Source organism: Micrococcus antarcticus (assembly GCF_044872765.1).
GTDB lineage: Bacteria > Actinomycetota > Actinomycetes > Actinomycetales > Micrococcaceae > Micrococcus.
On record NZ_CP085253.1, the window covers coordinates 1,871,880 to 1,982,899 of the forward strand.

103 protein-coding genes, 4 tRNA genes and 9 pseudogenes (2 of these 116 cut by a window edge) are annotated in these 111,020 nt (G+C 71.8%); 75 read left to right on the forward strand and 41 right to left on the reverse strand.

Annotated elements, in window-relative coordinates; translation table 11 throughout:
- The 7 genes in view from folP to LG274_RS08805 are tightly spaced (each overlapping or abutting the next) and all read left to right on the forward strand, a layout consistent with a single transcriptional unit that may run on beyond the window.
- Positions 1–752, forward strand: the 3' portion of a protein-coding gene (gene folP, locus LG274_RS08775) for a dihydropteroate synthase (protein ID WP_298986738.1). Its footprint begins 145 nt before the window's first position; only the last 752 of its 897 coding nucleotides appear in the window; its start codon lies beyond the left edge, outside the window; it ends in the stop codon at positions 750–752.
- Positions 749–1,147, forward strand: coding sequence for a dihydroneopterin aldolase (gene folB, locus LG274_RS08780; protein ID WP_248118423.1), 399 nt, complete (start codon positions 749–751; stop codon positions 1,145–1,147). The genes folP and folB overlap by 4 nt, the downstream gene beginning before the upstream one ends.
- Positions 1,144–1,749: a 2-amino-4-hydroxy-6-hydroxymethyldihydropteridine diphosphokinase gene (gene folK, locus LG274_RS08785; RefSeq protein ID WP_404463983.1), complete on the forward strand. Its 606-nt coding sequence runs from the start codon at positions 1,144–1,146 to the stop codon at positions 1,747–1,749. Before folB ends, folK begins: the two co-directional genes overlap by 4 nt.
- Positions 1,746–2,279, forward strand: a complete 534-nt coding sequence (locus LG274_RS08790) for a DUF3180 domain-containing protein (protein ID WP_248118427.1) — start codon at positions 1,746–1,748, stop codon at positions 2,277–2,279. The genes folK and LG274_RS08790 overlap by 4 nt, the downstream gene beginning before the upstream one ends.
- Entirely contained in the window at positions 2,266–2,772 is a 507-nt protein-coding gene (locus LG274_RS08795) for a PH domain-containing protein (RefSeq protein WP_404463986.1), read from the forward strand. The genes LG274_RS08790 and LG274_RS08795 overlap by 14 nt, the downstream gene beginning before the upstream one ends.
- Positions 2,769–4,514: a PH domain-containing protein gene (locus LG274_RS08800; protein WP_404463988.1), complete on the forward strand. Its 1,746-nt coding sequence runs from the start codon at positions 2,769–2,771 to the stop codon at positions 4,512–4,514. The genes LG274_RS08795 and LG274_RS08800 overlap by 4 nt, the downstream gene beginning before the upstream one ends.
- Positions 4,511–5,443 (forward strand): Rossmann-like and DUF2520 domain-containing protein, encoded by a 933-nt coding sequence (locus LG274_RS08805; RefSeq protein WP_404463989.1) that lies wholly within the window; start codon positions 4,511–4,513, stop codon positions 5,441–5,443. Before LG274_RS08800 ends, LG274_RS08805 begins: the two co-directional genes overlap by 4 nt.
- Positions 5,444–5,890: 447 nt before the next feature.
- Here the strand turns inward: LG274_RS08805 and LG274_RS08810 are convergent, their stop codons facing one another.
- Positions 5,891–6,724: a fructosamine kinase family protein gene (locus LG274_RS08810; RefSeq protein ID WP_404463991.1), complete on the reverse strand. Its 834-nt coding sequence runs from the start codon at positions 6,722–6,724 to the stop codon at positions 5,891–5,893.
- Between the two features lies 1 nt (position 6,725).
- Positions 6,726–7,202 carry a low molecular weight protein-tyrosine-phosphatase gene (locus LG274_RS08815; protein ID WP_298986710.1) on the reverse strand — a complete coding sequence of 159 codons (477 nt, stop codon included), beginning with the start codon at positions 7,200–7,202 and terminating at the stop codon, positions 6,726–6,728.
- A gap of 86 nt (positions 7,203–7,288) precedes the next feature.
- Between LG274_RS08815 and LG274_RS08820 the strand changes: the two genes are divergently transcribed.
- From LG274_RS08820 to LG274_RS08865, 10 genes are all read left to right on the forward strand, one after another.
- Entirely contained in the window at positions 7,289–7,723 is a 435-nt protein-coding gene (locus LG274_RS08820) for a DUF3806 domain-containing protein (RefSeq protein ID WP_298986707.1), read from the forward strand.
- 284 nt (positions 7,724–8,007) lie between these two features.
- On the forward strand, positions 8,008–10,179 hold the full coding sequence (locus LG274_RS08825) for an alpha/beta fold hydrolase (RefSeq protein WP_404463994.1): 2,172 nt from the start codon (positions 8,008–8,010) through the stop codon (positions 10,177–10,179).
- 248 nt (positions 10,180–10,427) lie between these two features.
- A complete protein-coding gene (locus tag LG274_RS08830; RefSeq protein ID WP_319075724.1) occupies positions 10,428–10,646 on the forward strand; it encodes a hypothetical protein in 219 nt (72 codons plus the stop codon).
- A 183-nt stretch (positions 10,647–10,829) separates the two neighbouring features.
- Positions 10,830–11,633 carry a hypothetical protein gene (locus LG274_RS08835; RefSeq protein ID WP_404463996.1) on the forward strand — a complete coding sequence of 268 codons (804 nt, stop codon included), beginning with the start codon at positions 10,830–10,832 and terminating at the stop codon, positions 11,631–11,633.
- Complete coding sequence (locus tag LG274_RS08840) at positions 11,630–12,121, forward strand: phage holin family protein (RefSeq protein WP_298710696.1); 492 nt, start codon at positions 11,630–11,632, stop codon at positions 12,119–12,121. Before LG274_RS08835 ends, LG274_RS08840 begins: the two co-directional genes overlap by 4 nt.
- Complete coding sequence (locus LG274_RS08845) at positions 12,118–12,825, forward strand: DUF3618 domain-containing protein (protein WP_248118561.1); 708 nt, start codon at positions 12,118–12,120, stop codon at positions 12,823–12,825. The genes LG274_RS08840 and LG274_RS08845 overlap by 4 nt, the downstream gene beginning before the upstream one ends.
- Positions 12,826–12,956: 131 nt before the next feature.
- Complete coding sequence (gene panC, locus LG274_RS08850) at positions 12,957–13,946, forward strand: pantoate--beta-alanine ligase (RefSeq protein ID WP_404463999.1); 990 nt, start codon at positions 12,957–12,959, stop codon at positions 13,944–13,946.
- A complete protein-coding gene (locus LG274_RS08855; protein WP_298710690.1) occupies positions 13,943–14,704 on the forward strand; it encodes a DNA-3-methyladenine glycosylase in 762 nt (253 codons plus the stop codon). Before panC ends, LG274_RS08855 begins: the two co-directional genes overlap by 4 nt.
- Before the next feature lie 72 nt (positions 14,705–14,776).
- Positions 14,777–15,256, forward strand: a complete 480-nt coding sequence (locus LG274_RS08860) for an SRPBCC family protein (protein ID WP_248118563.1) — start codon at positions 14,777–14,779, stop codon at positions 15,254–15,256.
- 106 nt (positions 15,257–15,362) lie between these two features.
- Positions 15,363–17,348 carry a M13 family metallopeptidase gene (locus tag LG274_RS08865; protein WP_404464002.1) on the forward strand — a complete coding sequence of 662 codons (1,986 nt, stop codon included), beginning with the start codon at positions 15,363–15,365 and terminating at the stop codon, positions 17,346–17,348.
- An 86-nt stretch (positions 17,349–17,434) separates the two neighbouring features.
- On the opposite strand, the gene LG274_RS08870 is transcribed toward LG274_RS08865, so the two are convergent.
- Both LG274_RS08870 and LG274_RS08875 read right to left on the reverse strand, forming a co-directional pair.
- On the reverse strand, positions 17,435–17,914 hold the full coding sequence (locus tag LG274_RS08870) for a MarR family transcriptional regulator (protein WP_248117812.1): 480 nt from the start codon (positions 17,912–17,914) through the stop codon (positions 17,435–17,437).
- A complete protein-coding gene (locus LG274_RS08875) occupies positions 17,907–19,811 on the reverse strand; it encodes an MDR family MFS transporter (RefSeq protein WP_404464004.1) in 1,905 nt (634 codons plus the stop codon). Before LG274_RS08875 ends, LG274_RS08870 begins: the two co-directional genes overlap by 8 nt.
- A 126-nt stretch (positions 19,812–19,937) precedes the next feature.
- Between LG274_RS08875 and LG274_RS08880 the strand changes: the two genes are divergently transcribed.
- The 8 genes from LG274_RS08880 to LG274_RS08915 all read left to right on the forward strand — a co-directional run bounded on the left by LG274_RS08880 (position 19,938) and on the right by LG274_RS08915 (position 27,351).
- The gene (locus tag LG274_RS08880) at positions 19,938–20,927 is read left to right on the forward strand and encodes a D-glycerate dehydrogenase (protein WP_298710670.1); all 990 of its coding nucleotides are present in this window, start codon (positions 19,938–19,940) and stop codon (positions 20,925–20,927) included.
- A gap of 21 nt (positions 20,928–20,948) precedes the next feature.
- A complete protein-coding gene (gene lysS, locus LG274_RS08885; RefSeq protein WP_404464007.1) occupies positions 20,949–22,475 on the forward strand; it encodes a lysine--tRNA ligase in 1,527 nt (508 codons plus the stop codon).
- A 3-nt stretch (positions 22,476–22,478) separates the two neighbouring features.
- Positions 22,479–22,691, forward strand: a complete 213-nt coding sequence (locus tag LG274_RS08890; RefSeq protein ID WP_366371196.1) for a hypothetical protein — start codon at positions 22,479–22,481, stop codon at positions 22,689–22,691.
- A gap of 268 nt (positions 22,692–22,959) precedes the next feature.
- A complete protein-coding gene (locus LG274_RS08895) occupies positions 22,960–23,235 on the forward strand; it encodes an Lsr2 family protein (RefSeq protein ID WP_404464009.1) in 276 nt (91 codons plus the stop codon).
- 157 nt (positions 23,236–23,392) lie between these two features.
- A complete protein-coding gene (locus tag LG274_RS08900; protein WP_404464011.1) occupies positions 23,393–25,936 on the forward strand; it encodes an ATP-dependent Clp protease ATP-binding subunit in 2,544 nt (847 codons plus the stop codon).
- A gap of 247 nt (positions 25,937–26,183) precedes the next feature.
- Positions 26,184–26,387, forward strand: a complete 204-nt coding sequence (locus tag LG274_RS08905; RefSeq protein WP_404464013.1) for a CsbD family protein — start codon at positions 26,184–26,186, stop codon at positions 26,385–26,387.
- 183 nt (positions 26,388–26,570) lie between these two features.
- A complete protein-coding gene (locus LG274_RS08910; protein WP_298710655.1) occupies positions 26,571–26,762 on the forward strand; it encodes an antitoxin in 192 nt (63 codons plus the stop codon).
- 73 nt (positions 26,763–26,835) lie between these two features.
- Positions 26,836–27,351 (forward strand): amino-acid N-acetyltransferase, encoded by a 516-nt coding sequence (locus LG274_RS08915; RefSeq protein ID WP_404464015.1) that lies wholly within the window; start codon positions 26,836–26,838, stop codon positions 27,349–27,351.
- A gap of 24 nt (positions 27,352–27,375) precedes the next feature.
- Here LG274_RS08915 and LG274_RS08920 read toward each other — a convergent pair whose 3' ends face one another.
- The gene (locus LG274_RS08920) at positions 27,376–28,305 is read right to left on the reverse strand and encodes an A/G-specific adenine glycosylase (RefSeq protein ID WP_319075741.1); all 930 of its coding nucleotides are present in this window, start codon (positions 28,303–28,305) and stop codon (positions 27,376–27,378) included.
- A 120-nt stretch (positions 28,306–28,425) separates the two neighbouring features.
- Here LG274_RS08920 and LG274_RS08925 point away from each other — a divergent pair, with 120 nt between their 5' ends.
- Together LG274_RS08925 and LG274_RS08930 are read left to right on the forward strand one after the other, a co-directional pair.
- Positions 28,426–29,400: an IS481 family transposase gene (locus LG274_RS08925; RefSeq protein ID WP_271438116.1), complete on the forward strand. Its 975-nt coding sequence runs from the start codon at positions 28,426–28,428 to the stop codon at positions 29,398–29,400.
- A gap of 42 nt (positions 29,401–29,442) precedes the next feature.
- Positions 29,443–30,396 (forward strand): hypothetical protein, encoded by a 954-nt coding sequence (locus tag LG274_RS08930; protein WP_298710645.1) that lies wholly within the window; start codon positions 29,443–29,445, stop codon positions 30,394–30,396.
- Between the two features lie 22 nt (positions 30,397–30,418).
- On the opposite strand, the gene radA is transcribed toward LG274_RS08930, so the two are convergent.
- Both radA and LG274_RS08940 read right to left on the reverse strand, forming a co-directional pair.
- The gene (gene radA, locus LG274_RS08935; protein ID WP_248117836.1) at positions 30,419–31,858 is read right to left on the reverse strand and encodes a DNA repair protein RadA; all 1,440 of its coding nucleotides are present in this window, start codon (positions 31,856–31,858) and stop codon (positions 30,419–30,421) included.
- A gap of 48 nt (positions 31,859–31,906) precedes the next feature.
- On the reverse strand, positions 31,907–33,076 hold the full coding sequence (locus LG274_RS08940) for an aromatic acid exporter family protein (RefSeq protein WP_248117838.1): 1,170 nt from the start codon (positions 33,074–33,076) through the stop codon (positions 31,907–31,909).
- Positions 33,077–33,292: 216 nt separating this feature from the next.
- Between LG274_RS08940 and pstS the strand changes: the two genes are divergently transcribed.
- The 4 genes from pstS (at position 33,293) to pstB (ending at position 37,669) form a co-directional block, all read left to right on the forward strand.
- Positions 33,293–34,495, forward strand: a complete 1,203-nt coding sequence (gene pstS / locus LG274_RS08945; RefSeq protein ID WP_404464019.1) for a phosphate ABC transporter substrate-binding protein PstS — start codon at positions 33,293–33,295, stop codon at positions 34,493–34,495.
- Between the two features lie 144 nt (positions 34,496–34,639).
- Positions 34,640–35,605, forward strand: coding sequence for a phosphate ABC transporter permease subunit PstC (gene pstC / locus LG274_RS08950; protein WP_298710639.1), 966 nt, complete (start codon positions 34,640–34,642; stop codon positions 35,603–35,605).
- The gene (gene pstA / locus LG274_RS08955; protein WP_298710636.1) at positions 35,605–36,795 is read left to right on the forward strand and encodes a phosphate ABC transporter permease PstA; all 1,191 of its coding nucleotides are present in this window, start codon (positions 35,605–35,607) and stop codon (positions 36,793–36,795) included. Before pstC ends, pstA begins: the two co-directional genes overlap by 1 nt.
- 94 nt (positions 36,796–36,889) lie before the next feature.
- Entirely contained in the window at positions 36,890–37,669 is a 780-nt protein-coding gene (gene pstB / locus LG274_RS08960; RefSeq protein WP_319075749.1) for a phosphate ABC transporter ATP-binding protein PstB, read from the forward strand.
- 69 nt (positions 37,670–37,738) lie between these two features.
- Here pstB and LG274_RS08965 read toward each other — a convergent pair whose 3' ends face one another.
- The 3 genes from LG274_RS08965 to LG274_RS08975 all read right to left on the reverse strand — a co-directional run bounded on the left by LG274_RS08965 (position 37,739) and on the right by LG274_RS08975 (position 40,268).
- The gene (locus tag LG274_RS08965) at positions 37,739–38,764 is read right to left on the reverse strand and encodes an anion permease (RefSeq protein ID WP_404464022.1); all 1,026 of its coding nucleotides are present in this window, start codon (positions 38,762–38,764) and stop codon (positions 37,739–37,741) included.
- 15 nt (positions 38,765–38,779) lie between these two features.
- Positions 38,780–39,406 carry a hypothetical protein gene (locus LG274_RS08970; RefSeq protein WP_404464024.1) on the reverse strand — a complete coding sequence of 209 codons (627 nt, stop codon included), beginning with the start codon at positions 39,404–39,406 and terminating at the stop codon, positions 38,780–38,782.
- 187 nt (positions 39,407–39,593) lie between these two features.
- On the reverse strand, positions 39,594–40,268 hold the full coding sequence (locus tag LG274_RS08975) for a hypothetical protein (protein WP_298710627.1): 675 nt from the start codon (positions 40,266–40,268) through the stop codon (positions 39,594–39,596).
- Between the two features lie 137 nt (positions 40,269–40,405).
- On the opposite strand from LG274_RS08975, the gene LG274_RS08980 reads away from it, so the two are divergent.
- Positions 40,406–40,478, forward strand: a tRNA-Lys gene (locus LG274_RS08980).
- 103 nt (positions 40,479–40,581) lie between these two features.
- Here the strand turns inward: LG274_RS08980 and LG274_RS08985 are convergent.
- From LG274_RS08985 to LG274_RS09000, 4 genes are all read right to left on the reverse strand, one after another.
- Positions 40,582–41,040: a DapH/DapD/GlmU-related protein gene (locus LG274_RS08985; protein WP_248117854.1), complete on the reverse strand. Its 459-nt coding sequence runs from the start codon at positions 41,038–41,040 to the stop codon at positions 40,582–40,584.
- 32 nt (positions 41,041–41,072) lie between these two features.
- Positions 41,073–41,501, reverse strand: coding sequence for a hypothetical protein (locus LG274_RS08990; protein WP_248117856.1), 429 nt, complete (start codon positions 41,499–41,501; stop codon positions 41,073–41,075).
- A gap of 94 nt (positions 41,502–41,595) precedes the next feature.
- Positions 41,596–42,954 (reverse strand): D-arabinono-1,4-lactone oxidase, encoded by a 1,359-nt coding sequence (locus LG274_RS08995; protein WP_404464027.1) that lies wholly within the window; start codon positions 42,952–42,954, stop codon positions 41,596–41,598.
- The gene (locus LG274_RS09000; protein WP_404464030.1) at positions 42,951–43,898 is read right to left on the reverse strand and encodes an amino acid deaminase/aldolase; all 948 of its coding nucleotides are present in this window, start codon (positions 43,896–43,898) and stop codon (positions 42,951–42,953) included. The genes LG274_RS08995 and LG274_RS09000 overlap by 4 nt, the downstream gene beginning before the upstream one ends.
- 171 nt (positions 43,899–44,069) lie before the next feature.
- On the opposite strand from LG274_RS09000, the gene LG274_RS09005 reads away from it, so the two are divergent.
- Positions 44,070–44,795 carry an alpha/beta hydrolase gene (locus LG274_RS09005; protein WP_248117862.1) on the forward strand — a complete coding sequence of 242 codons (726 nt, stop codon included), beginning with the start codon at positions 44,070–44,072 and terminating at the stop codon, positions 44,793–44,795.
- A 33-nt stretch (positions 44,796–44,828) separates the two neighbouring features.
- Positions 44,829–45,695, forward strand: a complete 867-nt coding sequence (locus LG274_RS09010; RefSeq protein ID WP_404464033.1) for a hypothetical protein — start codon at positions 44,829–44,831, stop codon at positions 45,693–45,695.
- Positions 45,696–45,770: 75 nt separating this feature from the next.
- Here the strand turns inward: LG274_RS09010 and LG274_RS09015 are convergent, their stop codons facing one another.
- On the reverse strand, positions 45,771–47,048 hold the full coding sequence (locus LG274_RS09015) for a DUF445 domain-containing protein (protein ID WP_248117866.1): 1,278 nt from the start codon (positions 47,046–47,048) through the stop codon (positions 45,771–45,773).
- A 135-nt stretch (positions 47,049–47,183) separates the two neighbouring features.
- Between LG274_RS09015 and LG274_RS09020 the strand changes: the two genes are divergently transcribed.
- From LG274_RS09020 to LG274_RS09040, 5 genes are all read left to right on the forward strand, one after another.
- A complete protein-coding gene (locus tag LG274_RS09020) occupies positions 47,184–48,128 on the forward strand; it encodes a glycerophosphodiester phosphodiesterase family protein (RefSeq protein WP_298710613.1) in 945 nt (314 codons plus the stop codon).
- A 145-nt stretch (positions 48,129–48,273) separates the two neighbouring features.
- Complete coding sequence (locus LG274_RS09025) at positions 48,274–49,959, forward strand: ABC transporter substrate-binding protein (RefSeq protein ID WP_298710610.1); 1,686 nt, start codon at positions 48,274–48,276, stop codon at positions 49,957–49,959.
- 117 nt (positions 49,960–50,076) lie between these two features.
- Entirely contained in the window at positions 50,077–51,081 is a 1,005-nt protein-coding gene (locus LG274_RS09030) for an ABC transporter permease (protein ID WP_248117872.1), read from the forward strand.
- Positions 51,078–52,127, forward strand: coding sequence for an ABC transporter permease (locus LG274_RS09035; protein ID WP_404464037.1), 1,050 nt, complete (start codon positions 51,078–51,080; stop codon positions 52,125–52,127). Before LG274_RS09030 ends, LG274_RS09035 begins: the two co-directional genes overlap by 4 nt.
- A gap of 2 nt (positions 52,128–52,129) precedes the next feature.
- Positions 52,130–53,932, forward strand: coding sequence for a dipeptide ABC transporter ATP-binding protein (locus LG274_RS09040; protein WP_404464039.1), 1,803 nt, complete (start codon positions 52,130–52,132; stop codon positions 53,930–53,932).
- Between the two features lie 16 nt (positions 53,933–53,948).
- On the opposite strand, the gene LG274_RS09045 is transcribed toward LG274_RS09040, so the two are convergent.
- Together LG274_RS09045 and pta are read right to left on the reverse strand one after the other, a co-directional pair.
- Positions 53,949–55,202: an acetate/propionate family kinase gene (locus tag LG274_RS09045; RefSeq protein ID WP_404464041.1), complete on the reverse strand. Its 1,254-nt coding sequence runs from the start codon at positions 55,200–55,202 to the stop codon at positions 53,949–53,951.
- 11 nt (positions 55,203–55,213) lie between these two features.
- On the reverse strand, positions 55,214–57,280 hold the full coding sequence (gene pta, locus LG274_RS09050) for a phosphate acetyltransferase (RefSeq protein ID WP_298986648.1): 2,067 nt from the start codon (positions 57,278–57,280) through the stop codon (positions 55,214–55,216).
- A gap of 200 nt (positions 57,281–57,480) precedes the next feature.
- On the opposite strand from pta, the gene LG274_RS09055 reads away from it, so the two are divergent.
- The 5 genes from LG274_RS09055 (at position 57,481) to LG274_RS09075 (ending at position 61,915) form a co-directional block, all read left to right on the forward strand.
- Positions 57,481–58,839, forward strand: a complete 1,359-nt coding sequence (locus LG274_RS09055; protein WP_298710598.1) for an Nramp family divalent metal transporter — start codon at positions 57,481–57,483, stop codon at positions 58,837–58,839.
- A 48-nt stretch (positions 58,840–58,887) separates the two neighbouring features.
- Complete coding sequence (locus LG274_RS09060; RefSeq protein ID WP_298710595.1) at positions 58,888–59,304, forward strand: thiamine-binding protein; 417 nt, start codon at positions 58,888–58,890, stop codon at positions 59,302–59,304.
- Between the two features lie 86 nt (positions 59,305–59,390).
- On the forward strand, positions 59,391–59,960 hold the full coding sequence (locus LG274_RS09065; RefSeq protein WP_404464046.1) for a GNAT family N-acetyltransferase: 570 nt from the start codon (positions 59,391–59,393) through the stop codon (positions 59,958–59,960).
- Positions 59,953–60,882 (forward strand): spermidine synthase, encoded by a 930-nt coding sequence (locus tag LG274_RS09070; RefSeq protein WP_404464048.1) that lies wholly within the window; start codon positions 59,953–59,955, stop codon positions 60,880–60,882. Before LG274_RS09065 ends, LG274_RS09070 begins: the two co-directional genes overlap by 8 nt.
- Positions 60,883–60,940: 58 nt before the next feature.
- The gene (locus LG274_RS09075; RefSeq protein ID WP_404464050.1) at positions 60,941–61,915 is read left to right on the forward strand and encodes a universal stress protein; all 975 of its coding nucleotides are present in this window, start codon (positions 60,941–60,943) and stop codon (positions 61,913–61,915) included.
- A 15-nt stretch (positions 61,916–61,930) separates the two neighbouring features.
- On the opposite strand, the gene LG274_RS09080 is transcribed toward LG274_RS09075, so the two are convergent.
- On the reverse strand, positions 61,931–62,284 hold the full coding sequence (locus LG274_RS09080; RefSeq protein WP_282442780.1) for a metallopeptidase family protein: 354 nt from the start codon (positions 62,282–62,284) through the stop codon (positions 61,931–61,933).
- Positions 62,285–62,466: 182 nt separating this feature from the next.
- On the opposite strand from LG274_RS09080, the gene LG274_RS09085 reads away from it, so the two are divergent.
- The 4 genes from LG274_RS09085 to LG274_RS09100 all read left to right on the forward strand — a co-directional run bounded on the left by LG274_RS09085 (position 62,467) and on the right by LG274_RS09100 (position 63,598).
- A tRNA-Glu gene (locus LG274_RS09085) sits at positions 62,467–62,539 on the forward strand.
- Positions 62,540–62,652: 113 nt separating this feature from the next.
- Positions 62,653–62,726, forward strand: a tRNA-Asp gene (locus LG274_RS09090).
- Positions 62,727–62,801: 75 nt separating this feature from the next.
- A tRNA-Phe gene (locus tag LG274_RS09095) sits at positions 62,802–62,877 on the forward strand.
- 64 nt (positions 62,878–62,941) lie between these two features.
- On the forward strand, positions 62,942–63,598 hold the full coding sequence (locus tag LG274_RS09100; RefSeq protein WP_404464052.1) for a cysteine hydrolase family protein: 657 nt from the start codon (positions 62,942–62,944) through the stop codon (positions 63,596–63,598).
- Positions 63,599–63,736: 138 nt separating this feature from the next.
- Here the strand turns inward: LG274_RS09100 and LG274_RS09105 are convergent.
- Positions 63,737–64,669 (reverse strand): annotated as a pseudogene (locus LG274_RS09105) (IS5 family transposase).
- A 220-nt stretch (positions 64,670–64,889) separates the two neighbouring features.
- On the opposite strand from LG274_RS09105, the gene LG274_RS09110 reads away from it, so the two are divergent.
- The 10 genes and pseudogenes from LG274_RS09110 to LG274_RS09155 all read left to right on the forward strand — a co-directional run bounded on the left by LG274_RS09110 (position 64,890) and on the right by LG274_RS09155 (position 76,145).
- Positions 64,890–65,912, forward strand: coding sequence for a CapA family protein (locus LG274_RS09110; RefSeq protein ID WP_404464054.1), 1,023 nt, complete (start codon positions 64,890–64,892; stop codon positions 65,910–65,912).
- Positions 65,913–66,234: 322 nt separating this feature from the next.
- A protein-coding gene (locus tag LG274_RS09115) for an IS5 family transposase (protein WP_166437828.1) occupies positions 66,235–67,129 on the forward strand; the annotation gives its coding sequence in 2 pieces (ribosomal slippage) (positions 66,235–66,591 and positions 66,593–67,129; 894 coding nt in all).
- Between the two features lie 30 nt (positions 67,130–67,159).
- Positions 67,160–68,058 (forward strand): annotated as a pseudogene (locus tag LG274_RS09120) (IS5 family transposase).
- A gap of 446 nt (positions 68,059–68,504) precedes the next feature.
- Complete coding sequence (locus LG274_RS09125; RefSeq protein ID WP_404466055.1) at positions 68,505–69,125, forward strand: RHS repeat-associated core domain-containing protein; 621 nt, start codon at positions 68,505–68,507, stop codon at positions 69,123–69,125.
- A gap of 109 nt (positions 69,126–69,234) precedes the next feature.
- A complete protein-coding gene (locus LG274_RS09130) occupies positions 69,235–70,539 on the forward strand; it encodes a hypothetical protein (protein WP_404464056.1) in 1,305 nt (434 codons plus the stop codon).
- A gap of 240 nt (positions 70,540–70,779) precedes the next feature.
- Entirely contained in the window at positions 70,780–71,358 is a 579-nt protein-coding gene (locus LG274_RS09135; protein WP_064845789.1) for a recombinase family protein, read from the forward strand.
- Positions 71,359–71,567: 209 nt separating this feature from the next.
- Positions 71,568–72,857 (forward strand): ISL3 family transposase, encoded by a 1,290-nt coding sequence (locus LG274_RS09140; RefSeq protein WP_404464059.1) that lies wholly within the window; start codon positions 71,568–71,570, stop codon positions 72,855–72,857.
- Positions 72,858–72,939: 82 nt separating this feature from the next.
- Positions 72,940–74,019, forward strand: a complete 1,080-nt coding sequence (locus LG274_RS09145; RefSeq protein WP_298714722.1) for a catalase family protein — start codon at positions 72,940–72,942, stop codon at positions 74,017–74,019.
- Between the two features lie 24 nt (positions 74,020–74,043).
- Positions 74,044–74,760, forward strand: a complete 717-nt coding sequence (locus LG274_RS09150; RefSeq protein WP_298714719.1) for a hypothetical protein — start codon at positions 74,044–74,046, stop codon at positions 74,758–74,760.
- On the forward strand, positions 74,760–76,145 hold the full coding sequence (locus LG274_RS09155) for a peroxidase (protein ID WP_298714716.1): 1,386 nt from the start codon (positions 74,760–74,762) through the stop codon (positions 76,143–76,145). Before LG274_RS09150 ends, LG274_RS09155 begins: the two co-directional genes overlap by 1 nt.
- A 237-nt stretch (positions 76,146–76,382) precedes the next feature.
- Here the strand turns inward: LG274_RS09155 and LG274_RS09160 are convergent, their stop codons facing one another.
- Positions 76,383–77,528, reverse strand: coding sequence for a glycerol-3-phosphate dehydrogenase/oxidase (locus tag LG274_RS09160; protein WP_019310328.1), 1,146 nt, complete (start codon positions 77,526–77,528; stop codon positions 76,383–76,385).
- A 212-nt stretch (positions 77,529–77,740) separates the two neighbouring features.
- Between LG274_RS09160 and LG274_RS09165 the strand changes: the two are divergent.
- The 3 genes and pseudogenes from LG274_RS09165 to LG274_RS09175 all read left to right on the forward strand — a co-directional run.
- Positions 77,741–77,890, forward strand: a pseudogene (locus tag LG274_RS09165) (IS3 family transposase); the annotation flags it as partial.
- A 94-nt stretch (positions 77,891–77,984) separates the two neighbouring features.
- The gene (locus tag LG274_RS09170) at positions 77,985–78,713 is read left to right on the forward strand and encodes an IS3 family transposase (RefSeq protein WP_343282145.1); all 729 of its coding nucleotides are present in this window, start codon (positions 77,985–77,987) and stop codon (positions 78,711–78,713) included.
- Positions 78,679–78,822 (forward strand): annotated as a pseudogene (locus tag LG274_RS09175) (IS30 family transposase); the annotation flags it as partial. The gene LG274_RS09170 and the pseudogene LG274_RS09175, both read left to right, overlap by 35 nt.
- Positions 78,823–78,836: 14 nt before the next feature.
- Here the strand turns inward: LG274_RS09175 and LG274_RS09180 are convergent.
- Positions 78,837–78,971, reverse strand: a pseudogene (locus LG274_RS09180) (integrase core domain-containing protein); the annotation flags it as partial.
- A 126-nt stretch (positions 78,972–79,097) separates the two neighbouring features.
- Here LG274_RS09180 and LG274_RS09185 point away from each other — a divergent pair.
- Complete coding sequence (locus LG274_RS09185) at positions 79,098–80,342, forward strand: IS256 family transposase (protein WP_031943898.1); 1,245 nt, start codon at positions 79,098–79,100, stop codon at positions 80,340–80,342.
- A 45-nt stretch (positions 80,343–80,387) separates the two neighbouring features.
- Here LG274_RS09185 and LG274_RS09190 read toward each other — a convergent pair.
- Positions 80,388–81,409, reverse strand: a pseudogene (locus LG274_RS09190) (IS3 family transposase); the annotation flags it as partial.
- 62 nt (positions 81,410–81,471) lie between these two features.
- On the reverse strand, positions 81,472–81,972 hold the full coding sequence (locus LG274_RS09195; protein ID WP_298714778.1) for a restriction endonuclease subunit M: 501 nt from the start codon (positions 81,970–81,972) through the stop codon (positions 81,472–81,474).
- A gap of 756 nt (positions 81,973–82,728) precedes the next feature.
- Between LG274_RS09195 and LG274_RS09200 the strand changes: the two genes are divergently transcribed.
- Positions 82,729–83,121, forward strand: coding sequence for an SHOCT domain-containing protein (locus LG274_RS09200; protein ID WP_158184098.1), 393 nt, complete (start codon positions 82,729–82,731; stop codon positions 83,119–83,121).
- 137 nt (positions 83,122–83,258) lie between these two features.
- Positions 83,259–84,153, forward strand: a protein-coding gene (locus tag LG274_RS09205; RefSeq protein ID WP_404464064.1) for an IS5 family transposase whose coding sequence is annotated in 2 segments (ribosomal slippage) — positions 83,259–83,615 and positions 83,617–84,153 — 894 coding nt in all. Because the reading frame shifts where the segments join, the coding sequence is not laid out codon by codon here.
- Here the strand turns inward: LG274_RS09205 and LG274_RS09210 are convergent.
- The gene (locus tag LG274_RS09210; protein WP_319075780.1) at positions 84,150–84,359 is read right to left on the reverse strand and encodes a hypothetical protein; all 210 of its coding nucleotides are present in this window, start codon (positions 84,357–84,359) and stop codon (positions 84,150–84,152) included. The two genes, LG274_RS09205 and LG274_RS09210, sit on opposite strands and share 4 nt — an antisense overlap.
- Positions 84,360–84,405: 46 nt before the next feature.
- Positions 84,406–85,451: pseudogene (locus LG274_RS09215) on the reverse strand (zinc-binding dehydrogenase).
- A gap of 224 nt (positions 85,452–85,675) precedes the next feature.
- On the opposite strand from LG274_RS09215, the gene LG274_RS09220 reads away from it, so the two are divergent.
- Positions 85,676–87,589, forward strand: a complete 1,914-nt coding sequence (locus LG274_RS09220; protein ID WP_366371160.1) for a BCCT family transporter — start codon at positions 85,676–85,678, stop codon at positions 87,587–87,589.
- 115 nt (positions 87,590–87,704) lie between these two features.
- Here the strand turns inward: LG274_RS09220 and LG274_RS09225 are convergent, their stop codons facing one another.
- From LG274_RS09225 to LG274_RS09235, 3 genes are all read right to left on the reverse strand, one after another.
- The gene (locus tag LG274_RS09225) at positions 87,705–89,159 is read right to left on the reverse strand and encodes an amino acid permease (RefSeq protein WP_404464067.1); all 1,455 of its coding nucleotides are present in this window, start codon (positions 89,157–89,159) and stop codon (positions 87,705–87,707) included.
- 110 nt (positions 89,160–89,269) lie between these two features.
- Positions 89,270–91,096, reverse strand: a complete 1,827-nt coding sequence (locus LG274_RS09230; RefSeq protein WP_404464069.1) for an alpha-amylase family glycosyl hydrolase — start codon at positions 91,094–91,096, stop codon at positions 89,270–89,272.
- A 40-nt stretch (positions 91,097–91,136) separates the two neighbouring features.
- Positions 91,137–92,474: an MFS transporter gene (locus tag LG274_RS09235; RefSeq protein WP_404464071.1), complete on the reverse strand. Its 1,338-nt coding sequence runs from the start codon at positions 92,472–92,474 to the stop codon at positions 91,137–91,139.
- Positions 92,475–92,504: 30 nt separating this feature from the next.
- Here LG274_RS09235 and LG274_RS09240 point away from each other — a divergent pair, with 30 nt between their 5' ends.
- Positions 92,505–93,083: a nitroreductase family protein gene (locus tag LG274_RS09240; protein ID WP_404464073.1), complete on the forward strand. Its 579-nt coding sequence runs from the start codon at positions 92,505–92,507 to the stop codon at positions 93,081–93,083.
- Between the two features lie 116 nt (positions 93,084–93,199).
- Here LG274_RS09240 and LG274_RS09245 read toward each other — a convergent pair whose 3' ends face one another.
- From LG274_RS09245 to LG274_RS09260, 4 genes are all read right to left on the reverse strand, one after another.
- A complete protein-coding gene (locus tag LG274_RS09245; protein ID WP_298710566.1) occupies positions 93,200–94,051 on the reverse strand; it encodes a hypothetical protein in 852 nt (283 codons plus the stop codon).
- A gap of 9 nt (positions 94,052–94,060) precedes the next feature.
- The gene (locus LG274_RS09250; protein WP_298986398.1) at positions 94,061–94,888 is read right to left on the reverse strand and encodes an exodeoxyribonuclease III; all 828 of its coding nucleotides are present in this window, start codon (positions 94,886–94,888) and stop codon (positions 94,061–94,063) included.
- A gap of 21 nt (positions 94,889–94,909) precedes the next feature.
- The gene (gene nadE / locus LG274_RS09255) at positions 94,910–95,791 is read right to left on the reverse strand and encodes an ammonia-dependent NAD(+) synthetase (RefSeq protein WP_404464076.1); all 882 of its coding nucleotides are present in this window, start codon (positions 95,789–95,791) and stop codon (positions 94,910–94,912) included.
- Positions 95,792–95,857: 66 nt separating this feature from the next.
- Positions 95,858–96,301 carry a MarR family winged helix-turn-helix transcriptional regulator gene (locus tag LG274_RS09260; protein WP_248117912.1) on the reverse strand — a complete coding sequence of 148 codons (444 nt, stop codon included), beginning with the start codon at positions 96,299–96,301 and terminating at the stop codon, positions 95,858–95,860.
- Positions 96,302–96,461: 160 nt separating this feature from the next.
- Here LG274_RS09260 and pyrE point away from each other — a divergent pair, with 160 nt between their 5' ends.
- Entirely contained in the window at positions 96,462–97,052 is a 591-nt protein-coding gene (gene pyrE, locus LG274_RS09265) for an orotate phosphoribosyltransferase (RefSeq protein WP_298710554.1), read from the forward strand.
- Between the two features lie 85 nt (positions 97,053–97,137).
- Here the strand turns inward: pyrE and LG274_RS09270 are convergent, their stop codons facing one another.
- Positions 97,138–98,178 carry a magnesium and cobalt transport protein CorA gene (locus LG274_RS09270; protein WP_298710550.1) on the reverse strand — a complete coding sequence of 347 codons (1,041 nt, stop codon included), beginning with the start codon at positions 98,176–98,178 and terminating at the stop codon, positions 97,138–97,140.
- Positions 98,179–98,227: 49 nt separating this feature from the next.
- Here LG274_RS09270 and LG274_RS09275 point away from each other — a divergent pair, with 49 nt between their 5' ends.
- Positions 98,228–98,593: a hypothetical protein gene (locus tag LG274_RS09275; protein ID WP_404464080.1), complete on the forward strand. Its 366-nt coding sequence runs from the start codon at positions 98,228–98,230 to the stop codon at positions 98,591–98,593.
- Positions 98,590–99,327, forward strand: coding sequence for a TrmH family RNA methyltransferase (locus LG274_RS09280; RefSeq protein ID WP_404466057.1), 738 nt, complete (start codon positions 98,590–98,592; stop codon positions 99,325–99,327). Before LG274_RS09275 ends, LG274_RS09280 begins: the two co-directional genes overlap by 4 nt.
- A gap of 78 nt (positions 99,328–99,405) precedes the next feature.
- Here the strand turns inward: LG274_RS09280 and LG274_RS09285 are convergent, their stop codons facing one another.
- Positions 99,406–100,302: an SMP-30/gluconolactonase/LRE family protein gene (locus LG274_RS09285; RefSeq protein WP_404464082.1), complete on the reverse strand. Its 897-nt coding sequence runs from the start codon at positions 100,300–100,302 to the stop codon at positions 99,406–99,408.
- 157 nt (positions 100,303–100,459) lie between these two features.
- Here LG274_RS09285 and fbaA point away from each other — a divergent pair, with 157 nt between their 5' ends.
- On the forward strand, positions 100,460–101,482 hold the full coding sequence (fbaA, locus tag LG274_RS09290; protein ID WP_404464084.1) for a class II fructose-bisphosphate aldolase: 1,023 nt from the start codon (positions 100,460–100,462) through the stop codon (positions 101,480–101,482).
- A 109-nt stretch (positions 101,483–101,591) separates the two neighbouring features.
- Here the strand turns inward: fbaA and LG274_RS09295 are convergent, their stop codons facing one another.
- Positions 101,592–102,842 carry a hypothetical protein gene (locus LG274_RS09295; protein WP_298710541.1) on the reverse strand — a complete coding sequence of 417 codons (1,251 nt, stop codon included), beginning with the start codon at positions 102,840–102,842 and terminating at the stop codon, positions 101,592–101,594.
- 167 nt (positions 102,843–103,009) lie between these two features.
- Between LG274_RS09295 and LG274_RS09300 the strand changes: the two genes are divergently transcribed.
- Both LG274_RS09300 and LG274_RS09305 read left to right on the forward strand, forming a co-directional pair.
- The gene (locus LG274_RS09300) at positions 103,010–103,459 is read left to right on the forward strand and encodes a DUF3151 domain-containing protein (protein ID WP_248116422.1); all 450 of its coding nucleotides are present in this window, start codon (positions 103,010–103,012) and stop codon (positions 103,457–103,459) included.
- A 37-nt stretch (positions 103,460–103,496) separates the two neighbouring features.
- Positions 103,497–104,138, forward strand: coding sequence for a thymidine kinase (locus tag LG274_RS09305; RefSeq protein ID WP_248116424.1), 642 nt, complete (start codon positions 103,497–103,499; stop codon positions 104,136–104,138).
- A 30-nt stretch (positions 104,139–104,168) separates the two neighbouring features.
- Here LG274_RS09305 and LG274_RS09310 read toward each other — a convergent pair whose 3' ends face one another.
- On the reverse strand, positions 104,169–104,438 hold the full coding sequence (locus LG274_RS09310; protein ID WP_404464086.1) for a hypothetical protein: 270 nt from the start codon (positions 104,436–104,438) through the stop codon (positions 104,169–104,171).
- A gap of 329 nt (positions 104,439–104,767) precedes the next feature.
- Here LG274_RS09310 and LG274_RS09315 point away from each other — a divergent pair, with 329 nt between their 5' ends.
- Positions 104,768–105,082 (forward strand): hypothetical protein, encoded by a 315-nt coding sequence (locus tag LG274_RS09315; protein ID WP_404464088.1) that lies wholly within the window; start codon positions 104,768–104,770, stop codon positions 105,080–105,082.
- 1,323 nt (positions 105,083–106,405) lie between these two features.
- Here the strand turns inward: LG274_RS09315 and LG274_RS09320 are convergent.
- From LG274_RS09320 to LG274_RS09330, 3 genes and pseudogenes are all read right to left on the reverse strand, one after another.
- A complete protein-coding gene (locus tag LG274_RS09320) occupies positions 106,406–106,786 on the reverse strand; it encodes an NIPSNAP family protein (protein ID WP_404464090.1) in 381 nt (126 codons plus the stop codon).
- A gap of 155 nt (positions 106,787–106,941) precedes the next feature.
- On the reverse strand, positions 106,942–107,097 hold the full coding sequence (locus LG274_RS09325) for an SDR family oxidoreductase (protein WP_404464092.1): 156 nt from the start codon (positions 107,095–107,097) through the stop codon (positions 106,942–106,944).
- Between the two features lie 51 nt (positions 107,098–107,148).
- Positions 107,149–107,256: pseudogene (locus LG274_RS09330) on the reverse strand (integrase core domain-containing protein); the annotation flags it as partial.
- Between the two features lie 142 nt (positions 107,257–107,398).
- Here LG274_RS09330 and LG274_RS09335 point away from each other — a divergent pair.
- Positions 107,399–108,352, forward strand: coding sequence for a helix-turn-helix transcriptional regulator (locus LG274_RS09335; RefSeq protein ID WP_404466059.1), 954 nt, complete (start codon positions 107,399–107,401; stop codon positions 108,350–108,352).
- Positions 108,353–108,360: 8 nt separating this feature from the next.
- On the opposite strand, the gene LG274_RS09340 is transcribed toward LG274_RS09335, so the two are convergent.
- Both LG274_RS09340 and LG274_RS09345 read right to left on the reverse strand, forming a co-directional pair.
- A complete protein-coding gene (locus LG274_RS09340; RefSeq protein WP_404466061.1) occupies positions 108,361–109,491 on the reverse strand; it encodes an epoxide hydrolase family protein in 1,131 nt (376 codons plus the stop codon).
- A gap of 159 nt (positions 109,492–109,650) precedes the next feature.
- Positions 109,651–110,154: pseudogene (locus LG274_RS09345) on the reverse strand (IS481 family transposase); the annotation flags it as partial.
- A 108-nt stretch (positions 110,155–110,262) separates the two neighbouring features.
- Here LG274_RS09345 and LG274_RS09350 point away from each other — a divergent pair.
- On the forward strand, positions 110,263–111,020 hold the 5' portion of the coding sequence (locus tag LG274_RS09350) for an IS481 family transposase (protein WP_404464094.1). It continues 238 nt past the right edge of the window; the window shows 758 of its 996 coding nt (coding positions 1–758); its start codon is at positions 110,263–110,265; the stop codon falls past the right edge of the window.

The window sequence follows — 111,020 nt, forward strand, 5'->3', positions numbered from 1 at the left end:
GGCGGATGCTCGCCGAGGGGGCGGACATCATCGACGTCGGCGGCGAGTCCACGCGCCCGGGCGCGCAGGCCGTGCCCCCGCAGCAGGAGCAGGAGCGGATCCTCCCGGTCGTCGAGGCGCTGCTGGCCGACGGGGCCGTGGTCTCCGTGGACACGATGCACACGGCCACCGCGCGGGCCGCCCTCGAGCTGGGCCCCGTAATCGTCAACGACGTCTCCGGCCTCGTCCACGAGCCGGACATGCCCGAGCTCATCGCCAAGACGGGCGCGCCGTACGTGCTCATGCACAACCGCGGCAAGCCCCAGGCCATGGACGGACTGGCGGAGTACGCGGACACCGTGCCGGACGTGGTGTGCGAGCTGCGCGCCGTGGCGGAGCGCTTCATGGCGGCGGGCGTGGAGCGCGAGCAGCTGATCCTGGACCCGGGGCTCGGCTTCGCGAAGGCCGGCGAGCAGAACTGGGAGCTGCTGCGCGGCCTCGAGTGGCTGCAGGCGATGGGCCACCCCGTGCTGGTGGCCGCCTCCCGCAAGCGCTTCCTGGGCTCGCTCCTGGAGGACGCGGACGGCGCGGCCCCGGAGCCGACCGAGCGGGACGCCGCCACCGCCGCGGTCAGCGCGCTCTCCGCCTTCCACGGCGTGTGGGCCGTCCGCGTGCACGACGTCCCCTCCAGCGCGGCCGCGGTGCGCGCCGCCGCGGCGTGGCGCGGTGCCTCGTGGCTGGGGAGATCCCTCTCGGCCGAGGTGCCGGCGTGAGCGCGGCCGGGCGCGGCACCGCCCCGGACCGCATCCGCCTGACCGGCCTCACGGCCGTGGGCCGGCACGGCGTGTTCGAGCACGAGCGCCGGGACGGGCAGCCGTTCGTCACGGACGTGGTGCTCCACCTCGACGCCGGCCCTGCCGCCGCCACGGACGACCTCGCCCGCACCGCCCACTACGGCGAGGTCGCCGACACCGTGGTCCGGCTCGTGACGGGCGAGCCGGTGGACCTGATCGAGACGCTGGCCGTGCGGATCGCGGCCGCCGTCCTCGCGGAGCAGCCCGTGGTGGAGGCGGTGGAGGTCACCGTGCACAAGCCGCAGGCCCCCATCCCGCACGACTTCGCCGACGCGGCCGTCACGGTGCTCCGCCGGAGGGAGGAGGGGAGATGAGCCCCACGTCCCACCCCGCCGAGGGGCCCGCCCCGACGCCGGAGCTGGCCGCCCGCCCGGACGAGCCGGTGACGGCCGTGCTCGCGCTCGGGGCCAACCTCGGGGACGTCCGGGAGACCCTCGACCACGCCGTCGCCGTCATCACCGTCACCCCCGACGTCCATGACGTGAAGGCGTCCCCCCGCGCCGTCACGGCCCCCGTGGGCGGCCCGCCCGAACAGCCGGACTACCTCAACCAGGTGCTCCGGATCCGCACGAGCCTCTCCCCGTGGGAGCTCCTCGGCCTGGCGCACCGGCTCGAACAGGACCACCACCGCCGCCGTTCGGAGCGCTGGGGCGCCCGCACCCTCGACGTCGACCTCATCGCCTACGGCGAGCTGCGCAGCGACCACCCGGACCTCACCCTCCCGCACCCGCGGGCCGCGCAGCGGGCCTTCGTGCTCCTGCCGTGGCTGTGGCTCGATCCCGCGGCCGAGCTCGCGGGCGAGCCCGTCGCGCAGCTCGCCGAGCGCGCCGCCGACGCCGGGGGCGTCCGCCGTGCGGCGCCCCGCCGCGCCCGCCTTCTCGGCGCGCCAGGGCAGGCCGGGAGGGACGCGACGTGACCTCCCTGCGCTCGGCGTGGACCGCCGTCGTGCTGCTGGCTGCCGGTGTGCTCGGCTGGCTCGCCGCCCTGGCCGCGCCCTCGATGGGCCTGCCCGCTCCGGCCGTGGGACGCACCGGCCTCATCACGGCGGCGGCCGTCTGCGTCCTCGTCCTCGCGCTGGCGTGGCGCGTGCGGCGGGACCGCGAGAAGCCCGTGGCCGAGCGCATGGACCCGCTGGCCGCGGCGCGCACGCTGGTCCTGGGGCAGGCCGTCGGCTTCACGGGCGCGGCGCTGGCCGGCTGGCACGCCGGCGTCGCGGGGCAGGTGGCCTCCCACACGGGCACCCGGGCCCCCACCGTGGTGGACGCCGCCCTGCTGACCGTGGGCGGACTGGTGATGCTCGTGGCGGGCCTCGTGGTGGAGGCCTGGTGCAGGATCCCCCCTGAGGAGGATGGCGGCGGCGGCGCGGGCGGGCAGGATGGACTCCCGGGAGGCGGCCGACGGGGCCGCCCCGAGACCGAGGGAGGGTACGCACGTGGCCGGGATTGACCAGGACGGGGTGGTGTTCACGCCCGTCTCGCCGAAGCTGACCACCGTGAAGCTGACCGCCTCCACGATCGGACACCTGATCGGGCTGGCGGTCCTCGGCGTGCCGCTCCTCCTCCAGCGTCTCGGCGTGTGGCCCGACTTCTGGACCTGGGCCGCGTGGGGCCTCCCCGCGCTCGTGCTCGTCTCCTGGGTGACGGACCTGGTCCTCATCCCACGCCGAGTGCGGGCCATGGGCTGGGCAGAGCGCGAGGACGACCTGCTGTGGCGCGAGGGCGTGCTGTTCCGCACCCTCAATGCCGTGCCGTACGGACGACTGCAGTACGTGGACACCTCCGACGGCCCCCTCCTGCGCCGCCACGGCCTGCAGACCCTCACGCTCAAGACCGCCGCCTCCGGGCCCGACGTCGAGCTCCAAGGCATCCCCGCCGCCACGTGCGACGAGCTGCGCGAGGTCCTCATGGCCCGCGGCCAGGCCCGGCTGGCGGGGCTGTGAGCGCCGCCGCTCCCCAGCCACCCCGCACCGACGACGACGGCTGGGCCCGCGTCCACCCCGCCTCGCCCTGGGTGAAGGGCTGGACGGGGCTGCTCGTGATGGTCTTCGTCATCGGCCGGGACCTCGTGGAGGACGCCGTGGCCGGGGCGCTCGGCCAGTCCCACACCGCCTCCGGCGACCCCGTGGACCCGCGCTCGCTCCTGATCGGCGGGGCGATCGCCGCGGGCGTCTTCACGCTGGTCTGCCTCGCGTTCTACTTCTCCTGGCGGTTCACGCGCTTCCGCCTCGGCACCGAGGAGATCGAGCTGCGCCAGGGCTGGATCTTCCGCTCCCGGCGCCAGATGAAGTACGACCGCGTCCAGGCCGTCGACCTCCAGCACCCGTTCCCGGCCCGCCTCCTGGGCCTCGCCACCGTGAAGGTGGAGGCAGCCGACGGCGGCGAGTCGGCTCTGGAGCTCGCCTACCTCCGGCGCACGCAGGCCGAACAGGTGCGCCGCGAGATCCTCGACCGCTCCTCGGGCGTCGCGCACCTCGCCCCCGGGGCGGACGAGGCCGCGGCCGCGGCCGTCGTCGCGCCGGGGGAGGGGGCCGACGTCGGGGCCGGGACCGTGGGGGACGCCGCGGGCCAGACCGCGCCCCCGCGGGCGCTGCGGACGCAGGACGAGGGCGAGCTCATGCTGGCCGTGCCGACGGGGCGGCTCATCGGCTCGGTGCTGCTGTCCGGGCGCGTGGCGGGCGTGGCGATCGGCTTCCTCGTGTGGGCCCTGCTGTCCGTGACGTTCCTGGGGGTGATGCCCGCCAACTGGAGCGAGGGCGAGGAGATCACCGTGCTCGGCGTCCTCGGGGCCTCCGCCCTGCCGATGGCGTTCGCCGTGCTGGGCGGCCTGTGGTCGGGGCTCAACACCGGCTGGGGCTTCCAGGTGCGCCGCTCCGCGGACGGGCTGCGCCTGCGCCACGGCCTCACCGAGACCACGTCCCAGACCGTCCCGCCGGGGCGCGTCCAGGGCGTGACCGTCTCCCAGTCGCTGTTCTGGCGCCCGTTCCGCTGGTACCGCGTGAAGGTGTCCGTGGCCGGCTACGGCGAGGACTCGGGCGGCGAGCGCAGCACGGCGCTGCCCGTGGGGACCTGGGAGGACGTCCTGCGCGTGCTCACGGTGGTCGCCCCGGACCCCGGTCTCGAGGGCGACCCGCGCGCCGCGCAGGGCCTCACCGCCGCCGAGCTCCTGCGGCTGGGCCTGCACGGCTCCGGGCCCGAGGGCGGCTTCCGCCACATCCCCCGCCGGGCCCGGGCGTGGTTCAACTGGTTCGCGTGGCGCCGCTCCGGCTTCACCACCACGCGCACCCTCCTCGTGGTGCGCCGGGGGTACTGGAACCGGTCGTTCCAGGCGCTCCAGCACGAGCGCCTGCAGACCGCGAGCCTCGGGCAGGGCCCCGTGCAGCGGCGCCTGCGGATCGCCTCGGTGTCCGTGGCGCTGGCCGGGTCCACGGCCGTGATCCCCGACCTCGACGAGGCCGACGCCCTCGCGCTGTTCGCGCTGGAATCGCGCTACGCCGCGGTCTCGCGCCGGCTCGCGGACCGCAACCACTGGATGGCCCCGGAGGAGCTCGCGCGCTTCGACCAGCGCACCCGCGAGGTGGCCGCCACCGACGTCGGCCGCCGCGCGTTGGCGGAGGCGGGCGTCGCCGTCGTGCCGGGCGCCGGGCGCGTGCCGGCCCCCACCGACCCCGAGGAGAGCGCATGACCGGCGGACTGGACACGAGCCTGGACCCGCGGAAGCGGCCCGGGCGGCTCGGCGTCGGGGTGATCGGCGCAGGGAGGGTGGGCGCCGTGCTGGGCGCGGCCCTGCGGAACGCGGGGCACACCGTCACGGGCGTGCACGCCGTCTCCGAGGCCTCCCGGACCCGGGCCGAGGCGCTGCTGCCGGACGTGCCCGTGCTGGAGGTCCCGGAGATCCTGCGGCGCTCCGAGATGGTGCTGTTCGCGGTGCCGGACGACGTCCTGGGGGAGCTCGTGGCCGGGCTCGTGGCCGCCGGGCACGTGCAGGCCGGCCACCTGCTGGTGCACACCTCGGGCCGCTACGGCGTGGGCGTGATGGGCCCCGTGCGCGCGGCCGGGGCCATCCCGCTGGCCATCCACCCGGCCATGACCTTCACAGGGCTGAGCCTGGACCTCGCCCGACTGCGGGACTGCGTGTTCGGCGTGACCGCGGATCCCGTCGTGCTGCCCGTGGCGCAGGCGCTCGCGGTGGAGATGGGCGGCGAGCCCGTGGTGATCAAGGAGGCGGACCGCGCGGTCTACCACGCGGCGCTGAGCCACGGCTCGAACCACCTCGTCACCGTGACGGCGCAGGCGGCCCAGCTGCTGCGGCAGATCGGGGTGGCGGACACCGAGCGGCTGCTGCGCCCGCTCCTGAGCGCCTCGCTCGAGAACGCCCTGGCCGACGGCGACGGCGCCCTGACCGGCCCGGTGGCCCGCGGCGACGTCGAGACCGTGCGCGCCCATCGCGACACCCTGCGCGAGCTGGTGGCCGAGGGCATGCCCGCCGACGTGCTGGACACGTGGGAGGCGCTCGCGGCCGCGACCGCTCGGCGCGCCGCCGCCCGCGGGGCCCTGCGCGACGAAGCGGCGGCCCGCGTCCTGGACGTCCTCGCCGAGCCCGACGACGCCTGAGGAGCCCAGCACGTCCACCCCGTCCCGGCGCCGCGCCGACCGGAGGCCGAATGCGTCCGCTGAAGACGTCCACCACGGTGGTACAGCAGCGGTCACTCCTGCGTGGACGCGGCATGACGCTTGACAACGGCGAGGCTCGACGAGGCTCGACGAGGTCGCCCGCACGCTGCCACGGGCGCATGCGCCTCTGGGTGGTGCTGGAGGTCTTGGACTTCTTCGATGTCTCCCGCCTCTTCGACGGCATGCGAGCGGCGGACCGATGGAGCGTGGCGACGCAGAGGGGCCTTCACGTGGAGCTGGCGGCGATGGCCTCGTCACAGGCGAAGAAGGCCACGAAGAACCACCCGTTGGCGCGATGGCCACGATGCCGGGCATGGACTCGTTGCCCGCCGTCGAGAGGGGGCTCCGGGAAGGAGGGGACAGGCCGGGCGCCGTCCTCGGTCAGCCTCAGCCGCCCAGCCGGACCGCCGCCTCGAGGGAGTCCACGACCCGCAGCCCGTAGGAGCCGCCGAAGAGGATCGCGTGCACCAGCAGCGGCACCGCCTGGTACGGCGCCACGCGATCGCGCCAGCCCTCGGCCAGGGGGAACGACTCCTCGTACGCGGCGAACGCCTCCTCGCCGAAGCCGCCGAAGAGCCGCATCATCGCCAGGTCCACCTCGCGGTGGCCGCGGTGCGCGCTCGGGTCGATCAGCCAGGAGCGGCCCTCGTGGTCCAGCAGCCGGTTGCCCGCCCACAGGTCCCCGTGCAGCAGCGACGACGGCTCGGCGGGCCCCAGCACCGCCGCGCCCGGGTGGTCCACGGGCGAGTCCGTCCCGAAGCCGTCCGTGAGCTCGGCGAGCCGCTCCGCCGTCGCCAGGGCCGCGGTCGGCGCGACGCCGCGCCGCTCCGCCTCGCGGGCCAGCGGCACGATCCGCCGAGCGACCCAGGACTCGGCCCACGTGCCGGTGGGCGTGTAGTCCACGGGAGCCTCGCCGAGATAGCCGATCGGGACGCCGTCGTGGGAGCCGAAGGAGTCGGCCTCACCGGCGGGACGGCGCGACCCGGCGTGCAGGGCGGCCAGCTCGCGGCCGAAGGCCTCCTCGGTCTGCGGGGAGGGGCGGCCGCCGGTCCTCACGCGCCCGATCCGCAGGCTGCCGTCGTCCACGTTGAGCACCTTGGGGACCCGGGCGCCGGCCGCCCCGAGCGCGCGCAGCCCGGCGGCCTCCCGCTCGAAGAAGCGCTCGGGCGCTCCGGCGCGGTGCTTGCGGAAGAACGTCTCCTCGGCCTGGTGCTGGACCATGTCAGACCCGCCCGTCCCGGATCGCGGCGACGACGCCGTCGGCCGCGTCCTCGATCTGGCGGTACATCTCCTCGAACTGCCCGCGCGGGCGGCCCCACGGGTCCGGGACCTCGACCACGCCGGCCGTGTCCACGTCCGAGGCGAACTCGCCGAGCAGGCGGACCTTCGCCCGCTGGGCGTCCGTGGCGGCCAGGCGCCGCGCGTCCTCCAGGTTCATGCGGTCCATCACGAGGACGAGATCCGCCCCCTCGAGGTCCTGCGCGCTGAACTGGGCGCCGACGGTGGGGAAGTCGTAGCCGAGCTCCTCGCCGACCTCCCGGGTGAGCTCGTGGGGCTGTTCGCCCACGTGGTCGTCGGCGGTGCCGGCGGAGGTGACCGCGATGTCGTCGAGACCGGCCTCCGCGATCCGGCGCCGCAGCACGGCCTCGGCGGCGGGGGAGCGGCAGATGTTGCCCAGGCAGACCGTCATGATGCGCATGAGGCCAGTGTCCCAAAGGGCGAGGCGGGGGGCCATGCCTGTTCGGGCGGCGCCGTCGTGCCCGCTCGCCTGGCACGATGGATCCCATGACCGAGCAGCCCGATCTGTCCCCCCTGACCGAGACCGAGCAGGATTGGGTCAGGGCCCGCCGCGACTTCGCCGCGCAGGAGGGCGTGGACCACCTGGACCTGGACGCCGTGAGCGCCTACTACGACCGTCTCGTGGCCCGGGCCGGCGCGGCGGACGTGGACCCGGACGAGCTGGGAGTGCACCTCGACGTCGTCGTGGTGCTGCTGGGGGAGCACCTCGGCGCCCGCCACGGCATGCAGTGGGTGACCCTGAAGGACGACGAGGGCTCCGAGCTCGGCCTGCGCGATCACCTCTCCGACGCCGTGATCTTCCCGCACTCCGTGGTCGGCGAGAGCTGGAACCACGGCGCCACGGGCTGGATGGGCGAGTACGTCGACTGGCTCGGCACGCAGCTGCAGGAGATCCGCGCGAAGGCCCGCGCCGAGGACTGAGGCGGGGCGCCCGGTGAAGGCTGAGGGGGACGCTGAGGTCGCCACCCGGCCACCCGGCCACCCAGCCACCCGGCCACCCGGCCACCCAGCCACCGGACCGCCACCGCGGCTGACCCCTGCGTTCGGGCCGCGACGGACGGGATGCGGCGGCCCGAACGTCGGCACTCTCCTTCGCGGAGGCAGGCGCACACGCCGCTTCCCCAAGGCGTAGCGGCGTGTGCGCCTGCCTCCCGGGGAGGGGTCCGTGTTGCCCCGGTCACACCAGCTCGGATAGAACGGACGGCATGACCTCGCCCGACACCTCGTCCCCGGCCGCCTCCCCCACGTCCTCGGCCGCCCCCGCGCCCGCTTCAGCCCCCACCCCCTTCCACGACCTCTCCGCGTTCGTCGCACTGCCCCGCGTCTCCGGCCTCACCCTGAGCCCGGACGGCACGCGCCTCGTCACCACCGTCGCCACCCTCAACGGCAAGGGCACCGGCTACGCCACCGCACTGTGGGAGCTCGACCCCGCAGGCGAGCGCCCCGCCCACCGCCTCACCCGCTCCCGGGAGGGCGAGTCCGGCGCCGCGTTCGCCGCGGACGGCACTCTCTACTTCACCTCCACGCGCCCGGACCCCTCCGTCGACGACGCCGACAAGGCCGCCGCGCTCTGGGCCCTCCCTGCCCGCGGCGGCGAGGCCCGCGTCGTGCTCAACCGCCCGGGCGGCGTCTCCGCCGTCACGTGCGCCGCGCACGCCGACCGCGTCGTCGTCACCGCGGAGCGCCTGATCGGCGCGAGCACCGAGGCCGAGCACGCCCGCCTCGTGCAGGCCCGCAAGGACGCCGGCGTCGACGCGATCCTCCACGCCGGCTACCCCGTGCGCTTCTGGGACCACGACCTCGGCCCGGCCCGCCCCGAGCTCTTCCTCCTCGAGGACGGCCCGGACCCGCAGGGCGTCCCGGAGTCGGACGCCAGCGACGACGGCGCCGCCCCCGCCGACGACGCCGCGCACCACCTGCGCCACCTCACCGGCGTCGACCGCTCCCATGCCTTCGGCCTCGGCGCCGAGGTGGCCCCGGACGGCTCGTTCCTCCTCACCGTCGTGGCCACGGCTGAGGCGCGCGGCAACGTCCGCGAGGGCAGGGTCGTGCGGATTGAGCTCCCCACCGGCGAACACCGCGTCCTGCACGACGTCCCCGGCGAGGACGCCCACGTCGGGCCCGTCAGCCACGACGGCACCCGCGCGATCCTGACCCGCACCCCGGACTCCACGCCGGACTCGGCCGTGGCGCCCCAGCTCTTCCTCCTGGACACGGCCACCGGCGAGACCACCCCGCTCGCCCACGGCTGGGATCGCTGGGCCGACGTCGTCGGGTGGCTGCCGGACGACTCCGCCGTCATCGCGCTCGCGGACTCCGACGGTCGCCGCCCGGTCTTCCGCATCGACGTCGCCACCGGCGAGGTCACCCAGGTGACCCACGCGGACGAGGCGTGGTCCGACGTCGTGCTCTCCCCGGACGTGACCACGGCGTACGGCGTGCGCTCCTCCTACCTCTTCCCGCCTGAGGTGGCGCGCCTGGACCTCGTCACGGGCGAGGCCGAGCGCCTGCGGAACCCCGCGGAGCGCCCGGAGATCCCGGGCCGCCTCGAGGACGTCGAGGCCACCGCCGACGACGGCGCGCGCGTGCGCGGCTGGCTCGCCCTGCCCGAGGGTGCGGCCCCCGACGGCGGCCACCCGCTGCTGCTGTGGATCCACGGCGGCCCGCTCGGCTCGTGGAACGCGTGGAGCTGGCGCTGGACGCCGTGGATCGCGGTGGCCCAGGGCTACGCGGTGCTCATGCCGGACCCCGCGCTCTCCACGGGCTACGGCCAGGAGTTCGTCCAGCGCGGCTGGGGCCGCTGGGGTGCCGAGCCGTTCACGGATCTCATGGCCATCACGGACGCCGTCGAGGCGCGCGCGGACATCGACGCGACCCGCACCGCCGCGATGGGCGGCTCCTTCGGCGGCTACATGGCCAACTGGGTCGCCGGGCACACGGACCGCTTCCGGGCGATCGTCACCCACGCGTCGCTGTGGGCGCTGGACGGCTTCGGCCCGACGACGGACGCCGCCTTCTACTGGGCGCGCGAGATGAGTCCGGAGATGCAGGAGGCGAACTCGCCGCATCGGTTCGTGGGGGACATCGTCACGCCGATGCTCGTGATCCACGGGGACAAGGACTACCGCGTGCCGATCGGGGAGGGGCTGCGCCTGTGGTCCGAGCTGCTCGCGAAGTCCGGGCTGCCCGCGGCGGAGGACGGCTCCACCGTTCACCGCTTCCTCTACTTCCCGCAGGAGAACCACTGGATCCTCGCGCCGCAGCACGCGAAGGTCTGGTACGAGGTGGTGCTCGGCTTCCTCGCGCAGCACGTGCGCGGCGAGGACGCGCCGGCGGTGCCCGATGTGCTGGGGCTGGGGCGGCCGACGGCGGGCTGACCCTGCTCAGCCGGAGGCCGGGCCGGCGTCCCGGATTCGTCACGCTGGGCGGCCGGCGGCCGGGCCGGCGTCATGCGGGCAGGGGGAATGGGAGGGTCCGCTCCCTCCGCGCGGAAGGAGGAACCCCATGACCTCCCGGATCCCCTCCTCCTCGCCCGGCCCCCTGTGCCGCTCGCGGAGGCAGGCACACACGCCGCTTCCCCATGTCGTAGCGGCGTGTATGCCTGCCTCCCGATGAGGGGCCCGCGTTGCCCCGGTCACACCTGGCCGGATGGAACGGGCGGCATGACCTCGCCCGCGGCGCCGTGGCCCTCGCGGTCGCCGTGGCCGTGAGCGCCCCGCTGGCCGCCCCGCCCGTCGCCGCTCCCTCCTCCCAGGCCCCGGCCCACGCCGCTCACGCCCAGATGGCCGAGAAGGAGGAGCACCCGGGCCAGGGCAGGGGCCACGGCATCCGCCGCGGGCGCTGACTCCCTTCAGGCCAGGGGGCGGCGCGCGGCAGACGCGGCGTGCCGCCCCTCGCCGTCAGCGGAGGATGATTCCGCGTCGGGGAGCCCTTCCCGCTTCCTTCGGGACCCCCTAGGCTGACCGCAAGTCGTCGCATCCGCGTCAATGGGCGGGCGCGACGTGAGCAGAACAAAGGAAGGGAAGTCATGGCGAACAAGAACAACACGTCTCACAACGCCCAGAACGGCGCCCACGCGCCGCAGGGCGAGGACTCGGCCGCCAAGCGCAGGGCCGAGGAGACCGCCGCCGAGGCCAAGGGCCAGGCGAAGAACGTCGCGCAGGACGCCAAGGGCGCCGCGCAGGACCTGGCGCAGACCGCTCAGCATGAGGCCGGCGAGGTCAAGGACGCCGCCGTGCAGCAGGTCAAGTCCCTCGCGGGCACCGTGCAGGAGCAGGTGACCGGCCAGGTCGGCACCCAGCACGAGCGCCTCGCCACCCAGGCCCGCTCCGTCACGGACGACCTGCACCGCGTCCTCTCGGGCCAGCAGCCCGAGTCGGACATGGTCCGCCAGGCCGTCACCGCCGTCGCCGACCGCGCCGAGTCCCTGACCCAGCGCCTCGAGACCTCCCAGCCCCAGGACCTCCTGCGGGACGTGCGCGGCTTCGCCGCCCGCAAGCCCGGCACCTTCCTCGCCGTCGCCCTGGGCCTCGGCGTGGTGGCCGGCCGCCTGACCCGCGGCATGCGCGACGCCGAGCAGCCCGAGCTGACCTCGGGCCGCGACGACCGTGCCCCCCAGCACCGTCGCGAGATGGAGCCCACGGGCGTGCAGGGCGATGTCGCCCCCCACCACATCTCCTCCAGCATCCCGGCCCACACCGGCGACGACGCCCCCCGCGACTCGGACCTGCCCCGCGGCACCATGCCCGTGCCGCAGGTCGACCCGGTGACCGGGATGCCCGTCTCCGCCACGGATCCGTTCGACCAGACCCTTCCCGGGGGCCGCGCATGAGCACGGCCCACGAGACGCACGGACCCGCTCCCGCGGCCGGCAGCACCACCACGGGACACATCGCCGGGGCCCACACCCCCGCGCCGACGCAGGCGGAGGCCCGCGCCGAGCACGAGTCGCTCGGCGAGATGTTCACCTCGTTCTCCGCGAAGCTCTCCACGCTGGTGAGCCAGGAGATCGCGCTGGCCAAGGCCGAGGCCACCGACTCGGCCAAGAAGGCGGGCAAGGGCGCCGGAATGCTGGCGGGCGCTGCCGTCGCCGGCTTCTTCGTGCTGATGTTCCTCTCGATGGCCCTGATGTACGGGCTCGGCGCGCTCATGCCCCTCGGCTGGGCGGCGCTGATCGTGGCCGTCCTGTGGGGCATCGCCGCCGCTGTGCTGGCCTCCATGGGCAAGAAGCACCTCGACAAGATCAAGGGTCTTCCCCAGACCCAGCAGACGCTTCAGGAGATCCCCGAGACCCTGAACCCCGCGAAGGAGACGCGATGACCACGAGCAACAACCCCGATGAGATCCGCGCCGAGATCGAGCGCACCCGCTACGAGCTGGGCCAGGACGTCGACGCGCTGGCCGAGAAGGTCAGCCCCACCAAGGCCGTGAGCCGCCAGACCGAGCGCGTGAAGCACGGCGTGAAGGACGGCCTGCAGTCCGTCAAGGAGAACATCATGGGCACGCCCGACCACCACACCTCCCCGTCTGCCACGGACCGAGCCCGCTACGCGGCCGCGGACGCGCGCAGCACCGCCCATGATGTGGCCGACCAGGCTCGTGGCACTGCCCACGACGTGGCGGATCAGGCCCGTGACTGGGCAGATGACGCCCAGCACGCCGTCCGCCAGGCTCCGGCCCAGGTGCGCGGCCGCACTGCCGGCAACCCCCTCGCCGCCGGCCTGATCGCCTTCGGCGCCGGCATGCTGGTCAGCGCGCTCATCCCGGCCTCCGAGGTCGAGCAGCGCGCCGCCGAGCGCGTGAAGGACCAGGCTGCCCCGCTGGTGGACCAGGCCAAGCACGTCGCGCAGGAGATGGGCGAGGACCTCAAGCCCCTGGCCCAGGACGCCGCGCAGTCCGTCAAGGATGCCGCCGCCGACGCCGCCGACCACGTGAAGGCCGAGGGCGCCGACAAGGCCCAGGGCCTGAAGGCGGAGTCCGCCGACGCCGCCCAGCAGGTCAAGGGGACCGCCAAGAACGCCTGAGTCGCGTTCCACACCACCCCGCGCAGAGGCCTCCGCCGACCACATGTCGGCGGAGGCCTCTGCGCGTCCGCGCCGGGCGGGCGGGCTGTCCGGCCTCCAGCCCCGCCGCTCGCGCCCCTAGACTCGCCTGTGTGAATGCCGCGTCTCGCCCCTCCGCACCGACCGCCTCCGCGCAGCCCGCCTCTGCACCGTCCGGCGCCTCCGCGCTCACGACGACGAAGCACGCCTTCCGCGCCGGGCTGGCCGCCGCCGTCGATCGCGCCGAGGACGCCGGAGCCGCCGCGGCGACCGTGGGTCTGGTGCCCACGATGGGCGCCCTCCACGACGGGCACGCCGCCCTCGTGCGCCGCGCCCGCGCCGAGAACGACGTGGTCGCCGTCAGCATCTTCGTGAACCCCCTGCAGTTCGGGGACCCGGCGGACCTGGAGCACTACCCCCGCACGCTCGAGGCGGACCTGGAGCTGCTCGCCGAGGCTGGAGCGGACGTGGTCTTCGCGCCCAGCACGGCGGAGATGTACCCCGGCTTCCCGGACGCCCCCCTCGTCCGGGTGACGGCGGGCCGGATGGGGACCGTCCTCGAGGGCGCGTCCCGCCCGGGGCACTTCGACGGCGTGTGCACCGTGGTGGCCACGCTCTGGAACCTCGCCCGCCCGCCGCGTGGGGGCGTGCTGCGCAGCTACTTCGGCCAGAAGGACGCCCAGCAGGTCGCCGTGCTGCGGCGTCTCGCCCACGACCTCGACGTCCCCGTGGAGGTGCGGGCCGTCCCGATCGTCCGCTCCGCGGAGGGGCTGGCGCTCTCGAGCCGCAACGCCCGCCTCTCGGACGAGGAGCGCGTCTCCGCCCTCGTGCTCAGCCGGGCGCTGCGCTCCCTCGCGGAGGCTGCGGACGAGGAGACGGTGATCGACGTGGAGGCGGCGCGCCAGATGGTCCGGGACGAGCCCGGAGTCACCCTCGACCACCTCGTGGTGGTGGACCGGGGGACCCTCGAGGAGCTCGGTGCGGAGCTGCTGTGCCAGCCGCTGCGCCGGGACGCCCTCGCGCTCGTGGCCGCACAGGTGGGCCCCGTGCGCCTGATCGACAACATGGTGCTGTCCGCCCCGGGCGCCTCGCCGGCCGCATGAACCGCGCCGAGCTGTCCGCCCTGTTCGAGGCCCACCCCACCGCGCTGGCCGAGGGCCTGCTCGGCTGCCGCCTCACCGTGGCCGCAGCGGACGGCGCGGTGACCGTGCGCCTCACGGAGACGGAGGCCTACGGGGACGCCGGCGTCGACCCGGGCGCCCACTCGTTCCGCGGGCGCACCGAGCGCAACGCGGCGCTGTTCGGGCCCGTGCGTCACACCTACGTGTACCTGAACTACGGCATCCACAAGTGCCTGAACTTGGTGGGCCACCCCGCGGACCAGGCCGGCGGCGTCCTGCTGCGTGCCGGGGAGGTCGTGGACGGGCGGGGGCTCGCCGTCGGACGCCGCGGCCGGGACACCGCCGTGAAGCTCCTCTCCGGCCCCGGCAACCTGGGCCAGGGGCTGGGCATCACGCTCGCGATGGGCCACGCGCCCGTGGAGCTTGTCGACGACGCCCCGCCCGCCGACTCGGTCTCCCTCGCCGAGGGACCGGCCGCAGACCAGACGATCGCGGCCCCGGGCGCGCCCGCCGACGCCGTGCGTCCGGCCCGCTTCCTCCTCGCGCCCCCGCCGCCGGGGCAGAGCCGCGCCGAGGTGCGGCGCGGTCCGCGCGTCGGGGTGTCCGGGGAGGGCGGGTCCGTGCGCTTCCCGTGGCGCTTCCACCTCGCGGGCGAGGCCAGCGTGTCGGCCTACCGGGCCGGCCGGAACGTGCCGCCCGCCGGGCCGTCCGCGCCGTCCGCGCCGTCCGCGGGGAACTGACGGGGGGCGGGGAACTGACGCGGGGCGGGCAGGCCTTGCCGCCCGCCCCGCGTCAGCGCCTACGGTGAGGGCATGAACAAGAACGAGACGCCCCAGGGCGAGAAGCAGATCACCGTCACCCGCACCATCGACGCCTCCGCCAAGGACATCTTCGACGTGCTGACGCTGCCGTCGAACCACTCGACGTTCGACGGCTCCGGCATGGTGCGCGCGGATGACAAGTCCCAGCGCATCCAGAAGGTGGGCGACGTGTTCACCATGAACATGCACGCCGAGCACATGGGCGGGGACTACCAGACCGACAACCACGTGGTGGCCTACGACCAGAACAAGCTCGTGGGCTGGAAGACCGCCCCCGCCGGCACGGAGCCCAAGGGCTGGGAGTGGGTGTACTCCCTGCAGGACAACGGCTCGGGGAGCACCGACGTGACCCTGACGTACGACTGGAGCGACGTCACGGATCCGGAGCTGCTCGCCAAGAACCTGTTCCCCGTAGTGAGCGAGGAGCAGTTGGAGGAGTCCCTCGCGAAGCTGGCCTCAGTCGTCGCCTGAGACTCCCTTCCCCGACGCGCGGCCCGCGCCGGCGGCTAGAGTGCGGAGCAGATCCGCCAGCCGCCCGCCCGGGCCGCTGCTCGTTCCGGACCCAGGAGACGCCGCCGTGACCGCAGACCCCGCCACCGCCCCCTCGCCGCGCGAGGACCTCTACCGCCATGTGAACGGGGAGTGGCTGGCCACCCACGAGATCCCCGCCGACCAGGGCGCGTTCGGCGCGTTCCTGGAGCTGCGCGAGGCCGCCGAGCTCGCGGTGCGCCATCTGTGCGAGGACGCCGTGCGGGAGACGGGGGCGGATGGCCCCACCTCGTCCGGTTCCGAGGAGGACGCCCCCCGCAAGCGCCGGATCGCGGCGATCTACGCCTCGTTCATGGACGAGGAGACCGTGGAGGCGCGGGGCCTCGAGCCGATCGTGGGAGACCTGGCCGCCATCGAGACGGTCTCCACCGCGGAGGAGCTCCTCACCCTCTCCGGCCTGCTGCAGCGTCAGGGCGTCTCCGGGCTCGTGAACACCGGCGCCCTGAACGACGCGGGCGCACCGGAGCGCATGCTCCTGCACCTGCTGCAGGGTGGGCTCGGCCTGCCGGACGAGTCCTACTACCGTGAGGAGGCCTACGCGGAGATCCTCGCCCAGTACACGGCGCACGTCGGCACCCTGTTCGCGCTCGCGGGCATCGGCGGCGACGAGGCCGAGGCGGTGGCCGTGGGCGAGCGCGTGGTGGCCCTCGAGGCGCGCATCGCCGCCCTGCACTGGGACGTGGTGCGCAGCCGGGACGCGGTGGCCCGCTACAACCTCATGACCCGCGAGCAGCTCCTGGAGCTCTTCCCGCTCGGCGCCGCGTGGCTCGAGGGCGTGGGCGCCCACGGTGCCCGCGCGGACGAGGTGGTGGTGTGGCAGCCGGACTTCCTCTCCGGCGTCCAGGGCCTCCTGGCGGGCGAGGACGCCGCGGACCTGGAGGACTGGAAGCACTGGCTGGAGCTGCAGGTGCTGCGATCCTTCGCGGCCGTCCTGCCGGACCCGTTCGTGCAGGAGAGCTTCGCCTTCTACGGCCGGCGGCTGGCGGGCAGCGAGGAGGTCCGCCCCCGCTGGAAGCGCGCCGTGGCCTTCGTCAACGGGGGTGTCGGCGACGACGTGGGCCGCCTCTACGTGGCGCGTCACTTCCCCGCCGGCCACCGCGAGGCCATGGACGAGCTCATGGAGCTGCTGATGGAGGCGTACCGTCGCTCCATCTCCGGGCTGGAGTGGATGGGGGAGGAGACCCGCCAGCGGGCCCTGGAGAAGCTCGCGATGTTCCGGCCCATGGTGGGCTTCCCGGAGACGTGGGTGGACTACTCCGCCCTCGAGGTCGACGCGGGGGACCTGGTGGGCAACAGCCGCGCCCTGGCCGCCTTCGGCTGGGAGCACGACCTCGCCAAGATCGAGGAGGGGCCCGATCCCCGCGAGTGGCACATGACCCCGCAGACCGTGAACGCGTACTACTCGCCTCTCGAGAACGCGATCGTCTTCCCGGCCGCCATCCTGCAGCCCCCGTTCTTCGACCCCGAGCGCTCGATGGCCGCCAATCTCGGCGCGATCGGCGCCGTGATCGGGCACGAGATCGGCCACGGCTTCGACGACCAGGGATCGCAGTACGACGGCGCCGGGCGCCTGCACGACTGGTGGACGCCCGAGGACCGCGAGGCCTTCGCGGACCTCACGGCCCGGCTCGTGCAGCAGTACAGCGCCCTCAGCCCGGCTGAGGCGCCGGACCGCTCCGTGAACGGCGAGTTCACCCTCGGGGAGAACATCGGCGACCTCGGCGGGCTGGGCATCGCCCACCGGGCGCTGGAGATCTGGCGCGATGAACGGGACGGCGCCTCCCAGGACGCCGCGGCGGGCGACCGGGAGTTCTTCGCGGCGTGGGCCGCCGTGTGGCGCCAGCTCACCCGACCGGAGACCATGGTCACCCGCATCGCCTCGGACCCGCATTCGCCCAACGAGTTCCGCTGCAACCAGGTGGCCCGGAACATCGACGCGTTCCACGCGGCCTTCGGCACGCGGGAGGGCGATCCCATGTGGCTGGACCCGGAGGACCGCGTCCTCATCTGGTGAGGCCCGGCCCCGCGCGTCGGGGCCGCCCACTCATGACGGCGCCCGCCGCCCCCCTGCTCGGGGGGGCGGGGGGGGCGCCGCGCCGTTCAGCGGGTCTCGCGCTCGTCCACGAAGCGCAGGAGCAGGGAGGTGAGGGTGTGGATCTCCTCGAGGTCCCACCGCCGCAGGTCCTGCCGGATCCCGCCCCCGGCCGGCCCGCCGCGGACCTCGTCGAGGCGGGCGCGTCCCTCGTCCGTGGCGCTCAGCAGGGCCGATCGCCGGTCCTGCGGATCCGGTTCGCGCCGCACGAGCCCCTCCGCCTCCAGCTCTCGCGTCAGGCGAGAGACCTGTGCGCGGTCCAGGAGCATGTGCTCGGCCAGCGCCGACGGCGTCAGCGGACCCGTGTGGCAGATGGCCGCGAACGCCTTCATCGCCCCCGGCGACATGCCGGGGCTGAGGGCCTCGGCCTGCCGGGCCAGGATCCTGCGGTGCTGCCGGACCAGGTGGGTGAACGCCCCCTCCAGCTCCTGGACGGCGTCCTCGAAGCCCTCGGGCCCCTGGACGGCGGGCGCGTGGGGCTCAGCCACGGCGGACCCGCCCGGCCGCGGCCATGCCGAGGCCGGTCAGGACCGCCGCGGCGATCGCGCCGCCGGCCGTCTGCCACACCCGGCGCGCGGAGGCGGCGGGGCGCCGGGAGCTCCTCGCCGCGTGTCGACGTGCGGTCGGTGCCGCAGCGGTGACGCCCCGCTCCGGGGCCGCCGCGGACGGCGTCGTGGCGGGCGCCGCGGGCACCACGGGGATGCCGCCGGTGGCGGGGAGATCCTGCATGCCCGTGGCGGTGCTGACGGTGGCCAGGTCGGCGCGGGAGGCGTCGAGGCGCTCCGTCGTCGTCATGCGGCCCAGCGGGATGTCGGGGAGGAACAGGATCGCGGCCAGCGCCACCACCGCGAGCGGCACGCCCACGAGGAAGGCCTGGGAGATGCCGGTGGCGTAGATGTCCTCGACGATGACGCGCAGCGCGTCCGGCATCTCCGCAACGCGCGGCAGGCCGCCGGACTGCAGGCGCTGGGCCCACTCGGCGCCCGCCGGACCGAGGCCCTGCATGGCCGCGCCGATGTCAGCGCGGCGCTCGTCGAGCTGCGTGGGCACCACGTTGGCCACCACGGCGCCCATGACGGCGACGCCGATGCTGCCGCCCAGGGAGCGGAAGAAGGTGACGCCGGAGCTGGCGACGCCCATCTGGCGGGGGTCGGTGGTGTTCTGCACGACGAGCACCAGGTTCTGCATCGTCATGCCGACGCCGGCGCCGAGCAGGAACATGTAGACCGACACCAGCCAGAACGGGGTGTCGTAGTGGAGCGTGCCCAGCAGCGCGGTGCCGGCGATGAGCAGGACCGCGCCGACGATGAGCCAGCGCTTCCACACGCCGGTGCGGGTGATGAGGCCGCCGATGACGGTCGAGGAGACCAGCAGGCCCGCGATCATGGGGATCGTCATGAGGCCGGCCTGCGTGGGGGTGGCGCCGCGGGCCAGCTGCATGTACTGCGCCAGGTAGACCGAGGCCCCGAACATGGCGAGGCCCGTGGCGATCGAGGCGACCGTCGCGAGGGTGAAGGTGCGGTCGCGGAAGAGCGTGAGCGGGATGAGCGGCTCGGACACCTTCAGCTCTGTCGCCACGAACAGGGCCGTGGCGACGGCGGCGCCGGCCAGCATCCACGCGGTGGTGGCGCTCGCCCATTCGAACTGGTGGCCCGCGTTGGTGACCCAGATCAGCAGCAGCGCGGTGGCGACGGAGAGGAACACGATGCCCAGGTAGTCCATCGAGACCGTGCGCCGCTCGCGGGGCGGCAGGTGCAGGGTGCGCTGGACCATGACGAGCGCGAGGACGGCGAAGGGCACGGCCACGAAGAAGTTCCAGCGCCAGCCCCACGCGTCGGTGATGAGGCCGCCGGCGAGCGGGCCGCCGACGGTGGCCACGGCCATCACCGCGCCGAACAGGCCCATGTACTTGCCGCGCTCACGCGGGCTGATGATGTCCGCCATGATGACCTGGCTGAGGGCGGCCAGGCCGCCGCCGCCCAGGCCCTGGACCACGCGGCAGGCGATCAGGAACGCGGGGTCGGTGGTGAAGCCCGCCGCCGCGGAGGCGGCGACGAAGATGACGAGGGCGAGCTGGAAGAGGACCTTGCGGTTCACGAGGTCGGCGAGCTTGCCCCAGATGGGGGTGGCGATCGCGGTGGCCAGCAGGGCCGAGGTGATCACCCACGTGTAGGCGTTCTGGCCGCCGCCGATGTCGCTGATGATCACCGGCATCGACGTGGAGACCACCGTGTTGGCGATCATGGAGACGAACATGCCGAGGAGCAGGCCGGTGAGGGCCCGCAGGACGACGCGGTGCTGGGCGGCGTCGGCCGCGGCCTGGCCCAGGGAGGGGCCGCCCGTGGTCGGCGCGGCCTCGGGGGACGAGACGGAGGTGGAGGTCATGGGATCCTTCGATGGTTGACCGATGACAATGATTGACTTGTGTCAACTATAGAGGCCGGGCGCCGGGCGCGGGCCTCCTCGCGCGGTTAGCCTGGTCACGTCCCCCGAGTCGAGAGTGAGCACCCCATGAGCCCCCGCTTCCTGATGATGACCGCCCTGCCCGAGCCCGGACTGGGCATGCTCCGCGACGTCGGCGAGGTGGTGGACGGCGCCGACGTCGGCGGGGACGAGGCCCTCGCCCGGCTGTGCGCCTCCGGGGACTACGACGTGGTCGTGGCCGCGCTCGACCAGAAGTTCACGGCGGAGGTGCTCGCCGACGCGAAGGTCAAGGGCATCGCCAACTACGCCGTCGGGCACAACAACATCGACGTCGCCGCCGCCACCGAGGCGGGGATCGCCGTCGGGAACACCCCGGATGTGCTCACCGAGGCGACGGCGGACATCGCCCTGCTCCTGCTCCTGGGCGTGGCCCGCCGCGCCGTGGAGGGTGAGGCCATGATGCGCGGCGGCCGGTTCGAGGGCTGGCGTGCCGACCTGCTCGTGGGCAAGGACGTGGCCGGAGCGACCCTCGGCCTGGCCGGCTTCGGCCGGATCGGCCGCGCCGTCGCGCGCCGCGGCCTGGCCCTCGGCATGGACGTGGTCTTCGCGCCGCGCCCCCCGGCCCATCGCGAGGTCTCCTTCGCCGAGCTCGGGGAGTTCGCCGGGAAGGTGGAGCAGGTCCGCTGGGAGGAGCTCGTGGAGCGCTCCGACTACCTCTCCCTGCACGTCCCCCTGACCGAGGACACCCGGCACCTCGTGGACGCGGACGTGCTGCGGCGGATGAAGGACGACGCGGTGCTGATCAACACCGCCCGCGGCCCCGTGGTGGACGAGGCGGCGCTCGTGGCGGCCCTGCGCGAGGGCCGGCTCTTCGGCGCCGGGTTCGACGTGTACGAGGAGGAGCCGGCCATGGCCGAGGGCCTCGCGGACCTGAGCAACGTCATGCTCCTGCCCCACCTGGGGTCCGCCACGCGGGGCACGCGCGCCGCGATGGCGGAGCTGACCGCGCGCAACGCCATCGGCATGGCCACGGGCGGTGAGATCCCGGCGCTCGTGAACCCGGAGGCGCGCCGCTGAGCGACAGTAGACTGGACGACTGTGACCTCCCAGAACTCCACGCCCTCGCAGCCCGCCGCCGTCGACCACCACGACCAGCAGGCCGTCCGCGCCGCCAAGCGCGAGCAGCTGCTGGCCGCGGGCCGCGAGGCCTACCCGGTCCAGGTGCCTCGCACGCACTCCCTCGCCGCCGTCCGGGCCGAGTTCGACGGCAAGCACGAGGCCGGGTGGGAGGAGGGACCCGAGGTCTCCGTCACCGGCCGCGTGGTGTTCCTGCGCAACACGGGCAAGCTGTGCTTCGCCACGCTGCAGGAGACCGGGGAGACCGGCGCGGCCGTGCGCCTGCAGGTCATGGTGTCCCTGGCCGAGGTGGGCGAGGAGTCCCTGGCCGAGTGGAAGAAGGCCGTGGACCTCGGCGACTTCCTCTCCGTCACCGGGCGCGTGATCGTCTCGCGCCGCGGCGAGCTGTCCATCCAGGCCACCGCATGGGAGATGGCCTCGAAGGCGCTGCGTCCGCTGCCCGTGCTGCACGCCGACCTCAACGAAGAGACCCGCGTGCGCCAGCGCTACGCGGACCTGATCGTGCGCGACGAGGCCCGCGAGATGGTCTACCGGCGCGCCAAGGTCACGGCCGCCGTGCGCCGCACGCTCGAGGGCCACGGCTACGTGGAGGTGGAGACCCCCATGCTCCAGCTCGTCCACGGCGGCGCCCAGGCCCGCCCGTTCGAGACGCACCTCAACGCGTTCGACCAGCCGATGACGCTGCGCATCGCCACCGAGCTCTACCTCAAGCGCGCCGTGGTCGGCGGGATCGAGCGCGTCTACGAGATCGGCCGCGTGTTCCGCAACGAGGGCGTGGACTCCACGCACTCCCCTGAGTTCACCACCCTCGAGTCCTATGAGGCGTGGGCGGACATGCACGTGATGGCCGAGCGCATGCAGGAGATCATCCTCAACGCCGCGGACGCCGTGGGCGCCGGCCGGCGCCTCGAGACCGCCAAGGGCGTCATCGACCTCGACGGCGAGTGGGCGTGGGTCTCCGTGTACCCGGGCCTGTCCGAGGCCGTGGGCCGGGAGGTCACCCCGGAGACCGACGCCGAGACCCTGCGCGCGATCGCCGCGGAGCACGCGGTCAAGGTGGACCCGAAGTGGGACGCCCAGAAGCTGGTGATCGAGCTCTTCGGCGAGATCGTGGAGCCCACCCTGATGAACCCCACGTTCGTGTACGACTATCCGCCGGCAGCCCAGCCGCTGGCCCGGCCCCACCGGGACGACGACCGTGTGATCGAGGCGTGGGACCTGATCATCGGCGGCATGGAGCGCGGCACCGCGTTCTCCGAGCTGATCGATCCCGTGGTCCAGCGGGAGCGCCTCACCGCGCAGTCCCTCAAGGCCGCCGCCGGCGACGACGAGGCCATGCAGCTGGACGAGGACTTCCTCCGGGCCCTCGAATACGGCGCTCCGCCGATGGGCGGAATCGGTCTGGGAATCGACCGCCTGGTGATGCTCTTCACGGACGCGGGAATCCGGGAGACCATCCTCTTCCCGCTGCTGAAGCCGGAGGCCTGACCCGTGGAGGTCTTCTGGGAGTATTTCTCGGTCCTCGCCCCGTCGGTGGGGCTCGCGCTCATCTTCTGGCTCGTCATGCGCTCGCTCCTGCGGGCCGACTCCGCGGAGCGCGAGACCATGACCCGGCGCGTGACCGGACGTGACGCCCGTGCGGCGCGCGAGGAGCAGGAGGCCGCCGAGTGGGCCGCCCGCCGGCGCTCCGACCCGCCGCGCTGAGCGCGGCGCCGGCCGTGGCTCCCACCACCGCGCATCGGCATTTCCTGCCCGAGAATCCCACTCCCTGGGCGTCCGCCATGAATCCGGACAATGGGCGAGGCCGACCCGTCGGCTTGGGCTATTGTTATTGCCATCTCGCGTGCCCGGAGGCGTGTCCCCATCGTCGGCGGAACATCCCGGCGGATGGTTGAATCCGGTGTCGGATGCACGAGAGCAAGCGATCAGGAAGTGGGAATCGGCAATGGCACAGAAGGTAGAAGTAGTTCTCGTGGATGATCTCGATGGTTCGGCCGCAGTGGAGACCGTGAACTTCGCCCTGGACGGGCGCAACTACGAGGTGGACCTCTCGGAGGAGCACGCTCGCGAGCTGCGCGACTTCCTGAAGCCCTACATGAAGAAGGGCCGGGCGGTGGCCCCGCCGTCGCCCAAGGTCGAGGCCGCGGAGATCCGCAAGTGGGCTGCGGACAACGGCTACGAGGTCTCCAGCCGCGGTCGCCTCCACCGCGACGTCGTGGAGGCCTACCGCAACTCGAAGCGCAAGTGATCCGCATCCCGCGGTGAACCGCGACCCGGCCCCGCGCACGCGGCGCCGGACCCGACGACGACGGGCGGCCGTCTCGCTTCTCCCAGGGGCGAACAGCCGCCCGTCGGCGTTCCCGCGGTGCGTAGTGTCGTGCTCGACCAGACGAGGAGTGTGCCCCATGTTCGAGAGATTCACCGACCGCGCCCGGCGCGTCGTGGTGCTCGCCCAGGAAGAGGCGCGCATGCTGAACCACAGCTACATCGGCACCGAGCACATCCTGCTCGGGCTCATCCACGAGGGTGAGGGCGTCGCCGCCAAGGCGTTGGAGTCCATGGACATCTCCCTGGGCGCCGTCCGCGAGAAGGTCCAGGAGGACATCGGCCAGGGGCAGCAGAACCCGCCCGGCCACATCCCCTTCACCCCGCGCGCCAAGAAGGTGCTCGAGCTGTCGCTGCGCGAGGCCCTGCAGCTGGGCCACAACTACATCGGCACGGAGCACATCCTGCTCGGCCTGATCCGCGAGGGCGAGGGCGTCGCCGCCCAGGTCCTCGTGAAGCTCGGCGCGGACCTCAACCGCGTGCGCCAGACCGTCATCCAGCTCCTCTCCGGCTACCAGGGCGGCGCCCAGGGCGGCAAGGAGACCGCGGGCGCCGGCGTGGGCGCGGGCAGCGACGCCGGCCAGAACGCCGGCTCCGTCGTGCTGGACCAGTTCGGCCGCAACCTCACCGCCGCCGCGCACGACGGCAAGCTGGACCCGGTGATCGGCCGGGCCGGCGAGATGGAGCGGGTCATGCAGGTGCTCTCCCGCCGCACCAAGAACAACCCAGTGCTGATCGGCGAGCCCGGCGTCGGCAAGACCGCCGTCGTCGAGGGCCTGGCCCAGGCGATCGAGCGCGGCGACGTCCCGGAGACCCTCAAGGACAAGCAGCTCTACTCGCTGGACCTCGGCTCCCTCGTGGCGGGCTCGCGCTACCGCGGCGACTTCGAGGAGCGCCTCAAGAAGGTGCTCAAGGAGATCCGCACCCGCGGCGACATCATCCTGTTCATCGACGAGATCCACACCCTCGTCGGCGCGGGCGCCGCGGAGGGCGCGATCGACGCCGCCAGCATCCTCAAGCCGATGCTGGCCCGCGGCGAGCTGCAGACCATCGGCGCCACCACGCTGGACGAGTACCGCAAGCACATCGAGAAGGACGCCGCGCTCGAGCGCCGCTTCCAGCCCATCCAGGTCCCCGAGCCGTCCGTCGCGGACGCCACCGAGATCCTGCGCGGACTGCGGGACCGCTACGAGGCGCACCACAAGGTCTCGATCACCGACGGCGCGCTCTCGGCCGCCGCCACCCTCGCGGACCGCTACGTCTCGGACCGCCATCTGCCGGACAAGGCGATCGACCTGATCGACGAGGCCGGCGCGCGCCTGCGCATCCGCCGCATGACCGTGCCGCCGGAGATCAAGGCCTACGAGTCCCGGATCGCGGAGGTGCGCACCCAGAAGGAGGCCGCCATCGACGGCCAGGACTTCGAGGGCGCGGCCCGCCTGCGGGACCAGGAGCAGCAGCTCGAGGACGAGCGGAGGCAGAAGGAGGAGGCGTGGCGCACCGGCGCCGACGCCGACGTCGCCACGGTGGACGAGGACCTCATCGCCGAGGTGCTCTCCAAGTCCACCGGCATCCCCGTGTTCAAGCTGACCGAGGAGGAGACCGACCGCCTCAAGCACATGGAGGCCGAGCTCCACCAGCGCGTCATCGGCCAGGACGAGGCCATCAAGTCCCTGTCCCGCGCGATCCGCCGTACCCGCGCCGGCCTGAAGGACCCGAACCGCCCCTCGGGGTCGTTCATCTTCGCCGGCCCCACGGGCGTGGGCAAGACGGAGCTGGCCAAGTCCCTCGCCGAGTTCCTCTTCGGGGACGAGGACGCGCTCATCACCCTGGACATGTCCGAGTTCCAGGAGAAGCACACCGTCTCGCGCCTCTTCGGCGCCCCTCCCGGCTACGTGGGCTACGAGGAGGGCGGCCAGCTGACCGAGAAGGTGCGGCGCCGTCCGTTCTCCGTGGTGCTGTTCGACGAGGTGGAGAAGGCCCACGCGGACCTCTTCAACTCGCTGCTGCAGATCCTCGAGGACGGCCGCCTGACCGACTCGCAGGGCCGTGTGGTGGACTTCAAGAACACCGTGATCATCATGACCACCAACCTGGGCACCCGGGACATCTCCAAGGGCGTCATGACGGGCTTCCAGTCCAGCGCGGACACCTCCACCGGCTACGAGCGGATGAAGGGCAAGGTCCGCGAGGAGCTGCGCCAGCACTTCCGCCCCGAGTTCCTCAACCGGGTGGACGACGTCATCGTCTTCCCGCAGCTGAAGAAGGAGGAGATCGTCCAGATCGTGGACCTCTTCGTGGCCCGGCTGCAGAAGCGCCTGGACGAGAAGGGCCTCACCGTGGAGCTCTCCCAGGCGGCGAAGGACCTGCTCGCCGAGCGAGGCTACGACCCGGCCATGGGTGCCCGCCCGCTGCGCCGCACCATCCAGCAGATGGTGGAGGACCAGCTCTCGGAGAAGATCCTCTTCGGCGAGATCCCGGCCGGCTCCACGATCCACGTGGGGGTGACCGGCGAGGGGGAGTCCGCCGAGCTGACCTTCGAGTTCACCGGCGGCCGCGCCGCGCTCGACGGCGAGGAGCTGGCCGCGCTCGAGGCCGGCCTCGGCTCCACCGGCACGGACTGACCCGGTCCTCCGGCGCCGTCCGCGGGCGCCACGACGACGGCCGCCCTCGCACGCGCGGGAGCGGCCGTCGTCGTGCGGGGGCTCGGACGGGGCCGCCGGCGCCGCCTCGGACCGCGGCGGTCCTTCCTGTGGGCTTCCGGAGAGTCGGTCGGGACCTCTTGACCCGTTCTGTGCCACCCCGTTGACTGGCTGATCACAGGGCGCGTCGCATGAGGCGGCCGGCAGGATGACCAGGAGGAGCAGACACATGGCTGACATCCAGAACTCGATGGACAAGGTGGCGGGCAAGGCCAAGGAGGGCCTCGGCAAGGTCTCCGGTGACGACGAGATGCGCGCCGAGGGCACCACGCAGTCCACCGCCGCCGACGCCAAGGGTGCCATGCAGGATGCGGGCGACAAGCTCAAGGGTGCCGCCCAGGGCATCAAGGACGGCCTGACCGACGGTCGCTGACGCGATCCGGCGGTCAGCCTGTCCGCGCCGCACTCCGACACCGATTCGACGATCGACGCCGTGCAGGAGCAGGTGCTGAGCCAGGGCGCCGCCACCGTGCAGACCGACGGCGACCTCTGACTCGGCCACGACAGATCGCTGACGGGCACTCGCCCGTCGGGCTCATCCCCGAAGGAGAACACCATGGACATGAACAAGATCGGCGACCTCGCCAACCAGCACTCCGACAAGGTCAACAGCGCCGTGGACGGCGCCCAGGAGCAGCACGCCGACAAGCTCGGCGAGCACGCGGGCCTGGTGAACAAGGGCGTCGACGGCGCCCAGGAGAAGTTCCTGAACGACTCCGAGGAGCAGTCCGGCGGCACCCCCGCCTGAGCTCCTCCGCTCCGCGTCGGCCTCCACCCTGGACTCCCGGGCGGGGGCCGACGTGCGTCCTAGACTGGACCCCATGCCCGCCGACCCCCAGCTGACCCTGCGCCTCGCGCGCACGCAGGACGTGCCCGCCATCCAGGCCCTGGTGCAGCCCCTCGCGGAGGAGCGCGTCCTCCTGCAGAAGGAGGCGGTGGCGTACTACGAGGCCATCCAGGAGTTCCTGGTGGTCGAGGACGAGGCGGGAGCCCTCGCCGGGTTCGGGGCCCTGCACGTGATGTGGCAGGACCTGGCCGAGGTGCGCACCCTCGCGGTCGCGGACGGCTTCCGCGGCACGGGCGTGGGCCACCGCCTGCTCGGCGCCCTCCTCGAGCGGGCGCGGGGGATCGGCGTGTCCCGGGTCTTCTGCCTCACCTTCGAGGTGGAGTTCTTCCGCCGGCACGGCTTCGAGGTCATGGCTGACCAGAGCGCGGTGGACCCCGAGGTGTACGCCGAGCTGCTGCGCTCCACGGACGAGGGTGTGGCCGAGTTCCTCGACCTGGCCCGCGTGAAGCCGAACACGCTCGGCAACACGCGCATGATCCGTGCGCTCTGAGGGGTCTCGGCCCGGGCGGGCGGACTAGGGGAACCGGAGGGCGCCGTCGTCGTCCGCCACGGCGAGCCCGTCCCGCACGAGCCCGGCGACGCACCGCTCCCACTGCTCGTCCGTGGGCGCGTGTGCGCCCAGGCGTCCGACGGCGGCGGCCCGCTCGCGCACCGCGTCCGGGGGGAGCCGCCCGTCGGCGCGCAGGGCGGCCATCACGGCGCCCCGCACCTGGCGGTCCGTGCCCGCCCACGCCTGCCCCTTCGGCGCGATCTGCGGCGCGGGCGAGCCGGCGGCCACCCACGCGCACCGCTCCAGCAGCGGGCAGCGCTCACATGCGGGCGAGCGGGCCGTGCACACGAGGGCGCCCAGCTCCATGACGGCGGCGTTCCAGCGGTTGGCGTCGTCGGGATCGGCGGGCATGAGGGCGCCTGCCAGGCGCATCTCGGCGCGGGTCAGGGCCTTCGGCGGCAGGGCGGTGCCGCCCACCGCGCGGGCGAACACCCGCCGCACGTTGGTGTCCACCACGGTCTCCGGGATGCCGAACGCGAAGCTGGAGACCGCCGCGGCCGTGTACTCGCCCACACCGGGCAGGGCCCGGAGCGCGACGGGGTCCGCGGGCACGCCGCCGCCGTGGCGCTCGACGACGGCGCGCGCCGCCTCCTGCAGCCGCAGCGCCCGCCGCGGGTAGCCGAGCCGGTCCCACGCGGTGAGCACGTCCGCGGTGGGGGCGGCGGCGAGGTCTGCCGGCGTGGGCCAGCGCTCCATCCACGCCCGCCACCGCGGGAGCACGCGCACCACGGGTGTCTGCTGGAGCATGATCTCGGAGACGAGCACGCCCCACGGCGGGCAGTCCGGGTCCCGCCACGGCAGGTCCCGGGCATGCTGCGCGAACCAGTCCAGCACGGCCGCATGGAGCCCTGCCGGGTCGGCGACCGGCGCGGTCTGCGGGGTGTGGCTGGGCATGGCGTCCACTCTAGGTGTACCCGGTCAGGACGTTGGTGGCACGAGGGAGCTTGAACAAAGGAGAACCTCCGGGTGGGATGTGGCTTGTCTAAGGCCCACATCACAAACCCAGAGGTTCTCATGTCCCACGGTAGCGCCCGCCTGACCGTTCACGGCCGTCGACTCATCGTCCAACGCCACCAAGCCGGATGGGCTCAAGCCCACATCGCCGCCGCGATGGGGGTCTCACGAAAATGCGTGAAAACCTGGATCGACCGGTACGCGTGCGAGGGCGATGCAGGCCTGGCCACGCGTTCCTCCCGCCCCCACACCAGCCCCACGAGATCTTCTGCAGCCACGGAGCAGGCGGTGCTCGCCGCTCGCGCCGAGCACCGGTACGGGCAGGACCGTCTTGCCCCGCTCACCGGGGTTCCAGCACGCACGATCGGCAGGATCCTGCGTCGTCATCACGTGCCCCGCCTGGCCGCATGCGACCCGATCACCGGGGAGGTGATCCGTTCTTCGAAGACGACCACGCGCCGGTACGAACGAGACCGGCCCGGGGAACTGGTCCACGTGGACGTGAAGAAGCTGGGCAAGATCCCCGAGGGCGGGGGCTGGAGAGCACGAGGACGCGCGGCGACCGAGGCTGAGAAAGGCCGGCGCCCCAAGATCGGATACGACTACGTGCACGCGATGGTCGATGACCATTCCCGCCTGGCCTACGCCGAGGTCCTGGCCGACGAGACCGGGCAGACGTGCGCGGGATTCCTGCAGCGGGCCGCGGCGTACTTCGCCTCTCGGGGGATCACGAGGATCGAGCGTGTCATCACGGACAACGCGTTCGCGTATCGCCATAGTGCAGCGTTCCGGGCCGCGGTGGCCGGGCTCGGGGCCAGGCAGAAGTTCATCCGCCCGCACTGCCCGTGGCAGAACGGCAAGGTCGAGCGGTTCAACCGGACGCTGGCGATCGAGTGGGCCTACCGGCAGGTGTTCACCTCCAGTGCTCACCGACAGGACGCGCTTGCCCCGTGGTTGGAGTACTACAACACTGAGCGGGGTCACGCCGCGCTCGGAGGACACCCGCCCATGAACCGGGTGCCACCAACCTCATGACCGGGTACACCTAGGACGGCGCCGCGGCCTACCCTGGAACGCATGCCCTCCCACCCCTCCGACGCCCCGCGGCCGAAGCCGTCCGCCGCCGTGTACCGCCGCCGGCGCCTCGTGGTGGGGGCGGCCCTGCTGCTCACCCTCCTGATGGCGGCGGTGGCCGTGGGCGCGCTGATCGGACGCGGCTCCGGGGAGGGAGGCGGCGAGCCCGCCGCGTCGGACGCCGCATCCTCGTCGCAGAGCCCGGCGCCGTCGTCGTCCGCGCCGGCCGAGTCCAGCTCCGCCGCCGCCTCGCCCACGGAGGCGAGCTCGGCACCGCCGTCCGACGCTGCGAGCGCGTCCCCCACGCCCGATCCGGCCCTCGCGAGCGCCACCGCCTGCGAGCCCTCGGACCTGCGGCTCGCGGCGGCGGTGGACGAGGGGCGCTACCACCCCGGCGACGAGGCGCAGCTGCGCCTGGGCATCACCAACCTCTCCTCCACGCCCTGCAAGCTGGACGTGGGCACGGCCCAGCAGGAGTTCACGGTGCGCGACGCCGCAGGAGCGGACGTCTTCAGCACGCGCGTGTGCCAGCAGGAGCCGACGCATCAGGACATGCTGCTCGACCCCCACGAGGAGCAGTCGGCGGTGTACCGCTGGGACGTGCGGCGCTCGCCGTCGGCCTGCGGGACGCCCGGCGCGGACCCCGCCCCGGGGGAGCACTTCCTCACGGTGGCGCTGGGCGACCTGACGTCCCGACCGGTCTCGTTCCAGGTGCGGCCAAGCACCTCTGCCTCGGCCTCGCCCTCCCCGTCGGACTCGAGCACTCCGCTCCCGGCGCCGTCCGCGGCACCCTCCGGCACGGTCTCCTCCCCGTCCGGCCGGGCTCCGGCGAGCTCGCCCACGACGTCGGCGCGCCCGACGCCGACCACGCGTCCTCCTTCGCCGCCGGCCTCGGGGCGCCCGGCCGCGTCCTCGGCGGGAGCCACGTCCTCGGCGACCGCCACGCCATCGCGCTGAGTCCCGAGCCGCGCGGTCCGGCTCAGTCCTGCCGCGCGGGGGCCCCGCCCGTCCACGAGGGGATGGTGCCGAGGGCCTCGCTGAGGGAGCTGACCTCGGCCACCGTGAACCCGGCGGGGATCTCCCCGAGCGGCTCGGGTGAGCGGGGCACGAGCGCGCGGGTGAAGCCGAGGCGGGCGGCCTCGCGCACGCGCCGGCCCACGCCGGGCACGGGACGGACCTCGCCGGCGAGGCCGAGCTCGCCGACGGCGATCATCCCCTGGGGCACGGGTGCTCCCAGCTTGGCCGAGGCCACGGCCACGGCCACCGCGAGGTCCGAGGCCGGCTCGGAGAGGCGCACGCCGCCCACGGTCGCCACGTAGCAGTCGTCCTGGGCGAGGGCGAAGCGGGCCCGGCGCTGCAGCACGGCCAGGAGCATGTTCACGCGTGCGGCGTCCACGCCGGACACGGTGCGCCGGGGGCTCCCGCCGGCCGAGGGGGTGAGGAGGGACTGCACCTCGGCCACGAGTGGGCGCCTCCCCTCGAGGGTGACCGTGACGCACGTGCCCTCCACGGGGTCAGAGACGCCCGAGAGGAAGAGGCCCGAGGGGTCGTCGAGGGACTCGATCCCGTCCTCGCGCAGGTCGAAGCAGCCCACCTCGTCCGTGGGGCCGAAGCGGTTCTTCACGGCGCGCACCAGCCGCAGCCGCGAGTGGCGGTCCCCCTCGAACTGGCACACCACGTCCACGAGGTGCTCCAGGAGGCGGGGCCCGGCGATCGTGCCGTCCTTGGTCACATGCCCCACGAGGATGGTGGTGATGCCCTCCTCCTTGGCCGTGCGGATGAGGCTCGCGGCCACCTCCCGCACCTGGGTGACGCCGCCGGCCACGCCGTCCACCTCCGCGGACTGCAGGGTCTGCACCGAGTCCACGATCACGAGGGAGGGCCTGATCCGCTCGATCTGCCCGAGCGCGCGGCCGAGGTCGGTCTCCGCGGCGAGGTGCAGGGTCTCGGCGAGGGCCCCGATCCGGTCTCCCCGCATGCGCACCTGCGCCGCGGACTCCTCGCCCGTCAGGTACAGCACGGTGCGGGGCTCGGCCGCACCGCCCCCCTCGCCGCCCGCGTCCGCACCCCGGGCCGTCTGCGCCGCCACGTCCAGCAGGAGCGTGGACTTGCCGATCCCCGGCTCGCCGGCCAGGAGGATCACCGCACCCGGCACGAGCCCGCCGCCGAGCACGCGGTCCAGTTCGCGCACCCCGGTGGAGCGGAACGACGCCGCGGAGGCGTCCACCTCTGCGATCCGCGGGGCGGGGGAGGCGACCGTGGACGCGCGGGTGCGGCCCGTCGTCGAGGCGCCCCCGGCCTCCTCGACCGTGCCCCACGCCTGGCACTCCCCGCAGCGGCCCACCCACGTCACGCTGGTCCAGCCGCACTCGGTGCAGCGGTATCCGGGGGCGCGCTTGGCGGGGGTCTTCGTGGCCATGCCGATCACTCTAGGACGGCCCCCGGACGCGCTTGGCCCCGCCGGCGCTCAGACCCGGGGCAGGTACCCCACGGCCGCCTGGTGCGACGCCCCCGTGGCCTCGATGAGGTCCACCATCATCGGGCGCAGCAGCATCACGAGGGCCTCGCCGTGGATCGAGCCCCCGCCGAGCTGCGCCGGGTCGAGGCGGGCGGCCGCGGCACCGAGCGCGTCCCGGGCGCCCGAGAGAGAGCGATGGCGGCCCTCTTCCTGCGGCTCCACGAGGGAGCGGTGCAGCACGTCGACGGCGTCCGCCGCCTCGTCGAACCACGCCGCCAGCCGCTCGCGGTGCTCGTCGTCGAACGAGCCCGAGTCCAGCGCGGTCACCACGCGCCGCGCGACGATCCGCAGGGAGCGCACCGCGAGGTCGGAGCGGTCCGCGGCGTTGGAGACGTCCTCCACGAACGAGCGGGAGGAGCGCTGCAGGGGATTGAAGGTGGCCTGCTCCTCGGCCACCTTCAGCTCCTTGCGGACCTCCTCCAGGGTGGAGTGCGTGCCGCGGCATGCCACGAGCGCCATCCACGCCGCCCGGGAGTCCTCCTCCCGCAGGCTCCTCGAGAGGTCGCGCAGCACCGTGGCCACGGCGTCGAAGAGCCCCTGGAGCTGATGCACGGTGCCGCGGCGCGCGTCCTGCGGGGAGAGGAACGTGACCACGAGCGCCAGCGCGCCGCCCACGAGTGCGTCCCCGCTGCGGGCGAAGGGGCCGCCCTCGCCGATGGGCAGGAGCACCACCAGGACGGACTGCAGGGACATCTGCATGGTGAAGGTGGAGCCGGAGTCGAGGAAGCGGGCCACCATCACGGAGACGAACACCACGACGGCGGCCTGCCACAGCCCGCGGCCCAGCCCGAGCATGAGGAGGTCCCCGATGAGGATGCCCAGCGTGCAGCCGACCGCCACCTCGGCCACCTTCCGCACCTTCGGCTCGCGGTTGAAGCCGAGCGCGATGAGCAGGGCGGTGGAGGCGAAGAGGGGCTGGTCATGGCCGAGCACGGTCTCGGCGAACGCGTACGCGCCCACGGCGCACAGCGCGATGAGAGCGGCGTGCGAGGCCGAGGAGCGCACGCGGGCCCAGCCCGACCGGGCGCGGCGGCGCACGAACACCCCGACCCGTCCCCGCCGGGTCGCCGGAGGCACGGCGGGCAGGGTCCCCGTCGCGGTGGCGAAGCGCTCCGTCATGCCGCACACCCTATGCCGCGCGACCCGCAGGGGGGCCGCGCGGGTCGCGGAGTGACCGACGACACGCCCCGGGGCGCGCTCGGACGCATGCGTTCACCCCGTGTTCACCTCCGGCGGGCTGTGGATTCACTTCGGGCCCCTAACGTCAGCGACGGTGCAGGTCCCGGAACTCCGGCTCCTGCCGGCATCGTCATCCAGAATGAAAGAGGCACTTCCATGAAGGCTCTCCGCATCGGCCGCCCCGCCGCCGTCCTCTCCGTGGCCGCCCTGGCCCTGACCGCCTGTGGCAACGGCGGCGACAGCGCCGCGTCCTCCGCCACCTCCGCCGCCGCGACCACCTCGGCTGCCGCCTCCACCTCTGCGTCGGCCTCCACCTCGACGTCGGCCTCCGGCTCCGCCTCCGAGTCCTCCTCGGCCGCTGCCGCCCCGGCCGCCATCGACGTCCCCACCGCCTCCGGCACCCTGATCGGCTCCGGCGCCTCCTCGCAGGAGGCCGCCATGACCTCCTGGACTGATGGCGTCAAGACCGTCTCCCCGGACCTCCAGGTCCAGTACTCCCCGGACGGCTCCGGCGCGGGTCGCGAGGCCTTCCTGGCCGGCTCCTCCAGCTTCGCCGGCTCCGACGCCGCCCTCAAGGACGACGAGAAGGAGCAGGCCAAGGAGGTCTGCGGCGACAAGGGCGCCTTCCACGTCCCGGCCTACGTCTCCCCGGTCGCCGTGGCCTACAACGTCGAGGGCATCGACGAGCTGAACCTGGACGCCGACACGGTCGCCAAGATCTTCTCCAAGGAGATCACCACCTGGAACGACCCCGCCATCGCCGCCCTCAACGAGGGTGCCGAGCTGCCCGACACCGCGATCACCGTGGTGCACCGCTCGGACGAGTCCGGCACCACCGAGAACTTCACCGACTACCTCGCCGAGGCCGCTCCTGAGTCCTGGACCTGGGAGGCCGACAAGAAGTGGCCCTCCGAGATCACCGCCGAGTCCGCTCAGGGCACCAAGGGCGTCGTCTCCCAGGCCGCTCAGACCGACGGCGCGATCACCTACACCGATGCCTCCGGCGTCGGCTCGCTGAAGACCGCCAAGATCGGCGCGGACGGCGCGTTCTCCGAGCTCTCCCCGGAGGCCGCCGCCAAGATCGTGGCCGAGTCCGAGCAGAACGAGGACGGCTCCGTCAAGCTGGACCGGACCAAGACCGGCGAGAACACCTACCCGATCGTGCTGGTCTCCTACCACATCTACTGCAACCAGTACCCCGATCAGGACACCGTCGACCAGGTGAAGTCCTTCGCTTCGTACGTGATCTCCGAGGACGGCCAGAAGGCCGCCCAGGACGCCGCCGGCTCCGCCCCGATCGACGCCGAGATGGCGACCTCCGCCAAGGAGCGCATCGACGCCATCACTGTGGCGGGCTGATCACCGTCCACTGACGCGTGAGCAGTCATCCGCACACCGGCCGCTGGCTCCCACGGGGGCGGCGGCCGGTGTGTGTGCCCATGACGGCATCCCGGCCGGGCGGTGAACCCGGCCACCATCACCCCAGTCCTGAGGGAAGGCATCGTGTCAACATCCGCAACCGAGGCTGCGCCCAGCACCTCCGTCAAGAAGTCCGCCCGGGGCGGCGCCGCCGGAGACAAGGTCTTCTCCGGCCTCTCCCTGGCCGCAGGCATCCTGATCCTGCTCATCCTGGCCTTCGTGGCGATCTTCCTGGTGACGGAGTCTCTCCCGGCGCTCTTCCCTGAGGCCTACGGCGAAGAGCTCAAGTCGGCCGACTCCTTCTTCGGGTACGTCGGGCCGCTCATGGCCGGCACCCTCATGGCGGCGATCGTCGCGCTGATCCTGGCCACGCCGGTCGCCGTGGGCGTCGCCCTCTTCATCTCCCACTACGCCCCGCCGAGGATCGCCCAGCCGGTGGCCTACGTCATCGACCTCCTGGCCGCCATCCCCTCCGTGATCTACGGCATCTGGGGCTGGCTCACGCTCGCCCCGCTCATGGTGCCGATCTACGAGTGGCTGAACCAGTACCTGGGCTGGCTGCCCTTCTTCGGCGGTCCGGTGACCGGCACGGGCCGCGTCATCATGACCTCGGGCGTGGTCCTGGCCGTCATGGTGCTCCCCATCATCACGGCCCTGTGCCGCGAGATCTTCACCCAGACGCCGAAGCTCCACGAGGAGGCGGCGCTCGGGCTCGGCGCCACGCGCTGGGAGATGATCAAGATGACCGTCTTCCCGTTCGCCCGCGCCGGCATCATCTCCTCCATCATGCTCGGCCTCGGCCGCGCGCTGGGTGAGACCATGGCCGTGACCATGGTGCTCTCGCCCGGCAAGTTCAGCTCGTCCCTGATCGAGGAGGGTCGCAACAAGACGATCCCCTCGGAGATCGCCCTGAACTTCCCGGAGGCCTATGGCATCCGACTGAACGAACTGATCGCCGCCGGCCTCATGCTGTTCATCATCACGCTGGTGGTCAACATGGTCGCCCGGTGGATCGTGAACAAGCACAAGGAATTCTCGGGAGCCAACTGATGAGCACCGCACTCAACGACTCGCCGACGCGGGAGAACATCCCGTCGTCGAAGCACACGCAGAACTCCCTCACCGCCGGGCAGATGCCCCGCTGGGTGTGGGCAGTGGTGGCCGCAGCCGCCCTTCTCGTGGCCCTGGGCCTCGAGCTCCTCATCAAGGGCGAGGAGTTCCGGGTCGCCCGCCTCGCCGTGATGACCCTCATCTCGTACGTGGTGGGCATGTACATCGTGACGCGTCTGCTGGAGAACGGCCGCAAGGCCACGGACGGCCTGTGGCGCAACCTCGTGTGGGCGGCGTTCCTCATCGCCCTCGTTCCGCTGGTCTCCGTCATCTGGTCGGTGATCTCGGACGGCGCTCCGACGCTGTTCGGCAACCCGCAGGTGCTGTGGAACGACATGGACGGCGTCACGGGCACCACGGACGCCGCCTACCTCAACGACGGCCAGCCCCTCGGCGGCCTGCCCGGCGGCTTCGCCCACGCCCTCGTCGGAACGCTGATGATCACGCTCATCGCGACCCTGATCGCGGTGCCGATCGGCCTCCTGACCTCCATCTACCTCGTGGAGTACGGGCGGGACGGCTGGCTCTCGCGGTCCATCATCTTCTTCGTGGACGTGATGACCGGCATCCCCTCGATCGTGGCCGGCCTCTTCGCCTTCGCGGCCATGTCCCTGCTCCTCGAGCTGGTGATGGGCGAGGGCCCCAAGGCGCTGCAGTCGGTGAAGATGGGCCTCACGGCCGCCGTCGCCCTCACTGTGCTGATGATCCCCGTGGTGGTCCGTTCCACCGAGGAGATGCTCCGCGTCGTCCCGAACGAGCTGCGCGAGGGCTCCTACGCCCTGGGCGTGCGCAAGTGGCGCACCATCTCCAAGGTGGTCATCCCCACCGCGATCTCGGGCATCCTCTCGGGCATCACCCTGGCCATCGCCCGCGTCACGGGTGAGACCGCGCCGATCCTCGTGACGGCCGGCTTCGCGACCACCATGAACTGGAACCCGATGGACAACTGGATGACGGCCCTGCCGGTGTACATCTACCGCCAGCTCGTCTCGCCGACGTCGCCGACCGCGTACGACGTGTCCACCGACCGTGCCTGGGCCGCGGCCCTGGTCCTGATCATCATCGTGATGGCGCTGAACCTCATCGCGCGCATGATCGCCAAGGCGTTCGCCCCCAAGACGGGCCGCTGAACCTCGGCCGCCCCGGACATCCGTGCCGGGGCGGCCGAACGGCCCACCCAGACCTCCGCTCCCCAGCGATCCTCGTAAAGGAAGACCAGCTCTCATGTCCAAGCGCATCCAGGCCAAAGACGTCGACGTCTACTACGGCAAGTTCAAGGCGGTGGAGGAGGTCAACATCGACATCGCCCCCCGCACGGTGACGGCGTTCATCGGTCCCTCCGGCTGCGGCAAGACCACGTTCCTGCGCGCCATCAACCGCATGCACGAGGTGCTCCCCGGCGCCTACGTCGAGGGCGAGCTGCTCCTCGACGGCGAGAACGTGTACGGCTCCGGCGTGGACCCCGTGTCCATCCGCTCGCAGATCGGAATGGTGTTCCAGCGCCCGAACCCGTTCCCCACGATGTCCATCCGCGACAACGTGCTGGCCGGCTACAAGCTCAACGGCACCAAGCTCAACCGCGCCGACTCGGACGCCATCGTGGAGAAGTCCCTGCGCGGCGCCAACCTCTGGAACGAGGTGAAGGACCGCCTGGACAAGCCGGGCTCGGGCCTCTCCGGCGGCCAGCAGCAGCGCCTGTGCATCGCCCGCTCCGTGGCCGTGTCCCCGGACGTGATCCTCATGGACGAGCCCTGCTCCGCGCTCGACCCGATCTCCACCCTCGCGGTGGAGGACCTCATCAACGAGATGAAGGAGCAGTACACGGTCATCATCGTCACGCACAACATGCAGCAGGCCGCTCGCGTGGCGGACAAGACCGCGTTCTTCAACATCCAGGGCATCGGCAAGCCCGGCAAGCTGATCGAGTACGACGACACGAACGTCATCTTCAACAGCCCCTCGAACCAGCAGACCGAGGACTACGTCTCCGGCCGCTTCGGCTGAGTCGCTCCCGCTGCGTCGAGACCCCGCCCGGGCCACCCGGGCGGGGTCTCGTCGTCTCCGTGTGCGGTCTCAGACCAGCAGGAGGAGTGCCAGGCCGAGAAGCAGAGCGGCGCCGAGGCATGCCAGCGGCGTGAGCAGCCACCACGCGACCACGCGCAGCACCTGGGGCCAGCGCACGGACGCGTAGGTCTGCGTCTGCCCGGCGCCGACGATGCCGGCGGTGAGGGTGTGGGTGGAGGACAGCGGCAGGTGGAGGACGAGGGAGCCCACGAAGAGCAGGCCCGCGGGCACGGCGGCCGCCACGGCCGCGCGCAGCGGGTCCAGGGCCACGAGGCGCTCCGTGAGGGTCCAGGCGATCCGCCATGCCCCGCCCAGCGTCCCCACGGCCATCGCGAGGGCGAAGACCGCGGCGCTCAGCCCGAACACCCAGGACGCCGCGGGGGCGCCCGGCGGCACGCCTGCGCCCATGAGGCAGATGGCCCAGAGCAGCCCCAGGCGCTGCCCGCCCTGCACGCCGTGGCCCACCGCCGTCGCGCCCCCGGAGACGGCGAGGGCGATCCGGGCGCGGTGCTGCACGTTCACCGTGGAGCCCGTGGTGCCGAGCCGCACGAGCGGCGGGGTGAGGACGCGGGCGAGCCCCCACGCCAGGAGGGGTGAGAGGAGCAGACCCACGGCGACCTCCCATCCCACCCGGTCCATGACCACCGGCTCGAGCTCGTGCCCCAGCTCGAGGTGGGCGGCGAGGTGGGCCCCGGCCAGCGCGGCGAGCAGGGCATGGGCGGTGGAGCCGGGAATGCGCCGCCACCACAGCAGCAGTCCCCACGCGACCGCCACGAGGACAGCCGTGGCCACGGTGATGTGCCCCACCACCCCGGACATCACGTGGGGGGTGAAGAAGGAGACGCTGAGGGTGATCAGGCCCATGCCCAGCACCACGCCGATCCCGTTCAGCAGGGCGGCCATGACGAGGGCCAGGCGCGGCGTCAGGGCGCGGAATCGCACGGGCAGGGCCACGGAGTTGGGTGCGTCGCGGAAGCCCATGACCACGCCGAGGAGGCAGAGGAGGGCGAAGACGATGCCGAGACCCGCCGTCATCGGGCCGCTCCCGCCTCAGGACTCACGGACGAGCACCACGCCGAGGTCGGTGTTGACGCGGGCAAGGGTCTCCAGGGCGGACTGCAGCGCCCAGGCCACCTCGCGCTGGCGGTGGAAGTCGCGCTGCAGGAGGTCGCGGCCGAGGTCGGCGAGCCAGCTGACCATGATCCGGTCGGTGCGACGGGAGGCGCGCAGCAGCTGCATCCACGTGTCCTCGAGGGCATCCAGGTCGCGCAGCTCGCCCGTGGCGCGCCGCAGCAGGTCCGAGTGGCGCCCCACGGTCTCCAGGACGTCCAGGGCGTGGGGCGGCAGCTCGTCGAGGCCGGCGCGCTGGATGAGCAGGCCGGCGCCCACCACGCGCTGGATCGCCGTGTGCACGCCGCCGGCGAGCAGGTACAGGTCCTGGCGGGGGAGCGGCGTCACGTACGCGCTGCGCAGGGCGGTGAGGAAGGCCATGAGCGAGGCGGAGGAGGACGCGTCGAGTTCCATGAGGCCCCGCTCCATGCGGTCCAGCTCCTCGCCCTTCGCCCCCGGCACCTGGGCCACGGTCTGCACGGCCTTGCCGAGCGCGAGGGTGAGGTCCGCCATGTGGCGCAGGGCGGGGGTGTCCCGGGTCGTGAGCCAGGGCAGGCGGGGGGACATCGGGCACCGTGCTTTCTGCGCGCGGGAGCGGCGGTCCGGCGGTGTGGCGGGCGGCGCGGCCGCCGGGATCGGAGGTCGGGGGAGGTGTCACGACGACGCCGGACCGGGAACGCCTCTCGGCGGAAGGCCGCTCGTGGCGGCTATGTGTTGGAGCCCGGGGTTACCAGCGGCCCGACGCCGTCGCCTCCTAGTCTAACGAGCCGTCGCGCCAGCCTCGAGCGGCCGCCTCCAGGGCATCGGCGGTGGACACCAGGCGGGCGGCACGCGCCGTGAGCCGCGCCGCGTGCGCGGGGTCCGCCGCCTCGGCGGCCTCCGCGTGGTTGACCTGCCCCAGAGCCGCCACCCGCGCGTAGGCGGCCGCCCGCTCGAACGCCACATCCAGATCGGAGCGGTAGGCCCCCGTGAGGATGGTGTCGGTGAGGCGCCGCAGCTCCTCCGGCCCGGGCGGCTCCACGGCGCCGGCCACGGCGCGCGCGGCGTGGGCCCCGTGCCCGGCGCGGTACCAGGCCGCCCAGCGCTCGCCGTCGCGGGCCGTGGCCTCCTGGAGCGCGTAGAGGCGCCACAGGGCCCCGGCCAGGGAGACGGCGGGCGCGTCCGACCAGAGCTCGGCGAGGGTCTCCACGCCCAGCTCGCCCACGAGCCCCACGAGGCGGCCGACGACGGCGGGGTCCTCCTCCGCCCGCCCGCCCGTCACGAGGGCGTGGGCCAGGCGCGAGGCCGCGGCGGCCACCTCCTGCGGGTCCTCGCCCCCGGCGAAGTGCGCGAGCTCGTCGGGCCGGGACACGCGGGGGCGATGGTGCCGCGTGAGGCCGGAGGCGCTCGAGCTGGCGCCGCGTCCGGCAGGGGAGCGGTGATGGGGCATGGGTGTGCTGCTCCTTCCGGGGCAGACGGCGGCGGGACGCACGACACGGTAGACCCGCGAGGCCTCGGCTACCATGGCAGGGCACCCGCGAGGGTCGCCGACGACGGCCGTGTGCCGCCCAGGGGACGAGCGGGTGAGGGCCTCTAGCTCAGCTGGCAGAGCATCGGACTTTTAATCCGCCGGTCGCGGGTTCGATCCCCGCGGGGCCCACCGGACGCGCAGTCCCGCCTCGCTTCGCCCGGGGTGGTCACGGCACGCCGTCTCGCCGTCACGGGACGCGGCGTGCCGTGACCCCTCAGGGCAGCGGAGCCCGTCAGCCCAGGTCGCGGATGCGCTGGGCGGGGATGCCCGCGTACACGCCATTCGGCTCGGTGCTCTTGGTGACCACGGCGCCCGCGGCCACCACACAGCCGGGGGCCACGTCCACGCCGGGCAGGATCGTGCAGCCCGCGCCGAGCCAGCAGCCGTCGCCGATGGTCACGGGCGTCATGCTGAACTTCCCCGCCCGCTGGCGGGCCGGCCCGAGCTCGTGCGAGGCCGTGACGATCCGCACGCCCGGCGCGATGGCCACGTGCTCGCCGACGGTCGTCCCGTTGTCGATCTCCACGCGGCGGTTGACGAACGTGTAGGCGCCGATGACCGCGCCCTTCTCGATCCATGCGCCGGCCTTCACCCAGGCCGTGGGGTGGATGTCCGCGCCGGTGGCGCGGCTGCGGACGCGGTTGGAGGCGGTGCGGACACGAGCGACGAGCGTGGGGGGCAGGCGCTTCATGCCGTCAGTCTAGGGGTGCGGGCCCCCGCGGATCACGGCGTGGACAGGCTCCAGGACCGTGTGCCCGACGGGGTGGGGGAGCCCGCCGTCTCGGTGGGGAACGGGTCGAACGTGGCCGGGCCGGAGGTGGCGGAGGCCGAGGAGGAGGCCGGGGAGCCCGACGCCGGGGAGCCCGACGTCGGTGCCGCGGACCCGGCACCCGATGTCGGTGCCGCGGACCCGGAGCCCGGCTGGGCGGTGGGCGTGGCGCTCGGCGTCGGCGTGGCGGTGAACGGGTTCGGCGGACCGCTCTGCGAGCGGGGCGACGGGTCCGGCGGGGTGTTCGGCGGGACGGTGCTGATGCCGCCGGCGAACACGCCGAGCACGGACAGGAGGAAGAGCGCGAGGCCGATCAGGCCGAGGCAGCCGAGGCAGCCACAGCCGCTGCGGCGTCCTCGACCTCCGGAGATGATGATGGCCATGGGGCGTCCTCCATGCTGGTGCGTCGCGCGTGCGGGTGGGCGTGCGGGGCGAGTCTACGGGGCCCGGCGCGTCCGTGGAGGGTCCGGGCCCTCCTCACGCCCCCAGCACGCGCTCCAGGTAGGGGTTGGCGAACACGCGTCCCGGGTCCACGGCGTCGCGCTGGGCGGTGAAGTCCGCGAACCGCGGGTAAGCGCGGGCGGCCCACTCCGCGTCCCGGTCGTGCTCTTTGCCCCAGTGGGGGCGCCCGCCCAGGGAGACGAGGAGCTCCTCCGCCGCCGCGAAGTACGCGGTGGGGTCCTCCCGGTGGTAGCGGTGCACCGCGAGGTACGCAGACTCGCGCCCGTGCGCGGTGGAGAGCCAGACGTCGTCGGCGGCCACGGTGCGGACCTCCACGGGGAAGGAGACGGCGTCCCCGGCCGCGGCCCGCTCGGCCGCGATGCGCCGCAGGCCCGCGAAGGCCTCCTCGAACCGCTCGAGCGGCACCGCGTACTCCATCTCGCGGAACCGCACGGCGCGCTCGGCCACGAACACCCGGTAGGAGACGTCCGTGTAGGTGCGCTGATCCACGCCGCGCGCGGACACCTGGTTCAGCAGGGGCACGAGACGGGGAGCGCGCGCCCCGAGGCGGCACATCCCCCCGAAGACCCCGTTGGAGAGGAACTCGTCCATCACCGCGGTGCGCACGGGGTCCACAGGGTCGATCCCTGCCGTGAGCGGCAGCCGGGTGTTCTCCTTGGTGAGCGCGAGGTCCGTGCCGGGGAACCAGGAGAACTCCAGGTGGTCCGCGGCGCGGGAGCGCTCCACGAAGGACTCGACGACGGCGTCCAGCGGCTCGCTGCGCTCCCGGGCGTGCAGGAGGAACGCCGGGACCGTCCGCAGCTCCACCTCCGTGATGATGCCCAGGGCGCCGAGGCCCACCCGGGCGGCCTGGAACAGGTCGGGCTCGTGGTCGGCGTCGGCCCAGCGGACGGCGCCGTCGGCCGTCACGAGGCGCAGTCCCGTGACCATGCCCCCGTAGCCCGTGAAGCCCAGCCCTGTCCCGTGGGTCGCGGTGCTCAAGGCCCCGCCCACGCTCTGCCGGTCGATGTCGCCCATGTTGGCCAGGGCCAGCCCGTGCGCACCCAGCAGGGGGCCGAGCTGGTGCAGCGGCGTGCCGGCGAGCACGCGCACCCGTCCGCCCTCCCGATCCACGGCGCTCAGCCCGGACAGCGCGGAGAGGTCCAGCTGGACGCCGTCGGTGGCGGCGATGGGGGAGAAGGAGTGCCCCGCCCCGATCGGCTTGACTCGCAGGCCCGCCTGCGCGGCGGCGCCCACGACGTCGGCCAGCTCCGGCACGGACTCCGGGCGCGCCTCGCGCGCGGGGCTCCAGGCGTGGCCGCCGGACCACGTGCGGCGGGCGGGGAGGCCCGGGCGCCCCGAGCGGGGGCGGCGGAGGGCGAGGGGGCGCGTCATGAGAACATCCTGCCCTCGCCCCGGTACGTGAGCCAGAGGTCCACGATGGCGTCCTCGCCCCGCGAGTACACCGCGACGGCGTGCAGGTGCTCGGCGGGCTCCCCGGCCTTGGCATGGCGGAAGAACACGGGGTCGCCGAGGCGCAGGCCCGCGGCGGCGCGTCCGCGCAGGGGCGTCTGCACCTCGCCGGCGCCCTCCTGGCTGGAGTAGGAGAGCCCGGCCGGCCACGCGACCGTGGGGGAGCGGTCCGCGCCGGGCACGCCCGAGGCGATCCAGCCGCCGCCGGCCACCGTGACCACATCGGCCGCGGGGCGTCGCACCACGGGGCGCGTGAAGAAGCTCGCCGGCCGCAGCCCGAGGCCGCGGAACCCGTCGAAGCTGGCCGGCCCCATGAGCCCGGAGCCCGCCCCGATCTCCCTGACCGCACCCTCGGCCACCGTGGACTCCACGGAGCCGGTGCCGCCGCCGTTGACGAAGTCCAGGTCCGCGCCCGCGGCACGGGCCGCCGCGCGCACGGCCGCCACGATGGCCGGTCGGCGGGACGAGAGGTCCCGGATGGAGCGGGACTTGACCAGGCGGATCGCGGCGGCGCGCGGGCCGCTCCCCTCGGGCACGCCGGCCACCTGTCCCTCGTACGCCAAGAGGCCGGAGAGGCGCAGCCCCGGGGTGCGCGTGATCCGCTCGGCGAGCGCGCGCGCCTGCTCCGGGGTGCGCACGGCCGAGCGCAGGGCCCCCACGCGCAGGCGGCGCAGCGGCTGCCACGCGGTGAGCGCCGCCTCGTCCGTGGTGGGGTAGGCGACCAGGACGTCCGTCCGCCCGGACTCGACCCACCACAGGGCCTCCGTGAGTGAGTACGCCATGATCCCCGCGAAGCCGGGCTGGTCGAGCGCCTCGGTGATCGCGCGGCGGATGCGCACGGACTTGGAGGCCACGCGGACGGGCACGGCGCCTGCGCGGGCGTGCAGAGCGGCGGCGTTGGCCCGGAAGGCGTCGAGGTCCAGGAGGCCCAGGGGTCGGGAGCGCTCGTCCGCCGGCAGGGCGGCGAGCGCGGCGGCGTAGCGCTCGAACGGGGGCGCCGGCGGCGGGGAGACGGGCTTCCCACCTAGGATGGAACCATGGCCTCCGCCTCCACGCCAGACATCGAGACGCTCAGCTCAGGAAATGCCGTGGCGTGGTCCCGTCCGGCGGGCGAGCGCTCCGGCACGGACCTCGTCCTCGTGCTGCACGGCTACGGCTCCAACGAGCGCCGGGCCGCCCGCACCTTCTTCCCCATGCTCCCGGAGCGCTGCACCGGCCTGGCCGTGCGCGGCGGCTTCGAGATCGACGCGTCCGCCACGGAGGGCGAGGGAGACCCGGGCGCGCACGGCTGGTTCCTGCTGGACCTGCTGCTGCAGTCCGACTTCGCCCAGGTGCTCGCCGCCGCCCACCGCGTCTTCGACGTCCTCGGCTCGCCCGAGGTGGCCGACGCGGGCTTCCGCTCCGTCTCCGTGCTCGGCTTCTCCCAGGGCATGGCCATGGCGACGACGGTCATCCGGCTGCGCCCCGAGGCCTTCACGTGCGGGGTGGGCCTCAGTGGCTTCGCCGTGGACAACGAGCTGCTGGCGATGCTCGACTCGCCCGTCGAAGGCCCCGGCCCCCGCCCCTTCTTCTGGGGCCGGGACGTCGAGGACCCCGTGATCAACCCGGACGCCGTTGCGCACACCCGCGGGTGGGCCGAGGCGCACACCCTGCTCACTGTGCGCTCCTACCCCGGCATGCTGCACGCCACCCACCCGGACGAGGTGCGGGACGTGCGGATCTTCCTCGATTACACCCTCGCCGCCGCGCCGCCGGGATCCTGACGCACACCGTGCGCAGCCACTACGGTGGTCCGCATGGCAAAGAACTCGACGATCGGCCGCTTCGCGTCGGACAAGGCGACGAACCTGGCCCTCAAGTCCGCGCTCGACGAGGACGGCAACCCCACTGAGGCGTTCGAGAAGGTGGTCTTCAAGACGCTGGGCATCCAGCGTCCGCTGGTGCTGAAGAACATCCAGCGTCTCCGGGAGAAGCACCCCGGCGACACCCCGGACCAGCTCGCGGAGCGCCTGAGCGAGCAGTACCTCAACGCCGTGACCGGCGCTGGCGCCGCCGTCGGCGGCACCGCGATCATCCCGGGCGTCGGCACCGTGGCCGCGCTGGGCCTGTCGGCCGCCGCCGTCGTGGGCTTCCTCGAGGCCACCGCGCTCTACGGGCAGTCCCTCGCCGAGCTGCACGGCATCAGCACCGCGGACCCCCAGCGCTCCCGGGCCGTCGTGATGACGCTCATGCTCGGCGACGACGCCAAGGAGCTGCTGCGCGAGGCCGCCGGCAAGGCCGGGGCGAAGCAGGACTCCATGGCGGGCCTGAACGCCCTGATGGGAACCTCGAGCGCGGCCGGTGGCGCCGGGGTGGGCGCGATGATGATGGACCAGCTCAAGCGGCGCTTCTTCAAGCGCCTCCTCGTGCGTCAGGGCGCGGGCATGATCGGCCGTGCCGTGCCGTTCGGCATCGGAGCCGTGATCGGCGGCGTGGGCAACCGCGCCATGGGCAAGGCCGTGGTAGAGAACGCGCGTCAGCTCTTCGGCCCGCTGCCCGCCGTGATTCCCGGCGAGCTGCGCGGCGAGTCCGTGCAGGCGGAGAAGGACGACGACGGCGGCTTCCTCGGCGGCCTGCTGCGCGCCCTTCCGGGCGGCAAGGACAAGGACTCGACGAGGTCCTGACGTCCTCTCCTGCCGGCCCGCGGCGGCGACGCTCCCCCACGCGGGGTGCGTCGCCGTCGTCGTGGGCGGGGGAGATCAGAACAGCAGTGTGGCCAGCGTGTGGATGGCCAGGCCGGCGAGCGCACCGACCACGGAGCCGTTGATGCGGATGAACTGCAGGTCCCGGCCCACGAGGAGCTCGAGGGTGCGGGAGGTCTGCTCGCCGTCCCACCGCTCCACGGTCTCCTCGATCACGCCGGTCAGCTGCGGGCCGTAGGAGCTGAGTGCGTAGGCGGCGGCGCGCTGCGCGTAGCCGTCCACGCGCTCGCGCACCTCGGCGTCGTCCTGGAGGCGCCCGCCGAGGTCCTGCAGGGCGGCCACGAGGGCGCGGTGCAGGTCGGAGGCGGGGTCGGCGAGGGCGTCCAGCAGGGAGTCGCGCAGGGTGGTCCAGGCGCGGGAGGCCCAGCCGCGCAGGCGCTCGTCCGCGAAGAGGCTCGCCTTGAAGCGCTCCACGGAGGCGCGCGTGTCTGGGTCCTCGCGCATGTCACGGACGAGGCGGTCCAGCCAGTCATCCACCGAGCGGCGGGCCTCGTGGTCCGGGTCGGAGCGGATGCCGGCGAGGTACTTCAGGGTCTCGGCGTGGAGGCGCTCCGCCAGGAGGCGGTCCACCATGTCCGGGCTCCACTCGGGGGAGCGGCGGCGCACCGTCTCGATGAACATCTCCGGGTGGGCGGCCACCCAGTCGCCCGTGTGGTTCACCACGAGCTCGACCACCTTGTCGTGGTGCCGGCCGGCCAGCACGGAGTCCAGCACGCCGGCGAGCGTGGGGGACCAGTCCGGCTCCACCATGTGCTTCTGCATCAGCTGCTGCAGCAGGCGCTGCACGGCCTCATCGTCGGTGGCGGCCATGGTGTGCCGTGCCGCCGTCGCGACCTCCCCGGCCACGCGCCGGGCGTTCGCGTCCTGGCGCAGCCAGCCGCCGGCCGCGTGCGCGACCTGCAGCCCGGCCACCTTCTCCCGCGCGACGTCCGAGTCCAGGAAGTTCTCCTGCACGAACTCGCGCAGCGCCGCCCCGAGCTGGTCCTTCTTCCGAGGGATCAGGGCGGTGTGGGGCACGGGGATGCCGGCGGGGTGGCGGAACAGCGCGGTGACGGCAAACCAGTCGGCGAGCGCGCCCACCATGCCGCCCTCCGCCGCGGCGCGCACGAAGCCCCACGCGGGATGGACCTCCTGGAGTGGGAACGCGATGACGAACACGACGGCCAGCGCCACGAGCAGGCCGGTGGCCACCGACTTCATGCGGCGCAGCCCGGCGGCGCGCTCGAGGGAGGCGGCGCTGAGGACCTGCTGGTCCGAGGCGGCGGAGAGGGACACGTGCGGCTCCTGGAGCGGGCGGAACGGAGGACCGGGCGGAGAGGACGCCGGGGTGAACCGAATGGTCCCCTCCAGTTAACCAGCCCGCCGCCTGGCGTCGGGGCTCCGGGCACCCGCCGCTCCTACGCTCTGGGCGTGCTCCCCCTCGTGATCGCCCACCGCGGTGCGTCCGCCGCCTTCCCCGAACACACCCGCGCCGCCATGCTGCACGCCCTCGCCGTGGGCGCGGACGGCCTGGAGTGCGACGTGCAGCTCACGAAGGACCGCGAGGTCGTCTGCTGGCACGACCCCACCGTGGACCGCACCTCGAACGGCTCCGGCGCGCTCGCGGACCACACCCTGGAGCGGCTGCGCGGCCTCGACGTCACCTCGTGGCACGCGACGCGCGGGCCTCGCGCGGGCGACGGGGCGCGGCCGGGAGCGCAGGCGGGCCAGATCCCCCCGGTGTACGGCGCGCCGGAGGACCAGGTGCTCACCCTGCGGGAGCTCTTCGAGATCGCGACGGCGGCGGACCGTCCGCTGCGCCTCGCGGTGGAGCTCAAGCACCCCTCGCCGTACGGCCACGAGCTCGAGGAGCGCGTGCTGCGCGAGCTGCTCACCTCTGGCTGGGACCCGGAGACGGGCCTGCTCGGGCAGGTGAGCGTCTCCCTCATGAGCTTCCACCCCGGAGCGCTGCAGTACGTGGCGCCGCTGACGGGCCCGGACGCGCTGTGCCCGCTCGTGGACGTGATGCCGGCCGAGATCCCCTCCCGCATCGCCCGCGGTCCGCTCTCCCGGGCCGCCGTGCGCGCCACGGTGCGCCAGACCCTCGCGAACTCCGAGGCCATGGTGTGGCGCGGCCGGGCGAGCCTTGCCGGCCCGTCCGTGGAGTACGTGCGCACCCACCTCGCTGACGTGAAGGCGTGGCTCGCGGCCGGGCGCCGGCTGCGCGTGTGGACCGTGGACGCGCGCGCGGACGTCGAATTCCTCCTGGCCCAGGGTGTGCAGGAGCTGACCACCAACCGGCCGGAGGACGTGCTGCGCTGGGCGGCCGACGCCGTCGTCGAGCGGCGGAGTCGGCGGGACCGCGCGGGGGTCTGAGGCCGCCGGCGTCCCGGAGATGACGGGACGCCGTGTCGATGCCGCATCCGTCTGTGATCAGGGTTACACTCCCGATCAACGCCTCCCCTGTGAGGTGCCTCACTCGCACGTGAGACCTTCCTCGATCTCTCCCCAGGAGGACCCCATGGCTTCCCCCCTTCAGCGACGCTTCCTGTCCGCGGCCGCCCTCACCGCAGCAGGCGCCCTCCTGATCAGCGGATGCGCCCAGAGCCAGCGCTCGGACACCGGCGCGGACAGCTCCGCGGCCGGCTCCGACGCGCAGCAGGTGGACGGCTCGTTCATCTTCGCCGCCTCCTCGGACCCGAAGACCCTCGACCCGGCCTTCGCCTCGGACGGCGAGTCCTTCCGGGTGTCCCGGCAGATCTTCGAGGGCCTCGTGGGCACCAAGCCCGGCACGGCGGACCCGGCCCCCCTCCTGGCCGAGTCGTGGGAGTCGAGTGAGGACGGGCTGACCCACACGTTCCAGCTCAAGGACGGGGTGAAGTTCCACGACGGCACGGAGTTCAACGCCGAGGCCGTGTGCGCCAACTTCGACCGCTGGTACAACTTCGAGGGCATTCAGCAGGCCGAGACCGTCTCCTACTACTACGGCAAGCTGTTCCGCGGCTTCGCGGACTCCCCGGAGAAGGCCGTGTACAAGTCGTGCGACGCCACCGAGGACCTCAAGGCCACCGTCACCCTGGCCCAGCCCTTCGCCGGGTTCATCCCCTCCCTCTCGCTTCCCGCCTTCGGCATGCAGTCCCCCACGGCCATGGAGGAGTACAAGGCGGACGAGATCGGCGGCACCGCCGAATCCCCGGAGATGTCCGAGTACGCCCGCGAGCACCCCACGGGCACGGGCCCGTACAAGTTCGACTCGTGGAGCGTCGGCTCGGACATCAAGCTCTCCGCCTTCGAGGACTACTGGGGGGACAAGGGCGAGGTCACGGACGTGACCTTCCGCGTGATCGACGACCCGGTGGCCCGCCGCCAGGCCCTTGAGGCCGGGGACGTGGACGGCTACGACCTCGTGGCCCCCGCGGACACCAAGGCCCTCGCCGACGCCGGGTTCAACGTGATCCAGCGCGATCCGTTCACCATCCTCTACCTGGGCATGAACCAGGAGCAGGAGGAGCTCAAGGACGTGAAGGTCCGCCAGGCGATCGCCCACGCGATCGACAAGGACGCGCTCATCCAGCAGACCCTGCCGGAGGGCACCAAGGCCGCGACCCAGTTCATCCCGGACTCGGTCAACGGCTACAGCGACGACGTCACCACCTACGACTACGACCCGGAGAAGGCGAAGCAGCTGCTGACCGAGGCGGGCTACCCCGACGGCTTCACGATCGACTTCAACTACCCGACGGGCGTCTCCCGCCCCTACATGCCGACCCCGGAGCAGGCCTTCTCCAACATCTCCAACCAGCTCGCGGAGGTGGGCATCAAGGTCAACGCCAAGCCCGCCAAGTGGAGCCCGGACTACCTGAACCAGGTGCAGGGCACCGCCGACCACGGCATCCACCTGCTCGGCTGGACCGGCGACTACAACGACACCGACAACTTCGTGGGCGTGTTCTTCGGCCAGGAGAAGCCCGAGTTCGGCTTCGAGAACGAGGAGCTCTTCACCGCCCTCGAGAAGGCGCGCCAGATCCCCACGATCGAGGAGCAGACGCCCGAGTACGAGGCGATCAACCAGCAGATCTCCGAGTTCGTCCCGGCCGTCCCGCTGGCGCACCCGGCGCCGTCGCTCGCCTTCGACAAGCGCGTGGCCTCCTACCCGGCCAGCCCGGTCAACGACGAGGTCTTCAACCAGGTCGACCTCACGGAGTGAACCGGCGCCCCCGCGGCTGACCGGCCCCCTCGCTGACCCGACGGCGGCGGCGCACCCGCTGCGCCGCCGCCGTCCCCTGACCTGACGGGCCCACGGGCCTGGGATGAAGGACTCCCCGTGCTCAGACTCATCGGCAAGCGCCTGCTGCTGCTGATCCCCACCCTGCTCGGCCTCTCGATCCTGCTCTTCGCGTGGGTGCGCAGCCTCCCCGGCGGGCCGGCCACGGCCCTGCTCGGCGACCGTGCCACCCCCGAGGCGGTGGCCCGCGTGAACGCCGCGTACGGCTTCGACAAGCCGATCCTGGAGCAGTACCTCACCTACATGGGGCGGCTGGTCCGGGGTGACTTCGGCAACTCGCTCATGACCAACCGGCCCGTCCTGGAGGAGTTCGCCGAGCGCTTCCCCGCCACGATCGAGCTGTCCGTGTTCGCCATCCTCTTCGCGGTCGTGCTCGGCATCCCGCTGGGCTACTGGGCGGCCCGCAACGTGGGCCGGTGGCAGGACAACCTCGCCGTCGTGCTCTCCCTGCTGGGCGTGGTGGTGCCGGTGTTCTTCCTGGCCTTCCTGCTGAAGTGGGTCTTCGCCGTGCGGCTCGGCTGGCTCCCCACGGACGGCCGCCAGGACCCGCGGATCGACGCGACGCACTACACGAACCTCTACGTGTGGGACGGCATCAGCACGGGGGAGTGGGACGCCGCCCTGAATGCGCTGACGCACCTCGTGCTGCCCGGCATCGCCCTGGGCACCATCCCGCTGGCCATCATCGCCCGCATCACGCGGGCGGCCGTCCTGGACGTGCAGAACGCCGACTACGTGCGCACCGCGCGCGCCAAGGGTCTGGCCCCGGGGCTCATCCGGAACCGCTTCATCCTCCGCAACGCGATGCTCCCCGTGCTCACCACGCTGGGCCTGCAGCTGGGCCTGCTGATCTCGGGGGCGGTGCTCACCGAGACGGTGTTCGCCTTCAACGGCATCGGCCGGTTCCTGCGCGACGCGATCTTCAACCTCGACTTCCCGGTGCTGCAGGGCTTCATCATCCTCATCGCACTGTTGTATTCGCTCATCAACCTGGTCGTGGACGTCTCCTACGGCCTCATCGACCCGAGGGTGCGTGTCCAGTGACGGCGAACCTGCCCCCCGCCTCCGGCGGCCCCGCGGCGCGCGGCGCCGAGGACGAGCTGTACCCGGCCACGGACGGAGCGGTCACCCCGCTGGCCGTCGACACCCCCGGGGTCGAGGCCGTCGGCGTCGCCCCCGGCCCGACACAGGCCACCACCGAGCCGGGCGCGGAGGCGCGCGGCACCTCCGTGTGGGGGGCCGCCTTCCAGCGGCTGCGCCGCAACCCCGCGGCCATCGCGGGCGCCGTGATCGTGGCGCTCTTCCTGCTCGTGGCGGTCCTCGCCCCGCTCCTGGCCCCGTACGGGGGCACGGAGACGCCGGGCATGCGGGAGATCCGCCCGACGAGCGTGCCCGGGCCCGGCGAGGTGGCCGGCTACCCGCTCGGCCTGGACCGCTTCGGCGGCGACGTGCTCTCCAAGCTGCTGTGGGGCGCCCAGGCGTCCCTGCTGATCGGCGTGGTCTCCACCGCGCTCGGCCTCGCGGGCGGCATGATCCTCGGCCTGCTCGCGGGAGGGTTCGGCGGCTGGGTGGACAGCGTGGTGATGCGCCTCGTGGACATCCTGCTCTCCGTGCCGCACCTGCTGCTGGCGGTGTCCATCGCGGCCATCCTGGGACAGACGCCCTCCGCCGTGATGATCGCGATCGGCGTGGCCCAGGTCCCCGTGTTCGCCCGCCTGCTGCGCTCCTCGATGCTCTCGCAGAAGGGCTCGGACTACGTGCTGGCCGCGCAGACCCTCGGGCTCTCGCGGCGCACCATCACCATGTCCCACATCCTGCCCAACTCGCTGGGCCCCGTGATCGTGCAGGCCACCCTCACCCTGGCCACCGCCGTGATCGACGCCGCCGCCCTCTCCTTCCTGGGCCTCGGCGGCGGCCGGCCCGAGACCGCCGAGTGGGGCCGCATGCTCACCTACGCCCAGGCCGAGCTGGGCATCAACCCGTGGCTCGCCTTCCTGCCGGGCCTGTGCATCGCCGTCACCGCGCTCGGGTTCACCCTGCTGGGAGAGTCCCTGCGCGAGGCCCTCGACCCCACCTCCCGGAGGCGCTGACCATGGACCCCCAGCACGACGACGTCGCCCGCGGCTCCGGCTCCCACGTGGCCGGAGCGGAGGGCCCCGTCCCCGCGGCCTCGGCACCCTCTGCCGCGCCCGCGGCACCTTCGCCCGCGCCCGCCGTCGGCGGGCCGCTGCTCGAGATCCGCGGCCTGGACGTGGAGTTCTCCACGCAGCAGGGCACGGTGAAGGCCGTGGAGGGCGCCTCGTTCACCCTGCCCGCCGGCGGCACGCTGGCCATCGTGGGCGAGTCCGGCTCGGGCAAGTCCACCACCGCGATGGCGGCCATCGGCCTGCTGCCGCAGAACGGACGCGTGACCGGCGGCTCCATCCGCTTCGCGGGCCAGGAGCTGGTGGGCATGCCGGACGCGAAGATGCGCCGCATCCGGGGCCGCAGCATCGGCCTGGTGCCGCAGGACCCGATGTCCAACCTGAACCCGGTGACGCGCGTGGGGCAGCAGATCGGGGAGACCCTCCTGACCCACGGGCTGGCCACGCGCAAGGACGTGAAGGAGAAGGTCCTCGCGGTGATGGAGCGGGCGGGGATCCCGGACCCGCGCAAGCGGGCGAGGCAGTACCCCCACGAGCTCTCGGGCGGGCTGCGCCAGCGCGTGCTGATCGCGATCGGCCTGGCCTGCCGGCCGCAGCTGCTGATCGCGGACGAGCCCACCTCGGCCCTGGATGTGACCGTGCAGCAGGTGATCCTGGACCAGATCGACGAGATGACCCGGGAGGTGAGAAGCTCCGTCCTGCTCATCACGCACGACCTGGGGCTCGCCGCCGAGCGCGCCCAGCACCTCGTGGTCATGCACCGCGGCACGGTGGTGGAGCACGGGGACGCCCAGCGGATCCTCGAGGACCCCCAGCACGCCTACACGCGCTCGCTCGTGCAGGCGGCGCCGTCGGTGGCCGCCGCACGCCTCCTCCCCGAGTCCTACGCGGCCGCGCCGGCGCCCCTGGCCGAGGACGCCACCGGTGCCCTGACCACCGTGGCCCTGGACAAGTCCGCCCTCACCCCGCTGGTCGAGATCACCGACCTGACCAAGGTGTACGCGAGCCGTGGCCAGGACGACTTCTACGCCGCCAAGGAGGTCTCGCTCAAGATCCCGCGGGGCAAGACGGTCTCCATCGTGGGCGAGTCCGGCTCCGGCAAGACGACCACGGCACGCATGCTGCTCAAGCTCATCGAGCCGACGTCGGGATCCATCACCTTCGAGGGCAAGGACGTCCTGACCCTCAAGGGCGCCGACCTGAAGGACTTCCGTCAGCGGGTGCAGGCCGTCTTCCAGGACCCCTTCTCCTCCCTCAACCCCTCCTTCACGGTGGGGCGGATCATCGAGGAGCCGCTGCAGGCCTACCGCCGCGGCGGGGCGAAGCAGCGGCGGGCGCGCACCCTGGAGCTCATGGAGCAGGTGGCCCTGCCGGCGCACTTCCACCGACGCTACCCCGCGGAGCTCTCGGGCGGTCAGCGTCAGCGGGTGGCGATCGCCCGTGCGCTCGCGCTGAACCCGGACCTGATCGTGTGCGACGAGCCGGTCTCCGCCCTCGACGTCCTCGTGCAGGCGCAGATCCTGGACCTGCTCAAGGACCTGCAGGCGGAGCTGGGGCTGAGCTACCTCTTCATCTCCCACGACCTCGCGGTGGTGCGGCTCATCTCGGACTACGTGTGCGTGATGAAGGACGGCGAGCTGGTCGAGGCCGCCTCCTCCGAGGAGGTCTTCACCAACGCGCGCCATCCGTACACACGGAGGCTGCTGGCCTCGATCCCCGGCAACGAGCTGCAGATCGGCGACGTCGCCTGACCTGCCGCGCTCCGGGTCAGTCCTGCAGCGGCCAGGCCTGCTCGCGCTCCACCACGGTGTGGGCCAGCTGGGAGATCGCCATCTCCTCGTCCGTGGGGACCACGAGCACGGGGATCGCGGAGGCGTCGGCGGAGATCACCCGGGGGTCGTCGCCGCGCTCCATGTTCCGCGCGGGGTCGTACGTCACGCCCAGCGGCTCGAGGCGGTCCAGCACGCGGGCGCGGAACGGCGCCGAGTTCTCCCCGATGCCGGCGGTGAACACGATCGCCTTCGCCCCGCCCACGGCCACGTGGTAGGCGCCGATGTACTTGGCCAGGCGGTAGGACGCGATCTTCAGAGCCTGCCGGGACGCGCGGTGGCCCGCCTCCGCGGCCTCGAGCACCTGGCGCATGTCCGCGTTGCCGGAGAGCCCCAGCAGGCCGGACTCCTTGTTGAGGAGGGTGTCCACCTGCTCGGCCGTGTAGCCGTGGGTGGTGATCAGATGGGTGATGATCGAGGGGTCGACGTCGCCCGAGCGGGTGCCCATCACGAGCCCGGCCAGCGGCGTGTAGCCCATGGACGTGTCGATCGAGCGGCCGTGCCGGATCGCCGTCGCCGACGCGCCGTTGCCCAGGTGCAGGATGACGCCGTCGAACGCCCGGCGCTCCATGCCCAGGTGCCGCGCCGCGAGCCCCGTGACCAGGTCGTGCGAGGTGCCGTGGAAGCCGTACCGGCGGATGCCGTGCTCCGTGTAGAGCTCGTCCGGGAGGGCGTACTGCCAGGCCTCCCGCGGCATCGACTGGTGGAACGAGGTGTCGAACACCACCACCTGCGGCAGGTCCGGCCAGCGCTGGGCGACAGCGCGCAGCCCCTGCGCCGCGGCCGGGTTGTGCAGCGGAGCCAGGGGAGCCAGGCGCTCGATCGCGCGGATGACCTCGTTGGTCACGAGGGCCGGCGCGTGGAAGCGCTCCCCGCCGTGCACCACGCGGTGCCCGGCCGCGGCCAGGCGGCGGTCCCCGATCACCGCGGCGATCTCCTCCTCCACGTGGGCGAGGGCGGCCGCGTGGTCCGCGACGCCCGAGCCCGGCACGCCGATGCGCTCGACGAGGCCCTTCGTCACCACGGGATCGGGGGCGTCCTCGCCGTCGAGGGTGAGCTCGCGCACCTGGTACTTCAGGGACGAGGAGCCCGAGTTCACCACGAGCACCAGGAGGGTCTCCTCGGGCAGCTCGCGGGCGGAGACGGTGGGGATCGCGGTGGTGACGGGAGCGGAGCTCATCGCGTCGGTCATGGGGATTCCTTTCAGCCCTGCGCCTGGATGGCGGTGATGGCCACCGTGTTGACGATGTCCTCCACCGTGGTGCCGCGGGAGAGGTCGTTCACGGGCTTGTTCAGGCCCTGCAGCACCGGCCCGACGGCGACCGCGCCCGAGGACTGCTGCACCGCCTTGTACGTGTTGTTGCCGGTGTTCAGGTCCGGGAACACGAACACCGTGGCCTGGCCGGCCACCTCGGATCCCGGCATCTTGGACGCGGCCACGGCGGCGTTCACGGCGGCGTCGTACTGCAGCGGGCCCTCCACCTTCAGCTCGGGTGCGCGCTCGCGGACCAGCCCGGTGGCCGTCCGCACCTTGTCCACGGCCTCGCCGGAGCCGGAGGCGCCCGTGGAGTAGGAGAGCATCGCGACGCGCGGGTCCACGCCGAACTGGGCCGCCGTCGCCGCCGAGGCCACGGCGATATCCGCGAGCTGCTCGGCGTTCGGCTCGGGGTTCACGGCGCAGTCGCCGTACACGAGCGCGCGGTCCGGCAGGAGCATGAAGAACACGGAGGACACGATGGACACGCCCGGCTTGGTCTTCACGAACTCGAGCGCGGGGCGGATGGTGTTGGCCGTGGTGTGCGCGGCGCCGGAGACCATGCCGTCCACGTCGCCGAGGTGGACCATCATCGTGCCGAAGTACGCGCCCTCCTGCATGACCTCGCGGGCCCGCTCCACGTCCACGCCCTTGTGGGCGCGCAGCCGCGCGTACTCCTCGGCGTAGCGCTCCAGGTCGGGGGACTCGGCGGGGTCCACGAGCTCGATGCCCGTGAGGTCGATGCCCTCGCGGGAGGCGAGCTCCCTCACCGCGGCGGAGGGGCCGAGGACCACGAGGTCGCACACGTCGCGGCGGTGCAGGATCTCGGCGGCCCGCAGCACGCGGGCGTCCTCGCCCTCGGGGAGGACGATCCGCTGCCGGTCGGCGCGGGCGCGCGAGATCAGCTCGTGCAGGAAGCGCAGGGGCGTCACCGTGGAGGAGCGGGGGAGGTCGAAGCGCTGCAGCAGCTCGTCGCCGTCCACCCTCTGGTGCCAGGCGCCGAGCGCCGCGGCGGTCTTGCGGGGCTGCGCGCTGGAGAGCTCGCCGCGCACGCGGGAGACCTTGGCCGCGGTGGTGAACGTGTCGTCGTGGGTGGCGAGCACGGGGAAGGAGGCGTCCAGGTAGAGGCGCTGCAGCTGGCGGTTCGGCAGGATCCCGTTCGTGAGGATCATGCCCGACGGCGTGGGGAAGTCCGGGGTGAGCGAGGAGGCCACGGTGGCCAGGATCGCGTCGGAGCGGTCCCCCGAGACGATCACGAGGGCCCCCTCCTCGAGGATCTCGAGGAAGTTGCCGCCCTCCATGGAGACGGCCTTGACCTCGGCGACGTCGCGGTCCAGGGTCTGGGCGCCGGCCACCTGCTCCAGCCCGAGCAGGTCCGCCACCTCCGCCACGGAGGGGTGCGTGAGCTCGGGGAGCTCCGGGATCACGTAGACCGGCCACGCGTGGCGGCCCGGGCGCACCGCGGCACGGATCTGCTCGGCGAGGCCCGCGCCGGCCCGGTTGACGATGACGGCCAGCAGGTCGACGCCGGACTCGTCCAGGGAGCGGCGGGCCAGGTCCACGGCGTCCGCGGCCTGGGCCGGGGTCAGGCCCGCGCCCGAGGCCACCGCGATCACGGGGGTGCCCAGGTTGCGGGCCAGGTGGGCGTTCAGGTCGAGGTCCACGGACGGGTCCGCGCTGATCAGGTCGGTCCCCTCCACCACCACGACGGCGTCCTGCGACATCGCGTCGAAGTGCTCGACGCAGCGCTCCTGCACCTCGTCGCCGCGGCCCTCGGCCATGAGCGTGCGCGCCTCGGCCGCCGTGAGGCCGCCGCGGGCCTGCTCGGGGCCCAGGCCGAACTGCTCCCGCATCAGCAGCACCATCGGGTCGGTCTCGACGTCGTTCCCCGGGACGATGGGCCGGTAGTAGCCCACGGCGCCGGAGCGCTTGTAGAGGGAGTCGGCGAGGCCGAGGCTGACGAGCGACTTGCCCGCGCCCGTCGAGGTGGTGGAGACGAAGATTCCCTGCGGCATGGGGCCCTTTCGCGTGGCGGTTCGCGTGCGTGCAAGCGGTCCCCTCCACCGTACCGATGCGTCCCGTCCACGGCGCGGTCTGGGCGGCGGCAGGCGGGGGCCTCCGCGCTATAGTGAGCGCACTCACACTGCACCGAAGCCCGTGCACCCGGGGCGGCCGTCGCCGTCGCCTCCCGCGCGCCGACCCCCGATGAGGCACCATGTCCCACACCACCGCCGCCGCCGGGCACGCCCCGGATCCCCGCCATCCCGTGCACAACCCGGCGGTGGTCGGCTTCACGGAGGCCGAGCTCAACGAGACGCCGATCCGTCCCAAGTGGAACTCCCTCGGCCCGGGCATCGTGGCCGCCGCGACGGGCGTGGGCGCCGCCGACCTCGTGGCCACCCTGACCGCCGGCTCGCGCTACGGCTACATGCTGCTGTGGGCCGTGGTCCTCGGCGTGATCTTCAAGATCGTGCTCGTGGAGGGAGTGGGCCGCTACTACCTCTCCACCGGCAAGACGATCTTCCAGGGCTGGCGCTCGCTCGGCTCGTGGACGTCCTGGTACTTCGGCCCGTACATCCTCATCTGGGGCTTCGTCTACGGCGCGACGGCGATGTCCTCCACCGCGCTGCCGCTCGCCGCGCTCTTCCCGGGCGTGGACAGCAAGGTCTTCGCGATCGGGGCGGGGCTCGTGGGCCTGGGCCTCGTGTGGCTGAACAAGTACCGCCTCATCGAGACGATCATGACCGTGCTGATCGGCATCATGTTCGTCACCGTGCTGCTCTCCGCCGCCCTGACCGCCCCGAACCTCGGCGAGATCCTCTCCGGCCTCGTGCCGCGCCTGCCCGGCAACGACCCGGACGCCATGTTCTACGTGCTCGGCCTGGCCGGCGGCGTGGGCGGCACCATCACCCTCGGCGCGTACGGCTACTGGCTGCGCGAGAAGGGCTGGAACGTCCCCAGGTACATGCGGGTCATGAAGTTCGACAACGCCACCTCCTACATCCTCACCGGCATCTTCGTGATCGCCACGATGATCATGGGCGTCGAGCTGCTGCACTCGGCCGGCCTGGCCATCTCCAAGGGCGACGCGGGCCTGCTCGACGTGGGCAACGTCCTGGCCGAGCGCTACGGCGAGACGTACTCGGTGGTGTTCCTCGTGGGCTTCTTCGCGGCGTCCTTCTCCTCGCTCCTGGGCGTGTGGCACGGCGTGTCGCTGATGTTCGCGGACTTCTGGACCAACTTCCGCCGCCCCGCGGCCGAGATCGACCAGGACGACGCGCCGTCGCTCGCCTCGAAGCCCGGCCGCTTCTTCCTGCTGTGGCTGACCATCCTGCCCATGTCCCTGCTGTTCCTGGACCGCCCGATCTTCCTGATCCTGCTCTACGGCACGCTCGGTGCCCTCTTCATGCCCTTCCTGGCCATCACGCTGCTGTTCCTCAACAACGCGCGTCACGTGCCCCCGCAGTTCCGCAACGGGTGGCTGCGCAACGCGCTGCTCGGCCTGACGGCGCTGGTGTTCGTGGCGATCGGCGTCAACGAGCTGGTCAAGGCGCTGCAGCCGCTGTTCGGCTGACCCGGCGGGCCGGTGCCCGAGAGGGCGACGGCACGGCACACTGGTGCCATGATCGTCGCCTTCTCCGTCGCCCCCTCCGGCCAGCCCGCCGACGCCGCCCACGTCCCCGGTGAGGGGGACACCGCCTCCGTGCACCGCGCCGTCGCGGCCGCCGTCGCCGTGGTGCGGGCCTCCGGGCTGCCGCACCGCACCTCCTCGATGTTCACCGAGGTCGAGGGGGAGTGGGACGAGGTCATGGCCGTGGTGAAGGCCGCGGTCGAGGCGGTCGAGCCGTACGGCTCCCGCGTCTCGCTGGTGCTCAAGGCGGACATCCGCCCGGGCCACGTCGGCGAGCTGGACGGCAAGCTCGATCGCCTCGAGGCCGCCCTCGCCGAGCAGGGCGGGCCGGAGGGCGCGGCCGCGGGCGACCTCGGGCTCGGCACCGCGGCCTCGGCCCGCGCCACCGCGGACGACGACGGCCGCTGACCCCCGGTTCCGTGGACGAGACGGGCGCTCCCCCCACCGCTCTCGTGGACGAAGCGGGAACCGACGACCCCGAGAGGAGGCCCGCCGTGGCCGCCGTGATCCGCCCCGCCCGCCCCGAGGACGTCGAGGCACTCCTGCGCGTCAAGGCGCGGTCCTGGCGCGAGGCGTACGGCTCGCTCCTGGCCGCCGAGGTGTTCGACCGCGTGGACGCGCGCGTGCCCGAGGACGTCCCCGCCTGGGCCGCGCTCATCGGATCCGACAAGGACCTGTGGGTCGCCGAGGCCGACGGCGGCCGGCTCGTGGGCGTCGCCCTCGCCGGGCCGTCGCGCATCGAGCGTCCGGCGTGCGGGGAACCGGAGGCCTCGCACGCCTCCGACGCCTCGGACGCCCCCGACGACGGCTCCGCGAGCCCGAGCATGCCTGGACGCGAGCTCATGGTCCTCTACATCCTCGCCGAGACGTACGGCACCGGTGTGGGCGCGCGCCTGATGCGCGCCGCTGCCGGTGACGGCCCGGCCGTCCTGCGCGTCCTGGCGGAGAACCCCCGCGCGATCGCGTTCTACCGCAAGCACGGCTTCGTGGAGGACGGCGCCCCCCAGCCCATGGAGGGCGCGTGGGCCGGGCTGCACGAGCAGCTGATGGTGCGCCGTGGCTAGGCGCGGGCAGGCGCCGCGACGCCGCGGACCCGCCACGGCCGCCGTCGACGCCGGCGTCGTCCCGGGCGTCCACGCGATCTCCTCGGGGACGGCCGAGATCGTCGAGGACCCCTTCGCGCCGGGTGCGTTCACCCTGCTCGTCAACGGGGTGGAGTCCTCGCCGCTGGACCCCGAGCATCCGGAGCGGATGGGCTTCGAGTACATGCGCTGGGCGGCCGCGGCCGTCGAGGCGCACTGGCCCGATCCCGTCCCGCTGCGCGCCCTGCACCTCGGCGGCGCCGGCTGCGCGCTCGCCCGCTGGGTGGACCACGCCTTCCCCGGCTCGCACCAGACCGCGGTGGAGATCGACGCCGGCCTCGCCGCCCTCGCCCGCGAGCACTTCGGCCTGCCGCGTGCCCCCGCGCTGAAGATCCGCGTGGCCGACGCCGCCGACATCCTCGCCGAGGCCCACCCGGCCTCCCGCGACCTCCTCATCCGCGACGTCTTCGCCCCGGACCCGGACGACCCCACGGGCGCCCGCCACATCACGCCGCCGAATCTCACCGGCGCCGCGTCCGCGGAGGCCGCCGCGCGCGTGCTCGCCCCGGGCGGGCTGTACGTGCTCAACGTGGGCGGAGGCCCGGACCTGGCCGCCGTGCGCGCAGAGGTGGCCGCCGTCGTCGGGGCCTTCGACCACGTCGAGGTGATCGCGGACCCGCCCATGCTCAAGGGACGCCGGCGCGGCAACGTGATCGTGGCGGCCTCGGACGCCCCGATCGCCCGCCCCGCCGCGGCCGCCCATGCCGGCGCCGATCCCCGGGACGGCCTCGCCCGGGACCTCCGGATGGACGCCTTCCCAGCGCGCCTCGCCGAGGATCCGCGGGCCTTCACCGCCGGGCTCCCCGCCGGCCGGACCCCGCTCCGGGCGACCCCCGAGGACTAGACTGGTGGCATCGAACCGGCCCCGTCCGGGGGTCGGGGAGCGACTCGAGGAGGTTCGCATGTCCACCGCATCCCAGCACACCGATCCCGGCACGGGTGCCGCCCCGCTCGGCGTCCTGGTGGGCGTGGACGGCTCGGAGCAGTCCGTCTCCGCCGCCCGCTGGGCCCAGCGCGAGGCGTCCCTGCGCGGCGAGCCCCTGACCCTCGTCACGGCCTACACCATGCCCACCTTCTGGGGGTACGGGGCGGAGGCGGGTGCGGCCTACCCCGACGACGACCGCCTGCGCGAGGGCGTCGAAGCCCTCCTGCGGGACGTGGCGGGCCAGCTGGACGCCGACGGCGTGCAGCCCACCCTGCGGGTCGAGGTCGGGGACGCCGCCGGCGTGCTGGTGGACCTCTCGAAGCAGGCGTCCCTGCTCGTCTCGGGCAGCCGCGGCCGCGGAGGCTTCCTCGGTCGCCTGCTGGGCTCCGTGTCCTCGGCGCTGCCGGGCCACGCGCACTGCCCCGTGGCCATCATCCCCGCCGGGGTGGAGGCCTCCCGCGCCGCGGCGGGGGTGCCCGTCGTCGTGGGCGTGGACGGCTCCGAGCAGGGCCGCGCCGCCGCCCTCGTGGCTGCCGAGGAGGCCCGCCTGCGCGGCGCGCCCCTGAACCTCGTGGTCGCCGTGCCGCCCGTGAGCGCCAACGCGGCGTGGCTCGCCGTGAGCCTGGACGAGGAGGCACGGGCCAAGGACATGCAGGAGCTCGTGGACGCCGGCGCCCGCTGGCTCTCCTCCGAGTACCCGGGCCTCGAGGTCACGGGCGAGCTCGTGGACGGCAGCCCCGTGGACGTCATGGTGGAGCAGACCGGCACGGCGCGCCTGACGGTGCTCGGCACGCGCGGTCTCGGCGGGTTCGCCGGCTCCCTCCTCGGCTCCACGAGCCAGGGCGTGGCCCACCACGCGCGCGGACCGGTCATGGTGGTCCCGTTCCGGGAGGACGTCCGGCTGAGCCGCCGCGCGGACCACGGCCCGGTGCGGGAGCAGCCGCAGGCCTGAGCCGCCGGTCCCCGCTCAGCCCCAGCCGAGCTCGTGGAGCCGCTCCTCGCTGATCCCGAAGAAGTGCCCCACCTCGTGGAGGACCGTCACGGTGATCTGCTCCTCGAGCTCGGCGCGGTCCCGGCAGTGCCGCATGAGGGGGCCGCGGAACACCACGATCCGGTCCGGCATCTGCCACGGCACCTCAGCCCGCTCCCCGAGGGGCACGCCCTCGTAGAGGCCGAAGAGCTCGGTGTCCGGGTCCTCCCAGTGCTGGGGCTCGTACTCCTCCTCCACCACCACGACGACGTTGGTCAGCAGGCGCGCCAGCTCGTCCGGGACACGGGTGAGCGCGGCGGACACGGCGGCGTCGAACTCGTCCTCGGACATCCAGTCAGCGGCGGGGTGATCGGTCACGGCGGGGCCTCCTGTCGCTGGCGGCGGGGACGGTTCGCGCGGTCGGCGCCCCGACCCGCGGCCGGTCCGCCTCCCGCGGCCGGGGGATTTGGCGGGGGGTGTGGGGCCACTTTAGACTTCGCTGAGGCCCTCGCGGGAATCCCGACGTCGGACCTGCCCCTATCGTCTAGAGGCCTAGGACACCGCCCTTTCACGGCGGCGACACGGGTTCGAATCCCGTTGGGGGTACGCACGGCCGGCCGCGGGGAGCATCTGGAGCCCCGGGAACGTCGGGTTTGCACATCGGGACGAGGCTCTGCTAGAGTTCCATCTCGTTGCAAAGCACCACGCAGCACCAGTAAGGCCCTGTAGCGCAGTTGGTTAGCGCGCCGCCCTGTCACGGCGGAGGTCGCGAGTTCAAGTCTCGTCAGGGTCGCTCGGATCATCCGAACACCGGTATTCGGAGCAACGGAGTCCGGTGGACGCATGGTCCAGGTGGCTTATGTCACCGGGCTCTGTAGCTCAGTTGGTAGAGCGTACGACTGAAAATCGTAAGGTCACCGGATCGACGCCGGTCGGAGCCACCAGATCATCGAGTAGGCCCCCGCAGATGCGGGGGCCTTCGTCGTCCCCCATGGAAGGACGCCCCGCATGCCTGACACCTCCGCCGAACCCTCCCGCTCCCGTCCGCAGGGCCCTGCGGGGGAGCAGACCGCCCTGATCGTCGTGGACATGCAGAACAGCTACTTCGAGTTCCCCGAGCTGGCTGCGGAACAGGAGAGGGTCCTGGCGGCCGTCAACGAGCTGCTCGCCGCGGCGCGCGACGGCGGACGGCCCGTGGTCCTGGTGCGCACGGAGCACGCGCGGGACCGCTCCACCTGGACGCTCAACATGCTCGAGGACGACCAGGGCTTCGCCTTCCCCTGCACCGAGCAGGCGCGCCTCCTCACCGACCTGCAGACCGAGGGGTGCGACACCCTCGAGATCGTGAAGACCCGGGACTCCGCCTTCCACGGCACCTCGCTGGCGGAGGACCTGCGACAGCGCGGAGTGGGCCGCGTGCTGCTCTGCGGGATCTCCACCCACAGCTGCGTGGCCCAGACGGCCATCAACGCGTTCGCCCACCAGTTCCACGCCGCCGTCGCCGTGGACGCCGTGGCCTCCGAGGATCCCGACCTCTCCACCGCGCTGCTGCGCTTCCTCGAGAAGGAGATGCGCCAGCCGATGCTGGACCAGTCCGCCGCCGTGGCGGCGCTGCGCGGGGACGGGCCGACGTCGGCCGCCTCAGACGACGCCGCGTCCCACTGACCCGTCCCGCCGATCCAGGCCGCCGGCCGAGCCCACGCGGCCGTCCCGGCCTCTGGACGTGATAAGGCCCCCGCCGTGGCGGGGGCCTTCATCGTCTCCGGGCACGGCCCGGAGTGTCCATGGATCCGACGGTCAGATCTAGGGCGTGTCTGACAATCGTTTCGACCACGTCAGGACCGCGTTCAACACCACGGCGGCGCGGTAGAGGATCCCGTGCTTGTCATACCTGGTCGTCAGTCCCCGTCACTGCTTGAGGTGGGCGTACTGGCGCTCGATCACGTTCCGCCCCTTGTAGGTCTCCGCGTCGAGGCCGACGGGGCGTCCGCCGCGGGAACCACGACGCCGGGGGTGGCCTTGGCTGGTCTGCCGGCTCGGGGATGACGGCCTTGATCCCTCGGGAGCGCAGGTGCGTGCGGATCGGGCGGGAGGAGTACGCCTTGTCGCCGAAAACCGCCTCCGGGCGGGTCCGGGGCCGGCCCGTCGGCCGGCCTACGCGCAGCTGGCCCAGCAGGGGCAGCAGCATCGGGGAGTCGCCGGCTTGGCTAGGGGTGGTCAGGCTGGACAGTGGCGGCCCGGCCCCGTCGACGGGCTGGTGGATCTTCGTGCTCAGCCCGCCCCGGGAGCGGCCGATGCCGTGGTCGGCAGACTCCTCACGCGAATTCTTGTAGCTCGATCCAGCCCCGAAGTGTGGCGCCTGGTGTTCGTGGCGTGCTGGTGGGTGCGGGCGGTCGTGGAGTTCACTTCAAACAGACCAGTCCTCCAGCGCCTGGGAGTCAGCGGCCGCGGGGTGCTTGACCAAGACCATGTCCCAGGTGCCCTCGGCGGCCATGCGCCGGCGTCGGGCCCACACCTTCTTGCCCAGACACGAATTCCCCGGGCAGATCCCGCCACGGGACCGGTAGGTGATGCCCCAACCATCGTGGGGGCGTCCGCGAGAGGCCGGTCTCGCCGGCCGGTCCGGGTCGGGAGCATCGGGGCGGTCAGTTCCCACTGGGCGTCGGAGAGCAGCTGGAAGTGGGATACGCCCTCCAAAGTCTCAGCCCGCCCCTTGTGTGTTGTCAGCCATACCATCGGTCATATGCACCCCCACCGCTCAGCTACTGCTACCTGTGCCGCGTTCGCTTCAATTCTTTTGATTTCAGCTACCGCCACCTCGTGCTCGGTTCCTGAGTCCGGCCCGTCGTCGGTCAGTCCTTCCCCTGCGGTCTCGACGTCTTCGGCCAGTTCCTCCGTCGCCGCCGCGGATCCGGGGAGCCCAGCAGCTGACCGTTCCCCAGGGCCACCGCGGACGGTGTCCGTGAACACCTCAGGGGATCTTCTGTGGAACCCGGCACTCTTCGAGGCGGCGCGCACTGAAAAGGGGTTCGACTTTCGACCCCTGCTGGCATCGGTTCGACCCTTCTTGGACGAGGCTGACGTAGCCATATGTCATCAAGAAGTCCCCTTGGCAGAGCAGGGCGGGCCGTACTCCGGTTGGCCGCGATTCCGTGCTCCACAGGAGACGGTCGAAGCGATCGTCGCTGCTGGGTTCAACGTGTGCACTACCGCGTCGAACCACTCAGTCGATGACGGCTGGGCGGGCATGAAGCGCACTCTCGAGGTTCTCCACCGCCATGGCATTGCCACCGCTGGGACTTCCGCGACGCGCGCCGAAGACGATGAGCCGGATCTCTTCACCACAGATGACGGTGTGGTCATCGGCTTCGTCTCGCAAACTTTCAGCACGAACCAGATTCCCGTCCCTCAGGGACGGGAGTGGTCTGTGGACCTCCTGGATCCGGACAAGGCGATTTCCGATGCACGGGCCGCACGCGAAGCGGGAGCGGACATCGTGATATTCCACATGCACGCAGGTGAGGAGTATGTGCATGAGCCCAATAAGGATCAGCAGTGGATGGCCCAGAAGGTCACGGCCTCCGGCGAGTTCGATCTCGTCATCGGACAGCATCCCCACTGGGTGCAGCCCATAGCGAAGGTCAACGACACGTGGGTGGTGTATAGCACCGGAAACCTCATTGCCGCCATGCCGGGTAAGCGTCCGGGAACCCACGACGGGGCGATGGTCGAAGTCGAGTTCGCAGAGGGCCCAGACGGTGACTTTTCAGCGAAAACGGTCACATGGGCCCCGACGTACATCACCGATGCGAAGAACGACCCGACCGGGCGGCCTCGGGTTCTGCTCATTCCCGACGAGCTTGAGGACGCCGACCCCGCGCTACGCAAGCGTCTCAACGCCTCAGCTGCCAGGACCCGGGAGGTGATCACATCCGGCAACGCCCCTGGCCTATCAGAACGGACCGGGTCGTCTGGATGATGCGACTCAGGAGCGGGAGAACCGCACCCACCAGCACTCGCCCACCCGCGGCCCGTGTGCCGTCGGGCCGGCGGCGGTGAGCCCGGCGGCGGCGTTGAGCAACACCGCGTCCCTGGTCGACCCCTGTTCCTCCGCCAGGAGCGCGTACACCAGCGTCGCGCTGCATGCGCCATCCCGCCCGGTCAGCACCTCGACGGCCGCGAGGCTACCGCCGAGGTAGCGGGGATCCAGCTCCTGCTCGGTGACCGCGCCGCGGATCTCCGGGGCGGTCTAGGGCGTGTCTGAGAATGGATCCAGGGGGCCAGCTGACACCCTGGAAGGCATGTCCCGCTTCCAGATGCTCTCCGATGCCCAATGGGAGTTGATCGCCCCGATGCTCCCGACCCGGACCGGCAGGGCCGGCAGGCCGTTCGCCGACGCCCGCACGATGGTGGAGGCGATCATCTACCGATATCGGTGCGGGATTGCATGGAGGGATCTGCCCGAGGTCTACGGGCCTTGGCAGACCGTGTGGACCTGGCACCGGCGCTTAGCTGAAGAGGGCACCTGGGATGCGGTGCTGGCGAGGCTGACCGCCGCCGCGGACGCCGAAGGCCTGATCGATTGGTCGGTCTCGGTGGACTCCACGATCGCCCGCGCGCATCAGCACGCGACGAACATCACCCGCCTCACAGGGGGATGGGTCGAACTACAGGAATCTGCATGAGGAGCCGGCCGATCACGGCATCGGGCGCTCCCGGGGAGGGCTGAGCACGAAGATCCATCAGCTCGTCGATGGGACCGGGCTGCCGCTGGTCAGCCTGATCACCCCCGGCCAAGCCGGGGACTCCCCGATGCTGCTGCCGCTGCTGGGGCGGCTGCGCGTGGCACGGCCGGTAGGGCGGCCCCGGACCCGCCCCGAGGCGGTGCTGGGCGACAAGGCGTACTCCTCCCGGGCGATCCGCACCCACCTGCGTGCCCGCCGGATCAAAGCCGTGATCCCCGAGCCGGCGGATCAGCAGGGCCACCGCAGGCGCCGCGGCTCGGCCGGTGGCCGTCCCGTGGGCCTGGACTCGCAGGCTTACAAGGGCCGGAACGTGATCGAGCGCCAGTACGCGCACCTGAAGCAATGGCGGGGCCTGGCGACCCGGTACGACAAGTACGCGATCGTCTACCGGGCCGCCGTGGTGTTGAACGCTGTGCTCGCGTGGTCCAAACGATTGTCAGACATGCCCTAGGGCGTGTTGATAAAGGATTCGGGGACGTGGATGCGCGAGTCTGGGGTCATGTCGCGTGATGTCATCTCAGACGAGCTCTGGGCCGTGATCGGCCCACTGTTCCCCGAAGCCAAGACCACCGGGCGTCCGCCCGTGGATCGGCGCATCGTGGTCGAGGCCACCGCGTGGCGCTTCCGCACCGGAGCTCCCTGGCGGGATCTGCCCGAGCGGTTCGGGAACTGGAACACGATCTACAAGAACTTCAACCGGTGGGCCGCTCAGGGCGTGTGGGAGCGGGTGCTGGAGAAGACCCAGTCCATGGCACAGCAGGCTGGCGAGCTGGACTTCGGTGGCCTCGATCGATTCCACGATCGTGCGCGTCCACCAGCACGGGGCGACCCTGCCCCGCCCCACAGGGGGCCTGGATGAACGACAAGAAATCCGGGACAGAGCCGGCTGATCATGCCATCGGACGCTCCCGCGGCGGTCTGACGACGAAGTCTCATCTGGTCTGTGATGGCAAGGGCAGGGTGCTGGCGTTCGTGGTGACCGGCGGGCAGGTGGCGGACACCTCGATGTTGGCCACCACGCTGGAGCAGATCAGCGTGGCCGGCGTCCGTGGGCGGCCCCGGATACGGCCTGACCGCCTGATTGCAGACAAGGGCTACCCCTCGAAGGCGAACCGGGCCTGGCTGCGCCGGCATGGCATCGCGGCCACGATCCCCGAGCGGGCCGATCAGATCACGCACCGGCGCAGACGCCCGGGCCGGTCGATCGACTTCGGTGAAGACCAGCGCCAGCGCTACCGGGGACGCAATGTCGTGGAGCGGTGCTTCAACCGGCTCAAGCAGTGGCGAGGGATCGCGATGCGTTCGGACAAGTACGCCCGGAACTATCACGCCGGGCTCAGCCTCGCAGCGACACTGCACTGGCTGACTACCCTCCTTTAGCAACACGCCCTAGTGCCTCGCCTGCTGCCGGCTCTGCCCCGATCACCCTGGGGTACTACGACACGGACGCCGCCGCCTCGATCACCCGGGGAACTACGACCACCACTCTGAGCCTGGACGCGGCAGGGCGCCGGCACAAGCAGACCACCGGCACTACGGTGGTGAAGAACGGGTACGTGGAAGACTCCGACAATCCGGGGTTCTCCACGACCACCACGGGCGCGGGCGAGCCGGTCGTCAGTCGGTACATCAACGCTCTGGGTGGGGACCTGGCCGTACGGATCGAGGGCAGCAGTGCCACGCTCTCGCTGGCGAATCCGCACGGCGATGTCGTTGGTGAAGTGAATATCACCACCGCTGGAACGGTGTCGGCGGGTATGTCCGGATGGACTACTTACGACGAGTATGGAAACGCTACACGGCTGAGTGCCTCCACAGTTGGCAACATGTATCGCTGGCATGGAGCTGACCAGCGTGCAGTTCTAGCCGCAGGGTTAATTCTGATGGGTGTTCGGCTGTACAACCCGGTGACGGGCCATTTTACTACCCGCGACCCTGTTCCTGGTGGAAATTCCACTATGTACGCTTATCCTCAGGACCCCCTCAATTCTGATGACTTGGATGGCCTCGCTGCTCGTTATGGGGGATTGTATATTCTGTATATAGGTAGAACCCCGGTCTATGTGGGGCAGTCTATAAACATCCGGTCGCGAGTGTTGAGGCATTTTAGGAAGCCCCATTTGCTCCGTGTGACACATGTGGCCGTTAAAAGTATTCCCCGGCATCGAGGGGAAAGCTACAAGAGTTACAAGAGAAGGTTTTCCGTCGCAGAACAGCGGGTAATGAACAATTTGAGGGCAAGGGGGTATAAGCTACCGTTCAACTCGATCAATGCCCATTGGCGGGGAAGAATGCTTGGCAATGGAACCCTCCGCGGACTTAGGATTGCACCCAAGAGTCAAATTCAAGCTCGCCCTTCAGGAGCTGGAGGGCTGGGCGGAATAAGCTTTGGCCCTTTGCCGGCTATCCGAGGCGGAGGGGCCGCCCTCCCGTTTTCCAAGAGATAATCAGAAAGGCCAGAAATTGACTGCGTGGTCGGATGCCGAGGGGTATATTCAGGTTGACGAGTTGGGTGGGTGGGACGGAGTCCCGGCCGGCGAGCTGACGTGGGCTCAGATGCTCGTCTTCGAGGGGCCCATCGGCCCGTGCCCCGCGGATCGGACCTTCCCCAGGACGTGGAGCCTGGAGGGCCATTCCAGCGAGAACCTCCACGAGTGGGCCGACCTGCCGCGGCTCCGCGAGCTGAGGCTGCGGTACGCGAGGCCGGAGCACCTGGATCGGGTGGCCGGTTTCCGGGTCGAGGACCTCGATGTGATACAGGGAGCGGGGTTGCCGGCGGGGACGGTCTGGCCCGAGTTGCCCACTGTGGTGCGCGCGCATTGGGCCCTGATGCCGGTGGTGGCTTTGAGCGGGCTGAAGGCTCCCGCTCTGGAGGAGGTCATGGTGGATGGCGTCCGCGAATGCCTGGGCCTGGAGGAACTCTTGGTCTCCTCCCCGGTGCGGGATCTGATGTTCTTCGATGTGCGTCAGGTCCCCTCGCCCCAGAGGCTGTGGGAGTCGGCCGGAGGAATCGAGCCGGTCACCTGGGGCGGTGATCTGAAGGCCAATCTCTGGTTCATGGAGCTTGCGGTGGGACCCATCTCTCGCCTCCCCCTGGACGCGCGGACACCACACCGATCGTTCCGACGGCGCGCGGCGAGTAGTCGCTCTACTGCCCTGGCGGAGGTCCCATTCACGCAGGAAACAGTTGAATCTGACGCGGTCCGCGCCATCCTGCCTGCCCCGAGTGAGGAGATCGCTGGCCTGCTGCAGCGGATGGGCGTGGCGGACCCGGGGGTGTTCTGGGCGGGGCTGCTCTCCGTGCGGTGGCCGTGTCTGCCCGAGGCCGGGGTGCGGATCGCATGCGATGACTCCGCCACGGTGGTGCGTGGGCCGCGGGAGGCGGTGGAGGACGCCGTGGCCCTGCTGGCGTGGTGGTGCTCCTCGGCGGAGGTGCTGGCGAGCGTCGTCGACGTGCTGGTCTCGGCCGGCCTGGCCGGGGAGGCCTTCGCCGGGGGCGGACCGGCGGTCGTGCCGGTGTCCCGCCTGGTGACGGGCTCGAGCGTGGCCTCGATCGAGAGGCTGGAGGAGCGCACGTACGTGCTGACCATGCCGATGCAGCCGGTGCCGGCCACGCAGGTGCTCGAGTCCCGGGGCCTGGAGCACTCGGGCCACACGTGGGACCGGCTCCTGGAGCTGGGCTTCCCGGCGGAGGTGCGCCGGGTGGAGCTGGATGGGGAGGCCAACGTGTTCATGGCCTACGGGACACGGCCGGCACTGAAGAAGGTCCAGGCGGTGCTGGACCGGTTGACCCAGGACGAGCAGGAGCTCCGCGCATGCCTAGAGCGAATCTCATCGGACGGTCACGCGATCGAGGGGTAGTGGCGGGTCGACCCTGATTGCGGGGCCGGGGGCTCTTGATGCCATGGTTCCTCGGACCTGCCAGGCCGCCGGGTACTACGACGCAATTCGCCTACTGACGTCGGGTCAGCGATGGCACCCCATGCGAGCAAGCGTCAAGTTAGGTATACCCCTTTACACACCCCCCGCCGCCACGAGAGGATCACGTCAGAGTGGGTCTATTTTGGACCCGTTAGACATATCTGACGGAGGGTCTAAAACGTGGTTGGACAGACGGTGGGGTACGTGCGGGTGAGCTCGGCCGAGCAGAACCTGGACCGCCAACTTGAGGCGGTGGGGGAGTGTGACCGCATCTTTCAGGACAAGATCTCCGGCAGCTCCCGCGCCAAGCGCGCCGGGTTGGCGGAGCTGATGCGGTACGTGCGGGAGGGGGACCTGGTGAAGGTCGCCTCGATGGACCGGCTCGGGAGGGACACCCGGGACCTGTACGCGATCGTGGATGAGCTCACGGACAAGGGGTGTGCGGTGCAGTTCGTGTCCGAGCGGATCACCGTGGACAAGTCCGGCACCTCCCCGGTGGACGGGCTCATGCTGGGCATCCTGGCGGCGTTCGCTGAGTTCGAGCGTCGAAGGATCAAGGAGCGCCAGGCCGAAGGCATCGCCCTGGCCAAGGCCCGCGGCAAGTACGTGCAGGCACCGAAGCTCTCGGACACGGATGTGGAGCAGGCGCGCGTGATGATTCAGATGGGGATCCCGAAGGCCGAGGTGGCGCGCACGTTCGGGGTCAGCCGACAGACCCTGTACACCTCCCTCGCTCGCGGAGCAACGACGTTGCCTTGAGTGACCCAAGGGGAGGGGCGGACCCCTGCTAATAAGCTTCACGGGTAGGGGTAATGGTGAACCGCCGACGTCTCGACTGTAGGGCATTTTTGTGCAGTCCGCGCATTGTGGCTCTTCGACTTTGAGCGTGGTGGGGCCCTGACGTAGGGCTCGCGGCCCTACGCCAGCATGGGTGTTGTCTAGACATCTCATGAGCGAGGACCGCGAGCGTGCACAAGCCTACGTTCGACGTCGATGCGGCGTCGATCCTGTTCAACCTGTCCGGTTACCGAGTCGTCTCGGCCACCCCTGGCGTCGACGTTGAGCAACCGCGGCAGGTGCTGATCGAGACGACCACGAGCGAGGGCGCCTGCCCCTCCTGCGGGGTGCTGTCCTCGCGGATCCAGGCAAGACCTACCCAGCGCGTGAAGGACGTGCCGTGCGGGGGTGAGCGGCTCGACGTGCTCGTGCGCAAGCGCCGCTACGCCTGCCGTGAGTCGTTGTGCCCGCGGCGGTCGTTCACCGAGGAGACCGAGCAGCTGCCCGCGCGGGCGAGGGTCACGACCCGGCTGACCGAGCAGGTGATATCCGCCTGCCGGGCCGAGCCGCGGGCGGTGTCCCGGGTCGCGCACGAGGCGCACCTGTCCTGGCCCACGGTGATGCGGATGCTCACCACCACCCTGGACCTGGACACCGGCGTGGACCGCCGGCACGTGCGGCACCTGGGGATCGATGAGCACCGGTTCCGCACCGTGCGCTACCTGCGCGACCCGGACACCCACGCGGTGAAGCGGGTCGAGCCGTGGTCCATCGTGTTCACCGACCTCGACGACGGCGCGATCCTGGACGTCGTCGACGGGCGCCGCGGCAAGGTCGTCACCTCCTGGCTCGCAGCGCGGCCGCGGTGGTGGCGCCGACGCGTGCAGGTCGTCGCCCTGGACATGTCCAGTGAGTTCCGCGCCGCGATCCGCAAGGCACTACCGCGGGCGAAGGTCAGCGTGGACCACTGGCACGTCGTGCGCCTGGCCAACGAGATGATCACCAAGGTGAGGAGGCGCCGGGTGTGGGAGCTGCACGAGCGCCGCGGCCGCGCTACCGACACCCCGTGGAAGTACCGCAAGCTGCTCACCTGCGCCGGCGACCGGCTCACCGTCCGCCAGCGCACCAAGCTGCAGGAGATCCTGGCCGAGGACGTCGAGCTGGCTGTGGCGTGGGGCATCAAGGAACACGTCCGCCAGGTCCTCACCGCCACCGACACGTCTTCGTTCCAGCGGCACTGGGCCGGCCTCGAGCGTGCCGTGCGAGCCACCCGCCTGCCCGAGCCGGCCGCGCTGTTCCGCACGCTGCGCGCCTGGCGTCGTGAGCTGCTCACCTTCTGCCGAACCAGGGTCACGAACGCTCGCACCGAGGCGGCGAACCTGACCGCCAAGACGATCAAGAGGGTCGGGCGCGGGTACCGCAACCACCGAAACTACAGATGCCGCATCATTGGCTATGCGCCCCGACCGATCGCGGCGTGAACACCCAGCACCACGCTCAAAGTCGAAGAGCCAAATTGAGTCCAGTACAATATTGTTGTCACGATGTCGAGGAGGCATACCGATGAACCCCATCCGCTACCACGATGACGTCGAGGTCCCCGTCGAGAACGAGGCCGAGATCTCCCAGCGAATCGTCGAACGAATGGCCGCCACCCAGGCGGAGAACGCCGACCGTCACCGCCACGCCCACCGCGACGCGCACGCCAAGAGCCACGCGATCATCACCGGGCAACTCACCGTCCACGACGACCTGCCGCACGAGCTCGCGCAGGGCATCTTCTCCACCCCCGGCACCCACGAGGTCGTCGCCCGCCTCTCGTCGGCACCCGGCGACATCCACTCCGACGAGATCCCTGCCCCGCGGGGTTTCGCGCTCAAGATCATCGGCGTGGAGGGCGAGCGCCTGTCCCCCGACCTCGGTGGCGCCAACCAGGACTTCCTCATGGTGAACTTCCCGACGCTCGCGTTCGGCACCGTGACCAAGTACGAGGACATGCTCGACATCCTCGAGAAGAACGCGAGCAACCCGGCCGCCGCGCAGAAGGCGGTCTCCGCCGCCGCCCGGGGCATCGCCTCGATCACCGAGAAACTCGGTCGCACCCCCGGCGCGACCGTCCAGGGCCTCGCGAACGACTACTCCCACATACTCGGTGAGACCTTCTACACCCAGGCCGCGATCCGTTACGGCGACCACGTCGCCAAGATGTCCCTCGCGCCGACCGGGGAGGTCGCCGAGCTCACCGGCGTCGACGTCGGCGACGACTTCGACGCGATGCGTACCGCGGTCGTCCGCCACTTCATGACCAAGGGCGCGACGTACGAGCTGCGGGTGCAGCTGTGCACCGACCTCGAGGAGATGCCGGTCGAGGACGCCGCGGTGCTGTGGCGCGAGGACCGTTCCCCGTTCCGCACCGTCGCGACCGTCCGGTTCGACCGGCAGGACGTGTTCACCCCCGAACGTCGCGTCGCCGGTGACGACCGGCTCGCGTTCAACCCGTGGAACGGCGTCGAGGCGCACCGGCCGCTCGGCTCGATCATGCGCGTCCGCAAGCTCGCCTACGAGTCGTCCTCGCGGCAGCGGCACGACCTCAACGCCGTGGCCCGCCGGGAGCCGGACTCCCTCGCCGACCTCACCGCCTGACCCCTCACCCCCTTGGAGGACCCCATGAACGAGAAGCTGACGTCCGAACAGACCCGCATCGACCCGCGCCTCTCGGAGGAGAGCCGCATGGAGGAGTTCCGCCGCGTGGTCAAGGAGGTCGCGGCCGACGCGCCGACGATCTCCCAGATCGCGATCAACTCCCTGCTCACCGACAAGAACCCGCTCCACGAGGGCACGTACGAGTCGGCCGGCCGGGCCGGTGCCCGCTCCGGCAACGTGTCCGAGCTGACCGCCATCGCCGACCTCAGGCCCGGCGGCGCCGACCGGCTGCGCCGCATCTTCGGCCTCACCGGCGGCGACTTCGACGGCGCCAAGCGCGTCTCGACGCTGCACAACATGCGGTTCGTGTTCCTCGACGACGACACGCGTGTGCTGTTCGCCACGGCCTACGACGGCGACTGGGACACCTACATCGACGACTTCGCGACGAAGATCCCCGAGCTCATGGACCTGTTGTTCGTCAACGTCGAGGGCTGGCCGGGGATCGACTCCCCGAAGGTCAAGGACTTCATCGCCGACCACCAGATCGACGCCGCCGCGTGGTTCGTCGCGAACCCGCAGGTGACGGTCGTGGACGTGCGCCGGTACCAGCGCATGGAGCAGGCCCTGGACACGTTCTTCGACGCGATGGCGGCGAACACCGCGATGGACGCGACGACCCGGGAGGCCCTGTCGGCGCTGTCGGACGCGGTGGCGACGCCGCAGGGGGTGGACTACTGATGCCGTTCGAGCACCTCAGGGAGCTGCGCAAGCGGTTCCGTCGGGAGAGCGTCACGCTGCAGCTCGACGACATCCAGTCCCTCATCCTGCGGTCGCGGCCCGAGCCCTACGTCGGGATCCACGCGGGGTTGCGGGTCGACACCCCCGAGGGGGGTCGTGCCCTGCTGGGGCGGCTCGTCGAGTACGTCCCCTCGGCGCAGGACTGGACCGCGGACATGCACGCGTGGACGGGGGTGGCGATCAGCCACGCCGGCCTCAAGGCGATGGGCCTGCCGGAGGAGTCCCTCGCGAGTTTCCCGCTGCCGTTCCGGCAGGGCATGGCGGCCCGCGCGGGCCAGCTCATGGACACGGGCGAGAACGCCCCGGAGACGTGGGAGGAGTTCTACAAGGACGACTCCCTGCACGTCGCGGTGACGATCTACGCCGACTCGGAGGAGTCCCTGGCGGACGCCGTGGAGAAGGCTCTGGGGTACCTGGAGGAGATCGACGGGGTCACCCTGCTCGGCACGCACGCGTTCGGGGCGCCGGATGCGGCCAACCCGTTCGGCTACCACGACTCGCTCAGCCAGCCGCTCGTCGCGGGCGCCGGCGTCGACGCCCTCCCGGGGCAGGAGCGGGCCATCGCGGCGGGCGAGTTCATCCTCGGGGAGGACAGCGAGACGGGTTCGCCCGTCGCCATGCCCTCGCCGGACGTGCTGGGTCGTAACGGCTCGTTCGTCGTGCTCCGCAAGTACGACAGCCGTGTCGGCGCCTGGAACGACTTCCTCCGCGAGCACGCGGAGGAGGACACGCAGGAGTCCCGCGACGCCCTCGGCGCGAAGCTCGTCGGCCGGTGGCGCTCGGGCGCGCCGCTCGTCCTGGCCCCCGACCAGGACGACGTCGAGCTGGGCATGGACGACCAGCGCAACGACGACTTCGACTACTCCGAGGACCGGGCGGGCCTCATGTGCCCCCACGCCGCGCACGCCCGACGGATGAACCCCCGCGGCAGCGAGCTGACGATCCTCACCGACGAGAACATCCACCGGATCATCCGCCGCTCCTCGACGTTCGGCCCGGAGTGGGACCCCGACCTCACGGCCGCCGACGACAAGGACGACGACCGCGGTCTGTTCTTCATCTTCATCAGCGCCCGCGCCTTCGACACGGTGGAGTTCCTCCAGCATGAGTGGATCAACCGCGGCAACTTCATCGACCTCGGCACCGAGCGTGACCCGGTCGTCGGCCTGCATGAGGAGCCCGGCCGGTTCACCATCCCCGACCGCCCCGTGCGCAAGCGGGTCGACGGCGTGACGACGTTCAACCGCCTCCGCGGCGGGGAGTACATGTTCATGCCCTCCCTCTCCGCCCTGCGCTGGATCGCCGACGCGGGCTGGGAGAGCTGACCAGGCCGGCGGATCGAGACCGGCGCTCGCCCGGTCGTCCGCATCGGCGATGAACGAGAGGCCCTCTCCCAACCCGGGAGGGGGCCTCTCGAGTCGGAACGCCGTGGCTCTGGGGCCGTCCGCGCCCTCGGACCTCACGAGGGCGAGCACGCGCTCGACGCGCTCAGCCGTGTCGATGGCCCCCCTGCCCCTTCCTCCTCTCCCCCTTTCCCGATGACGTCATCCGGGGGGCGGGGGTCAGGTGGTCGCGAGTTCCAGGACCTGGGCGGCGACCTCGCGCGCGGCGGGGACGGCGGACTCGACGAAGGAGGTGCGGGTGCGGCGTTCGACGAGGTCCTCCACCGTGAGGGCGCCCTCCGCCAGCACGCCGAAGAGCATCTCCGCACCGGTGTAGGCGACGCCCTCGGCGACGGGGCCCGCGAACCGGGGGTACCGACGGCCCAACTCCGCGACACGACCGGCCTCGGTGCCGTAACGGCGCACGAGACGGGTCGGTTCCTCGAGACGGGCCAGCACCTCCCGCGGCGCCGCGCCCACGAGCGGGAGCGTCCTCGTCCGGCACTCCCGGTCCGTCCCGAGACGACGGCAGGCGGCGTCCACGGCGTCCTCGGCCATCGTGCGATAGGTCGTGAGCTTGCCCCCGGCGATCGTCAGGGGCCGGCCAGGTTCGTCGATGAGCAGGTGCCGTCGGGACACGTCGGCGGTCGCGCCCGCCTCGACGAGTGCGCGCTCCGCGCCCTCCGACAGATCCCCCGACGCGCCGTGCTCGCGCCTCTCCCCGAACCCGTGCCTCCCGATCCGCCTCTTCGTCCCTCCCGTCGACCCGCCCGACGGAGTCGGCAGCACCAACGGCCGCAGCCCGGCGAACCGGCCCACCACGTCCTGCCTGGTCAGGGGGCGCTCCAGCGCGCGGTTGATCGTGGCGAGGAGGAAGTCCTCGTCGGATTCCGGCACCGGCGGAGCGATGCCGTCGACCCCGGGAGCGGCGTCGTCGGTGAGGCCGACGAGCACGAGGCCGTCGCTCTGTGGCAGAGCGAACACGAACCGGCCGAAGTGACCCGGCACCGGCGCGGTGAACACGGCGCTGGGACACCCGAGCGCCTCGGCCCGCACGACCAGGTGGGATCCGCGGCTCGGCGAGATCCGCAACGACGGGTCGTGTTCACCGGCCCACACGCCGGTCGCTGAGACGACCGTGCCCCGAGCCTCGACGCTCTCGCCCGTCGTCTCGTCCGTGAGGGTGAGTCGGTCCTCACGCAGGTCGGTCGCGGCGCACCGGGTGAGGACGTCCGCGCCGTGCGCCGCGGCGGTGCGGGCCAGCGCGATCACGAGGCGGGCGTCGTCCTCGAGCTGACCGTCGGTGTAGTAGACGGCACCGCGCAAGGGCCCTACCCCCGGATCTTGGACACGGGGTGTGATTACGCAGCCGTCGGCAGCGTAGCGGTGTTGCCGGTCTCGTAGAGGACCGGCGGGACGTAGCGGCACCACGAATTGAATCGCCCCGGGTCTGGTGGAGGCTCTGATCCAACGGAAGGATGCAGAGCATGCCAGCACCACGGAAGTACCCCGACGAGCTCCGCGAACGCGCCACGCGGATGACTCTGGAAGCCCGTCAAGACCCCGCCACGAGGACCGGAGCGTTCCGCCGTGTGGGAGAACAGCTCGGGATCAATCCCGAGACGCTGCGCAACTGGGTCCGCCAAACCGAGATCGACCACGGCCACCGCCCCGGGATCACGACCAGCGAGGCCGCCCGGGTGGCCGAGCTGGAGAAGGAGAACCGTGAACTGCGGCGGGCGAACGCGATCCTGCGCTCGGCGTCGGCTTTCTTCGCAGCGGATGCTCGAGACGCCCACAGCGCTGATCGTGGACTATATCGACGAACACAAGCACGAGTTCGGTGTCGAGCCGATCTGCACCACGCTCTCCGCAGCAGGCACGCAGATCGCACCGAGCACGTATTACGCGGCCAAGACGCGCCCTCCTTCAGCGCGCAGCCTGCGCGATGAGCAGGTGCTCGTTGAGATCCGGCGGGTGCATGAGGCCAACTACGGGGTCTACGGGGCCCGAAAGGTCCACGCGCAACTGCGGCGGGAGGGCCTGCAGGTGGCCAGGTGCACGGTGGAGCGGCTCATGCGAGCCGCAGGCCTGCGCGGGATCAGCCGCGCGAAGGGCCCGAGGACCACGGTCCCAGGCCCCGGCCCGGATGAGCGTCAGGACCTGGTGCAGCGCGACTTCACCGCGGCGGCTCCGAACCAGCTGTGGGTCGCTGACATCACCTACTGCCGCACTTTCAGCGGATGGGTGTACGCCGCGTTCATCATCGACGTGTTCTCCCGACGGGTGCTGGGCTGGCAGCTGTCGAAGTCGCTGCGCACGGACCTGGCCCTGGATGCCCTCGAGATGGCGTTCTGGACGCGTCAGCGTGCAGGCCACGACGTGGCCGGGCTACGGCATCACAGCGATAAAGGAGTCCAGGGTGGATTCAATCGGTCGTCGCAACACCCTCTCGGAATCACTGGAGGTATGGGCGATGGCAAGCAAGGACTGGGCGAGGAAGATCAGTGACGTGCCCGAGGGGACACGTCGGCAGTGGAGAGCGGATCGGGCCTTGCGGGCCCCGATGCGCTCTCCTGGCAGGCCGCAGCCCTCACGGGAGGTCCAACGCCAGTTCTGGCTGAGCCGCCCCCTTCATTCGGTCCGGACGTTCTGTGAGTCGTCGGTTTCCATTTGATGGGTGCACTGCCGAGCGTACTCGGCTGGGGTTAGGTAGCCGAGCGAGGAGTGCCGGCGGTGGTGGTTGTACTCGTCCTTCCAGTCGCCGATGAAGTTGAGTCCCTGATAGTGGTGTAACCCTCCCCGGCCGCCAACACCGTCCCCAGCATGGACGCGGTCACCGTGGGAGCCTTCGAGTGAACCTTCCACAGCACTCTCGAAAGGGACATCACCACGATGACCGCTCCTCACATTGTCGACCCTGAACGCCTGCTACGCGAAGCGATCGGCGAAGCCTCGCCGGACTTGTTGCGCCACCTGCTGCAGACCGTGATCAACGCCCTGCTCAGCGCTGACGCAGACGCGGTCTGCGGCGCCGAGTACGGCACCGCTTCTGATACCCGCACCGCACAGCGCAACGGGTACCGCCACCGGCCCCTCGACACCCGCGCCGGCACGATCGACGTGGCCATCCCGAAACTGCGCGCCGGCACGTACTTCCCAGAGTGGCTGCTCGAGCGACGCAAGCGGGCCGAGTCCGCGTTGATCACGGTCGTCGCCGACTGCTACCTCGCTGGGGTCTCCACCCGACGCATGGACAAGCTCGTGCGCCAGCTGGGCATCGACTCGCTCTCGAAGTCCCAGGTCAGCCGGATGGCCGCCGAGCTGGACGAGCACATCGACGCGTTCCGGCACCGCCCGCTGGGGGATGCCGGCCCGTTCGTGTTCCTCGCCGCGGACGCCCTGACCATGAAGGTTCGCGAGGGTGGTCGGGTGATCAACGCGGTGGCCATGGTCGCCACCGGCGTCAACGCTGACGGGCGACGTGAGGTACTCGGGCTGCGGGTGGCCACCACGGAGTCAGGCGCGGCGTGGAACGAGTTCTTCGCTGATCTGGTCGCCCGCGGCCTTCACGGGGTGAGACTGGTGACTTCGGACTCCCACCGTGGCCTGGTCGAAGCCATCGCGGCGAACCTGCCCGGGGCCGTGTGGCAGCGGTGCCGCACGCACTATGCCGCGAACCTGATGGCGGTGACCCCGAAGGCCATGTGGCCGGCGGTGAAGGCCATGCTCCACAGCGTCTACGACCAGCCTGACGGGCCGGCGGTGCACGCCCAGTTCGACCGGCTCTTGGACTACGTGGCCGAGCGGTTGCCCGCCGTGGCTGGGCACCTCGATGCTGCTCGGGAGGACATCCTCGCGTTCATCTCGTTCCCGAAGGACGTGTGGTCCCAGATCTGGTCGAACAACCCTGCCGAGCGCCTGAATCGGGAGATCCGGCGCCGCACGGACGCGGTGGGCATCTTCCCGAACCGGGATGCCGTGGTGCGGCTCGTGGGGGCCGTGTTGGCTGAGCAGACGGATGAGTGGGCCGAGGGCCGCCGGTACCTCGGTCTCGAGCTGCTGGCCCGCTGCCGCGAGCCCCTCACGCAAGAACCGGGCACCGTGATGGGCACGGAGGTGATGCCGGCCCTGGCCTGATTCTCATGCCTCGAAGACGGTTACACCACTTCCAGGGACTTGACCGCCGATGATGACCTGTGCGTGCAGCAGTGAGTAGAAGCTGTTGATGTTGAGGCACTCGTCGCGGATCCGGCTGTTGAACGACTCGACGTACCCGTTGCGCCACGGCGAGCCCGGAGGGATGTAGGACAGGCCGGTGCGGGTGCCGGCCCAGTCGGCCATCGCCTCGCTGATGAACTCCGGCCCGTTGTCCGACCTGAGCACCGCCGGGGCGCCCCGGGCGGCGACGAGGTCCTCGAGGTGGGCGGTGAGTCGGTCGGCGGTAATCGAGCGCTCCACGAGGCCGCCGATGCACTCCCGGGTGTGTTCGTCGACGATCGAGCAGATCTTGATCGGTCGTCCGTGCTCGTCGGCGTCGAACTGGAAGTCCACCGCCCACACCACGTTCGGCGCGTCCGCCGTCGGCGCGTCGACGGTCGAGGACCCGACGCGCTTGCGTCGACGCCGCTGCGGGACCCGGAGCCCTTCGTCACGCCACAGGCGTTGGATCTTCTTGTGGTTCACCACCCACCCCTCGGCGCGGGCGTCGTGATACGCCCGCCGATACCCGTAGCGGGGATGGTCCTTCGCCCAGGCGCGCAGCCACTCCCTGAGCGCCCGATCCGGGTCCGCGACCGTGTCGCCCTTGAGCGGTCGCCGGTACGCGGAGCGGCTCAGCCCGACCAGACGGCACGCCATCCGTTCGCTCACCCGCAACTTGCGCTTGAGGTGATCGACGGCGGCGCGGCGCCTGTCCGGGCTTAGAAGTTTCCCTCAGCCAGCTCCTTGAGCGCGGCCTTCTCCAGCTCCGCTTCCGCGAGCAGACGCTTCAGGGTCGCGTTCTGCTTCTCCAGCTCCTTCAGGCGCTTTGCATCGTCGGCCTTGAGGCCGCCGTACTGGTTCCGCCACCGGTAGTACGTCTGCTCGGACACCCCGAGCTCCCGGCACACCGCCGCGACGTCCTGACCATCGGCGAGCATCCTGTCGGCCTGCCCGAGCTTACGGACGACCTGCTCGGGGGTGTGACGCTTCCTGCTGTTCGTCATGATCTGACCAGTCTCCCTGCCCGCGACCGCGGGCAACAGGACGACTCTCATAACGACTGGACCTACGAAACGGGGTCAGCCCAGTCCACCTTGTGATGGTGGGTGTAAGTGAGCATCTCGAGAGCGTGGAAGTTCTCGGCGTTGATGACCGTATGGAAGGGCTTGCCACCGCCGTTCTCGACTCGGCCGGTCTCGACGAGGCCGGGGTACATGTGATCGCGGAACTCAGCGACGACGACGAGATCGGAAATGGCCGCCTGGGCCTCCTGCTCGCCGTCGACGGCGGTCAGGCGGGCGGTGCCGGTAGTGCGGTCGATGTGGTCGACGTGCCAGAGGGTCTGGTCACCTTTCTTGGTCTCCCCGCGGGGCGGGAGTATGCGGACCTTGTCCCCCTTGCGGACGGGCCGAGAGGGCAGTTCCACGGCCTCGGGGCGGTGCCCCTCGAACACGAGTCCGAACTGGCGCTGACGCCGGGTGCGGTTCTTGATCTCGCGTTCGAGGTTGGCCGCGAGGTCTGGGTTCGTGGCGCGGACCTGGCCGAGGAGGTCAGAGAGGCTGGACATAAGGGTGGATGCCTTCGCGTGTGTGCCAGTAGGTGTCGATGGTGGCGACCTTCCGAGAGTAGGCCGGGCGTCGTTCTAACGACTGGGGCGACACGCTTTGGTCTTTCGCCACGGCCCCGGTCAAGCGCGCCCGCCGCCATGAGCGCACGGCCGGGTTCACCCGCGCCGACGAGTACGGGCCCGCGTACACATCACCAGGGGGCTTGCCACCTGAGAGGCGGGAGGCCGCCTAACCTAGAGCCGCTCCCACGGGACCACGTGGACACATCCAGACCCCCGCGGGAGCCTTCCCAGGCGCAGGCCCGCGGGGGTCTTTCCATGCCCAGACGAGTCCGCCAGGCCCTCGGGACGCCCGCGGCGTCGCCCGGGAGGCCAATCCTGTGCGTGAAGAAGCCCCCGGGAGACTCGTCCGAGTCTCCCGGGGGCTTCCCCTGTGGAACGTACAAACCGTTCCCTGGCCGTCTTGCAAACGGCCCGCGGTGCGCGAGGGGGGACTTGAACTGACCTCGACCCCCTCGCGCCGCGAATCTTGGAAGGGCGTTCTGCCGCATGAAATCAACGATCTACGGCATGTGCCCTGTGGATGACTCCACCGCGATACCTCGACCTGCAGGTTGCTTAGCACTTTCGTTAGCACTTTTGCGGCGCGCCCAGCTCTGGCTGAGGTAGGCAGGGGCCGCTTGCCGCTTGCTACCCTGGGTTCACACGAAACTCTAGGCTTGGCCCCCAACCGGGCCGGAAGGTGAGGTCAGGAACATGGACTTCTGGAGCACGATCTGGGATGCGATCTGGTGGTTCTTCACCATCTTTGTGTTCGTCGCCTACCTCATCGCACTGTTCTCAATCATCAGTGATCTCTTCCGGGACCGCGAACTCAGCGGCGTCTACAAGGCGATCTGGCTGCTTTTCCTCATCTTTCTTCCGTTCCTCACGGCGCTCGTTTACCTGATCTTCCGCGGTCGTGGGATGGGCGATCGAGCCGAGCGACAGGCACGAGAGGCCAAAGCAACGGCGGACGACTACATCCGGACTGTTGCTGGGGGACCTGCGTCTGAGATCGCGCAAGCCAAGCAGCTACTCGACAGCGGAACTATCTCCGAGGCGGAGTTCCAGAGTCTGAAGCAAAGCGCGCTGGATGGTTCCCGTTAGCGTTGTCGGGCAAGTGCACGAGCGTCCTCGCCGCGGCTACGACTGCAAACGTCTCTTCGGCAGCCGGGAAGAAGTCGACGGTGGTATCTAGGGCGTGTCTGAGAATAGATGCACGAGTCAGCTGAGACCCTGGGGACATGTCCCGGTTCCAGATGCTCTCCGACGCCCAATGGGAGTTGATCGCCCCGATGCTCCCGACCCGGACCGGCCGCGCCGGCAGGCCGTTCGCCGACGCCCGCACCATGGTGGAGGCGATCATCTACCGATACAGGTGCGGAATCGCTTGGAGGGATCTGCCCGAGGTCTACGGGCCCTGGCAGACCGTGTGGACCTGGCATCGGCGCTTGGCTGAAGAAGGCACCTGGGACACGGTGCTGGCCACGCTGACCGCCGCCGCTGACGCCGAAGGCCTGATCGATTGGTCGGTCTCGGTGGACTCCACGATCGCCCGCGCCCACCAGCACGCGACGAACATCACCCGCCACACAGGGGGATGGATCGAACTACAAGAATCCGCGTGAGGAGCCGGCCGATCACGGCATCGGGCGCTCCCGTGGCGGGCTGAGCACGAAGATCCATCAGCTCGTCGATGGGACCGGGCTGCCGCTGGTCAGCCTGATCACCCCCGGCCAGGCAGGGGACTCCCCGATGCTGCTTCCTCTTCTGGAGCAGCTGCGCGTGACCCGGCCAGTAGGGCGGCCCCGGACCCGCCCCGAGGCCGTGCTGGGCGACAAGGCGTACTCCTCCCGGGCGATCCGCACCCACCTGCGCGCCCGCCGGATCAAAGCCGTCATCCCCGAGCCGGCCGACCAGCAGGGCCACCGCAGACGGCGCGGTGCCCGCGGCGGGCGCCCCGTCAGCCTCGACGCGGACGCCTACAAGGGCCGCAACGTCATCGAGCGCCAGTACGCGCACCTGAAGCAATGGCGGGGCCTGGCGACCCGGTACGACAAGTACGCGATCGTCTACCGCGCCGCCGTGGTGTTGAACGCTGTGCTCGCATGGTCAAAACGATTGTCAGACATGCCCTAGTCGCCGTCCACCACGTGCATGGCCTCCGACTCCGCGGCGCGCAGCGCGTCGACGGCGCGGCCGTCGCCGGCCCAGTCCTGCGGGTCGTCGGAGCTGCCGGGCGCCGGCTGGCCGTCGCGGCCGTCCAGGGGCTCGGGGTCGCCAGCGGCCTGGGGGTCGGCCAGCAGGTCGGCCTCCAGCTCGATCTCGTTCGGCTCGGTGCTCATGGAGTTTCTCCTGTCGTCGAGGGTGAGGGATGCGGAAGGCACCAGCTCAGGCGCTGATGATGACCTTGAGGGCCTTCTGCTGCGCGGCGTTCTTGAAGGTCTCGTACGCCTCGTCCCACTGGTCGAAGGTGAAGCGGTGGGTGACGAACTCCTCCGGGTGGATCGAGCCGTCCTGGATGCGGCCGAGCAGCTCGGGCGCGGTGGTGGCGTTCACCAGGCCCGTGGTGATGGTGATGTTGTTGATCCACTCGCGGTCGAGGGCGAACTCCACCGGCTTGCCGTGCACGCCCAGGTTGGCCACGTGGCCGCCGGGGCGGATCGCGTCCACGCACATCTGGAAGGTGGCGGGGATGCCCACCGCCTCCATCGCGACGTCGACGCCGAGGCCGTCCGCCGTCAGCTCGTTGATCCTCCCCAGGGTCTCCTCGCCCGGGGTGAAGACGTGGGTGGCGCCGAAGCGGCGCGCGGCCTCGAGGCGGAACTCGTTGCCGTCGACGGCGATGATCGCGCCTGCGCCCTTCGACGCCGCCGTCATGATGGCGGACAGGCCCACGGGGCCGGCGCCGACGACGAGGACGACGTCGCCCTCGGAGACCTGGCCGGCGAGGACGCCGATCTCGTAGCCGGTGGGCAGGATGTCCGAGAGCATGACGCCCTGCTCGGCGGTGACGCCCTCGGGCAGCGGGATGAGGCCGTTGTCTGCGAACGGGACGCGGACCAGCTCGGCCTGCGTGCCGTCGATCAGGTGACCGAAGACCCAGCCGATGCCGCCCATGGCCTGGCAGTGGGAGGTCAGGCCCTCGCGGCAGTACGAGCAGTCCATGCACGTGGAGACGCAGGAGATGATGACGCGGTCGCCGACCTTGACGTCCTTCACCTCCGCGCCCGCCTCGGTCACGACGCCGACGCCCTGGTGGCCGAGGATGCGTCCGTCCGTGACGGCGGGGACGTCGCCCTTGAGGATGTGCAGTCGGTGCCGCAGATGGTGGTGGTCTCCACCTTCACGACGGCGTCCGTCGGGTCGATGATCGTGGCGTCCGGGACCTCTTCCCACACGCGCTTGCCGGGACCGTGGTAGACGATGGCCTTCATGGGCTGACCTCCTGTGAGGGGATCCCCGGTCCCGGTGCGGAGCCGGATCGAGGGGGCCCGGGTGCTCCGGGACTCCCTCCCCTCCAGCGTAGGGTCGGCGCCCGCTCGAGCCCAGGGGCGAGGCCCGCCGTCGTGTGTGCGCCGTCACGAGCTGCCGTGAGAGCGGACACGATCCTCCGTCCCTCTCCGCGCCCAGCCGCCGGCTCCCCCGTAGGGTGGACGGCATGATCGACGACACTCCGCCCGCGACCAGGGGCACGCCGCCGGGCGTGTCCGCCCCCACCGCCTCCCGATCCGACGACCCCGTTCCCACCACCGCCGCCGACGCCTCCACCAGCGCGGGGCGCGCCCTCGTGCCGGGTGTCTTCTGGCCCACCGCTGCCATCGTCCTGGGATTCGTGCTCGCCACGCTGTTCTTCCCGGACCAGATGACCACCGCCATCTCGGCCGTCCAGGGCGCCATCATCACGAACTTCTCGTGGTGGTACGCCGCCGTCGCGCTGTTCTTCGTCCTCTTCTGCGTCTACCTCGCGTTCTCCCGCAAGGGCGCCATCACGATGGGCAAGCCGGACGAGAAGCCCGAGTTCTCCACCCTGTCCTGGTTCTCCCTGCTCTTCGCCGCCGGCATGGGCATCGGCCTCGTGTTCTACGGCATGACCGAGCCGCTCATGCACTTCGTCTCGCCGCGTCCGGACATCGCGGCGACCAACCCCACCCAGGGCCAGGCCTCGCAGAACGCCCTGGCGACCACGTTCCTGCACTGGGGCCTGCAGCCCTGGGCGATCTACGCCGTCGTGGGCGTGGCCGTGGGCCTTGCCATCCACCGCCGCGGCCGTCCCCTCTCCCTGCGCTGGGCCTTCGAGTCGATCCTCGGCGAGAAGCGCACCCGCGGCGGATGGGGCCACCTCATCGACACGCTGGCCCTCGTGGGCACCGTGTTCGGCGTCGCCACCTCGCTCGGCCTCGGTGTGACCCAGATGGCCGCCGGGCTGCGTGCCCTCGGGTTCGTCCCTGAGGACAGTGCGTGGCTCGAGTACGTGATGATCGCCCTCGTGACCTGCGTCGTCCTCTACACGGTGGTCTCGGGAGTGGAGCGCGGCATGAAGTGGCTCTCCAACTTCAACCTCATCCTCGCCGCGGGCCTGCTCCTCTTCCTGCTGATCGTGGGACCCACCTCCTTCCTCTTCAAGGAGATGGTGCAGTCCACCGGCGCGTACCTGCAGAACTACTTCGCCAACTCCCTCAACGTCTCCGCGTTCTTCGGCGCGGAGGGCGATGCGTGGCAGGCCGGCTGGACGGCCTACTACTGGGGCTGGTGGATGTCCTGGACCCCCTTCGTCGGCATCTTCATCGCCCGCATCTCCCGCGGGCGCACCGTGCGTGAGTTCATCGCCGGCGTGATGCTCGTGCCCACCCTGATCTCGATCCTGTGGTTCGGCATCCTCGGCGGCACCGCCATCTACATGGAGACCGTCCGCCCCGCGGGCTACGAGTCCGTGGTCGGCGCCGACGGCTCGATCGATGCGAACACCGCCCTGTTCCAGGTCGTGGAGCAGCTGCCGGCCGGCAGCGTCATGATGGTCGGCTTCATCCTCCTCTCGGCCGTGTTCTTCGTGACCTCCTCGGACTCCGGCTCGCTCGTGATGGGCATGCTCGCCACGGGCGGCGACGTGAACCCCAAGGTGATGATCCGGATCTTCTTCGCGATCGCCACCGCGTTCATGGCGGCCGCGCTGCTCATGGCCGGCGGCCTGAGCGCCATCCAGACGCTCGCCATCACGATCGGCCTGCCGTTCAGCATCATGATGCTCGTGATGTGCCTGTCCACGTTCCGCATCCTCAGCTACTCCGTGGCCCGCGTGGAGGCCGTGCGCCGCGCGGCCATGCTGGCCTCCATCAAGGACCGTCTCGGCCTCGAGACGGACGATCCGGACGTCGTCGACGGCGGCCCCGTGGCCGCCTCGCAGTGGTGGGCCTCGCTGAGCCGCGACCGCCAGCACAGGATCGCGCAGGTGGCCTCGCCGGGTGCGGACCACGAGATCCGACTCGCCGACGGCACGCCGGCCGGCAGCACGCCGGTGGCGCCGTCGCGGGGACCCTCGGCGGACGCCCCCGGCGGCTCGACCGCCGCGGGCTGACCCCGCGGCAGACCCGACCCCGCACGCAGACGAGCCCTGCGTCGTCGCCCTCATCCGGAAGGAATGAGGACGACGGCGCAGGGCTCGCCTGTGTCTGTGCCGCTCCGCGCGGCGGTCAGTCGTGCTGGCGGACCACCGGCAGGGTGCCCGTGCGGTCGTGCACGGCGGCGGACGTGCGGACGCCGGTGAGGAACCATGCGGCGGTGAGGCACGCGACCCACACGAGGCCGATCAGCAGGGCCTGGCGGGACTCCGGGACGGTGGCCATGGTGATGACCACCGTGGCCACGAAGGCCAGGCCGAGCCATGTGCCGAGGGCGCCGAGCGGCATCGGGTACACCGAGGGGGCCGCGCCCTGCTCCTTCACGCGGGCCTGCATGGCGCGGTGCGAGAGGAAGATCATGGCCCACGTGAAGACCACGGCGAAGGAGGCGACGCCGGCCACGAGGACGAACGCGTCCGGGTTCACGGTGATGAGGATCGCGCCCAGCACCATGACCCCGAGCATCACCACGATGCTCAGCCACGGCACGCCGCCGCGGTTGACGCGGGTGAAGGCCCGCGGCGCCTGGCCGTCGTGCGCCATCGCGTAGAGCAGGCGGCCCGCGCCGTAGATGCACGCGTTGATGGCGGAGATCGCGGCGGTCAGGACCACGAAGTTCAGCAGATGCGGGGCGAACGGCACGCCGAGCCCCTCGAAGATCTGCACGAACGGGCTGGTCTTGCCGTCCACGGCGGTCCACGGCATGAGGGCCATGATGACCACCATGGTCAGCACGTAGAAGAGCAGGATGCGGACGGGCACGGCGTTGATGGCCTTCGGCAGCACCTTCTCCGGGTTCTTCGCCTCGCCCGCGGCCACGCCGAGGGTCTCGATGCCGCCGAAGGAGAAGGTCACGATCGTCAGCGCCAGCAGGACGCCGCCGAAGCCCATCGGCAGGAAGCCGCCGTGGTCCACGAGGTTGTTCAGGCCCGCCGGGGTGCCGTCCGTGAAGGAGGCGCCCGTGAACATGAGGATGAGGCCGCCGAAGATCATCGCCACGATGGCGCCGACCTTGATGAGCGTCAGCCAGAACTCGGTCTCGCCGAAGCTGCCGACGTGGGTGAGGTTGACCAGTCCGATCACGAGGATGGTGGCCGCGACCCACGCCCAGCCGGGCACGTCCGGGAACCAGAACGCCATGTACGTGGTGATGGCGGCGGTGTCCGCCACGATCACGACGGCCAGCTCGAACACGAAGGTCCAGCCGGTCACGTAGCCCGCGAAGGGGCCGAGGTAGCGGGAGGCGTACGCCGCGAACGAGCCGGAGACCGGCTCCCGCAGCGTCATCTCGCCGAGAGCGCGCATCACGAGGTACACGGCGGAGCCCGCGATGAGGAAGGCAAGGATGACGCCGGGGCCCGCGGTCTGGATGCCGCCGGCCGAGCCGTAGAACAGCCCGGTGCCGATCGCCGTGCCGAGGGCGATGAACATGATGTGGCGCTGGCTCAGCCCGCGGTGCAGCTGGCTCTCACCGCCGCCGGCCGGGGCGGCGCCTGCGGCATGCGCGCCGGAGGGGGTTGCGTTCACGAGAAGGGTCTCCGCTCAGGGTGTGAATGAGATGACATGCCATGGTGACTCACTCCACAGTGGAGTGGCAAATGTTTGCCACTCCCCGGCAACCCTCGGATCTGCGCTGGTCAGGCCTGCAGCAGCCAGGCCGCCGAGTTGGGGACCAGGCGGCCGTCGGCGAGTGCGTCCGGGTCCTCGAGGGAGGACAGGGCCTTCGCGTGGCCGGCGGGCAGGTCCAGGGGCTCGGCGCCGAGGTTGGCGATCACGAGCACCGTCCGGGCCGGGATCGGCTCGCCCGAGCCGAGGTGGTGGCCCCCGCCGTTGGTCACGGTGAACGCGAGCACGCCGCGCTCCGGGTCGTGGTGCTCGGACCACGCGAACGTGCCGGTGCCCAGGTCCAGCTCGCCGCGGATCTCCAGCAGCCGGCGGTACAGCTCGAACACGGACCCCTCGACGCCGACCTGGCGGTCCGCGGCCAGCGCCCGGAAGGACTCCGGCTGGGGCAGCCAGGGGGAGGCGGGCGCGGTGGACGCGCCGTCGTCGTCGGCGGTGGCCGAGAAGCCGTACGCGGGGGCGTCCGCCTCCCAGGGCAGCGGGATGCGGCAGCCGTCCCGGCCGGGCTCCTCCCCGTCCGTGCGGAAGAAGTACGGGTCCTGGCGGTGCTCGGCCGCGAGCGTGGTGTGCTCGGGCAGGCCGAGCTCGTCGCCCTGGTAGATGTACGCCGAGCCGGGCAGGCCCAGCTCGATCAGGGCGGCGGCTCGGGCGCGACGGCGGCCCAGCTCCTCGTCCGGCTGCTCGTCGTCGGCGGTGATCCCGGCGGGGTAGGAGCTCGGATCCGTGAGGCCGTAGCGGGAGGTGTGCCGCACGGTGTCGTGGTTGGAGAGCACCCACGTGTTGGGCGCCCCCACCCGCTCGGCCGCCGTGAAGGAGCGCTCGATCGCGGAGGACAGGGACTGCGCGTCCCAGCCGGCCACGAGGTAGGTGAAGTTGAAGGCCTGGTGCATCTCCCCCGGGCGCACGTAGCGGAACGTGCGGGAGAGCGGGGCCACCCAGGCCTCGGCCACCATCATGGGCTCGTGGTCGTAGGAGTCCAGCACCCGGCGCCACTGCCGGTACACCTCGTGCACGCGGTCCTGGTCGATGAACGGCATGAGGGGCTCGAAGGTGTCCGGGTCGAACGTGGGGTCGTCGTCCTCGCCGGCGTCCACCACCATGCCCATGCGGGTGTGCTCGGAGTCGGGGTAGCCGGGCTTCTTGATGAGCCCGTGCGCCACGTCCACGCGGAAGCCGTCCACGCCGCGGTCCAGCCAGAACCGCAGGATGGCCTCGAACTCCTCGCGGACCTCCGGGTTCTCCCAGTTCAGGTCCGGCTGCGTGGTGTCGAAGAGGTGCAGGTACCACTGGCCCGGCGTCCCGTCCGCCTCGGTCACGCGGGACCACGCGCCGCCGCCGAAGGTGGAGAGCCAGTTGCTGGGCGGCAGCTCCCCGTGCTCGCCGCGGCCCTCGGCGAAGTGGTAGCGGGCGCGCTCGGGGGAGCCGGGCGAGGTCGCCAGCGCCGCCTGGAACCACGCGTGCTCGGAGGAGGTGTGATTGGGCACGAGGTCCACGATCACGCGGATCCCCGCCGCGTGGGCGGCGTCGATCATCGCATCCGCGTCCTCGAGCGTGCCGAACCGCGGGTCGACGGCGCGGTAGTCCGCCACGTCGTAGCCGGCGTCGTGCTGCGGGGAGAGGTAGAAGGGCGAGAGCCAGATCGCGTCCACGCCCAGGGTCTGCAGGTAGTCCATGCGCGCGGTGACGCCGGGCAGGTCGCCCATGCCGTCGCCGTTGCCGTCCGCGAAGCTGCGCGGGTACACCTGGTAGATCACGGCGTCCACCCACCACGGCGTGGTCGGGCGGTTGCGGGCTTCCGACGGCGGGGTGGTCAGGCGGGTGGCGGGGGATGGCGTGGTCATGGGCTCCAGCCTAGAGCCGGCGGCGGTCGGCGGGTCGGTCTCAGCCCCTCGAGACCTCCGGCAGGCGCAGGCCCGCGACGACGCCCGCGGCCCCGAGCGCGGCGAGGAGGAGGAGCGCCCACGTCGCGCTCGCGGCGGCCAGGGCGGCGCTGACGGCGCCCACCACCAGCAGGATCACGCCCATCGCGGTGTTGGACACCGCCGTGTAGACGGTGCGCGTGTCCCCGGAGGCCATGTCCATGAGGTACGTCTTGCGGCCGACGCGCACGCCCGTGTGCGCGAGCGTGAGCAGGAAGTAGGCGCTCACCAGCAGCACGCCGCCCGCCCCGCTCCCGCCCCGGAACGCCGGCAGGGCCGCCAGCACCACGACGACGACGATCACCGCCGACGCGATCGCCGCCGTCACCGCCATGAGCAGCCGGCTGGAGCGGTCCGCGAACCGGCCGAAGAGGCGGCCGCCGACCAGCGAGGCCACCCCCGAGGCGATCACGAAGCCGCCGAGGCCGGCGAGCGCGTCCGTGCCGGCGTCGAGGGCCAGCATCACGATGAACGGCGGACTCAGCGAGGAGACCAGCAGCAGGGAGCGCACGGTGACGAAGTGGCGGAAGTCCCGGTCCTCGCGCAGCAGGGCCCAGGAGCGGCGGGCGAGGGGTCCGTCGTCCCCGCCGTCGTCGACGGCCTCCTTCCCACCCTCCTCGGGGTCCTCGGCGGGCTCGCGCAGGGTCAGGGAGACCCCGGCGACCGCGACCCACAGCGCCGCCCCGACCGTCAGGAGCCCCGCGAGGGCCCCGGCGTCGAGGGAGCCTCCGCCGAGCCCGCGGATGCCCAGCCCGAGGGTGATCGCCACCAGCCCGGACGCCGTCGTCGCCAGCCCGGTGATCTGCCCGCGCTCGCCCGGGGGCACCACGCGGCCCTGCACGTCCTTGGAGGAGATCGAGCACAGGCAGCGCCCCAGGGAGAAGACGGCCAGGGCCGCCAGGATCAGCACGCCGGCCGCCAGCCCCGTCCCGAGTGCGGCGGTGGCGGCCATCGCGGCGACGGATCCCGCCTGCACGAGCGCGCCGAGGGCGAAGACGCGCTTGCGCCGCCGCGTGCGCAGCACGAGTGGGGTGAGGAACGCCTGCGGGAGCATGGAGAGGGACTCGCGGATCGGCTTGAGCAGGCCCGTGAGCGCGGGCGGGACGCCGAGCGCCGCGAACAGCCACGGCAGGACGGTGGAGGCGTTGACGATCTGGTCGCCCGAGGACTGCAGGGTGTTCGCGCCCACGAGGCGCAGGCCGTTGGCCGGGACGTCGCGGCGGACCTGCTCCGGGAGCCTCGCCTCGGCCTCGGGGCTGCGGGTGACCAGGCACGAGTAGATCCTCTCCGTGGTGCTCACTGCGTCCACGCTAGCGGCCACAATGGGCGGATGAAGCACTTCGACGACCCCGTCCTGCAGGCCATGGCCTCGCGCCGGTCCGTCTCCAAGGTGGGCCCGCAGACCCCGTCCGACGAGGAGGTCGCCCGCCTGCTGGCCGCCGTCACCCCGGTGGCGGACCACAAGGCGCTGCGGCCCTGGCGCCTGATCCTGCTGCGCGGGGAGGACCGGCGCGTGCTCGCCGACGCCCTCGACGCCGCCGCGGGCGTCACCCGCGCGACGGGCGAGGTGAACCCCAAGCCGTTCCGGGCGGAGCTGCTGATCGCCGTCGTCGCGAGCCGGACGGAGCACCCGGCGGTGCCGCCGTGGGAGCAGGACGCCACGGCCGCGGGCGCCGCGCACCTGCTCGAGCTCGCGCTGTGGCAGGCCGGGTGGGGCGTGATGTGGCGCTCCGGTCCGCACACGAACGCCGGAGAGGTGCGCGCGGCGCACGGCCTGGGCGAGGACGAGCTGCTCCTGGGCTGGCTGTACGTGGGGGACGTCGACCCGGCCTTCACAGCGAAGCTCGCCTCCTCGCACCGCCCGCCGCTGGACCCCGCGCCGTTCCTCTCCCGCATGCCGCGGGGCTGAGCTGCCCGCCGCGACACCCACGCCCGCCCCCCTCACGCCGTCGAGGTGTCACGAAATGTTGGTATCCGGCCCGGATACCAACAATTCATGACACCTCGTTCCAAGGCCCTGAGTGCTCAGTTCGCCCGGGCCAGCATCCCGACGGCCGCCCAACGCCGGTTGAGCCGCTCCTGGGCCACGCCGCCGGTCGCGGCATCGCCCTCCTCGAGCGCGTCGAGCAGCGTCCAGAGGTCGTACACGGAGTCGTCCGGCCAGACGTGCGACGTGAGTGCTCCGTAGTCCAGCTCGAGCACGGAGTCCGGGTGGAAGGAGCCCAGCCACTCGCCCATCACCGTCAGCTCGCCGAGGAGCTCGGACTCCGGGGCGTGCCGGACGAGCACCGCGGCCGCGTGCGCGCACCGCTCCCGGGCGACCGTCACGCGCGCCCGCCGGCAGGCCACCGTCTCCCCGTCCACGAGCCGCTGCACGGGCTCCTCCGGGTCGAACGCCGCGAGCCAGCCGTGCGGCACGCCCCACGTGGCGGTGCGCGTCTGCACGCGGTGGTGGCCGCCCTCGCCGTGCGGCTCGTCCGGGTCCGGGGAGAGCCCCCACTCGTCCTCGAGCTGCACGAGCGCGCGGCCGCGGTTCATGGCGCGGGCCGCCGCCGGGATCGCGGCCTCGAACGCGGACGGCGTCATGGCGCCCTCGAGCAGGGCGGCCGCCATCTCCGCGCGCAGTCCGAGCTCGTCCGGGCAGTAGAACGCGGAGCCGTGGGAGTCCGTCACCACGCGCACGAGCTCGTCCTCGCCGGGCTCGGGGAACGGGTCCGCGGCGCGGCGCACCAGGCGCTGCCGCGCCCGCTCGTCCGCCTCGGCCTCGACCTCGACGCGGGAGCGGTGCGTCCCGGCGATCAGCCGTGCCTGCACCGCGTCCGGGTACGCGGTGAGCGGCTGGAAGACGCGCAGGTGCGCGGTGCCACGGTGCGGCATGCCGGCGGCTCAGCCCAGCTCGACGACGACGGGCGCGTGGTCCGAGGCACCCTTGCCCTTGCGCTCCTCACGGTCGATGAAGGCGTCCGTGACCGTCTCGGCGAGCGCGGGGGAGCACAGCTGGAAGTCGATGCGCATGCCCTTCTTCTTGGGGAAGGCCAGGCCCGTGTAGTCCCAGTAGGTGTACACCCCGGGTCCGGGGTGGCGGGGGCGCACCACGTCCTGGAGGCCGGCCTCCTCGAACGCGTGGAACGCGGCGCGCTCGGGCGGGGAGACGTGCGTGTAGCCCTCGTCCACGAACAGGTCGATGTCCCACACGTCCTCGTCCTGCGGGGCGATGTTCCAGTCGCCGGTGAGGGCCAGGCGCGTCTGGGGGTCCGCGGCGAGGCGCTCGGCGGCGTGCTCGCGCAGCACCCGCAGCCACTCCAGCTTGTAGGGCATGTGCTCGTCCTGCAGGCCGCGCCCGTTGGGCACGTAGAGGCTCCACAGGCGGACGGGTGCGACGCCGTCGCGCGCCTCGGTGCCCACCGTCGCGCCGATCGCGCGGGACTCCTCGGCCGGGTCCTTGCCCCCCTTGCCGAAGTGCGGCTGGCCGGGGAAGCCGCGCTGCACGTCCGTGAGGCCCACGCGGGAGGCGATGGCCACGCCGTTCCACTGCGAGATCCCGTTGTGGGCCACCTCGTAGCCGGCACGCTCGAAGAGCTCCCACGGGAAGTTCTCGTCCTTGCACTTGGTCTCCTGGATCGCCAGGACGTCGATGTCCTGGCGCTCGAGGAAGGCCTCGACGCGGTCGGCGCGGGCACGGAGGGAGTTGACGTTCCAGGTCGCGATCTTCACCCGGCCAGCCTAACGAAGGGGTCAGCGCCACCAGTCGTCGTGGATGGTCACCGGCGTCGTCCGCTTGTGGCGGGAGCGCAGCCAGATGCCCTCGAGCCGCTCGGCGACCTCCTCGGGGATCTCCCGTCCCTCGAGGTAGTCGTCGATGTGCTCGTAGCTCATGCCCAGCTCGGTCTCGTCCGTCTGGCCCGGCTTGCCGTCCAGCAGGTCCGCGGTGGGGACCTTGTCCCACAGGTGCTCGGGGGCGCCCATCTCCTTCGCGAGGGCCCGCACCTGGCGCTTGTCGAGGCCGAACAGCGGCAGGATGTCCGCACCGCCGTCGCCGAACTTGGTGAAGAAGCCCGTGGTGGACTCCGCGCCCTGGTCCGTGCCGATCACCAGCTGCCCGTGCGCGCCGGCCACGGCGTACTGCGCGGTCATGCGCAGGCGGGCCTTCACGTTGCCCTTGTCGAAGTCGGAGATCTCCTCGCCGACGCCCGCGGCGAAGGCCGCCGCGAGGCCGTCGGTGGCGTCGCCGATGTTGATCGTCACCTCGCGGTCGGCGTCCACGAAGTCCAGGGCCGCCTGGGCGTCGGCCTCGTCGTGCTGCACCTTGTGGGGCAGGCGCACGCCGGTGAACTGGGGCGCCTCGCGGGTCGGGGCCCCGAGGGCGGGCTGCGCGCGGCCCTCCACGACCGCGTCCGCGACGCCCAGCTGCGCGCGGCGGCGCTCCACCGCGAGCTGGGCCAGTCGGCCGGCGGCCGTGGAGTCCACGCCGCCGGAGATGCCCAGCACGTAGCCGGACGCGCCGGTGGCCTCGAGGTAGTCCACGAGGAACTGCACGCGGGCCTCGACCTCGGCGGCCGGGTCGATCTCGGGCTTCACGCCCATCTCGTCGATGATCTGCTGCTGGAGTTCACGCATGCGGGACACCCTACGGCGGCGTCCCCGGGTGCGTCCCGGCCCTGGCGTCCCCGGGGAGGCCTCGGCTCAGGCCTCCGGGTGGCCGAGGTTGCGGGCCACCTGCCGCAGCGTGCGCAGGGTGACGTCGTAGTGCTCGGCGGGCAGGCCCTCCGTCGCGCGCTCGCGCAGGGCGGTCACGGCGGCCGCCACCCGGTCGCCCGCGGACCGGCCGGTCTGGGTGAGGGAGTACAGCTCGCCCTCGTACACCACCCATCCGGACTCCACGAGCTCCTCGAGCTGGCCGGCGACGGCGGCGCGCTGCTCCTCCTCGAACCCACCCGTGAGCTCGGCGGTGGTCCGCGGTGCGGTGGAGAGGACGTTGAGGACCTGCCACTGCGCGCGGGTGAGCCCGTGCTCCTCGAGGGACTGGGCCACCTGGGCCGCGATCAGGGCCTCCGTCACCGTGAGCCAATGGGAGAGGGGGAGGCCGGAGGGGTGCTGGTGGGTCGTGTCGTTCGCCTGGTCCGTCATGGCCCCGAGCGTAGCCAGCGGGGCGCGGGAGCGGCAGGGGGCGGCGCCCCCTGCCGCGGCCGGGCACAGTTCTGCCAGGCAACCACGGGGTCGCCTGGAAGAACCCGGCCGGAGCCCGTCGGCCGAGATGGGCGCGATCGGCCGCGATTAGGCTGGGCGCATGACCGACGCGCAGACCCAGACCGCCGACCCCACCCCCGAGCAGGATCGCGAGCGACTCAAGCAGCTCATCACCGAGCTCGCCGTGGTGCACGGCCGGGTGACGCTCTCCTCCGGCAAGGAGGCGGACTACTACGTGGACCTGCGCCGCGTCACGCTGCACCACGAGGCGGCCCCGCTGATCGGCCGCGTGATGCTGCGCCTGCTCGAGGACGCCGGGATCGAGTACGAGACGATGGGCGGCCTCACCATGGGCGCCGACCCCGTGGCCACCGCGATGATGCACGCCGCCGGGGCCCAGGGCCGCGCGCTCGACGCGTTCGTGGTCCGCAAGGCGCAGAAGTCCTACGGCATGGGCCGCCAGGTCGAGGGCCCGGGCGTGGACGGGCGCCGCGTCGTCGTGCTGGAGGACACCTCCACCACCGGCGGCTCCGCGCTCACCGCGGTGGAGGGCGTGCGTCGCGCCGGCGGTGACGTGCAGGCCGTGGCCGTGATCGTGGACCGCGCCACCGGTGCCGCCGAGCGCGTGGCCGAGGAGGCCGGGGTCCCCTACCTGTACGCCTTCGACAAGGACGAGCTCGGCCTCCACTGACCCCGTCACTTTCGTGAGGGAAATCGTCGCCTCCATCCCAGCAGGTTGGCCAGGAGGCGACGATATCCCTAGCGAAACGCGGGGGTCAGAGCCAGTCGTTGCGCTTGAACAGCACGTAGAGCGTGACCGCCACCGCCAGCATGAGCGCGAGGGCGAAGGGGTAGCCCCAGAACCAGTGCAGCTCCGGCATGTGGTCGAAGTTCATGCCGTAGATGGACCCGATGAGCTGCGGGGCGAAGATGATGGCCGCCCACGAGGAGATCTTCTTCGTCTGCTCGTTCTGCGCGATCGACTGCTCCGCCAGCCGTTTGCTCGCGAGGGTCGAGTCCAGGGCGAGCGCGTTCTCCAGGACGGTGCGCAGGGACGCGGCCTTGTCGTTGAGGTGGACCACGTGGTCGTGCACGTCGCGCAGGCGGCGCAGGGTCTCCACGGCCGCGTCGTCATCCACGTGGGCGGCGTGGGAGCCGTCCAGCTTCGCGCCCGTGGCGCTCTCCACGGACCGCTGCATCTGCTGCACCATGGCGGGCAGCTCCTTGATGGCGCGCTGCACGTGGATCACCTGGCGCGAGAGCTTGTAGATGCGCCGTGACACGCCCCTGTTCCGGCGGAAGAGCTGGTCCTCGATCTGGTCCACGTCCGTCTCGAGGCCGTCCATCACCGGGAAGTAGTCGTCCACCACGCGGTCCAGGATCTCGAAGGAGACCTGCCAGGGCCCGAGGGCCAGCCGGTCCGGGTGCTCCTCCAGGGCAGCGCGGATGCCCGCCAGGTCGGGCTCGTCCGAGTGGCGGACGGTCACCACGAAGTTCTCCCCGGTGAAGACCGAGAGCTCGCCGATGACCACGAGCTCCTTCTGGTCGTCGTAGCGCGCGGGGTGCAGGACCATGAACCAGCCGTCCCCGTAGTGGTCGAGCTTCGCCCGCTCGCCGCCGTTGACGGCGTCCTCGACCGCCAGCTCATGGAGGTGCAGCTCGGTCGCCACCGCCTGCAGCTCGGCCTCGCTCGGCCGGTAGAGCCCGAGCCACGCCATGCCCCCCTCCCGCTCGCAGGACTCCCAGGTGTCGTCGAGGCTGGTCGGCGTGTGGACGCGCTTGCCGTCCACGTAGACGGCGTTGTCGATGGTGGTCACCGGGACATTCTGCCCCGGCGAGCGGGGCGCGGCGGCGTACGGTGGAGCCATGAGCAAGCAGCAGAGCCGTCCCGTCGTCCGCGACGGCAAGACCCTCCTCCCCGCCGACGCCGTCACCACCGCCCCGATCGCGGCCCTCGGGCTGGTCGGCGGCTACCTGACCGCCCGCGAGACCGGCATCCGACCGCTCGGCGGCGTGGTGCTCGCCGCGGCCGGCGGCCACGCGGGCCGCACCTGGCTGGCCAAGGGCGGCCCCGTCGTCGCCGGGGCCCTCTCCGCGCTGTACCTCGGCGGCTTCGGCGCCTCCCACCCGCTCGCGAAGAGGATCGGCGCGTGGCCCGCGGTGCTCTCCGTGGCCGGAGCGTCCGCGCTCGGCTCGTGGGCCCTCGTGGACCGCAAGGCCGGCCGCCGCTGAGCGCGCCCCGGCAGCATGACGACGGCGGCGCTCGCCCCGGCGCGCCCGTCTCCTCGGGTGCGCCGGTCTCCTCCGCCGTTCCCGGGGACGGGGGCCGGGACGGAGAGGGACCGGATGCCGAGCGCGCCGTGGGCGTGCCCCCGTGGGAGGGGCCGTGGCCCGACGACGCGCGCCTCGACCCGGAGCTGCTGGCCGGCGGCGACCGCCGCAACGTCCTGGACCGCTACCGGTACTGGCGGCTCGAGGCGATCGTGGCCGAGCTGGATGCCCGGCGGCATCCGTTCCACGTGGCCATCGAGAACTGGCAGCACGACCTGAACATCGGCACGGTGGTGCGCACCGCGAACGCGTTCAACGCTGCGGGCGTGCACGTCATCGGCCGGCGCCGCTGGAACCGGCGCGGGGCCATGGTGACGGACCGGTACCTCCACGTGCACCACCACGCGTCCGTGGAGGAGTTCACGGGGTGGGCCGCGGGTCAGGGGCTGCCCGTGATCGGGGTGGACCTCTTCCCGGAGTCCGTGCCGCTTGAGACGTTCGACTTCCCGCGATCGTGCGTGCTCGTGTTCGGCCAGGAGGGCCCCGGGCTCTCGGAGGAGGTGCGGGCGGCGAGCGAGGCGGTCCTCTCGATCGCCCAGTACGGCTCCACCCGCTCGATCAACGCGGGCGTGGCCGCCGGCATCGCGATGCACGGCTGGATCCGCCAGCACGGGGGCCCGGCGCCGTCGTCGTGATGGGGGTCGCGTCCCGTCTCGTGCACGACGGCGGGGCGAATGGCTCCCGTCTCGTGCACGACGGCGGGGTGCGGGGAGTCAGCCGGCGAAGGGGCGGGCCGGCAGGCCCGTCACCCCCGGGCGGACGGCGAACAGGGCGCCGGCCAGCGGGTCCTCGCCCTGCTCCATGTTCTCCCACGACGTGGTGATGTAGAGGGTGCCCAGGTCCTCGCCGCCGAAGGTGCACGCCGTGGTCTTCTGCACGGGCACCTCCACCACCTCGTCGAGCCTCCCCTCGGGCGTGTAGCGGTGGATCTGCCCGTGGCTGATCACGGCCACCCAGATCCCGCCCTCGGCGTCCACGGTGAGACCGTCCGGCTTGCCCTCGCCGTCCAGCACGTCGGTGAGCACGCGGCGGTTCGTCAGGCCTTCCTCGCGGGAGTAGTCGAACACCGCCACCTGCCGGGTGGGCGTGTCGTCGTAGTAGGCGAGCGAGCCGTCCGGGCTCCACTCCAGGCCGTTCGACGTCGTCGCGCCGGTGAGCACCGCGTCCACGTCGCCCGCGCCGCCCTCGGGCCCGGGGGAGAGTCGGTAGAGGGTCGCGGCACCGGGGGTCTTGGCGTAGGCCATGGTGCCGCAGTGGAAGCGGCCGTCCGGATCGCAGCCGCCCTCGTTCATGCGGATCCCGTCGGCCTCGGGCCACAGCTCGGGCAGCGTGGTCAGCTCCCCGTCCGGAGACATGAGGGCGAAGCCCCGCTCCACGCCGATCACGGCGCCGCCCCCGACGCGCGGGCGCAGGGCCGCGGCGACGTCGCCCACGTGGGTGCGCTCCACGCCGCCGTCCGCTCGCAGGGACAGCACGTCCCCCGCGAGCATGTCCACCCAGCGCAGCCCACCGCCGGCGGCCAGGCCCTCGGAGGCGGTGCCCCAGCTCTCGGCCCACACGGGGCCCTCGCCGTGGTAGCAGAGGGGATCGGTGACCTGTTCGGCGCGCATGGCGGCTCCTTCGTGGCGGCGGGGTGACGGGTGGTCCGCCGCCGACGCTACCGGGGCGCAGGGCATCGTCGTCCAGCCCTGACCGCGCCTGCACCCGCCCCGTTACGATGACGAGCAGAACGATCCGCCGCCCCGCGACATGAGGAGCTTGAGAAGCATGCCCATCGCCTCCCCGGACAAGTACGCCGAGATGATCGACGCCGCCAAGAACGGCCCCTTCGCCTACCCGGCCATCAACGTCACCAGCTCCCAGACCCTCAACGCCGCCATCCGCGGCTTCGCCGAGGCCGAGTCGGACGGCATCATCCAGGTCTCCACCGGCGGCGCCGCCTACTTCTCCGGCTCCTCCGTGAAGGACATGGTCACCGGCTCGCTCGCCATGGCCGCGTTCGCCCGCGAGGTTGCCAAGAAGTACAGCGTGAACATCGCGCTGCACACGGACCACTGCCCCAAGGACAAGCTGGACGGCTTCGTCCGCCCGCTCCTGGACGCCTCCGAGGCCGAGGTCAAGGCCGGCCGGGACCCGCTCTTCAACTCCCACATGTGGGACGGCTCCGCCGAGACCCTCGAGGAGAACCTGCGCATCGCGAAGGAGCTCCTGGCCCGCACCCGCGCCAACCGTCAGATCCTCGAGGTCGAGATCGGCGTCGTGGGCGGCGAGGAGGACGGCGTGGCCCATGAGATCAACGACAAGCTCTACACCACCATCGAGGACGGCATCGCGACGGTGGAGGCCCTCGGCACCGGGGAGGACGGCCGCTACCTCACCGCGCTGACCTTCGGCAACGTGCACGGCGTGTACAAGCCGGGCGGCGTGAAGCTGCGCCCGGAGATCCTCGAGGAGATCCAGACCGCGGTGGGCAAGAAGTTCGGGAAGCAGCGCCCGTTCGACCTCGTGTTCCACGGCGGCTCCGGCTCCTCCGAGCAGGAGATCGCGGACGCCGTCTCCTTCGGCGTGGTGAAGATGAACGTGGACACGGACACCCAGTACGCGTTCACCCGCCCCGTGGTGGGCCACATGCTCGAGAACTACGCCGGCGTGCTCAAGGTGGACGGCGAGGTGGGCGACAAGAAGATGTACGACCCCCGCGTGTGGGGCGCCAAGGCCGAGACCGCCATGGCCGAGCGCGTGGCCCTGGCCGCGCAGAACCTCGGCGCCGCGGGACGCACCATCGGCTGACCCGCACCGCCGCCGACGACGCCGGCCGGCCGCCTCCCGAAGGAGGCGGTCGGCCGGCGTCGTCGGTGAGGGCGGGGCAACCGGGGCGGGGTGCCCCCGGGTCTCAGGCTCAGTCCGGGATGCTGGGGGACTGTGCCGGCGAGGCGGCCGTGGAGGCGGCGGGCTCCGCGGAGGGATCCCCCGTCCCCTCAGCGGGGGTGGCCGAGGGCGAGGCGGCGCTCTCCGCGGCGGCGGCCGCACTCGAGGAGGCCGCGGCGGCGGCCGCCGCACCCTGGAACGGGCGGGGCGGCTGGCCCGGGGCCACGGGGCCCGGGGCGCCCTCGGGGCGGTCGATCGTGGACTGGTCCGTGAGCTGGTCCTCGGGGATCCGCCCGGTGGGCAGCGCGCGGGCCGCCTGGAGGGACTCCTCGTCCATCTGCGCGTCCAGGAAGAACGGGGAGCTCTTCTGGATGATCTCGCGGTAGTGCGAGGGGTCCTTCAGCACGGTGTCCGCGAGGTGGTCGCGGGCCTGGGTGACCACGGTCGTGCTCTGGGCGACGGGGGAGTCCTCCACCTGGGTGAGGCCGTCGTTGGCGTCGCCGTAGCCCTCCATGGCGCCGAAGATGACGGAGACCATCTCGGTGCCGTCCTCGGTGCAGGCCCACCCGGTGCGCTGGGGAAGCAGGGGTGCGCCGTCCTGGCCGCCCACCATGCCCGGACGCAGCAGCGCGAGCAGGCCCTTGCCTGAGGCCTCGTCGAAGGAGTACTCGTCGGCCACGGCGGCGGGCTCGGGCCGGCACCAGTCGAGGCGCTCGCCGTCGAGGTTGTGCTGGTAGCTCACGGTGACCACGGGCATGCCGGTGCTGCGCTTCGAGTCGCCCTGGTAGACGCAGGACAGGAACTCGTGGGTGGCGTCGCGCGAGGCGTACTGGTCCACGAAGCCGATGGCCGACGGATTCGGGATGTGGGTGGCGACGGCGTCCATGGTCCGCTGGTCCAGCACGTCCCGCGTGCAGTTCATGACGGAGACGGTGTTGTTCTTCGCGGCGGCCACAGACTGCCAGCCGCCGGAGGCGGCGCCGTCCTTGATGCCGGGGCCCACGGTCTGCAGGGCCTCGCGGGGCTCGGGGCGGCGCGTCCCCTCCGCGGCGGCCGAAGCCCTGGCGGCGGCCACGCGGGACGCGGCGGCGGCGGCCGGGTCCGTGGGGGTGGGGTCCGCGGTGGAGGCGGCGCCGGTGGCGGACGCGGACGCCGTGGGGCTGGGCGACGGGGTGGTGCCGCCCGACTCTCCGCCCGCGGCACAGCCGGCCAGGACGAGCGCGAGGGCGGCGGTGCCGGCGGCCGCGGCGGCGCGGCGACGCGGGGACTCGGGGTAGGACATGGCGTGGGCTCCTTCGACGGCATCGCGGGCCGGGCGCGCGGAGAGATGCCTCCCGGCCGGATGCTCGCCCTACGGTACCGGACCGCTGGATAGACTCGCGGGCGAGACCGCTCCGCACGGTGACCCCACGCGGAACGCCCGAGGCACCCGAGGAAGAGGAGCACCGCATGTCCGAGTCCCTGATCGGCCGCAACCTGATGGAGCCCGCGGCCACGCGGCTGCCGGAGGAGCCGGAGGTGCTCGCCCGGCTCGAGGCGGGCGACCTCCCGGAGGACATCGTGCCCGTGGCCCCCACCTCCTCCCTCGTGTGGGCGCTCATGGCCGAGGATGCCTGGAGCGAGGGCCGTGCCGTGGACTCCTACGCGTATGCCCGCGTGGGCTACCACCGCGGCCTGGACGCTCTGCGCAAGGCCGGCTGGCGCGGCGCGGGCCCCGTGCCGTGGAGCCATGAGCCGAACCGCGGCTTCCTCCTGAGCCTGTACTCCCTCGGCCGCGCGGCCGCCGGCATCGGCGAGTCCGAGGAGGTCGAGCGCATCCGCACCTTCCTGCGCGACTCGGACCCCACGGCCGCCGAGCAGATCGAGGCCTCCCAGCAGGGCGGGGCCGCGCGGGCCTGAGGCCGGCGTGAGGCACTCCAGGGACGCCGACGACGACGTGGCCAAGCTCTACTTCCGCTACGGGGCGATGAACTCCGGCAAGTCCACGGGACTGCTGCAGGCGGCCTTCAACTACCAGGAGCGCGGCCAGCGCGTGCTGCTGGCGAAGCCGGCGGTCGACACGAAGGGCGACGCACGGATCCTCTCCCGCCTGGGCGTCTCGAGCCCGGTGGACTTCGTGATCCCGTCGGGCGCCGACGTCGTGGAGCTGTTCCGCCGGCACGCCGCCGGCGACGACCCGGACGCGCTCCTGGACCACGTGGACGCGGCGCCCGTGGCGTGCCTGCTCGTGGACGAGGCGCAGTTCCTCGAGCCGCGCCAGGTGGACGACCTCCTGCGCATCGCGGTGCTGGAGGGCGTGCCGGTGATGGCCTACGGCATCCGCACGGACTTCCGCACGCACTCGTTCCCCGGCTCCGCCCGCCTGCTGGAGGTGGCGCACTCCCTCGAGGAGCTCAAGACCATCTGCCGCTGCGGGCGCAAGGCCGTCTTCAACACCCGCAAGGTGGTGGACGCCGCCACGGGCGCCGGGCGCTTCGTGTTCGAGGGGGACCAGGTGGCCATCGACGGCGTCGAGGTCACCTACGAGTCGCTGTGCGCGGCGTGCTACCTGGACGAGTCGGGCGGCCGACTGGGCTGACGTTGGAGCCTGGCGGGACGGGCGACCCCGTCACCGCGGCCGGTAGTCCTCGCGCACCGCCCGCTGGATGGCCTCGATCCGCTCGCCCGTCCACTCCTGCCCGAGCACGGCCGCCCAGTAGGGGGTCAGGCCGGGCTGGGAGGGGCGGGAGAGGAGCTGGCCGCGGCGGGGCGCGCCGGTGGGGGACGACGGCGGCGCGGGTGGGTACGAGACACGCTCGCCCGCGCGCTCGGGCCACCTCCACCAGGGTGGCCGAGGAGCGGGAGGGCGGGGGCGCTGGAGATCGACGTCGGTCGACACGGGGTCAGCTTAGACAGGGGCCGGGGCGGGAACGTGAACGGCGCCCGTCGTCCGACGGTCGACGGCCGGTGTCGTGCGAATCCTTCGAGTGGTCATCCTGCACTCGTCTCCTGAGGGCCGCCTGGCGGAGGCGGCCCGCGCTCTGGAGGCGGCTCTGGCGGCGGGGGCTCACGGAGGGGCGGTGACGCATCGCCCGGGGTGGAGTGCCGGCGCCGCCCCCGCACCCGCCACCTTGATGGCAGGATGAGCTCGGCGGCGTCGCCGCCTCCGGTGGCACCCGCCGTTGCTCGGGTGCGCCCGACCCGACCGAACCCCGTGAGGACCGCCCCATGACCGCCGCACCGGACCCCACCGACGTCAACGGCCTGCATCCGGAGCCCGCGCTCCCGGACCCGGCAGACTTCGACCTCGATGAGGACTGCTGCCTCGGGGGCTGCTGCGAGAAGGGCGCGGCCTATCGTGCCGCCCTGGACGCGGTGGAGCAGGCGAGGATCGAGCGGGCTGCGGCCGTTGTCGAGATGCAACGAAGACTGCGCACGGCTCGCGGCGAACTTTTCGTAGAAGACGCGGAATCCGAACCGTGCGAAAAATGCGTACGCGACTACCTGCGCCTCCCGAAGGCGGAGGGTCAGCCAAAAACGTAGAACCTCATCCCGTTCTGGCGCGTTGCTTGTGGCGAGTCACGTGGCGAGGGTGCGGCGGCCGCAACGCGGCGCCCCACCCCTGCAGCACCGGTTCGCCACAAACGACCGATTGCGCCGACTGGGTGCGGAACGGCGCGCCGGCGCCTTCTCCGGCACTTGCTTCCTGGCTAGCGTGAGACACATGTGCGGGGATGAGCAGTCGGTCAGCGTATGTGTGCAGGGGGACTCCATCTTGGGGCAGGAGTGCCTGAGGTCCATGATGTGGCCGTGGAGTGTGGAACGTCTTCGGTTGCCCTGTGTCGGATTGTCGTGGGGCGGGCCGGGGGAGACGTTTAAGGTGCAGGGGGCCTATGCCTCGGAGCCGCACCGGTACGAGGACCTCAACTTCCAGGAGGTCGGTCTCGTAGCCGAAGACTTCGGCCGCGGCCGGCCGGCGTGGCCGGACCGATGCTTTTCGTTGACGTTGTTCCCGGAGTATTCCCCCAAAGTGGGGTGGCTCCGCCTGCGGGTGGTGGAGGTGGAAGGGTCCCAGGAGTTCCAGGCTCAGGTCACGTTGCGTCCGCGTTCGGAGGCGGGGGGCTGTCAGGCCGACCTGGACTGGTGGGAACGTCAGCTTGAGGGCCTCTCGGCAAAAATGAAGGAGTGGGCCCAGCCTGGCCGGCGGTAAGAGGGGGCTTTCAGAACGCGTCCCCCGGGTTGAAGCGGGCGGTGGTGACGAGTCTTGTGGCACTTTTCGCATCTGACCCAAACGACCGTTTACGCACGTGTCAGGGATCGCCAAAGCCCTGACTTGGCACCTCAACGGGATCGGTTTCGAGGGTGTTGACGCGCTTGACGCTCATTTCCTCTGCGGTAGTTGCCTGTCAGGCGCGCCATGAACTCCTGGGGGTCGCCCGCTTCGACGTCCTCTAAGAAGGAAGCCGCTCTGACGCCCCGCAAGACCGTCGCCTGCTTGCCGCGATGCGTAATGATCACTTCACCAGCTCGTTCGACGTAATCGAACCCCTCAGGTCTTGGCATAACGGCGAGCCTACTGATCAGGCCTCCCCTCGGACCAGCACATTTTTCTGAGGCGTGAGCGGCCGCAGCGCCGCCGTGTAGCTCAAACGAAGGTTTTTGCTACACCGCTAGGACTGCCCGTCGATCGACGATGACCCGCCTGGCCTGAGCTCTCAAGTGTGCGAGTAGGAATATCCCTAGATGCGCGGTGGTGAAAAGTGTGCATCTGAGGGGGTTCCCACTTGCGTGGGGTGGGGTACACCCATCTGTACGCGCTGACCTGCGGCGTTGTGGGTTGTGCCGAGCGTGCTGCCGGAGTCCCTTTCAGTGTCCCTGGGGTAGGAGCGGCCGCATGAAGGTGCGCTCGTACCGCAGGACGCACCCGGACTCGTCTCGAATCCGGTCAGCGGCGATGAAGTCCGGGTGGGTGCCGAACAAGGTGCGGTACTGCTCGTAGGCAGCCAGGCTGGGGAAGCTGAACAGGGCTTCCGCACGGTCACTCGCGCCTTCCGCGGGTAGGTAGTACCCGTGGTGGGTGCCGCCGTGTTCGTCGACAAGCCGCATCCAAGCACGGGCGAACTGTTCAAAGGCCGCGATCTGGTCGGGGTCGATGGTGTAGTGGACGACACAGGTGATCACATCCACAACGATAGGCCCACAGGTGTCGAGATGCGCCGTACTTTGCACACGACGCGCCTTGAACATTGCACAGTCAGGCCCGGAGCCACCCGCCTGCGCAAAGTCGTGGCAGACCGGCTCTGGAAGCGTTGAGGCCACTCGTGCGATGAAAGCAGTCGGCTCGAACGGATCGTCTCCGTCGAAACGCCAGCTCCGTCGATCAGCGTGTCTGATCGTCTCGGCTAGACGGCCTTGGAAGCGCCGGAGTCGATGACGACCTCAGCACCAACCAGTCCGGCCGTGACGGGTGAAACCAGGAAGGTGATGAGGGCGGCCACTTCTTCCGGCTCGACGAGGCGGCCGGTGGTCAGCCCGAACGCTGCAGGCATGGCTTCCATGAAGTCGCTATACGACGCGCCCTAGTTGTACTGCTCGGGGACGTTGATCAATCATGAGAACGGCGGCTGGTTACCGCAGGATGTATGCGGCCGGTGGTGGTTGTAGTAGTGCAGCCAGCCGTCCCGCTCGCCCCGGCGTTCGGCCTCTGAGGTGTAGCAGTCCCCTCTAACGATGACTCCCGTGTCGGGTTCTCTGAAGCTCAGAGGTCAGTTGGGTAGTTTGGTTCTCCCTCTAGGCTGGTCGGCGCGTGAAGGTCCGCTCCGGTCGTATGCTTCCCCGGGGAAGTACCCTAGGCCTGTGATGACTAATGCTCGTGTCCTCGAGCTGTTGGCGCTGCTCGGCTCCCGGCCGTCCTGGTCCGGCACCGAGCTGGCTCAGCGGCTCGAAGTGAGCGGGCGAACCCTCCGGCGGGACATCACTGCGTTGCAGGATCTCGGCTATCCGATCGTAACGATGCCCGGTACTGGTGGGGGGTACCGTCTCGATCCCGGTGCGGCGCTGCCTCCACTGCCCGTGACTTCGGACGAAGGCGTGATTCTGGCCTGGGCGTTGAGAGAGTTCGCCGCCTCCACCACTGCCGGCCTTTCACAGCAGGCGCAGTCCGTTCTGGAGAAGGTCCTGGGGGCGTTGTCGACGGGCGCCCGCCGTCGTGCCGGATCGATGCAGCACCTGAGCTCCGCGAGCTCAGTGGGGGCTCGGGCGGACATCGATGTGGCCGTACTGAGCCGTCTGGCTACCGCCGTGCGCGACGGCGCCGAGCTGGAGATCGCCTACGGCGACCGCGACGGCAACCAGACGACGCGTGGCATCGAACCGCATGCGATCCTGACGCACAACCGCCGACTCTACCTGGTAGCCCATGACGGGCTACGTCAGGACTGGCGCCTGTTCCGCCTCGACCGCATCACGACAGCCCAGGGCACCGGGCGGATCTTCCGCCACCGGCCCCTGCCCTACACAGACCCCGTCGACTATCTGGAACGACAGCTGACCGCTGCACGTCGGACATTCCAGGTGACGGCGACGGTGCAGGCGCCCGCAGGCCAGGTTGCTCGCCAGCTCAAGACCGCGGCCGACGTCATTTCCGTGGGGCCGGATCGGTGCGAGGTGACCATGCCAGCCGACGACCTGGACTGGGCGCTGTTCGTGCTGGTGACCCTCCATGCGGACTTCACCGTCGACACCCCGGAGGAAGCAAGGCAGGCCGCACGGACCTGGTCGCTGCGTCTCCGGGGTGCGACAGAGGACGTCTGATCAGCGACTCAGCCCAGGTTCGCGAAGAAGGCGCGGAGGTCGTCGGCGACCACGTGCGGCTGCTCCCACGCGGCGAAGTGGCCGCCTCGGTCTGCAACGCTCCACCGCAGAACCCGGTCTGACTTCTCTGCCAGGCGTCGGACCGGTCGGCCGATGTCGTCGGGCATCACCAGGATCCCGGTGGGCGCGGTGGACGGGGCCAGTGGTTCGGACCAGTCGGGCAGGCCGTACTTGTAGTACCGGGCGGAGGAGCCGGCGGTACGGAAGAACCAGTACAGCGAGACGACGGTGAGCACCTCGTCGCGGTCCAACACCTCGTCGGGCCCTCCCCCGATCCGGGACCAGTCGTGGAACCGTTCGACCAGCCAGGACATCAGGCCCACGGGGGAGTCTGTGAGTGCGTAGGCCAGGGACTGCGGGCGGGTGGACTGGAGCATGGCGTAGGCGCCGATGTCATAGGTATAGCGGTAGCCATCGGCGACAGCCCGAGCCTCCTCCGGATCCGACATGTCCGCGGTCTTCTCGGTGAGCCCCTCCCCGCCGAGCATGCCCGTGGTGTGAACACCGACGACCCGGTCCGGGTACTGCAGCCCAAGATCGCGGACCACACCCGCACCGGTGTCATAGCCGTGGGCGGCGAAGCGGGAGTAGCCCAGGCGGCTCATCAGCTCAGCGAAGGCGCCGGCCGCTCGGCTGAGCGTCCATCCGTTGATCGGGCCGGGGATGCCGAAGCCTGGAATGGTGGGGATGACCAGGTGGAAAGCCGGGCCGTTATCCGGTTCAGTCAGCAGCGGAGCCAAGCCGAGGAAGTCCGTAGGCCCGCTTGGCCACCCATGGACCAGCAGGAGAGGGGTGGCATCAGCGTGGGACGAGCGCAGGTGGAAGAAATGGATGTCCTCGCTCTGGATCTTCGTGAGGAACTGGGGCGTGCCGTTGAGTCGGGTCTCCTGGGCGCGCCAATCGAAGCCGGTGCGCCAGTACTCGGCAAGCTCCTGGGCATGATTCAGCGGGAGACCATCGGACCAGCCGGCATCTGGGCGCTCGTCGGGCCAGCGGGTCTGCTCCAGACGTCGGCGGAGGTCAGCAAGCTCGGTGTCAGGGATATGCAACGTGTAAGAGCGGATCTCAGGTGTGCTCATGGTTCCGACGCTAGAGAGGCTTGTGGCCGGTATCTGGCCACAACTGAGCGGACGTGCGTGGGCCGCCGGCTTCATCAGAGGGCACCGGCGAAACGACCCGGGGGGGGCAGCAGCCGGGAGGCTGGCCGTGGCAGTGAAAGTCGACCCCGCATCGTGCATCATTGCCGCGGTCGCGGTCTGTGCGGTTTTGTCGTCGTGGATCTCGGCGTAGGCGAAGCCGGCGTGGTCATCGATGACGATGCGGACTTAGGCCCTGCCCATCGACGGCTCGCTGTACTTATTCCTGGGCTTGTCCGGTGTGGCTGCCCGGTTCTTCGCCCTCTGGCGCCGGCTGATGTAGCGCCGGCCGCCGTCGGGGATGTTGCCGAGCTTCTTCACGTCGACGTGGAGCATCGCGCCGGGGTGGTCGTGTTCGCAGCGTGGAACAGGTTTCCCGGTGGCTCGGTCGACATGGGAGAGCCGGTTGAGGCGCGCGTCGGCCAGGACCCGGTGAGCCGTCGATGGGGCGATCCCCCGTCGACATGCGAGCTGCACGGGTTCCTCCCCGAGGCGGAGACGCTGCTGGATGCACCGCATCGTCGTGGCTTGGCTGGTCTTGTTCGGCGAGTGGTGCGGGCGTGAGGATCCATCCTGCGTCGGCTGGCCGGCGTGGTAACTGTCGGCCTAGCTGTGATGTCCAGGGACGTTGTTGCGTGAACAGCTGACAGGCGAAGGCCTCCTGTTGCGAGAGTGGAGTTGTCGAGAAACCGCTCACGCGAACAGAAGGCCTTCATGTCCCACGCTAACGCCGCCCTGACCCCTCGCGCCCGCCTACGCCTGGCCAAGCTCATCGTCGAGGAACACTGGCCGGTCGCCACCGCGGCCAAGATGTTCATGGTCTCCCCACCCACCGCACGCAAATGGGCCACACGCTTCCGGGCCGAGGGACCTGCAGGGATGGCAGACCGGTCCAGCCGGCCGTCCACGATGCCGACCAGAACACCGCAGGCGGTGGTGAAACAGATCGTGGCCGCCCGATGGCGCCGACGCCTGGGGCCGGCACAGATCGCCGGAGAACTCAGGATGCCGGCCTCCACCGTCCATGCCGTGCTCGTGCGCTGCCGGATCAACCGCCTCGCCCGTCTGGACCGGGTCACCGGCGAGCCGATCCGCCGCTACGAGCACCCCCACCCCGGCTCGCTGATCCACGTCGACGTCACCAAGTTCGGGCGCATCCCCGACGGGGGCGGACACCGATTCGTCGGGCGCCAGCAGGGCCTGAAGCACCGCGCGGCGACCGCAGACCGTGAAGGAACCCGTGATGCCCGATACCAGCCCCGGCTCGGGGTGGGCTTTCTGCACACCGTGATCGATGATCACTCCCGCTTCGCCTATGTCGAGATGCACTCCGATGAACGCAGCCAGACGGCCATCGCGGTGTTGCGCCGCGCGGTCGCCCACTTCGCGCGCCTGGGCGTGGAGGTGGAGCGGGTGCTCTCGGACAACGGCTCGGCCTACCGCTCGCATGCCTGGCGTGATGCCTGCACCGA

What these genes read in the sequence shown, in the direction of transcription:
- LG274_RS08875 (WP_404464004.1), bottom strand. Translation starts at nt 19,811, where the DNA reads ATGACCTCCACCTCCGTCTCGTCCCCCGAGGCCGCGCCGACCACGGGC.
- LG274_RS09300 (WP_248116422.1), top strand. Translation starts at nt 103,010, where the DNA reads ATGTCCGAGTCCCTGATCGGCCGCAACCTGATGGAGCCCGCGGCCACG.
- LG274_RS08970 (WP_404464024.1), bottom strand. Translation starts at nt 39,406, where the DNA reads ATGTCCCCCCGCCTGCCCTGGCTCACGACCCGGGACACCCCCGCCCTG.
- LG274_RS09240 (WP_404464073.1), top strand. Translation starts at nt 92,505, where the DNA reads ATGAAGCACTTCGACGACCCCGTCCTGCAGGCCATGGCCTCGCGCCGG.
- LG274_RS08825 (WP_404463994.1), top strand. Translation starts at nt 8,008, where the DNA reads ATGACCTCGCCCGACACCTCGTCCCCGGCCGCCTCCCCCACGTCCTCG.
- folK (WP_404463983.1), top strand. Translation starts at nt 1,144, where the DNA reads ATGAGCCCCACGTCCCACCCCGCCGAGGGGCCCGCCCCGACGCCGGAG.
- LG274_RS08910 (WP_298710655.1), top strand. Translation starts at nt 26,571, where the DNA reads ATGGACATGAACAAGATCGGCGACCTCGCCAACCAGCACTCCGACAAG.
- pstB (WP_319075749.1), top strand. Translation starts at nt 36,890, where the DNA reads ATGTCCAAGCGCATCCAGGCCAAAGACGTCGACGTCTACTACGGCAAG.
- LG274_RS09295 (WP_298710541.1), bottom strand. Translation starts at nt 102,842, where the DNA reads ATGTCCTACCCCGAGTCCCCGCGTCGCCGCGCCGCCGCGGCCGCCGGC.
- LG274_RS09285 (WP_404464082.1), bottom strand. Translation starts at nt 100,302, where the DNA reads ATGCGCGCCGAACAGGTCACCGATCCCCTCTGCTACCACGGCGAGGGC.
- LG274_RS09100 (WP_404464052.1), top strand. Translation starts at nt 62,942, where the DNA reads ATGCCTGACACCTCCGCCGAACCCTCCCGCTCCCGTCCGCAGGGCCCT.
- LG274_RS09335 (WP_404466059.1), top strand. Translation starts at nt 107,399, where the DNA reads ATGACTAATGCTCGTGTCCTCGAGCTGTTGGCGCTGCTCGGCTCCCGG.
- LG274_RS08985 (WP_248117854.1), bottom strand. Translation starts at nt 41,040, where the DNA reads ATGAAGCGCCTGCCCCCCACGCTCGTCGCTCGTGTCCGCACCGCCTCC.
- LG274_RS09195 (WP_298714778.1), bottom strand. Translation starts at nt 81,972, where the DNA reads ATGTCCAGCCTCTCTGACCTCCTCGGCCAGGTCCGCGCCACGAACCCA.
- LG274_RS08880 (WP_298710670.1), top strand. Translation starts at nt 19,938, where the DNA reads ATGAGCCCCCGCTTCCTGATGATGACCGCCCTGCCCGAGCCCGGACTG.
- LG274_RS08845 (WP_248118561.1), top strand. Translation starts at nt 12,118, where the DNA reads ATGACCACGAGCAACAACCCCGATGAGATCCGCGCCGAGATCGAGCGC.
- LG274_RS09170 (WP_343282145.1), top strand. Translation starts at nt 77,985, where the DNA reads ATGCTCGAGACGCCCACAGCGCTGATCGTGGACTATATCGACGAACAC.
- pstA (WP_298710636.1), top strand. Translation starts at nt 35,605, where the DNA reads ATGAGCACCGCACTCAACGACTCGCCGACGCGGGAGAACATCCCGTCG.
- LG274_RS09060 (WP_298710595.1), top strand. Translation starts at nt 58,888, where the DNA reads ATGATCGTCGCCTTCTCCGTCGCCCCCTCCGGCCAGCCCGCCGACGCC.
- LG274_RS08855 (WP_298710690.1), top strand. Translation starts at nt 13,943, where the DNA reads ATGAACCGCGCCGAGCTGTCCGCCCTGTTCGAGGCCCACCCCACCGCG.
- LG274_RS08965 (WP_404464022.1), bottom strand. Translation starts at nt 38,764, where the DNA reads ATGACGGCGGGTCTCGGCATCGTCTTCGCCCTCCTCTGCCTCCTCGGC.
- LG274_RS09045 (WP_404464041.1), bottom strand. Translation starts at nt 55,202, where the DNA reads ATGACCGACGCGATGAGCTCCGCTCCCGTCACCACCGCGATCCCCACC.
- LG274_RS09080 (WP_282442780.1), bottom strand. Translation starts at nt 62,284, where the DNA reads ATGTCCGAGGACGAGTTCGACGCCGCCGTGTCCGCCGCGCTCACCCGT.
- LG274_RS08990 (WP_248117856.1), bottom strand. Translation starts at nt 41,501, where the DNA reads ATGGCCATCATCATCTCCGGAGGTCGAGGACGCCGCAGCGGCTGTGGC.
- LG274_RS09040 (WP_404464039.1), top strand. Translation starts at nt 52,130, where the DNA reads ATGGACCCCCAGCACGACGACGTCGCCCGCGGCTCCGGCTCCCACGTG.
- LG274_RS09325 (WP_404464092.1), bottom strand. Translation starts at nt 107,097, where the DNA reads ATGGAAGCCATGCCTGCAGCGTTCGGGCTGACCACCGGCCGCCTCGTC.
- LG274_RS08975 (WP_298710627.1), bottom strand. Translation starts at nt 40,268, where the DNA reads ATGCCCCATCACCGCTCCCCTGCCGGACGCGGCGCCAGCTCGAGCGCC.
- LG274_RS08905 (WP_404464013.1), top strand. Translation starts at nt 26,184, where the DNA reads ATGGCTGACATCCAGAACTCGATGGACAAGGTGGCGGGCAAGGCCAAG.
- LG274_RS08925 (WP_271438116.1), top strand. Translation starts at nt 28,426, where the DNA reads ATGTCCCACGGTAGCGCCCGCCTGACCGTTCACGGCCGTCGACTCATC.
- LG274_RS09010 (WP_404464033.1), top strand. Translation starts at nt 44,829, where the DNA reads ATGGCAAAGAACTCGACGATCGGCCGCTTCGCGTCGGACAAGGCGACG.
- pstS (WP_404464019.1), top strand. Translation starts at nt 33,293, where the DNA reads ATGAAGGCTCTCCGCATCGGCCGCCCCGCCGCCGTCCTCTCCGTGGCC.
- LG274_RS08840 (WP_298710696.1), top strand. Translation starts at nt 11,630, where the DNA reads ATGAGCACGGCCCACGAGACGCACGGACCCGCTCCCGCGGCCGGCAGC.
- LG274_RS09230 (WP_404464069.1), bottom strand. Translation starts at nt 91,096, where the DNA reads ATGACCACGCCATCCCCCGCCACCCGCCTGACCACCCCGCCGTCGGAA.
- LG274_RS08835 (WP_404463996.1), top strand. Translation starts at nt 10,830, where the DNA reads ATGGCGAACAAGAACAACACGTCTCACAACGCCCAGAACGGCGCCCAC.
- LG274_RS08920 (WP_319075741.1), bottom strand. Translation starts at nt 28,305, where the DNA reads ATGCCCAGCCACACCCCGCAGACCGCGCCGGTCGCCGACCCGGCAGGG.
- LG274_RS09145 (WP_298714722.1), top strand. Translation starts at nt 72,940, where the DNA reads ATGAACCCCATCCGCTACCACGATGACGTCGAGGTCCCCGTCGAGAAC.
- pyrE (WP_298710554.1), top strand. Translation starts at nt 96,462, where the DNA reads ATGACCGACGCGCAGACCCAGACCGCCGACCCCACCCCCGAGCAGGAT.
- LG274_RS08805 (WP_404463989.1), top strand. Translation starts at nt 4,511, where the DNA reads ATGACCGGCGGACTGGACACGAGCCTGGACCCGCGGAAGCGGCCCGGG.
- LG274_RS09130 (WP_404464056.1), top strand. Translation starts at nt 69,235, where the DNA reads ATGCTCGTCTTCGAGGGGCCCATCGGCCCGTGCCCCGCGGATCGGACC.
- radA (WP_248117836.1), bottom strand. Translation starts at nt 31,858, where the DNA reads ATGGCCACGAAGACCCCCGCCAAGCGCGCCCCCGGATACCGCTGCACC.
- LG274_RS09075 (WP_404464050.1), top strand. Translation starts at nt 60,941, where the DNA reads ATGTCCACCGCATCCCAGCACACCGATCCCGGCACGGGTGCCGCCCCG.
- LG274_RS08930 (WP_298710645.1), top strand. Translation starts at nt 29,443, where the DNA reads ATGCCCTCCCACCCCTCCGACGCCCCGCGGCCGAAGCCGTCCGCCGCC.
- LG274_RS08815 (WP_298986710.1), bottom strand. Translation starts at nt 7,202, where the DNA reads ATGCGCATCATGACGGTCTGCCTGGGCAACATCTGCCGCTCCCCCGCC.
- LG274_RS08820 (WP_298986707.1), top strand. Translation starts at nt 7,289, where the DNA reads ATGACCGAGCAGCCCGATCTGTCCCCCCTGACCGAGACCGAGCAGGAT.
- pta (WP_298986648.1), bottom strand. Translation starts at nt 57,280, where the DNA reads ATGCCGCAGGGAATCTTCGTCTCCACCACCTCGACGGGCGCGGGCAAG.
- LG274_RS09275 (WP_404464080.1), top strand. Translation starts at nt 98,228, where the DNA reads ATGAGCAAGCAGCAGAGCCGTCCCGTCGTCCGCGACGGCAAGACCCTC.
- LG274_RS08900 (WP_404464011.1), top strand. Translation starts at nt 23,393, where the DNA reads ATGTTCGAGAGATTCACCGACCGCGCCCGGCGCGTCGTGGTGCTCGCC.
- fbaA (WP_404464084.1), top strand. Translation starts at nt 100,460, where the DNA reads ATGCCCATCGCCTCCCCGGACAAGTACGCCGAGATGATCGACGCCGCC.
- LG274_RS09245 (WP_298710566.1), bottom strand. Translation starts at nt 94,051, where the DNA reads ATGCCGCACCGTGGCACCGCGCACCTGCGCGTCTTCCAGCCGCTCACC.
- LG274_RS08860 (WP_248118563.1), top strand. Translation starts at nt 14,777, where the DNA reads ATGAACAAGAACGAGACGCCCCAGGGCGAGAAGCAGATCACCGTCACC.
- LG274_RS09220 (WP_366371160.1), top strand. Translation starts at nt 85,676, where the DNA reads ATGATCGACGACACTCCGCCCGCGACCAGGGGCACGCCGCCGGGCGTG.
- LG274_RS09005 (WP_248117862.1), top strand. Translation starts at nt 44,070, where the DNA reads ATGGCCTCCGCCTCCACGCCAGACATCGAGACGCTCAGCTCAGGAAAT.
- LG274_RS09025 (WP_298710610.1), top strand. Translation starts at nt 48,274, where the DNA reads ATGGCTTCCCCCCTTCAGCGACGCTTCCTGTCCGCGGCCGCCCTCACC.
- LG274_RS09055 (WP_298710598.1), top strand. Translation starts at nt 57,481, where the DNA reads ATGTCCCACACCACCGCCGCCGCCGGGCACGCCCCGGATCCCCGCCAT.
- LG274_RS09320 (WP_404464090.1), bottom strand. Translation starts at nt 106,786, where the DNA reads ATGTTCAAGGCGCGTCGTGTGCAAAGTACGGCGCATCTCGACACCTGT.
- LG274_RS09260 (WP_248117912.1), bottom strand. Translation starts at nt 96,301, where the DNA reads ATGACGGACCAGGCGAACGACACGACCCACCAGCACCCCTCCGGCCTC.
- LG274_RS09315 (WP_404464088.1), top strand. Translation starts at nt 104,768, where the DNA reads ATGACCGCCGCACCGGACCCCACCGACGTCAACGGCCTGCATCCGGAG.
- LG274_RS09125 (WP_404466055.1), top strand. Translation starts at nt 68,505, where the DNA reads ATGTATCGCTGGCATGGAGCTGACCAGCGTGCAGTTCTAGCCGCAGGG.
- LG274_RS08810 (WP_404463991.1), bottom strand. Translation starts at nt 6,724, where the DNA reads ATGGTCCAGCACCAGGCCGAGGAGACGTTCTTCCGCAAGCACCGCGCC.
- LG274_RS08915 (WP_404464015.1), top strand. Translation starts at nt 26,836, where the DNA reads ATGCCCGCCGACCCCCAGCTGACCCTGCGCCTCGCGCGCACGCAGGAC.
- nadE (WP_404464076.1), bottom strand. Translation starts at nt 95,791, where the DNA reads ATGCGTGAACTCCAGCAGCAGATCATCGACGAGATGGGCGTGAAGCCC.
- LG274_RS09185 (WP_031943898.1), top strand. Translation starts at nt 79,098, where the DNA reads ATGACCGCTCCTCACATTGTCGACCCTGAACGCCTGCTACGCGAAGCG.
- LG274_RS08995 (WP_404464027.1), bottom strand. Translation starts at nt 42,954, where the DNA reads ATGACGCGCCCCCTCGCCCTCCGCCGCCCCCGCTCGGGGCGCCCGGGC.
- LG274_RS09200 (WP_158184098.1), top strand. Translation starts at nt 82,729, where the DNA reads ATGGACTTCTGGAGCACGATCTGGGATGCGATCTGGTGGTTCTTCACC.
- LG274_RS09155 (WP_298714716.1), top strand. Translation starts at nt 74,760, where the DNA reads ATGCCGTTCGAGCACCTCAGGGAGCTGCGCAAGCGGTTCCGTCGGGAG.
- LG274_RS08940 (WP_248117838.1), bottom strand. Translation starts at nt 33,076, where the DNA reads ATGACGGAGCGCTTCGCCACCGCGACGGGGACCCTGCCCGCCGTGCCT.
- LG274_RS09150 (WP_298714719.1), top strand. Translation starts at nt 74,044, where the DNA reads ATGAACGAGAAGCTGACGTCCGAACAGACCCGCATCGACCCGCGCCTC.
- LG274_RS09340 (WP_404466061.1), bottom strand. Translation starts at nt 109,491, where the DNA reads ATGAGCACACCTGAGATCCGCTCTTACACGTTGCATATCCCTGACACC.
- LG274_RS09210 (WP_319075780.1), bottom strand. Translation starts at nt 84,359, where the DNA reads ATGAGCACCGAGCCGAACGAGATCGAGCTGGAGGCCGACCTGCTGGCC.